Below are 111598 nucleotides of genomic sequence, written 5' to 3'. Positions count from 1 at the left end.
GCTGCTCGACGAGCCCACCAACCACCTCGACGACGAGGCCGTCGGCTTCCTCGCGAGCAGGCTCCGCGCCTGGCGCGGGCCGGTGCTGTTCGCGAGCCACGACCGCGCCTTCCTCGACGAGGTGGCGACGGGCCTCGTCGACATCGATCCGTCGGCATCCGACGGGCTGACGCGCTTCGGCGGCGGCTACAGCGACTACCTCGCGGCGAAGGCTGCGGAACGCGCGCGCTGGGAGGCGCGGTTCGCCGAGGAGGCGCGCGCCGAGGAGAGGCTCGAGCGCTCCATGGCGACGGCGGCGAGCGGCACGACGACCACCCGCGTCAGACCCGACAACGAGAAGTTCGGCTGGAACCTGAAGGCCGAGAATCGCGAGCGTCAGGCGGCACGGCGCATCCGGGACGCCGCCGGACGGCTCGACGATCTACGTGCCTCCCGCGTCGGCGAGCCGCCCCCGCCGCTGAGCTTCGCGGGCATCCCGGCGGGCACCCACCCGCTCGACGGGAGCGGGCCGCTGCTCGCGGTGGAAGGGGCCCGCGTGGACGGGCGCCTGGCGATCGACGACCTCGAGGTGGCGTCCGACGCGCGGCTGCTCGTGACCGGCCCGAACGGCGCCGGCAAGTCGACGCTGCTCGGCGTGCTCGCGGGCAGGATCACCCCGGACGCGGGGCGCGTGACGCGCCGGAAGGGGCTCCGTCTCGCTGTGCTCGACCAGGACGTGCGCTGGGAGCGACCGGAGCGCACCCCGCGCGAGCTGTACGAGCGGGCCATCGGCGAACGGCGCGCGGTCGAGCTTCCCCTCGCGGGACTCGGCCTGCTGGCCGAACGGGACCTGGATCGGCCGGTCGGCGGGCTCTCGATCGGCCAGCAGCGGCGCACGGCGCTCGCCCTCATCGTGGCGCGACCCCCGCACGTGTTCCTGCTCGACGAGCCGACCAACCACCTCTCGCTCGCGCTCGCGACCGAGCTCGAGGAGGCGCTCGGGACCTACCCGGGGGCCGTGGTGGTGGCGAGCCACGATCGATGGCTGCGCCGACGCTGGGGCGGACCGGAGCTCGCGCTGGACGTCGCTTGACTCCTCGTCGAAGATATGTTCGAATCTCGACATGCGGTGGAGCGGTCAGGAACTGGGCACGGAGGCCGACGACGCACTGCCGGGTCTCGCGCGCCTGAACAACCTGGTGCGTTCGGTGCAGACCCCCGAATTCGCCGGGCTCACGTTCCACGAGGTGCTCGCGAAGTCGGCACTCAACCACGTGCCGGGCGCCGCGAAAGCGCTCCCCTTCGGCTGGACCATCAACCCCTACCGAGGCTGCAGTCACCAGTGCGTCTTCTGCTTCGCCCGCCAGACGCACACCTACCTCGACTTCGACGCGGGGCGCGACTTCGACACCCAGATCGTGGTCAAGGTGAACCTGGTGGAGGTGCTCGAGCGCGAGCTCGCGAAGCCGAGTTGGCTGCGTCCCCACGTCGCCCTCGGCACCAACACCGACCCGTACCAGCGAGCCGAAGGCCGCTATCGCCTGATGCCGGGCGTCATCGCGGCTCTCGCGGCATCCGGCACCCCGTTCAGCATCCTCACCAAGGGCACCCTGCTGCGCCGCGACATCCCCCTGCTGCAGGCCGCCGCCGAACGCGTGCCCGTCGAGACCGCCATGTCGATCGCGATCTACGACGACGAGCTGCAGCACTCGATCGAACCCGGAGCCCCGACGACGGCCGCCCGTCTCGCCACCGTGCGGGCCGTCCGCGAGGCGGGACTGCCGTGCTCCGTCTTCCTCATGCCCGTGCTGCCCCATCTCACCGACTCGCGCGACCATCTCGAGCGCGCGATCGGGGCCATCGCGGATGCCGGGGCCACGGGGGTCGCCTACAGCGCCCTGCATCTGCGCCCGGGCGCCAAGGAATGGTTCGCGGCGTGGCTCGCGAGGGAGCAGCCGCAGCTCGTGCCGCGCTACCGGGAGCTGTACGGATCGGGCGCCTACGCGTCGAAGGAGTACCGACGGCAGCTCGCGGCTCGCATCCGTCCGCTCCTGCGCCGCTACGGGCTCGAACGGCCACGGGTCGACCCGGCCACGGGCTCGCCGGGGGCTGGCACCGGTCGCAGCCCGCACGGCGTCGGAGCCCTCGCGGCAGAGCTCAGCCCGAGCGCCGCGGCGGCGTTGCAGCCGACGTTGTTCTGACCGCGTCGAGCGGCTCCCGGGGGCGGATGCGGCGGTAGGCTCATCGCATGAACCCGACGCTGAGTGCTGCCCCGGTGCGCGGCGACACCGGGGGTGCGGTGGTGCGGCTGGCGATCCTCGACGACCACGAGGTGCTGCTCGACACCCTGAGCACCTGGATCGGGCAGCATGCGCCCGATTTCGACGTCGTGCTGGGAGCGGCTAACTGGCTCCAGCTGGTGCAGAGCCCCGCCTTCCCGACCGATCTCGTGTTCATCGATCTGCAGCTGAAGGAACCCATCTCGATCGAGGCTCGGGTGCGCACCTGCCGGGCCGCCGGCGCGAAGGTGATCGTGCTCTCCAGCCTCGACACGCGAGAGGCGCGGGATCGCGCGTTCGCGGCGGGCGCCAGCGAGTTCCTCTCCAAGTCGCTGCCGATGACGGCCGTCATGGCCGCCGCACGGCGCGTCATGGGAATCGACGCGGCCGACGAGGCGGGTGCCGAGCGCGAGGCGACCGCACCCCTGCAGCAGCTGAAGCCCAAGCTCAGCCCCGGCGAGGAGGAGGCGTTCAAGCTGTACGTCTCCGGTTACAGCACGATCGCGGTCGCCGAGCGCATGAACGTGCAGTACGAGACCGCGAAGACCTACCTGCGGCGCGTCCGCGAGAAGTACGCCAAGGTGGGCCGCCCCGCGGGCAAGAAAGCCGAGTTGATCCGCCGCGCGGCGGAGGACGGATACCTCGAGTAGTGGCGAAGCTGTACTTCCGGTACGGGGCGATGAACTCCGGCAAGAGCACGGCGCTCCTGCAGGCGGCGTACAACTACGAGGAGCGCGGGCACGAGGTGCTGCTCGCGAAGCCGGCCATCGACTCGAAGGGCGAGGCGGCGATCGTCTCGCGCCTCGGCGTCGTGCGACCCGTCGACTTCACCATCGGCGCAACCGAAGACCTGCTCGAGCGCTTCCAGCGCGAGCGGGCACGGGTCGTGCAGGAGCGCGGTGCCGATGTCAGCTGTCTGCTGCTCGACGAGGCGCAGTTCCTCACCGAGGGCCAGGTCGACGACCTGCTGCGCATCGCGATCCAGCAGGATGTCCCGGTGCTCGCGTACGGCATCCGCACCGACTTCCAGACCGTCGCCTTCCCCGGCAGCAGGCGCCTGCTCGAGATCGCGCACTCCCTCGAAGAACTGAAGACGATCTGCCGCTGCGGACGCAAGGCCGTGTTCAACGGTCGGCGCATCGGCGACCGCTTCATCTTCGACGGCGACCAGGTGGCGATCGACGGTGTCGAGGTGACCTACGAGTCGCTCTGCGGCGCGTGCTACCTCGAGGAGTCCGGCGGCGTCCTCAACCGCGGATGGCGCCCGCGCATGGAGTTCAGCTACGGCACGGAGCCCGACGCCGACTTCACGTGACACGAAAGGGCCGCCCGTAGGCGACCCTTTCGTCATTGGTCGGGGTAACAGGATTTGAACCTGCGGCCTCGTCGTCCCGAACGACGCGCGCTACCAAGCTGCGCCATACCCCGTTGCTGCACGCGGCAACCTGTCAAGGATAGCCGATATCCGAGCCGGTTCGGTCCAGTGAGACCGGGGTGAGGGTCAGCACGACCGCCTCGGGCGGGCACGCGAAGCGCACCGGTGCGTAGATGGAGGTGCCGAGGCCCGCCGACACCTCGAGGAAGGCGCTGCGGGCGCCCGCGCGCCAGACCGACAGACCCTGCGCCTGCTCGCGGGGGATGTCGCAGTTCGTCACCAGCGCCGGCCGACCGGGGATGCGCACCTGGCCGCCGTGCGTGTGGCCCGCGAAGATCAGATCGGCGCCCTGGCTCACGAAGGCGTCGAGCACGCGCCGGTAGGGCGCGTGCGTGACGCCGAGGGTGAGAACCTGACGCGGCTCGCCCGTCGACCACTCGACGTTCTCGCGCATCTCCTCCACGGCGCCCGGCAGCGCACCGAGACGGTCCCATCCGCGGTGCGCGTCGCCTGTCCCCATGAACTCCAGTCGTGTGCCGTTCAGCTCGATCGCGTGCACCCGGTTGTTCAGATCCAGCCAGCCGAGACCCTCGCCGAGGAAGCGGTCGAGCTCAGCGGTGTCGAGGTCGGGCTCGGTCTTCGGGCGGCCGTGGCCGTTCTCGAAGAAATAACCGAACGGGTTCTTCAGCACGGGGCCGAAGTAGTCGTTCGACCCGTGCGCGAAGACCCCCGCCGCATCGCCGAACGGCTCGAGGGCGCGGCGCACGCCGTCGATCCCGTCGCGGTGCCCGAGGTTGTCGCCGGTGTCGATCACGAGATCCGGCTCGTACACCGCGAGCGAGCGCACGAAGTCCTGCTTCGCGCGCTGCCACGGCGCCATGTGCAGGTCGCTCAGGTGCAGGATCGTGATCGGCCGGGCGTCCGGCTCGAGCACGGCCAGGGTCTCGTGTCGCACCGTGAACCGGTTGCGCTCCACGAACACGCCCCAGGCGAGCGTCGCGAGACCCGCGGCCGCCGTCGCGCCGAGCGCTCCGGCGGCCGCGCGTCCCGTCGGCGTCATGTACAGGTGGCCTTCTTGACGGTCAGCGTGATGGCCGTGTTCTTGTTGACCACCGACCCGGCGGCGGGATCCTGTGCGATCACCTTGTTGAGGCTCGACGGCGGGTCGCCGACCGCGGCCTCCTCGCACTCCTGCGACACGTTCAGGAACCCGGCCGACTGCAGCTGGTTCTTCGCGTCGTTGAAGTTCTGGTTCGGCGTCACCACATCCGGCACGGCCGCGGCCTGGCCGTTGCTCGTGAACACCCGCACGACGGTGCCCTTCGACACCTGCGAGCCCGGAGCGGGGTCGGTCGCGACGACCGTGCCCGCGGGCAGGTCGGAGTCCATCTGGCCGCCGTCCTCGTAGGAGAGCTGCGCCTGCTCGATCGCGGCCTTGGCGATCTCGGGGGTCGTGCCGATCAGGTTGTCGGGCACGAACACCTGCACGCCCTTCAGCAGCGAGTCGTCGGGCCCCGGGAATGCGACACCCGGGTACTGGGCGTCGATCGCCTGGGCGACCGGCTTGAAGATGAAGTGGCGCAGGTTGCCGCCGTACCGTCCGGCGACGGTGATCTTGCGCATGCTCTGCTTGCCGTCGATGTTGCCCGCCCAGACCGCGGTCGAGACGCTCGTCGACGAGCCCACCATCCAGGTGTGGATGGCGTCGTTGGTCGTACCCGTCTTGCCGATGTACGGCGTGCCGTCGCGGGGGTTCGAGGCGGAACCGGTTCCGTTCATCACGGCCTGCATGGCGTACGCCGCGGTGTTGGCCACCGCCGGAGTGACGAGCGACGGACCGCATTCCGCGTTCTGGCCGGCGAGCTCCGAGCCGTCGTCGGCGACGAGCTTGTCGATGATGATCGGCTTGCAGAAGGTGCCCTGGTTGGCGATCGCCGCATAGGCGGCCGCCTGGGTCAGCGGCGCGATGTTGTTCTCGCAGCCGCCCACGATGCAGGCCGGGTTGGTGTACAGGTCCGAGCCGTCGGCCTTGCCGGTGGCGCGGTGCACGCCGATCGATGCCGCGATCTTGGCGATGTCGCACTGGTCGACCTCGGAACCCATCTGGATGAAGACGGAGTTGACGGAGCCCGCCGTGCCGCGGACCACGTTGTAGAGGCCCGACTCGCCCGAGTCGTTGCGGTAGGTGTAGTCCGGGCCGCCGTAGGGGCCGTTGCAGCTGTCCTGGAACTTCGCCATCGGCGTCGCGCGGATGCTCGCGTTGAAGGTCTCGTTGACGCCGTGGCCCGCCGCGAGGAACGCGAGCAGGGTGTACGGCTTGTACGTCGAACCGGGCTGGAAGCCCTTCGACCCGCCGTGGGTGACGTCGCCCGTGAAGTTGACGGCGGTGGTCGTCTGCGGATCGCCCGTGCCGGTGTCGTCGAACGTCTTGTTCTCGGCCATGATCAGGATCCGCCCGGTGCCGACCTGCACACTCGCGACGGCGGCACCCAGCTGCATGCGGGTCTCGGTGGCCGGGGCCATCTCGCCCGCGACCGCGGTGGCGTAGGCCTGGAGGCTGGGGTTGATGGTGAGGTAGACCTTGAGGCCGCCCTGGCGCCAGCGGGCCAGCTGCTCCTCCTTGGTGGCGCCGAGCGACGACACCTCGCCGTTGAGGATGGTCTTCAGCGCGTAGTCGCAGGGGAAGCGGTACTCGACGGGAGCCGAGGAGCATCCGCTGCGGGGAGCGTTCTGGCTCACCGTGGTCTCGTCGACCGGGGTGGCGATCGCCTCCTGGTACTCCTCGTCGGTGAGGTGGCCCTGCGTGTGCATCCAGCCGAGGATCACGTCGCGACGCGCCTTGTTGGCGGCGAAGTTGTCGGCGGTGTAGAGGCCGTTCTTCGACGGGTTCTGCACGATCGCGATGAGGCTCGCGGCCTGCGCCGGCGTGACCTCCTTGGCGGAGGTGCCGAAGTAGCGCTGGGCGCCCGCCTCGACCCCGTAGGTGGTCTGACCCATCAGCACGATGTTGAGGTAGCCCTCGAGGATCTGGTCCTTCGTGTACTTCTTCTCGAGGCTGATCGCGAGCTTCATCTCCTTGAGCTTGCGGTTCAGGTCGGGGTACGTGGCGTCGATGATCGCCTGCTTGTACTCGTCTTCGCTGAGGTCGGTGTTGTTCACGGCCTTCAGCACGAGGATGTTGCGCACCAGCTGCATCGAGAGCGTCGAGGCGCCCGACTCGCTCGTGCCCGTCGCCTGCCCGATCGCCGCGCGGACGAGCGACGGCACGTCGACGCCGCCGTGCTCGTAGAAGCGCCGGTCCTCACCGTCGATGGCGGCCCACTTGAGGTCGTCGTCGATGGAGTCGAGGCTGACCTCCTCGCGGTTCTGGTCGTAGTAGTCGGCGACGGTGATCTCCGTGCCGTCGGCGGGGTTGACCGCGACGAAGGTGTTGCGCTGGTGCTGCGAGGTGATCTCGATGTAGTCCGGGAGGTCCTGGAAGACGTTGATCGAGTTGTTGGCGGTCATGCCGGTGACGGCGATGGCCGGAGCGACCATGACGGTCACGAGGAGTCCGGCGATCGCGCTGAAACCGAGGAGGCCGGCGCCTGCGCCGAGCAGACTTCTGGCCGTGGATCCTGATGCGGGCATAGGGTTCAGGGTACGGGAACTCTCCTGCCCGATAGCTGAACGGAACCCCCAAAAGTGCCGACCTGGGAATATCTCACCACGCCGTTGCTCATCCACAACACGACCGCGATCCTCAACAACTGGGGTTCCCAGGGCTGGGAGCTCGTCCAGATCGTCACCGGGCCGGAGGGCGGGCTCGTCGCCTACCTGAAGCGCCCCATCGAAGGAGAGAACGCATGACCGTCGCCGACCGCCTCGCCGAACTGGGCCTCGCCCTGCCGCCCGTCGTGAAGCCCGTGGCGGCCTACGTGCCGGCGCAGGTATCCGGCAACCTCGTCTTCACCGCGGGCCAACTGCCGATGATCGGCGGCGTGCTTCCGGCGGTCGGAAAGGTCGGATCCGAGATCGGCGCCGACGAGGCGAAGGAGTTCGCCCGTGTGTGCGCCCTCAACGCGCTCGCCGCGGCCGAGAGCGTCATCGGCTCGCTCGACCGCGTCACGCGCGTCGTGAAGGTCGTCGGCTTCGTGGCATCCGCCCCCGACTTCACCGGCCAGCCCGGTGTGATCAACGGCGCCTCCGAACTGCTCGGCGAGGTCTTCGGCGAGGCCGGAGCCCACGCCCGCTCCGCGGTCGGCGTCGCCGTGCTCCCGCTCGACGCGCCGGTCGAGGTGGAGCTCATCCTCGAGTTCGCGTAGGTCAGTCCTCGGCGGGGGCTCCGGTGCGGAGCTTGTCGCTGATGATCTGCATCACGGAGGTGTCGGCGAGCGTCGTCGTGTCGCCGATCGCGCGTCCCTCGGCGACGTCGCGCAGCAGGCGGCGCATGATCTTGCCGGAGCGCGTCTTCGGCAGCTCGGTCACGATGTAGACGTCGCGGGGTCGCGCGATCGCACCGATCGCCTGCGAGACGTGGCCGCGCAGCAGCTGCACGAACTCCTCGTCGCTGTGCTCCTCGCGGTGCGACTGCTTCACGATCACGAACGCGACGACCGCCTGACCGGTGGTCTCATCCGATGCGCCCACCACCGCCGCCTCGGCGACCATCGGGTTGCCGACGAGCGCCGACTCGATCTCGGTCGTCGACAGCCGGTGCCCCGACACGTTCATGACGTCGTCGATGCGGCCGAGCAGCCAGATGTCGCCGTCCTCGTCGACGTGCGCACCGTCGCCCGCGAAGTATCGCCAGCCCTGATCCCGGAACTTCTCCCAGTAGGTCTCGACGAAGCGCTCCGGGTCGCCCCAGATGCCGCGCAGCATCGACGGCCACGGCTCCCGCACCGTCAGCAGGCCGCCGTTCGGCGGGTCGACGCGGGTGCCGTCGTCGGCGAGGATGTCGATCGTCACGCCCGGCTGCGGCACCTGGGCGCTGCCCGGCTTCAAGGTCGTGACGCCCGGCAGGGCGGAGATCATGATGGCGCCCGTCTCGGTCTGCCACCAGGTGTCGACGATCGGGGTGTCGCCGCCGCCGATGATGTCGCGGTACCAGACCCACGCCTCCGGGTTGATCGGCTCGCCGACCGACCCGAGCAGGCGGATGCTCGACAGGTCGAACCCCTGCGGGATCTGGCGCCCGAGCTTCATGAAGGAGCGGATGGCGGTGGGCGCCGTGTAGAGGATCGTCACCCGGTACTTCTCGATGAGCTCCCACCAGCGCCCCGGGTGCGGGGTGTCGGGGGTGCCCTCGTACATGAGCTGGGTGGCGCCGTTGGCGAGCGGGCCGTAGACGACGTAGCTGTGCCCGGTGACCCATCCGATGTCGGCGGTGCACCAGTACACGTCGGTCTCGGGGTGCAGGTCGAAGACGTCGTGGTGGGTCGCTGCGGCCTGGGTCAGGTAGCCGCCGCTCGTGTGCAGGATGCCCTTCGGCTTCCCGGTGGTACCGGAGGTGTAGAGGATGAACAGCGGGTTCTCGGCCTCGAAGCCGCGCGCCTCGTGGTCGAGGTCGGCGTCGGCCATCGCCTCGTCCCACCACAGGTCGCGACCCTCCGTCCAGGCGACCTCGTTGCCGCCGCGCTTCACGACGACGACGTGCTCGACGCTCGTCTCGCCCTCGAGCGCCGCATCGACGGTGGCCTTGAGCGGGAACACCTTGCCCTTGCGGTAACCCCCGTCGGCGGTGATGACGAGCTTGGCCTCGGCGTCCTCGATGCGGGCGCGCAGGCTCTCGGCGCTGAAGCCGCCGAAGACGACGGAGTGGACGGCGCCGAGGCGGGCGACGGCGAGCATCGCCACGACGGCCTCCGGCACGACCGGCATGTAGATGGCCACCCGATCGCCCTGGCCCACGCCGAGCGCGGCGAGGGCGTTGGCGGCGCGCTTCACCTCGGCGGTGAGCTCGGCGTAGGTGATGCTGCGGGAGTCGCCGGGCTCGCCCTCCCAGTGGATGGCGACCCGGTCGCCGTTCCCGGCGAGCACGTGGCGGTCGAGGCAGTTGTAGGCGACGTTGAGGGTGCCGTCGGCGAACCACTTCGCGAACGGCGGGTTCGACCAGTCGAGCACCGTCTGGAACGGCGTGTGCCAGTGCAGCTCGCGGGCACGGTCGGCCCAGTAGCCGAGCCGATCCTCCGCGGCGCGTTCGGAGAGCTCGGGCCCGGCCACGCGGTCCGCGACGAACGCGGGGTCCGGCGCGAAGCGGCGGGTCTCGGTGAGCAGGCTGTCGATCGAGTTCTGGGACATCTTCATCCTTGTGTCGATTCGCGACCGTGCCTGGTAGTCGCGCGGAATCCTCCGGTGAACGACCCGATCCTATCGGCACCCGCGCGGCGGTCTCGGGTCGACCGGGGCCGCGTCGGCCAGCGGTGGCGGGCGGGCGGACGAGCGGGTCGGCGAGCGGCGGAATTCGTCCGTTGCAGAGGGGGGCTCTTGCAGTAGACTCTGGGCACCGAGCGTAACCTCTCGGATTTCGCGGCATCGGATTCCCCCCAAATAACGGTGCTGCGGTGGCGGCGCCCATTCCCCCCAATTGGGCGCCGCCCCTCCGTATAACCGGTGCGGTCGTGCGTGCCGCTCCTCCTTCTCCGCGCCTGCGTGGGTCCATCCACCGATGCGGCGGACGCGCTCCACGAGGCGTCAGCCGTCGGGCAGCGTCGCCGTATGTCCGCCGATCGCGTCCCGCTTCGCCGGCTCCCCGAGCGGGTGTCGTTCGGGCCGCTCGCGGCGGCGGTCGCCGACCCCGAGGCGACGGACGTGTTCCTCAATCCCGACGGCTCGGTCTGGGTGGATCACGGTGACGGGGCGCGGCCGGTGCCCGGGTTGCGGGTGCCGGCAGGGGAGGCGCGCGAGCTCGCCGTGCGGCTCGTCGCGGCGGGAGGCCGTCATCTCGACGACGCGACGCCGGCGGCCGATGTGCGGATCGGGGGCGGCATCCGGGTGCACGGGGTGCTGCCGCCGATCTCGCCCGATGCGGCGGTGGTCTCGATCCGGCTGCCTCGCGACGACGGACTCGACCTCGACGCGCTCGAGGCCCGCGGCATGTTCGCCTCGGTGCCGCGGGCGCTGGTCGACGACCTCGTGCGCCGCCGGGCCAACGTGCTCGTCACCGGAGCGGGCGGATCCGGCAAGACGACGCTCCTCGGCGCGATGCTCGCGAGCGCCCCCGCGGCCGAGCGTCTCGTGGTGGTCGAGGATGTCGCCGAGCTCCGCATCCCGCATCCCCACGTCGTGCGGCTGGAGGCCCGTCAACCGAACCTCGAGGGTGCGGGTGCGGTCGGCCTCGACCGCCTCGTCCGGGAGGCGTTGCGGATGCGCCCCGATCGCCTCGTGGTGGGGGAGTGCCGTGGGGCCGAGCTCCGGGAGCTGCTGACGGCGCTCAACACCGGCCACGACGGCGGAGCCGGCACGCTGCACGCCAACTCGCTCGGCGATGTTCCGGCGCGCCTCGAGGCGCTCGGCGCGCTCGCGGGGTGGTCGGCATCCGCTCTCGCCCGGCAGGCGGTCAGCGCCGTCGACGCGGTGCTGCAGCTCGGGCGGAGCCCCGACGGCACCCGGGGCATCCGCGAGGCGGGGCGGCTGCGGCTCACGGGTCGGGGGCGGCTCGTCGCGGAGCCCACGTGAGGCTCCGGTTGCGGTCGACGACCGCCGCTCCCGCATCCGCGGCCGGGTTCGACGACGTCGCGGACGCGGTCCACCGTCTGGCCATCCTGCTGGCGGCCGGGCTGGAACCGCTGGCCGCTCTGCGCGCGCTCGAGCCCGCCCCGCCGCCGATCGCGGCCGCGGCCGCCTGCGAGGGACCGATGGAGGTTCCGGGAGCCCTGCTCGCCGCGGCGGGCGCGGGGGAGGCGGCGGGCGGCTGGGCCTATCTCTCCGCGTGCTGGAGCATCGCGACCGAGGTCGGCGCGCCGCTCGCGCCCGCGCTCGAACGAGCCGCCGACACCCTGCGCGCTCTCGCCGATGCCGAGCGGCAGGTGGATCTGGCGCTCTCCGGGCCGCTCGCGACGGCCCGGACCGTGGCGCTGCTGCCGCTCGCGGGGATCGGGATGGCCCTGCTGATCGGGGCGGACCCGATCGGCGTCGTGGTGGGCACCGTGCCCGGGGCGCTCTCGGCCGCGCTCGGCACGGCGGTGTTGCTGCTCGGCATCCGCTGGAACCGCCGCCTGGCGGGCGCGGCCCGCGTGTCCGACCCGCTCGCCGGGCTCGGGCACGAGCTGCTGGCCCTCGCGCTCTCGGGGGGCGCCGCCCCCGACACCGCCCGCGCGCGGGTCGCCGCTGCGGCCCGCCGCGTGGGCGTGCCGATCGACCTCGACGCCGCGGAGGCGTCGCTCGGCTTCGCGGTGCGTGCCGGCGTTCCGATCGCGACACTGCTGGGGGCCGAGGCCGCGCGGTGCCGGCGGCTGGCGCTCGCCGAGGTGCTGCAGCGTGCGGGGCTGCTCGGCACCCGGCTGCTCGCGCCGCTGGCGCTGTGCTTCCTGCCCGGGTTCGTGCTGCTCGGGGTGGTGCCGCTCATGATCGGGATCCTGCGCGACGCGCTCGCCGGCTTCTGATGCGTCGTCCCCCGTCGAGCAGCGGAGCGCGCGTCCACGGGCCGGGTGCGAGCGAGCCCGCGGTCGACGGATTCGACCGACCATGGTGTCGTCGTGCCGACACCGAGACAGGGAGTCCCCATGAGAAACCGCATCCTGCGCCGGCTGGCCGCACGAGCTTCCCGCGACGAGGGCGCCGCCACCGCCGAGTACGCGATCACGATCATGGCCGCGGTCGGCTTCGCCGGCCTGCTGGTCGTGATCATGCGCTCGCCCGAGGTGCAGCAGATCCTGACCGACCTCGTGCGGAATGCGCTCGCGTTCGGCGGCTGACGACCGCGGAGGGGTCGCGGCCGAGTTCGCGGTCGCGCTCCCGGCCGTCGTGCTCGTGCTGGGGCTCTGCGTCGGAGCCGTCGGGGTCGGATCCCAGCACGTGCGACTGCAGGACGCGGCGGCCGACGCCGCGCGCGGCCTCGGACGCGGTGAGAGCGCCGGGCAGGTGACAGCACGCGCGGCGGCGGCGTTCCCGGGGGTTCGACTCCGCTCGTGGACCGGGGGAGATCTGGTGTGCGCACGCCTCACGGCGGCGGCCCGGGGCCCCGCCGCCGTCGCGGGCCTCGAGCTCGCGGCCGAGAGCTGCGCGGTGGACGGCGGGCGGTGACGGTCTCCCGGGGTGGGCGTCGGCCACGCGCGGATGCGGGGTCGGGGGGCGTGCTCGCGATCGCGATCGTCGGCACCACGGTCGTGACCGCCCTCGCCGGGCTGTCGATCGGCTCCGCACTGGCCGTGCGGCAGCGGGCGGTGGCCGCGGCCGACGCCGCCGCGCTCGCGGCGGCCGACGCCCTGCTCGGCGCCGTGCCCGGCGATCCGTGCGCCCTCGCCGCCGAGGTGGCCGCAGCGCACCGCGTGGCTCTCGCGGCGTGCGAGCTCGGCGGAGCCGAGGCGCGGGTCGTCGTGTCGACCGAGGCGCTCGGTGTGCCGATCTCCGTCGGATCGCGGGCCGGTCCGACGCCCTGACGGGTCCGCATCCGCGGGACCTTCGACCTGCGCGACCACGAGCCCCGGCTCGGACTGTATGTGTATGGTGTGCTCCGGATAGAGGAGGAACCCCCAGTGCCCAGCAAGAAGCTCGTGATCGTCGAGTCGCCGGCCAAGGCGCGCACGATCGCGCAGTACCTCGGCGACGGATACGAGGTGCAGGCCTCCGTCGGGCACATCCGCGACCTCATCGACACGAAGGACCTTCCGCCGGAGCTCAAGAAGGGCAGCCTCGGCAAGTTCTCGGTCGACGTCGACAACGGCTTCGAGCCGTACTACGTGGTCTCCGACAGCAAGAAGAAGACGGTGTCGGAGCTCAAGCGCGCGCTCAAGGACGCCGACGAGCTCTACCTCGCGACGGATGAGGACCGCGAAGGGGAGGCGATCGCCTGGCACCTGCTCGAGGTGCTGAAGCCGAAGGTCCCCGTCAAGCGCATGGTGTTCCACGAGATCACGAAGGATGCGATCCAGCGCGCCGAGCAGAACCCGCGCGAGCTCGACACGGCGCTCGTCGACGCGCAGGAGACCCGCCGCATCCTCGACCGCCTCTACGGCTTCGAGGTGTCGCCGGTGCTCTGGCGCAAGGTCGGCCCGGGCCTGTCCGCAGGCCGCGTGCAGTCGGCCGCCACACGACTCGTGGTCGACCGCGAGCGCGAGCGGCTCGCGTTCGTGTCGGCCAACTACTGGGATCTGTCGGCCGCCTTCACCCCGACGGATGCCGACTCCGCATTCAGTGCCAAGCTCGCGCGCCTCGAAGGGCGCCGTATCGCCCAGGGCGGCGACTTCGACGACACCGGGGCGCTGAAGGCCGACGCGATCGCGCTCGACGAGCGCGCCGCCGACACCCTCGTCGACGCGCTGCGCGCGCCCACCGCGACCTTCACCGTCGCGAAGCTCGAGACGAAGCCCTACTCGCGCAAGCCCGCCGCACCCTTCACCACCTCGACCCTCCAGCAGGAGGCCTCGCGCAAGCTGCGCTTCTCGGCCCGCATCACGATGAGCCTCGCCCAGTCGCTCTACGAGAACGGCTACATCACCTATATGCGCACCGACTCGACCACGCTCTCGCAGCAGGCGGTCGACGCGGCACGCAACCAGGCCGTCAAGCTGTACGGCGCGGACTCGATCCCCGAGAACCCCCGCGTCTACTCCTCGAAGTCGAAGAACGCCCAGGAGGCCCACGAGGCGATCCGCCCGTCGGGCGACGTCTTCCGCACCCCCTCCGAGCTCAGCTCGCAGCTGCGCGGCGACGAGTTCAAGCTCTACGACCTCATCTGGAAGCGCACCGTCGCCTCGCAGATGGCCGACGCGAAGGGCTCGACCGCCACGGTCACGATCGCGGCCGACGGCGGCGAGGGCGCACACGCCGAGTTCACCGCATCCGGAACCGTCATCACCTTCCGCGGCTACCAGGCCGCCTACGAGGAGGGGCGCGACGAGGTGCGGGGCGCCGAGGCGGAGGCCAGCGCCAAGTTGCCGCCGCTCGAGGAGGGGCAGGCCCTGAGCGTCGCCGAGCTCGAGGCCAAGGGCCACGACACGACGCCACCCCCGCGCTACACCGAGGCGAGCCTCGTGAAGGCGCTCGAGGAGCTCGGCATCGGCCGGCCCTCGACCTACGCCTCGATCATCTCCACGATCATCGACCGCGGCTACGTCACCCCGCGCGGCCAGGCGCTCGTGCCCAACTGGATCGCCTTCAGCGTGGTGCGGTTGCTCGAAGACCACTTCTCGGAGCTCGTGGAGTACGACTTCACCGCCGAGATGGAGGACGACCTCGACAAGATCGCCGGCGGCGAGGCCGACCGGGTGGACTGGCTCACCCAGTTCTACTTCGGGGGCGGCGAGCACCCGGGCCTGCGCGAGATCGTCGACAACCTCGGCGACATCGACGCCCGCGCCATCAACTCGATCCCAATCGACGACGGCGTCACCCTGCGGGTCGGAAAGTACGGCCCCTACCTCGACGTGGTCGAGGAGGGTTCGGAGACCACCCGCAAGATCAACCTGCCGGAGGGCCTCGCGCCCGACGAGCTGACCCCGGCGAAGGCCCGCGAGCTCATCGAGGCGCCCGTCGTCACCGACCGCGTGCTCGGCGAGAACCCGGCGAACGGCAAGACGATCGTCGTGAAGGACGGGCGCTACGGCCCGTACGTGACCGAGCTCGCGCCCGAGCCCGAGGCGGCACCGGTCGAGGAGGTCGCCGTCGACGCGGCGACGGGCGAGGTCCTCGACGCGAAGCCGAAGAAGAAGAACACCAAGAAGACCGCCGCGGTGAAGCCGCGCACGGCATCCCTCTTCAAGGACATGGAGCCGGCGACGGTCGACCTCGACACCGCGCTCAAGCTGCTCGACCTGCCGCGCACCGTCGGCGAGGACCCGGAGTCGGGCGAGCCGATCACCGCGCAGAACGGGCGCTACGGCCCCTACCTCAAGAAGGGCACCGACTCGCGCTCGCTCGAGAGCGAGGAGCAGATCTTCACGATCGAGCTCTCGGCGGCCCTCGAGATCTTCGCCCAGCCCAAGTACGGCGCCCGCCGCGCCTCGAGCGCCCTCAAGGAGTTCGAGGCCGACCCGACCAGCGGCAAGCCCATCCGGGTGCGCGACGGACGTTTCGGTCCGTACGTCACCGACGGGGTCACCAACGCGACGATCCCGCGCGGCGTGACCGTCGAGGAGGTCGACTTCGAGCGGGCGGTGCAGCTGCTCGCCGACAAGCGCGCCAAGGGACCCGCCAAGCCGAAGACGACCTCGCGCGCCCGCAAGCCGGCGGCGGCGAAGAGGCGCTGACGGTGGCGCGCGGGCTGTTCCTCACCTTCGAGGGCGGCGACGGCTCCGGCAAGTCCACCCAGTCGGCGCTCGTGACCGAGTGGCTCACCCGGCAGGGTCGCACCGTCGTGCACTCGCGCGAGCCGGGCGGCACCGAGCTCGGCGTCGAGCTGCGGGAGATCATCCTGCACCGTCGGGGCTACATCGCCCCGCGCGCCGAGGCGCTGCTGTACGCGGCCGACCGCGCCCAGAACATCGCGACGGTGGTGCGGCCGGCGCTCGAGCGCGGCGACATCGTGATCCAGGACCGCTACCTGGACTCGTCCGTCGCCTACCAGGGTGCGGGGCGGGTGCTCGACCCCGATGAGGTGCGCGAGGTCTCGCTGTGGGCGACCGAGCGCCTGCTGCCCGACCTGACGATCCTGCTCGATCTCGACATCGAGACCGGGCGCGCCCGCCTCGACGACGCCCGCACCCGCTACGACCGGCTCGAGGCCGAGGCGGCCGAGTTCCACCACCGCGTGCGCGAGGCGTACCTGGCGCTCGCCGAGGCCGAGCCCGAGCGCTTCCTCGTGCTCGACGCGACGCGTCCCGTCGCCGAGCTCGCCGAGGCCATCCGGCACCGGGTGTCGGAGCTGCTCGCGTAGTCTCCCACTGTGGGCATCTGGGACGAGCTGACCGGTCAGGCGGACGCGATCGCGACCGTGCGCGCCGCGGCCACGGGCGACGGGCTCGCCCACTCCTGGCTCATCACCGGTCCCCCCGGGTCGGGACGGTCGACGCTCGCGTACGCCTTCGCGACCGAGCTGCTGGCACGCCCCGAGGTGCCGGGCGACCTCGAGCACACCGCCGCGCAGGTCGCCGCGCGCACCCACCCCGACATGGCGGTCCTCACCACCGAGGCCGTCATCATCAAGATCGAGGACGTGCGGCGTCTCGTCGCCGCGAGCCAGTTCTCGCCGGCCGTCGGCCGCCACCGGGTCATGGTCATCGAGGACGCCGACCGCATGACGGAGCGCACCTCGAACGTGCTGCTCAAGGCGCTCGAGGAGCCGCCGGAGCGCACCATCTGGATCCTTTGCGCCCCGAGCGAAGCCGACCTGCTGCCGACGATCCGCTCCCGGGTGCGCTCGGTGCGACTGCGGGTGCCGAGCGTCGACGACGTCGCCGAGCTCATCTCGCGGCGCGACGGCATCAGCCTGCCCGAGGCCACCCGCGCGGCGCGCGAGGCGCAGGCGCACATCGGCATGGCGCACCGCCTCGCGACCGACGAGCAGGCCCGCACCCGCCGCCGCCGCACGATGGAGCTCGCCCTCGGCATCCGCAGCGTCTCCGCCGCGGTGCTCGGCGCCGCGGAGCTGCTCGAGCTCGCCGGGCAGGACGCCCAGGCCATCACCGCGGAGCGGGATGCCGAGGAGCGCGAGCAGGCGCTCCGCTCGCTCGGGGTGGAACCCGGGGGCACCGTCCCCCCGGCGCTCCGCGCCCAGCTGAAGGCTCTCGAAGAGGATCAGAAGCGTCGCGCGACCCGCAGCCTGCGCGACGGCATCGACCGGATCCTCGTCGACCTGCTCTCGCTCTACCGCGACGTGCTGCTGCTGCAGCTCGGCGTCGACATCGAGCCCGTGAACCTCGCGATCTATGCGGAGCTCGCGCAGGCGGCCACGCGGGCCACCCCGGCCGAGACACTCGCCACCCTCGACGCGATCACCGAGGCCCGCACCCGTATCGAAGGCAACGTCGCGCCCGCGCTCGCGCTCGAGGCGATGCTCGTCACGGCCATCCGGCGCGTCCCGGCGGCGTCGCGGTGAGTCGGCATGGTCGCGGGCGCGCCGCGCGCGCCCTGCTCGCGTTCGTCGCGGTGAGCGTGCTGCTCACCGGATGCGTGTCGTGGTTCCAGGCGCCCCGCCCGTCGGCGACCTCCACGCCCACCGGCGAGCAGGTGTCCGCCGAGCTGGCGCCCTACTACCACCAGGTGCTGCGCTGGACCGGATGCGGTGGGGGCCTGCAGTGCGCCACCGCGACCGCCCCGCTCGACTGGGACGACCCGGGCGCCGACACCATCGAGCTCGCGCTCATCCGTCAACCCGCCACGGGTGGCGCCGCGCAGGGCTCGCTGCTCATCAACCCCGGCGGTCCGGGTGGCTCCGGAGTCGGCTTCATCCGCGACTCGATCGACTTCGCGGCGAGCGACACCCTGCAGCGCGACTTCGACGTCGTCGGCTTCGATCCGCGCGGGGTCGGCGCGTCGACCCCGATCGACTGCACGGCGGACGACGCCGCGCTCGACGACTACATCTACGGCATCGTGCCGGGCGAGCGCGGCTCCGACGCCTGGATCGCGGCGAGCGCGCAGAAGAACGCCGCGTTCGGCCAGGGGTGCCTCGAGCACAGCGGACAGCTGCTCGCCCACGTCGACACCGAGAGCGCGGTGCGCGACCTCGACATGCTGCGCGCCGCCCTCGGCGACGCCGCCCTCGACTACCTCGGATACTCCTACGGCACCTACCTCGGCGCGCGCTACGCCGAGCGCTTCCCCGACAAGGCGGGGCGCCTGGTGCTCGACGGCGCACTCGACCCGTCGGCGACCGAGTTCGACGTGACGCTCACCCAGGCGGTGGGATTCGAGAGCGCCCTCACGGCGTACCTCACCGACTGCCTCGACCGCGACGACTGCCCGTTCACGGGGTCGGTGGATGCGGCCCGTGCGCGCATCGCGGGCCTGCTGCACGAGCTGGACGCGCATCCGCTGACCGCCGACGACGGGCGGCGTCTCGGTGCCAACACCATGTTCAGCGCGATCATCCTGCCGCTCTACAACGAGGGCAACTGGAGCTATCTCGACGAGTTGTTCACCGACACCGTCGCGGGCGGCACCGACACGGCCTTCTTCCTCGCCGACGTCTACAACGATCGCGAGAGCGACGGCAGCTACTCCTCGAACGGCACCGAGGCGTTCATCTCGATCAACTGCCTCGACTATCCGAGCGACGCGGACCCGGCCACGATGCGCAGCGAGGCCGCGGAGCTCGAGGAGCAGGCGCCGGTGTTCGGACCGTGGATGGCGTACGGCGGCACCCTGTGCCCGCAGTGGCCGTTCCGGTCGACGGTCGAGCGCGGGCCGATCACCGCCCCGGGGTCGCCCGACATCCTCGTCGTCGGCACCACCAACGACCCGGCGACCCCCTACGTCTGGGCGCAGGCGCTCGCCGGCCAGCTGGAGCACGGGCATCTCATCACCCACGTGGGCGAGGGGCACACCGCCTACGGCGAGAGCGAGTGCGTGACCCAGGTGGTCGACGCGTTCCTCGTCGACGGCACGGTGCCGGCATCCGACCCCATGTGCTGAGACCGCCGACGCATCGGCTATGCTCGGAGGCTGTGCCGCTGCTCGCAGCGCACGCCGCCTTAGCTCAGTCGGCAGAGCGTCTCACTCGTAATGAGAAGGTCGTGGGTTCGATTCCCACAGGCGGCTCCACATCTGTTCTCAGCCGCGTACCCCCAGGCCGGGGGGTCGACGCGTCCGTCCACCCGGCGTAGCCTGGCACGCGTAGCGCAGCCTGTGGGGGGAGGCGCTATCCGGCTCCTGTGGGGGGAGGCGGAATCTTCTTGAACTGGGGGGTTCAAGAGTGTTCAAGCGCACACTTCTCGTGGGGACGGTCTTCGGTGCCGTGCTCGCGCTCGGCCTGCCGTTCGTCGGCGGGGGCGGACCCGCGCTCGGATCGTCCGCGTTCGCGGAGGAGGCCGCGGTGCTGCCCGTCGCCGCCACCTCGCCGCTCGCCACGACCGGCCGCATCGGCGACACGGCATCCGCGGTCGCCGCGGTCGCCATCGCGGCCGAGCCTGCGGTGATCGTCGCCGCCGCGACCGCACCGAACCCGAAGGTCGATACGGAGCACCTCGCCCAGAAGCCCGTGCCGAAGCCCGTCGTGGTGCCGCAGACCGCCGCCGCCCAGCGCAGCGGCACGGCCGCGCGCGTCGCCGCGAAGCAGGCGGCCGGCCAGAGCTGCCCGGGCAACGTCGGCGGATCGGTGCCGGGCGCGCCGGGAATCACCTCGGCCGGGGGCGTCGCCGGCACCACGACCTCCGACCTGCAGTCGTTCGCGACCCGCTACAACGCGATCCGCGTCGCCAACTGCCTCGAGCCGGTGCCCATGTCGAACTTCCGCTACGACCCGTGCATGGAGCAGCGGCTGTTCTGGATCGCCGAAGACCCCAGCCCCGACGTCAACAGCGCCTGGGGGCACAACGGCACCCCGCGCTCCGACGGTGCGCCCGCGGTCGGATGCGACGGCAACCTGGCCGGCGGCTCCGGCAACACCGGTACGACGGTCGCGCAGAAGTGGTGGGACTCCGCCGCCCACCAGAAGTCGCTCTACCGCCCCACCTACACGGGATCGATGGGCGGCGTGGTCATCTGCTTCGCGATGGTGCACGGTGGGCTGCCGAACGACGGCTACGCCTTCACCCGTGCCGCCGCGCGCTGGGGCGGCTGCTAGCTCCGAGACTCCGCGGGGTCGCACATCCGGGGCCGCTCAGGCGGACGGGAGACGGGTGCGCGACCTCGCGGTCATCCCTACGCTGGGACCATGACCGATCGACTGCGCTGGGGCATCCTCGGCACCGGGGGCATCGCCCGCTCGTTCACCTCCGACCTCGACCTGACCGGCTTCACCGTCACGGCCGTCGGCTCGCGCACGCAGGAGTCCGCCGACGCGTTCGCCGCGACGCACGGCATCCCGCGCGCCCACGGCAGCTACGAGGCGCTCGCCGCCGACCCCGAGGTCGACGCGATCTACGTCTCCACCCCGCACCCGTACCACGCGGAGAACGCGCTGCTCGCCCTCGAGCACGGCAAGCACGTGCTCGTCGAGAAGCCCTTCGCGCTCAACGCCGTCGAGGCGCTGCGCGTGGTCGAGCTCGCCGAGCAGAAGCGGCTGGTGGTGCTCGAGGCGATGTGGACCCGCTGGCTGCCGCACATGGTGCGGGTGCGCGAGCTCATCGCGTCGGGTGCGCTCGGCGAGGTGCGCGCGCTCATCGCCGACCACGACCAGAAGCTGCCCACCGATCCGCAGCACCGGCTGCAGAACCCCGACCTCGGCGGTGGGGCGCTGCTCGACCTCGGCATCTACCCGGTGTCGTTCGCCTGGGACGTGTTCGGCGAACCCTCGAGCGTGCACGCCATCTCCTCGCCGACCGCGACCGGGGTCGACCGGCAGACGGCGATCATCCTCGGCTACCCGGGGGGCGAGCAGGCGGTGCTGCACACGCAGCTCGACGCCCGGGGACCGTCGACGGCGGTGGTCGTCGGCACCGAGGCGCGCATCGAGATCGACCCCGTCTGGTACACGCCCACCTCGTTCTCGCTCATCGACCCCGCGGATGCCGTGATCGAGCGCTTCGACGAGCAGGTGCCGGGGCGCGGGATGCAGTTCCAGGCGGCCGAGCTCGAGCGGATCGCGGCCTCCGGCGCGCTCGCGGGGGAGGCCCTGCCGCCGCGGGAGTCGGTCGCGATCATGGGGACCCTCGACGAGATCCGCCGGCAGATCGGACTCCGGTACCCCGGTGAGTAGGGCCGTCGCCCGTCCGGGCGTCCAGGCGCCGCTGGCTATCATGTTCCGGTGACCGACGAGCAACCGACCTCGCGCCGCGCTGCCCGCGAGGCGGCGAAGAGCGCGCCGCCGGCCGCGGCCGCCGCCGCCGTGGCGGGAGGGCCGGAGGCTGCCGCCGGCACGACGACGGGGGGCGGTCTCGGCGCGATGCTGCGTCGCCATCCGGTGGCCTGGCTGGTCTCCGCGGGAGCGCTCGCCTTCGCGCTGCTCGGCACCGGTTCGGTGTTCGCGGGCGTCGCCTGGGCCTCGCGCGCCGAACCCGTGGCAGCTGCCGAGACGCCGACGCCGACGGTCGATCCGGCGCGTGCGGTGTCGGATCAGCCCGCGACCGCGAGCAGGTTGCGCACGTGCTCCGTGGCCGGGCAGGCGGCCGACGGGCGACTCATGTCGCTCGAGGGATACGTCATGCGCGCGGACACCGGCGAGGTGCTGTTCGACCGCAGCGGCTCCACCCCCGCGCGCACCGCATCCGTGCTCAAGGTGTTCACGGCCGCAGCCGCGATCTCGCGCCTCGGCCCCGACTTCCAGATCACGACCAGCGTCTACGAGGGCTCGAGTCCCGGCACGATCGTGCTGGTCGGCCGCGGCGATGCGACGCTCTCGGCGCTGCCGGCGGGCCAGGAGAGCTTCTACCCCGGAGCGCCCAAGCTGCAGACCCTCGCCGAGCAGGCGGTGGCCGCGCACTCCGCCAAGTACCCCGACACGCCCATCACGCAGGTCGTGCTCGACGCGAGCTACTGGAGCTCGGCCGACAAGTGGGACGACAGCTGGAAGCGCTCCGAGCAGACGACCGGCTACCACTCCGAGGTGACGGCTCTCCAGGTCGACGGCGACCGCGCCGACCCGCGTGCGTCGACGAGCCCCCGCTCGACCGACCCGATCGCCCGGGCGGGTGCCGCCTTCGTGAGCGCGCTGCGCACCGCCGATCCGAGCGGCGACGTGGTCGACCCCGGCGTCGCCACCACGCTCGGCACGGCCGTCAGCTCCACCGCGATCGCCGAGGTGAAGTCCCAGCCGTTGCGCGTGCTCATCAACCAGATGCTGCTCGTCAGCGATAACACGCTCGCCGAGATGCTCGCGCGCATCGTCTCGAAGGAGGCGGGCTTCGGCGGCTCGGCCAGCTCCCTGCAGCAGGTGATCCCCTCGGAGCTCGCCAACTTCGGCGTGCCACCCACCGGTCTCACGATCCGCGACGGCTCGGGCCTGTCCGACCTGAACGCGGTGCCCGCCGCCACGATGGCCGACTTCATGCGCCAGGTGCGCGAAGGCGCCAACGGCCTCGACGTGGTGCGCGACGGCCTGCCCGTCGCGGGGAAGAGCGGCACCCTGGCGAGTCGGTTCACGGGCGACAACGCCGTGGCGCGCGGCAACGTCTGGGCCAAGACCGGATGGATCGACACCGCCTACACCCTCGCGGGCTACCTCAACGCGGCGGACGGCACCCCGCTCGCCTTCGCGTTCTACGCGATCGGCGACGGCATCCCGAGCACCGCCCGTGCGGCACTCGACACGCTGACGACGGCGGTGTACCGCTGCGGGGACAACCTCTCCAACAACTGACCGGAGGCACCACCATGTCGCGCGCCCTGCTCGTGATCGACGTCCAGAACGACTTCACGGAAGGCGGAGCTCTCGGCGTCGACGGCGGCGCCGCCGTCGCGGCGGGCATCACCGCCTATCTCGAGGCGCATCCCGACCGCTACGACGTGGTGATCGCGTCGCGCGACTGGCACCACGGCGACGACGACAACGGCGGCCACTTCGCCACGGACGGGGCGCCCGACTACGTGACGAGCTGGCCGCGTCACTGCGTGGCCGGCACCCCGGGAGCCGAGTACCACCCCGCGCTCGACACCTCGCTCGTCGACGTGCACGTCAAGAAGGGGCAGGGTGTGCCCGCCTACTCGATCTTCGAGGGGACGACCGACGACGGGGCGGCCTTCCCCGACACCCTCGACCGGCTCGGGGTGACCGCGGTCGACGTGGTGGGCATCGCGACCGACTACTGCGTGCGCGCCTCGGCCCTCGACGCCCTCGACGCGGGTCGCACGGTCACCGTGCTCTCCGACCTCGTCGCGGCGGTGAACCCGGTCACGGGCGCGGAGTCGCTCGTCGAGATCGAGGACGCCGGCGGCGCCGTGCGGTCGAGCCGATGAGCGCGCCGTCGGCGGGGGCCCCCCGCCCGAGTGCTGTCGGCCGCGTGCTGCGAGTCGTCATCCCCGCGCTGCTCATCGTCGCCTGGGTCGCCGCGGGCGGCGTCGGCGGGCCGTACTTCGGCAAGATCGGCGAGGTCTCGTCGAACGACCAGACGAGCTACCTGCCGGCGAGCGCCGACGCCACCCGGGTGGCGCAGCTCGTGCCCGAGTTCGTGGGGTCCGAGCAGATCCCGGCGATCGTCGTCTTCGCGCGGGACGGGGGTCTCACCGACGCCGACCTCGCGGCGATCGACGAGGTGATCGCGGACGTCGCGGCGATCGACGCGGTCGGCGACACCAGCCCCGCCATCCCCTCGGACGACGGTGAGGCGGTCGAGGTCATCGTTCCGATCGACGCCGACGCCGACCTCGACACGGTCGTGGAGGAGCTGCGCGGCGCCGTCGCCGACGGGGCGCCGGACGGCGTCCAGACCGCCGTGACGGGTCCGGCGGGCTTCAGCGCGGACCTCGTCGAGGCGTTCGCGGGCATCGACGGGCTGCTGCTGCTCGTGGCGCTGCTCGCCGTGTTCCTCATCCTGCTCGTCGTCTACCGTTCGCCCCTGCTGCCGCTGCTCGTGCTCGGCACCGCGGTCTTCTCACTCTCGGCGGCGATCCTCGCCGTGTGGTGGCTCGCCTATGCGGGGGTCGTGCAGATCAACGGCCAGGTGCAGGGCATCCTGTTCATCCTGGTGATCGGCGCGGCGACCGACTACGCGCTGCTCTACACCGCGCGGTACCGCGAGGCGCTCGGCCGCCACACCCGGCGGTGGGATGCGACGATCGACGCGCTGAAGGGCGCCGTCGAACCGATCCTCGCCTCCGGCGGCACGGTGATCGCGGGCCTGCTCTGCCTGCTGTTCAGCGACCTCAACTCCAACAAGGCGCTCGGCCCGGTCGGCGCCATCGGCATCGCGTTCGCCCTGCTCGGCTCGCTCACGCTGCTGCCGGCGCTGCTGCTCGCGACGGGTCGCGCGGCGTTCTGGCCGTTCCGGCCGAAGGTCGGCGACGAGCACGGCGAGTCCCGGCTCTGGTCGGCGGTGGCGCGGCTGGTCTCCAGACGTGCCCGGGTGATCTGGATCGTCTCGACCCTCGCCCTCCTCGTCGCGGCGCTCGGCCTCACGCAGCTGAAGGCGGACGGGGTCGCCCAGTCCGAGCTGATCCTCGGACCGTCGCAGGCCCGCGACGGGCAGGAGCTGCTCGGCGAGCACTTCCCGGGCGGCTCGGGCAGCCCCGCGATCATCGTGGGCGCCGAGGGCGACCTGACCGAACTGGCCGACGCCGCGCTCGCCGTCGACGGCGTCGACTCGGTCGTGGCGCTGTCCGACAACTCGCCGACCGGCACGATGCCCGTCGGAACGGATGCGGAGCCCGCCCCCTTCCCGACGCTCGTGGCGGTCGAGCCGACGGTGGTCGACGGACAGGTCATGCTGCAGGCGACCCTCGCCGACGCCTCCGACTCGGTCGAGGCGGAGGACGCGGTGCGCGCACTGCGGGAGGCCGTCGTGGAGGTCGACCCGGATGCGATCGTCGGCGGGGTGACCGCGACCGCGATCGACACCGACGCGACGTCCATCCGCGACCGCACGGTCATCATCCCGATCGTGCTCGCGGTGATCCTGCTGATCCTCATGCTGCTGTTGCGGGCGGTCGTCGCGCCGCTGCTGCTGGTCGGCAGCGTCATCCTGTCGTTCGCGGCCGCGCTCGGGGTGTCGGCCCTGGTGTTCGACCACCTCTTCGGCTTCCCGGGCGCCGACCCCGCGGTGCCGCTGTACTCGTTCGTGTTCCTGGTGGCGCTCGGGGTGGACTACAACATCTTCCTGATGACGCGCGTGCGCGAGGAGAGCGCCGCCCTCGGAACCCGCCCCGGCATCCTGCGCGGGCTCGTCGTGACGGGCGCGGTGATCACGAGCGCGGGGGTGGTGCTCGCGGCGACCTTCGCGGCGCTCGGCGTGATCCCGATCCTGTTCCTCGCCCAGATCGCGTTCATCGTGGCCTTCGGCGTGCTGCTCGACACGATCCTGGTGCGTTCGCTGCTGGTTCCGGCGGTGGCGTACGACATCGGGCGCGCGATCTGGTGGCCCTCGAAGCTCGCCCGCGCTGAGAAGATGGGCACATGATCTCGGAGAGCGCGCTGCTGGCGAAGGTGCCCACGCAGCTGTACATCGGCGGACAGTGGATCGACGGCGAGGCCGGCGGCACGATCGACGTGGACGACCCGGCCACGGGGCAGACCCTGGTGTCGATCGCCGACGCGACACCCGCGGACGGCATCCGCGCCCTCGACGCGGCGGTGGATGCCGCGGCCGCGTGGGCGGCGACCCCCGCCCGGGTGCGCGGCGAGCTGCTGCGGGCCGCGTGGGAGCTGCTGATGGAGCGCGCCGACGAGTTCGCGCTGCTCATGACGCTCGAGATGGGCAAGCCGTTCGCCGAGGCGAAGGGCGAGGTGACGTACGGCGGCGAGTTCCTGCGCTGGTTCGCGGAGGAGGCCCCGCGCATCACGGGTCGCTACGGGCCGAACCCCGAGGGCACCGGCCGCATGATCGTCACCCAGCGCCCGGTCGGCCCGTGCTTCTTCATCACCCCCTGGAACTTCCCGCTCGCGATGGCCACGCGGAAGATCGCCCCGGCGCTCGCGGCGGGCTGCACGGTCGTCATCAAGCCCGCGACGCTCACGCCCCTCACCACGCTGTACCTGGCGAAGCTGTTCGAAGAGGTGGGTGTGCCCGCGGGCGTCGTCAACGTCATCACGACCTCGACCTCGAACGCCGTGTCGGAGCCCATCATCCGCGACCCGCGACTGCGCAAGCTGTCGTTCACCGGCTCGACGCCGGTGGGCGTGAAGCTGCTCGAGCAGGCCGCGCAGGGGGTGCTCCGCACCTCGATGGAGCTGGGCGGCAACGCGCCCTTCCTCGTCTTCGAGGACGCCGACCTCGACAAGGCCGTCGACGCCGCGATGCTCGCGAAGTTCCGCAACATCGGCGAGGCCTGCACGGCGGCCAACCGCTTCCTCGTGCACGCGGATGTCGCCGAGGAGTTCACGCGCAAGGTCACCGAGCGCGTGGCCGCCATGAAGATCGGGCGCGGCACCGAGGAGGGCGTGACGATCGGACCGCTCATCGACGGGAAGGCCGTCGCCAAGGCGTCCGAGCTCGTCGCCGACGCCGTCTCCCGCGGCGCCACCGTGACCACGGGTGGCGAGGCGGTCGAGGGGCCGGGCACCTTCTACCGCCCGACCGTCGTGTCGGGGGTGGCCGCCGGGTCCGACATCCTGCGCGAGGAGATCTTCGGCCCCGTGCTCGCGATCGCGACCTTCACCGACGAGGCGGATGCCGTGCGCCGGGCGAACGACACCGAGTACGGCCTCGTGTCGTACGTGTTCACGCGCGACCTCGCGCGCGGTCAGCGCATGATCGACCAGCTCGAGACGGGCATGATGGGGCTGAACGTGGGCGTGGTGTCGAACGCCGCGGCCCCCTTCGGCGGCGTCAAGCAGTCGGGTCTCGGTCGCGAGGGCGGTTTCGAGGGCATCCACGAGTACCTCGACACGAAGTACACGCTGACGCCCATGTCCTGACCCTTCTCCGCCATAGACATGTCTCCGACCCGATAGACAGCGGCGCGCGGGTGTCTATCGGGTCATAGACATGTCTAGCTCCACCTCACACCAGCAGCTGGTGCTTGGCGAGGTCGCGGTAGAGCGGCACGGATGCGACCAGCTCCGAGTGCGTGCCGACGCCGGCGACGCGGCCGTGGTCGAGCACCACGATGACGTCCGAGTCGACGACCGTCGAGAGCCGGTGCGCGATCACCAGCAGGGTGCGCTCCTCGGCGACCGCGTCGATCGCCTCGCGCAGCAGCTGCTCGTTGACGCCGTCGAGTGACGCCGTCGCCTCGTCGAGCAGCAGGATCGGCGGGGCGGCCAGCAGCGCGCGTGCGATCGCGAGGCGCTGGCGCTCGCCGCCCGAGAGCATGACGCCCTCCTCGCCGACCGCGGCGTCGAGTCCGGCGGGGTCGCGGTCGAGCACCTCGCCGAGGTTCACCGCGTGCAGCACCTCGATGCACCGGGCGTCGTCCGCGTCGGGGGTGCCGAGGGTGAGGTTGTCGCGGATGCTGCCGGCCAGCACCGGGGCGTCCTGCTCGACGTAGCCGATCCGGGCCCGCAGCTGCTCGCGTCCGAGGGCGCGCACGTCCGAGCCGTCGACCCGCACGACGCCCCCCGTCGCGTCGTAGAACCGCTCGATGAGCGAGAGGATCGTCGACTTGCCCGCGCCCGAGGGTCCCACGAGCGCCACCCGCGAACCGCGCGGCACCGCGAACGACACCCCGTGCAGCACCTCGCGGTCGGGGGGCTCGGGGAGCGCCTCCTCGCCGAGCTCCGACGCGACGACCTTCTCGGATTCGGTCTTGTGCGCCGCCTCGGGGTAGGCGAACCGCACCTCCTCGAAGCGGATCGCGTCATCGGTCTCCACGTCGGGCGCCGCCTCGATGTCCGCGTCGCCCTCGTCCTCGGAGGGGATGCGCATGATCTCCTGGATGCGCCCGAGCGCCCCGAGCGCCTGGTTGACCGAGGTGACCGCGCCGAAGGCCTGCCCGAGCGGCATGATCATGAGGAAGAGGAACAGGATGAACGCCACGAGGTTCGCGATCGTGATCGCGCCGGACGCCACGCGGTAGCCGCCGAGCCCGAGCACGACCAGGAACGACACGTTCATGGCGATCGAGGCGACCGGCACGACGAGCGCCGACACTTTCGCCACCTTGATGCCCGCGCCCCAGGCGGCCTTCGCCTCCCGCTCGATCGCGGCCGACTCGCGCTCGGTGGCCCCGGCCGCGCGCACCGTGCGGATCGCCGCGATGGCGCGCTGCACCCCGGCGGCCACGTCGCCGACCTTCTCCTGCTGCTCCCGGCTGGCGACGCGGATGCGGCCCGACAGCCCGCCGACGACCGCGATCGCGACGGCGATCACGAGCACGGTGGTGCCGAGCAGCACCGGGTCGATGATCGCCATCCCGACGATGGCGCCGACGAACACCACCGAGCCGCCGAGCGCGTCGACGAGCCCCTGGGTGAGCACCGCGTACAGCAGCGTCGTGTCGGACCCGACGCGCGAGACGAGGTCGCCGGTGCGCCGGGTGTCGAACTCGCTGATCGGCAGCCGCAGCATCCGCCGGATGAGGGCGCGCCGCGACGAGAAGACGACGCTCGTGCCGGCCCGCTGCAGCAGGTAGTGCTGGATGGCGGAGACCACCCCGTTGCCGATCACGAGCGCGACGAGCAGCCAGGTGAGGCCGCCGAGGGTGTCGCCGTTCTGCACGAGGGTGATGACCTGGCTCACGAGCGCGGGCTGGGCGAGCGAGAGCGCCGCCCCGACGAGGCTCAGCGCCACCGCGAGCACCAGCACGAGGCGGTGCTCGGTGAGGTAGGGCCAGAGCTCGCGGAACGAGGCGCGCGGGCCGGTGTCGGCGCTGCGGCGGAAGGGGTTGCGGCGCGCGGGCGCGTCAGTGCTCGTCATGGTCTTCCTCGGGGGATGCGGTGGCGCGTCAGGCGCGCCCGTACTTCTTGTGGACGGCCTGCTTGGTCACGCCGAGGCACAGCGCGATGAGCTGCCAGGAGGCGTTGGCGTTGCGCGCACGGCGCACCACGACCGCCTCGTGACGGTCGAGCTCCCGCCGCAGCTGCGCGACCGCGCGGAGCGCGACGAGCGGGTCCTGCGACCCGGCGTCACCCGCGAGGGTGTGCAGCTGTCCGACGTCCACGCGTCAACCGTAGTTGACGCGTGACGGGGCGTCAACTCACGTTGACGCCGAGGCGTCACCTGGTGTCGTCTGGGCCACGCCATGGCGACGCATACCGACGCCTCAGGAGTCGACATCCTCCGGGAGGCCGGTGCCCGTGACGCAGTGCGTGTCGTCGCGCTGCTCCACCCAGCTCGCCGCCCCGCCGCCGAGCGAGGCGCCGAGATCCGTGACGACGAAGGTGCACTCGGTGACCGCTGCGCCGGACGAGGACCCGCCGGCGACGAGCTGCGTCGAGAAGCCGTAGCGGTGGTTCGCCCATCGGGTGAAGTGCCCGGCGGCGTCGACGGCGTCGGTGTCGCCCTGGAACCCCACGATGAGCGTGCCCGAGCCGGCACCCGGGATGAAGCGGTCGCGATCGCAGTGCGGGGTCGCCGGGTCGACGGTCGGATCCTGCAGCGGGAAGCCCGAGTCCGCGAGGGCGAGGAAGGCGGAGGTAGGGTCGAGCGTCACCCAGTACTCGAGCGGCACGGCCGGGTCGCCCGGCCAGGGCGTCGGACCCAGCGGCGTCGCCGTGACGTCGATGGCGGCGAAGCTCCACAGCTGCCCGTCGTAGACGCTCTCGTCGAGCGCCCCGGCGCATCCGCTCGTCATCGCGGCGGCCAACGGCGCGCCCTCGGGCGAGTCCCAGGCGTACGAGCGGTGCACGACGAGCCGCAGCGCGAGGCCGTCTCCCGCGGCATCGTGCACGTTCGCGCTGACGACGAGCACGGCGTCGTCGGGCAGCTCCGAACCGGCGGGGTCGTCGTCGGCGGTGGTGGTCGGCGTCGCGGATGCCGTGGAGGGCGCCGGTGTCGGCGCCGGCACCGGGTCGCACCCGGTGAGCGAGACCGCGACGGCGGCGAGCAGGGCGAGGGGCAGCAGGGGGCGTACGCGATTCACGGGACTCGGCTTCGTGGTGGTGGTGCCGGACGGAGTGAGCTCAGTGTAGGGATCGGACGGCGGTGCGGGAATGGCGGATGCGGCTGATCCGCCGACTGTCCGTCGTACCGCCTAGGCTCACGTCCCGTGACCATCATCTCCGCCACCGGGCTCGTGAAGCGCTACGGCGAGGTGGCCGCGGTCGACGGCGTCTCGTTCGAGGTCGCGCCGGGGGAGTCGTTCGGCCTGCTCGGTCCGAACGGTGCCGGCAAGTCCACCACGATGCGCATGATCGGCGCCGTGTCGACCCGCACCTCGGGCGAGCTCCGGGTACTCGGCCTCGACCCCGACCAGCACGGGCCCGAGATCCGCTCCCGGCTCGGGGTGGTGCCGCAGCAGGACAACCTCGACACCGAGCTGCGGGTGCGCGAGAACCTCATCACCTACGGACGCTACTTCGGCCTGCCGCGGCGCCTCGTCGCATCCCGTGCCGACGAACTGCTCGAGTTCGCCCAGCTCGCCGACCGGGCCTCGGCCAAGGTCGACGAGCTCTCGGGGGGCATGAAGCGCCGCCTCACGATCGCCCGCGCGCTCATCAACGACCCCCGCATGCTGCTGCTCGACGAGCCCACGACGGGCCTCGACCCGCAGGCGCGGCACATCCTGTGGGATCGCCTGTTCCGGCTCAAGGAGCAGGGCACGACCCTGCTGCTCACGACGCACTACATGGACGAGGCCGAGCAGCTCTGCGATCGCCTCGTCGTCGTCGACCACGGCCGCATCATGGCGGAGGGCACTCCGGCGTCGCTCATCCGCGAGTACTCGACCCGCGAGGTGCTCGAGGTGCGGTTCGGGTCGGAGCACAACGCGGTCGCGGCGGGGCGGCTCGCGGGCATCGGCGATCGCCTCGAGGTGCTCCCTGATCGTGTGCTCGTCTACGCGTCCGACGGCGAGGCCGCGCTCGTCGAGGTCACGGCGCGGGGGCTGCAGCCGCTCACGAGCCTCGTGCGGCGCTCGAGCCTCGAGGACGTCTTCCTCCGGCTGACGGGAAGGTCGCTCATCGAATGAGCTCGGTCACGGATGAGGCGATGCGCGCGGGGCAGGCGCCGCGTCGCTTCGGCGCGCTCTACGTCGCCGAGCATCACGTGCGCATCTGGCGCAGCTACCTCGGGGTGAACGTCGTCTCGGCGATCGGCACCCCGCTGCTCTACCTGCTCGCCTTCGGGATCGGGCTCGGCGTGCTGGTGGGTGCGGGCACCGGACCGGGGGGCGTCGACGGGGTCGATTACTTCGTGTTCGTCGCCCCGGCGCTCATCGCCACGGCCGCGGTGACGATCGCCTCCGACGAGTTCACCTACCCCGTGATGATGGGCTTCAAATGGAACCCCATCTACCTCGGCATGCACGCCGCCCCCATCTCGCCGCGGCAGGTCGCGGGCGGGATCGTGTTGTTCGTCTCGCTGCGCGCCTTCGCCACCTGCCTGGTCTACTTCCTCGTGGTCGCCGCCTTCGGGGCGATCCCCCTCGCGACGGGGGTGCTGACCGTGCCGATCGCGACGCTCACGGCCCTCGCGTTCGGGGCGCCGCTGCTGGCCTATTCCGCGGCCCAGCGTGAAGACAAGGGCCAGTTCGCGGTCGTGCAGCGGGTGCTCGTGCTGCCGCTCACCCTGTTCAGCGGCACCCTGTTCCCGCTCGAGCAGCTGCCCGTCGTCCTCCAGCCGCTCGGGTGGCTCTCGCCGCTCTGGCACGGCTCGGAGCTGGGGCGCGTGGTCGCGTACGGCGCGGATCGCCCGGCCTGGCTCGTGCTCGTGCACCTGCTGACGCTCGTGGTCTTCGCGCTCGTCGGCTGGCTGATCGCGGTGCGGATCGTCACGCGGAGGCTCGAATCGTGACCGCGACGACCGAGCGGAGCGCGCCGCGTCGCGGCGCCGTGACCGCGCTCTACGCCGGCAACGCCCGCGCCGTCGTGGGGAGGGGACTCGTCGCCACCCGATCGAGCAACTGGGTCGTCGTGATCTCCGGCTTCGTCGAGCCGATCTTCTACCTGCTCTCGCTCGGCATCGGCCTCGGCGCCTACATCGGCACCGTCACGGATGCGGGCGGCCACGAGATCCCGTACGCCGCCTACATCGCCCCCGCGCTGCTGGCGGTGTCCGCCATGAACGGCGCGATCTACGACTCCACGTGGAACGTGTTCTTCAAGATGAACTTCGGCAAGCTCTACCAGGGCATGCTCGCCACGAGCCTCGGCCCGCTCGACGTGGCGCTCGGCGAGATCCTGCTCGCCCTGTTCCGGGGCGCCGTGTACGGCGTGGGCTTCCAGATCGTCATGCAGCTGCTCGGCCTCAACCTCTCGTGGACGGCGCTGCTCGCGGTGCCCGCGGTCGTGCTCATCGCGTTCGGCTTCGCGGCCATCGGCATGGGCATCACGAGCTACTTCCGCACCTTCCAGCAGATGGAGTGGATCTTCATCGTCATGCTGCCGATGTTCCTGCTCTCGGCGACCTTCTTCCCGATCACGGTGTACCCGGAGCCTGTGCAGTGGGCCGTGATGGCGCTGCCGCTGTGGCACGGGGTGGAGCTCGTGCGCGGGCTCACCACGGGCGTGATCGAGCCGGTGATGCTCGTGCACGTGCTCTACTACCTGGCGATGGTGGTGGCGGGGCTGTTCTTCACGACGCGTCGGCTGCGCGCGCTCTTCCTCGACTGAGGCGCCGCAGGCTCTACCCGAGCGCGGCGTACAGCGCGGCGGCGTAGGCGTTCGACCGCTCCGAGCCGATGATGCCGGGCGACATCCGGTTCATCACGTAGGCGAAGGTGACCCCTCGACCCACGTCGTTGAGGATGAGCGATCCGCCCCAGCCGCCCCAGAAGGCCACGCGCGATCCCTCGGGAAGGTACGGCGTCACGGCAGGATGCGGGAGCGCGTAGCCGATGCCGAAGCGGAGAGGCTGGAAGAGCACGAGGTCGAGGCCGTCCGACTGCTGCTCGAACACCCGCTCGATGGTCGTGGTGGAGAGGAACCGGCGCCCGTCGAGCTCGCCGCCGTTCGTGAGCACCGACTGGATGCGGGCGAGCGAGCGCGCGTTGCCGTGGCCGTTCGCGCCGCCGAGCTGGGCGCGCCGCCACTGCGGCGTCCAGCTGTATTCGGCGCCGAGCACCGGGTTCCCGAGGGTGCGCACCGCCGGATGGTCCGGGGGCACCTGCCCGAGGTCGATCTGCGCGGGCGGCGGCGGGACGACGTTCGAGACGCGGCCGAACTCGCTGTCGGGCAGGCCGATCCAGTAGTCGGCTCCGAGCGGCTCGGCGAGTTCCTCGCGCACGAAGGTGCCCAGCTCGCGCCCGTCGACGCGTCGGATCAACTCGCCCACGAGGTGTCCGTAGTCGAGCAGGTGGTAGCCGGATGCCGTCCCCGGCTCCCAGAACGGGGCCTGTTCGGCGAGCAGTGCGGTCGCCTGCGGCACATCGAGGATGTCGGCCGGGGTGACCGGTTCCGCCCACCCCGACACCCCGGAGGTGTGCCCGAGCAGTTGCCGCACGAGCACGCCCTCTTTGCCCGCCGCGGCGAACTCGGGCCAGTAGCGCGCGACCGGCGCGTCGGGATCGAGGCCGCGGTCGACCAGGATGAGCGCGGCGAGAGCGGTGACGGTCTTGGTGCACGACCAGGTGTTGACGATGGTGTCGGAACTCCACGGTGCGCTGTGCTCCGGGTCGGCCCAGCCGCCCCAGATGTCGACGACGGGCTCGCCGTCGATCACCACCGCGAGCGAGGCGCCGAGCTCCTCCTCGCTGTCGAGTCGTCGTGCGAACTCGTCCACCAGCGGGGCGAATACCTCGTCTGCGGTGCCGTCGACCATGGCGCGTCTCCTTCGACGTGTCGGGTGAGGGGAGCATACCGCGCGGTCGGTTTGGGCTGTCAAGGGTTGCGCGCGCAGCTTCTTCCGCTAACATACCGAGCGGTCGGTTTCGCTCCGGCCCGACGACGCCCGATGGAGGACGCATGCGACGGTTCGACGGCAAGCTCGCCCTGATCACCGCCGCGAGTCGCGGAATCGGCTTCGCGATCGCCGAACGGCTCGTCGCCGAGGGCGCGCGCGTCGTGATCACGGCACGCAAGGAGGAGCCCCTGCGCGCGGCGGCCGCGCGACTCGGCGATGCCGCGGAGTGGGTTGCGGGGCGCGCCGACGACCCGGAGCACCGCGCGGAGGTGTTCTCCCGCATCCGCGAACGTCACGCGGGCCTCGACCTGCTCGTCAACAACGTCGGCATCAACCCGGTCTACGGTCCGGTGCTCGAGGTCGACCCGGCCGCGGCTCGCAAGATCCTCGAGGTGAACGTCGTCGGAGCCCTCGAGTGGACCCGCGACGCCGTCGCCGCCGGCCTCGCCGAGCGACAGGGCTCGATCGTCAACGTCTCGTCGATCGCCGGCACCGGCCCGAGCCCCGGCATCGCCTTCTACGGCGTCTCGAAGGCGGCGCTCATCAACCTCACCCAACAGCTCGCCTCCGAACTGGCCCCCGCCGTCCGGGTCAACGCCGTGGCCCCGGCGATCATCAAGACCGACTTCGCGAAGGCGCTCTACGACGGACGCGAGGCCGAGGTCGCCGCCCAGTTCCCGCTCGGGCGCCTGGGCGTGCCCGCGGATGTCGCGGGTCCCGTCGCCTTCCTGCTCTCCGACGACGCCGCCTGGATCACGGGCCGCACTATCGTGATCGACGGCGGGGGCTCGCTCCGCCCGATCGGATAGCCGGCAGGAGTCGGGAGCATGAAGGATTTCAACGTCCGCGATCAGGTGGCCCGGGCGGCCGTCGAACTGTTCGCCGAGAAGGGCTACGCCACCACCTCGGTGCAGGAGGTCGTCGAGCGCGCCGGCGTCACCAAGGGTGCGATGTACCACTACTACCGCTCGAAGGACGACCTGCTGTTCGGCATCTACGAGCGGATGCTGACGCTGCAGCGCGAGCACCTCGACGAGATCATCGCGCGCGGGCTGCCCACCGCCGAGGCGCTGCGCATGGCCTGCATCGACGTCATCGAGACCTCGATCGACTCGCTGCAGGAGGGCACCGTCTTCTTCCGGTCGGTGCACATGCTCTCGCCGGAGCGTCAGCGCGAGGTCACCCGGCGCCGCCGCGAGTACAACGACGCCTTCGCGACCCTGGTCCGGAACGGGCAGCGCGAGGGGCTCTACCGCGACGACATCCCGATCGCGGTGCTCGTCGCCAACTTCTTCTCCGACATCCACTACCTGTCCAACTGGTACAAGCCGGGGGGCACGGAGTCGCAGACCGAGGTGGCGGAGCAGATCACCGACCTCTTCCTGAAGGGAATAGCAGCGACATGACATCGAGGGCGTGGCAGGCGACCGGGTACGGCGAGCCGGGGGAGGTGCTCGCACTCGTCGAGCGCGACGTCCCGGATCCCGGCCCGGGTGAGATCCGCATCCGGGTCGCCGCCATCGCCCTCAACTTCCCCGACGTGCTGCTGTGCCGCGGGAGGTACCAGGTGCGCCCCGAGCCGCCCTTCGTGCCGGGGGTGGAGTGCTGCGGCACGGTGACCGCGGTCGGGGCCGATGTCGTCGGCGTCGCGGTCGGCGACCGGGTCGTCGGCACGATGATCGGTGTGATGGCGGAGGAGGCGGTCCTCCCCGCCGGATCGGTGTTCCCGGCCCCGCCCGAGCTGACGGATGCCGAGGCCGCCGCGCTGACGGTGGGGTACCAGACCGCGTGGGTGGGCTTGCACCATCGTGCGAACCTTCAGTCGGGCGAGACCGTGCTCGTGACGGCGGCCGCCGGCGGAGTCGGTTCGGCTGCCGTGCAGCTCGCGGCCGCCGCCGGCGCCCGCGTGATCGGCGTCGTCGGTTCCGCGGCGAAGGGCGAGCTCGCCCGGCGCCTCGGGGCCGAGGTGGTGATCGACCGCAGCACGGAGGACATCCTGGCGCGCGTGCGCGAGGAGACCGGCGGGCGGGGTGCCGATGTGGTGTTCGACCCGGTCGGAGGCGACACCTACGCGGCGGCGCAGCGGGCGACGGCCTTCGAGGGGCGGCTGCTGATCGTCGGCTTCGCGGGCGGCGACGTGCAGCAGATCCCCGCGAACCTGCTGCTCGTGAAGAACATCAGCGCCGTCGGGGTCTACTGGGGGCTGTACCTGGAGCGCGGCTCGGATGTGCCCCGGCGCGCGCACGCGGCGCTGCTCGAGCTCATCTCGGCCGGCGTCGTGAAGCCCGAGGTGACCGAGGTGCCGTTCTCGGAGGTTCCCGCCGCGCTCGACCGGCTCGGCGCGGGCGCGTCCGTCGGGCGACTGGTCGCGGTCGTCGACGGGGCGCACGCGTGAACGCCGTCGACGGCAAGGTCGCGCTCGTCACGGGAGGCGGTCGCGGCATCGGGGAGGCCATCGTCCGCGCCCTCGTACGCGAGGGGGCGGTGGTGGTCGTCTCCGATGTGCTCGACGAGCCCGCCGCGGCCCTCGCCGACGAGCTCGGGCAGACGTTCCTGCATCACGACGTGACGGATCCGGTGTCCTGGCGCAGCACCGTCGACGCCGTGATGGCGGCGCACGGACGCCTCGACGTGCTCGTGAACAACGCCGGAATCGCCACCTCGGCATCCGTGCGGTCCCAAGAGCTCGACGAGTGGAACCGGGTGCTCGAGGTCAACCTCACCGGCACCTTCCTCGGCATCCAGGCGGCCGCCCGCGTGATGCGCGAGCAGGGGAGCGGCTCGATCGTGAATCTCTCGTCGGTCGACGGGCTGCGCGGCAACGCCGCGCTGCACGCGTACACGGCGAGCAAGTTCGGCGTGACGGGCATCACCAAGTCGACGGGGATCGAGCTCGGGCGGTTCGGCATCCGGGTGAACTCGGTGCATCCGGGTTTCATCCGGACCGCGATGACCGCGCATCTGGACCCCGCGGCGTTCGGCATCCCGCTGGCGCGCGCGGGCACGTCGGAGGACGTCGCCGAGATGGTCGTCTTCCTCGCGAGCGACGCGTCGGGCTACTCGACGGCCTCCGAATTCGTCGTCGACGGCGGCATCACCGCCTCGCTTCCGCACACCACCGCGGGCTGAGCGACCTGGGCGGGACGTCCCGTGATGGGTCGTCGCGAAAACATACCGCCCGGTCGGTTCGTCTGCTACAGTGACCCGCAACGACGACCCGACGACACGATGGAGTGGCTCATGTCCGTCGCCGACACCGGCGCACCCGCACCCGCAGCACGCCTCAGCGTGCGCGACGTCACCGCGCGATTCGGCGGGATCACCGCCCTCGAGGACGTCTCGTTCGACGTCGCGCCCGGCGAGGTCGTCGGCCTGATCGGGCCGAACGGTGCCGGCAAGACCACGATGTTCAACATCATCTGCGGTCTCGCGAAGGCGAAATCGGGCACGGTGCTCGTCGACGGCGAACCCCGCCCCCGCGCCGACCGCCTCGCCGCCGCCGGCGTCGCGCGCACCTTCCAGGGTCTCGCCCTCTTCTCGGGGCTCACGGTGCGGCAGAACGTGATGGCGGGGCTCTCCCCGCTCGCGCCCGGTGCGCTCACCGGACTGATCGGCCTGAAAGCCGGTCCGCGTCACCTCGAGGACGCCGCCCGGCGCGCCCAGAGCGCGCTCGACGGCCTCGGCATCGGCGACACCGCCGACCGCCTGCCCGACGACCTGCCGTATCCGCTCCAGAAGCGCGTCGCGCTGGCCCGCGCCCTCGTGTCGTCGCCGCGGCTCCTGCTGCTCGACGAGCCGGCGGGCGGACTCGGCGAGGACGAGATCGACGAGCTCGGGGAGCTGATCCTCGACGTCGTGCGCGAGAACGCCGAGACCTCCGTGCTGTTCGTCGAACACCATGTCGACCTGGTCATGGCGGTCTCCGACCGCATCGTGGTGCTCGACGCCGGACGGGTGATCGCGGCCGGCACGCCCGAGCGGATCCGCGTCGACCCGGTCGTGGCCGAGGCCTACCTCGGGCAGGACGTCGACGTCGACGACATCCAAGGGGTGGGGCGATGACGGCCACCACGACGCGCGTCGCCCTGTCGCTGCAGGGCGTGGTCGCCGGCTACGGCCAGGAGCCCGCGTTGCACGGCGTCGACCTCGTGGTGCCCGAGGGTTCCATCGTCGCGGTCGTCGGGGCGAACGGCGCCGGCAAGTCGACGCTGCTGCGCACCATCTCGGGTCTGCTGCCGACGAGCGCGGGCGACATCCGGATGGGCGGCGTCTCGCTCGCGGGGGTGCCCGTCGAGGAGCGCATCCGCCGCGGCATCGTGCACGTGCCCGAGCGGCGTCAGGTGATCGGCGAGCTGACCGTGGAGGAGAACCTGCGGCTCGGCGCGCTCTGGCGGGGCGACCGCGCCGAGCGCGAGACCGACATCGCGGAGGTGTGCGAGTTCTTCCCGGCGCTCGCCGCCCGCCGCAAGGCGCTCGGCTCCACGCTCTCGGGGGGCGAGCGGCAGATGCTCGCCATCGGGCGGGCGTTCGTGGCGCATCCCGCCGTGATGCTGCTCGACGAGCCGTCGCTGGGGCTCGCCCCGAAGGTCGTCTCGGACATCATGACGATGCTCGCGTGGCTGCGCGCCGAGTACGGCCTCACCATCCTGCTGGTCGAGCAGAACGTGCGCACGGCGCTCTCGATCGCCGACACCGGTGTCGTGCTGAACCTCGGTCGCGTCGTCGCCACCCGTCCCGCCGCTGAGCTCGAAGCCGACGAGCAGCTGCGCCATCTCTACCTGGGGTTCTGACATGTCGACCGTCCTGCTGCTCCTCGGCGCCGGCCTCGCGCGCGGCGCGGTGTTCGCGCTCTTCGCGCTCGCCCTCGTGCTGATCTGGCGCGCCACCCGCATCGCCAACTTCGCGCAGGGGGCCATGGCGGTCACCGCCGCCTACGTCGCCTACCTGGTGCTCATCGGCACGGGTTCGTTCCCGCTCGCGGTGGTCGTGGTGCTGCTCGCCGGCGCCGGCATCGGCGTCGGCGTGGAGCGCGGCCTCATGCGCTACCTGCCGACCGCGTCGCCGCTCAACGCCATCATCGTCGCGATCGGGGTGGTGATGGTGCTCACCGGTCTGCTCGGCATCCTGTTCGGTGCCGACTACAAGCCGATCTCGGTGCCGTTCAGCCGCGAGCCGATCACGGTCGGCTCGCTGGCGATCGTGTCGCCGTACACGCTGTTCGTCTTCGTCGTGATCGCGGTCGTCGTGGCGGGCATCGGGCTGCTGTTCACCCGCACCTCGCTCGGCCTCGCCATGCGGGCCTCCGCCTTCGACGAGGAGGTGGCGCGGCTCAACGGCGTGCGCGTCGTGCGCATGCGCACGCTCGGCTGGATGCTGTCGTCGGCGGTCGGCGGTCTCGCCGTGCTGCTGGCGGTGCCCACCGAGCTGGGCCTCAACCCGCACTCGGGCGACCTGCTGTTCGTGAACGCGTTCACCGTGGCGATCATTGGCGGGCTCGACTCGCCCGTCGGCGCCGTCGTCGCCGGTCTCGGCGTCGGGGTGCTGCTGACGATCGTGACGACGCTCTGGGGGGCCACGGTCGGGCCGATCGCGATCCTGCTGCTGCTCGTCCTCGTGCTCCTGCTGCGTCCGCAGGGCCTGTTCTCGCTTCGGAAGGCGCGTCTCGCATGACCGGCACCCGTGACGTCTCCACCGCATCCGCCGCCCCGGCCCCGGTGCGCCCGCGCCGCCCTCACTGGCTGCTGACGCCGTCCTCCTGGACTCCGCTCCAGCGCTGGGGGGTGACCGCGCTGGGGCTGGTGCTCGCGCTCGGTGCGACGTTCCTGCTCGACCCCTACCGCAACTATCTGCTCGCCGTCGGAACCGCGTACCTGTGCGCGATCGCCGGTCTCTCGCTGCTCGTCGGCCGCACCGGCCAGCTCTCGCTCGGCCATGCGGCGTTCATGGCGGCGGGGGCGTACGCGTTCGCCTTCACCTCGAACGCTCTCGCCGACGAATCGGTGCCGTCGCTCGTGCACCTGTACGCGCCGTTCCTCGTCGCGATCGTCGTCGCGGCGGCGCTCGGTGCCGTCGTCGGAATCGCGGGGGCGCGCCTGCACGGACCGTACCTGGCGGGTCTCACGCTCGCGCTCGTGCTGGCGCTTCCGGCGCTCACGAGCCTCATGTCGGATGTCTTCGGCGGCGACGCGGGCCTCTACGTGTCGGTCGAACGCCGCCCGGAGTGGCTGTCGCAGCTCATCGCCGACGAGCAGTGGCAGGCGTGGGTCGGCCTCGGCGCCGCCGCCCTCGTGCTCGGGGTGCTCGCCCAGCTCGTGCGCAGCCCGTACGCGATCCGGATGCAGGCCGTGCGCGACGACGAGTCGGCCGCGCGCCTGTCGGGGATCGACCCCCGTGCCACGCGCGTCACGATGTTCGGCATCAGCGCGGCGACCGCCGGTCTCGGCGGGGGCGTGCTCGCCTACGTCACCCAGGCCGCCTCGCCCGGCGCCTACTCCCTCAGCTTCTCGCTCTTCCTCCTCGTCGCCGTGGTCATCGGCGGCGTCGGCACCCTCGCCGGCGCCGTCTGGGGCGCGGTCGTGCTCGTGCTGGTGCCCGAGCTGACCTCGTCGATCACGGAGGCCCTCCCGCTTCCCGCGGAGCTGTCGCAGCGGCTCGACGGGAACCTGGCGATCGTGGTGTTCGGCGTCATCCTCGTCGTCGTCATGCTCGTCGCACCCCGGGGCATCAACGGTGCCGTCGGCTCCCTCGTCGGGCGCCTGCGGCGGCGTCGCCCCTGAACCACCCTTCGCACCCCATCCCTCTCGAAAGGATCCACGATGACGCAACCGCACGCACGTGCGACGACGGTGTCCGCGATCGCGCTTGCCCTGGCAGGCGCGCTGGTGCTGTCATCCTGCAGCACCCCGGGCGCCGCCGAGCAGCCGGGCCTCACCGACACCTCGGTGAAGATCGGAACCCACCAGCCCCTCACGGGGCCCGCCGCGGCGTCCTACGCGCCGATCTCGGCGGCCACCGCGGCGTACTTCGACTACGTCAACGACCAGGGCGGCATCAACGGCCGCACGATCGACTACATCGTGAAGGACGACGGGTACAACCCGGCGACCACCCAGACGGTCGTCCGCGAGCTGGTGCTCGACGACGACGTCTTCGCGATCCTGGGCGGCCTCGGCACCCCGACCCACAGCTCGGTGCTCGACTTCCTGAACGACAACGATGTTCCGGACCTGTTCGCCTCCTCGGGGTCGGCGGCCTGGAACCAGCCGGAGAAGTATCCGAACACCTTCGGCTTCCAGACGGACTACGTGACCGAGGGCATGGTGCTCGGCCAGCACATCTCGGACGAGTTCGGCGGCAAGACGGTCTGCCTGCTGGGCCAGGACGACGAGTTCGGCACGGATGTCCAGTCGGGGCTCGAGAAGATCCTCGGCGCCGACGGCCTCGCGGAGGTGCAGACCTACTCGGTGTCGAACCAGGATGTGTCGGCGCAGATCGTCGCCATGCAGGCGGCCGGGTGCGAGGTGAACGTGCTCGCCACGATCACCGGCTTCACGGCGCTCGCGATCGGCACGGCCGCACAGCTGTCGTACTTCCCGCAGTGGGTGTCGTCGTCGTCGGGCGCCGACTACGGCCCGCTCGCGGGCTACCTCGGCGATGCGGCGCCGCTGCTGCTCGAGGGTTTCATCAGCGACAACTACCTGCCGGACGCATCCGAGTCCGACAACAAGTGGATCGAGCTGTTCCAGGACATCAACGACAAGTACAACAAGGGGGCGCCCTTCAACGGCTCGGTCGTCTACGGCATGGCGATGGGCTACCTGTTCGCGGAGGCCCTGCTGCACGCCGGCAAGCAGCCGACGCGCGAGAGTCTCATCACGGCGGTGCAGTCGGGTGAGCTGAAGGGTTCGGGCCTCGTGCCGCTCGCGTTCAGCAAGACCGACCACAACGGCTACGTCGGTGCCGGCATCACGGTCGTCCACGACGGCGTGCAGGCCTCCACGGGCGAGCGCTGGGTGCGCGACGGCGACAAGGTCGTCGCGTACGACAAGCCCCCGGTCGAGCTCCTCTCGGGCGGTGTCCCCAGCAACTGACCCACCACCGCCGACGGCCCCGGATGCTGCGGCATCCGGGGCCGTTCGCGCGCTCGCCAGTGGTCTCGAGACGCGTGCGGCTGCGCCGCGCGCTCCTCGACCACCTCCGACCTCGCGCGCAGAGTCACCGAGTGCGAGCGAAGGAGGGGTGGGAATCCGCTCTTCCGACGCTGGCATCGGGACTGGCGGGAGCGCGCCGCCGTCCGGCGGCACGCGGGGGCATGCGTCGGAAGAGCGGATTCCCACCCCTCCGAGGCGCTAGCTCCGGTGGGCAGGCTGATACTGAGCGACGAGTTCGCGCTTCAGCACCTTGCCCGACGGCCCGAGCGGCAGTTCGGCGACGAGGTGCACGACGCGGGGGAACTTGTAGGCGGCGATCCGCTCGCGTACGTGGGCGATGAGCTCGTCGGCGTCGACGGTGTCGTCGTGGGGGATGACGGCGGCGTGGATCTCCTGGCCGTGGGTGTCGTCGGCGACCCCGAACACGGCGGCGTTGACGACGCCGGGGTGGCGCAGCAGCACCTGCTCGACTTCGTTCGGGTACACGTTGTAGCCGTTGCGGACGATCATGTCCTTCTTGCGGTCGACGATGGTGATGTAGTCGTCGTCGTCTTTGGTGCCGAGGTCGCCGGTGCGGAACCAGCCGTCGGTCATGGTGTCGGCGGTGGCTTCGGGGCGGCCGAGGTATCCCGCGAACAGGTTGTAGCCGCGCACGACGATCTCGCCGAGCTCCCCGTGCGGCAGCAGCACAACGGCGTCGTCGTTCTCGGGGTCGGCGATCTCGACGTCGACGCCCCAGTTCGGTTGGCCGACGGTGCCGGGGCGCGGGGGGCGGCCGACGTAGTTGAAGGAGACGGTGGGGCTGGTCTCGGTGAGGCCGTAGCCTTCGTGGATGGGGGCCCCGAACACCTCCTGGAAGCGCTCGAGCACGGCGACCGGCAGGGCGGCGCCGCCGGAGACGGCGAAGTTCAGCGGGGGGCGCGCATCCGTCTGCTCGGCCGCCTGCAGCATCCCGATGTACATGGTGGGCACGGCGGTGAACACGGTGGCGCCGTAGCTCGCCATCAGCTCGAGCGCTTCGACGGCGTCGAACTTGGGCAGCAGGATGATGGAACCGCCGCGTCGGAAGGTGACGTTGAGCACGGCCATCTGCCCGAAGATGTGGAACAGCGGCAGTCCGCCGAAGACGACGTCGTCGGCCGTCATGGGGAAGGTGTCGAGCAGGGCGACGTTCACCTGCTCGACCATGTTGAGGTGGGTGCCGATGGCGCCCTTCGGGGTGCCGGTGGTGCCGCTCGTGTAGAGGATGGTTGCCGGGTCGAGGGGCGACGTCGACGCGTAGCGCTCGATCGGGTCGGCGGCGGCGGCTTCGGCTTCGAGGCGCGGGATGCCCTTCTCGGCGGCGATCGCCTCGGGCAGGAGCACGGTGGTGAGCGGCACGCCGGCGCGCGCGGCCGCGACGGCGGCCTCCTCGAGGACCGGGGCTGCGACGACGGCGAGCTTCGCGCCGGAGTCGCGCAGCACGAATTCGATCTCGTCGGCTTTGAACAGCAGGTGCACGGGCACCACGACGGCGCCGAGCGACAGCACGGCGTAGTAGACGCGCACGAAGTCGGGCACGTTGGGGATGACGACGGCGACTCGGTCGCCGGGTCCGATGCCCCGGTCGCGGAGCGCCCCCGCGTAGGCGCGCGCCTGGTCCCAGAGTGCGCCGTACGGGATGGTGTGGCCCATGAAGTGCAGCGCGGGGCGTTCGGGTTGACGGTGGGCCGTCTCGGCGAGGATCGCGGCGATCGACATCGTCGCGAAGCCGGGGCCGTCGTAGAGGCGGTCGGGTGCGGTCATGGCGAACCTCTCAGGGTCGGGCCGTCTCCGTCGACGGCGTCGTGCGGGATGCGGTGGTGGGGGTGCGGAGGAGGGCGCGGCCGAGGGATTCGAGGTGCACCTCGTCGGGCCCGTCGGCGATGCGCAGGGTGCGGATGCCGGCGGAGAATTCGGCGAGCGGGAAGTCGGAGGAGACTCCCGCCGCGCCGAAGAGCTGGATGACGTCGTCGACGATGCGGCCGACGGCCTGCGGCACGGCGATCTTGATCGCCTGGATCTCGGTGCGGGCAGCCCTGTTGCCGACGGTGTCCATGAGCCATGCGGTCTTGAGCACGAGCAGCCGCAGGGCTTCGAGTTCGGTGCGCGCGGCGGCGATGCGGTGCCGCACGACCCCGTGCTCGGCGAGCGGCCGGCCGAATGCGACGCGCTCGTGGGCGCGGGTGCCGGCGAGCGAGAGGGCGCGCTCGGCCATCCCGAGGGCGCGCATGCAGTGGTGGATGCGACCGGGTCCGAGTCGAGCCTGCGCGATCGCGAATCCCTCGCCGGCGCCGCCGAGCAGGTTCGCCACGGGCACGCGGACGGCGTCGAACACGATCTCGGCGTGTCCACCGTGGTCGCGGTCGTCGTAGCCGAACACGGTCAGGGGGCGCGCGATCTCGACCCCGGGGGCGTCGCGCGGCACGAGCACCATCGACTGGCGGCGGTGCGGCTCCGCATCCGGGTCGGTGACGCCCATGACGATCAGCAGCTCGGCTGCGGGATTCATGGCGCCTGTCGACCACCACTTGCGCCCGGTGATGACGAGTTCGTCGCCGTCGCGCTCGATGCGGGTGGCGATGTTGGTGGCGTCGGAGGAGGCGACGTCGGGTTCGGTCATGCAGAACGCCGAGCGGATCCGCGCGTCGAGGAGCGGGTCGAGCCAGCGTTCGCGCTGCTCGGGGGTGCCGAAGGCGTGGAGGAGTTCCATGTTGCCGGTGTCGGGGGCGGCGCAGTTCATGGCGACGGGCGCGAGCCGCGGACTCCATCCGGAGAGTTCGGCGATCGGCGCGTAGTCGAGGTTCGACAGTCCGCCGTCGTGCCCAGGCAGGAAGAGGTTCCAGAGGCCGCGGGCCCGCGCTTCGGCGCGCAGCTCGCCGACGACGGGCCGGAAGCTCCACACCCCGGGGGTCGCCTCGAGCTGCTCGTCGAGCGCCGGTTCGGCGGGGATCACCACCTCGTCGAGGAAGGCGCGCATGCGCGCGGTGTAGTCGACGGCCCGGGGGCTGGGGGCGAAGTCCATCAGGACCGCACCCCTTCGAGGCGGCGGATCCCGGATGCGGCCAGCAGCGGCACGATCTCTCCTACTCTGTCGAAGCCCTCGCCCACGGTCTCGCCCTGGTCGTAGCGGAATTGGATGCCTTCGAGGATGATGGCCAGCTTCGCGGCCGCGAAGCCGAGGTACCAGCCGAGTTCGGGCACGCGGATGTCGCGGCACTGCGCGTAGGCGTCGAGCAGTTCCTCGAAGGCGGGGTAGCCGGCGGCGTGGTCGACGGAGGTGCGGCCCACGGCGGCCTCGCCCACCACCTCGCCCAGGTCCCAGTACAGGCCGAGCAGACCCAGATCGGTGAGCGAGTCGCCGAGCGTCGCCATCTCCCAGTCGAGCACCGCCGCGATCCGCGGCCCGCCCGGTCCGCGCTGCACGAGTGCGTTGTCGAGGCGGTAGTCGCCGTGCACGATCGAGCTCCAGCGCGTCTCGGGCAGCCCGGCCCCGAGCAGCTCGAGCAGGCGGTCGAGGTCGGGGAGCTCGCGGAATCGGTTGCCCTCGTACTGGGTGGCCCAGCGCCGCAGCTGGCGGGCGAGGAATCCTTCCGCCCGGCCGAAGTCGCCGAGCCCGACGCTCTCGGGGTCGACCGCGTGCAGTCGTGCAAGCGTCCGCACGAGGGCGATGCTCACCTCGTGCAGCTCGTGCGCGGCCCACCGGGCGTTCTTCGCGGTCGAGTCGAGGATCTCGCCGTCGATGTATTCCATGAGGTAGAACTCGGCGCCCACACCGGCGTCGCCGTGGGGGTCGGGCGCGAGCAGGTACGGCTGCGGCACGGGGACGCGGGTGCCGTGCAGGGCGCTCTGCACGCGGAACTCACGGCCCATGTCGTGCGCGGTGGAGAGCACGTGGCCGAGCGGGGGGCGGCGCAGCACGAGGGGTCGCGCGGCTCCGTCGATGCGGTACGTCAGGTTGCTGAGGCCGCCGGTGAGCAGGGTGGCCCGGAGGGGTCCGGCTCCGTGCAGTCCGGGTTCGCGGAGAGCGAGCCAGTCGCCGAAGGCGCGGATGTCGATACCCGCGGGGGAGACGCCGTCGTCCATGCCGAAACCGTAGCATACCGGCTGGTCGGTTTTAAGTCTCGGTGACGACCAATTCGTTCTCGATCGCCGCGCGCAGCGCATCCGGGATCGGCGTCGGGCGCCGGTCGTCGCGATCGACGAAGACATGCACGAAGGTGCCGGCCGCGAGCAGTTCGCCGTCCGCCTCGCGGAAGATGCCGGTCTCCCAGGTGACGCTCGTGCGGCCCACGCGCCCGGCGCGCACGCCGACCCGCAGCACCTCCGGGAAGCTGCCCGAGGCGCGGTAGTCGCACGAGGACGCGACGATGACGCCGATCACCTCGCCGCGCTCGGGGTCGAACCCGCCGCGGGCGATCATCCAGCTGTTCACGGCGGTGTCCATGGCGGCGTAGTAGACGACGTTGTTGACGTGGCCGTAGACGTCGTTGTCGTTCCAGCGGGTCGGGAACGGGTGGTACCAGCCGTAGTCGCTCACGGTGCTCCTCGGGTCACGCGCCCAGCACGAGGGCGAACGCCGCCCGCGCGCGCTCGGCGCTCGGTTCCTCGCCGGCGATCAGGTCGGCGTAGGAGAAGGTCTCGGAGATGCGCACGATGAGGTAGGCGAGGTCGTGGCGCGGCAGGGCGGGGCGACCGGCCTCGGGGGCGTGCGTCGCGAGCAGCTCCTCGACCGCGACGACGTAGCGCCGCTGGATCTCGGCATCCCCGGTGGTCATGAGTCGGAGGGATCGCTGCGGCTCGCGTGCGAGGAAGTCGCGGAAGTACGGGGCCGTGACGAGCCCGTCGACGAACCTTCCCAGGATGTCGACGACGCGTGCCGGGCCGGCTCCCGTGGATGCCGCCTCCGCGTGGTCGAGGCTCGCCTCGGCGAGCGACCAGAGCACCTCGGCGAGCAGCGCGTCACGGTTGCCCACCCAGCGGAACAGCGAGGTGCGGTCGACGCCCAGCTCGGCCGCGAGCGGCCCCATCTCGATGCGCTCGCCCGCGATGAAGGCCCGGCGCGCCAGCTGGAAGGCCCGCTCCGCGTCGCGATGCGGCGGCGTGCCGCGCAGCCGGGCCGAGAGTGCACTCGGCACCTGCAGCGTGGCGCGGGTTCCGACGCCGACCGTGGCGACCGGGGGGCTCTCGGGCATGCCCCGAATGCTATCCGGAATCCGCCTGCTTGCAACATCTGGAGAAATGTTGCATAGTCGTCACCGCCACCGGTCCGACCCCCGCGACCGGAGTCCGTACCGACCGCGATGGAGCGAGTGATGACGACAGCGACCCTCGAGAACGCCCTCCTCGACGTGGACTTCTACCACGTGCAGGAGCTGCTCTCCGACGTCGAGCAGGAGCGCGCCGTGCGCATCCGCGACTTCCTCGAGCGCGAGGTGACGCCGATCATCGAGGACCACTGGGAGCGCGCCGAGTTCCCCCACCGGATCACGCCCGGCTTCCCCGAGCTGGGCGTCTACGGCCCGCTGTGGGAGGAGTCGCGGCTGTGGGAGAACACGGCGCTCTACCGGGGCTGGGTCGCCCTGGAATTCGGACGCAACGACGCCTCCGTCGCGACCTTCGTGGGGGTGCACTCCGGGCTCGCCATGAACGCGATCGGCATGTGCGGCGACGCCGCGCAGCGCGCCGAGTGGTTGCCGAAGATGGCGCGCGGCGAGCTGATCGGCGCCTTCGGGCTCACCGAGCCGCTGCACGGCTCCGACACCGCACGCGGCCTCGAGACCACCGCCCGCCGCGAGGGCGACGAGTGGGTGCTCAACGGCGCCAAGCGCTGGATCGGCAATGCGACGTTCGCGGATGTCGTGGTGATCTGGGCGCGCGACGTCGCCGATGACCAGGTCAAGGGGTTCATCGTCGAGACGGCCACCGCGCCCGGCTTCACCGCGACGAAGATCGAGCGCAAGCAGAGCCTGCGGGTCGTGCAGAACGCCGACATCACGCTCGTCGACGTGCGCGTGCCCGAGGAGCGCCGCCTGCAGCTCGGCAACGGCTTCCGCGACACCGCCCGCGTGCTCGCCCTGACCCGCGCCGAGGTCGCCTGGCAGGCGGTCGGCAACGCCGTCGGCGCCTACGAGGCGGCGGTGCGCTACGTCGTGGAGCGCGAGCAGTTCGGGCGCAAGCTCGGCTCGTTCCAGCTCATCCAGGATCTGCTGTCGAAGTCGCTCGGCAACATCACGGCGTCGATCGCGATGTGCGCGCGCCTCAGCCAGATGATGGACGAGGGCCGCCCGTACGACCAGCAGGCCGCCCTCGCGAAGGCCTTCGTGACGGCGAGCGGCCGGCAGGTGGTCGCCTGGTGCCGCGAGGCGCTCGGCGGCAACGGCATCCAGCTCGACCAGGGCGTGGCACGCCGCTTCGCCGACGCGGAGGCGCTCTACACCTACGAGGGCACCTACCAGATGAACAACCTCATCGTCGGGCGCTCGATCACCGGCCTGAGCGCCTTCGTCTGAGCCCGGAACCGCATCCGCCTCGAAGGAGAGACACCATGCCCGACGCCGTCATCGTCGCCGCCGCCCGAACCCCCATCGGCCGAGCATTCAAGGGCTCGCTGCGCGAGGTGCGCCCCGACGACCTCGCCGCCTTCGCCGTGCAGACCGCACTCGACCAGGTGCCCGAACTCGACCCGAACACCGTCGAGGACCTGCTGCTCGGCTGCGGTCTCCCCGGAGGACAGCAGGGCATGAACATGGCGCGCATCGTCGCGGTGCTGCTCGGTCTCGACTCCGTGCCGGGCGCGACCGTCACCCGCTACTGCTCGTCGAGCCTGCAGACCACGCGGATGGCACTCCACGCGATCAAGGCGGGCGAGGCCGACGTGATCATCTCGGCGGGGGTCGAGTCGGTCTCCAGCTCGATCCACGGCAACAGCGACTACGTCACCGGTCAGGACTTCGAGAACCCGCGGTTCGCCGACGCGAAGGCGCGCACCGCCGCGCGTGCCGCCTCGGGTGATGCGTGGCGCGATCCGCGCGAGGACGGCCGGCTGCCCGACCCCTACATCGCCATGGGGCAGACCGCCGAGAACGCGGCGGGGCTGTACGGCGTGACGCGGGAGGAGCAGGACGAGTTCGCCTGCCTCAGTCAGAACCGGGCCGAGAAGGCGATCGTCGAGGGCTTCTTCGCTCGCGAGATCACGCCCTACACGCTCGCCGACGGCACGGTCGTGTCGGCCGACGACGGGCCCCGCGCGGGCGTCACGATGGAGGCCCTCGCCGGGCTGCAGCCGGTGTTCCGCGAGAACGGCACCGTGACGGCGGGCAACGCCTGTCCGCTCAACGACGGCGCGGCCGCGCTCGTCGTGATGAGCGACACCAAGGCGAAGCAGCTCGGGCTCACCCCGCTCGCGCGCATCCTCTCCACCGGCGTCACGGGGCTCAGCCCCGAGGTCATGGGCCTCGGCCCCGTCGAGGCGAGCCGTCAGGCGCTCGCCCGCGCCGGTCTCACGGTCGCCGACATGGACCTCGTCGAGATCAACGAGGCGTTCGCCGCCCAGGTGATCCCGTCGGCCCGCGAGCTCGGCATCGGCTGGGACAAGCTCAACGTGCACGGCGGCGCGATCGCCGTCGGCCACCCGTTCGGCATGACCGGTGCACGCATCACGACGACGCTGCTCAACGGCCTGCACACCACCGGCGGTACCCTCGGCCTCGAGACGATGTGCGTCGGCGGGGGTCAGGGCATGGCCATGGTGATCGAGCGGCTCAGCTGACATGCGGATCCGGGGCGCGGTGCTGGAGCGGACGGGCGATCCCCGTCCGTACGCCGCGTCGCGCCCGCTCGCGGTGCGGGAGCTCGAGCTCGACCCGCCGGCATCCGGCGAGCTGCTGGTGCGCATCGAGGTGGCGGGCGTCTGCCACTCCGACCTGAGCGTCGTCGACGGCAACCGCCCGAGGCCGTTGCCGATGCTGCTCGGCCACGAGGCGGCCGGCATCGTCGAGGCCGCAGGGCCGGGCGTCGACGACGTGGCGGTCGGCGACCGCGTCGTCATGACTTTCCTGCCGCGCTGCGGCGACTGCGCCGGCTGCGCCTCCGACGGGCGGATGCCGTGCGAGCGGGGCTCGGCCGCGAACGGCGCGGGTGAGCTGCTCGAGGGCGGTCGCCGATTGCATGCCGACGGTGGCGAGGTCTTCCACCACCTCGGCGTCTCCGCCTTCGCCGACCACGCCGTCGTCTCGCGGCGCTCGGTCGTCCCGGTACCCCACGACGTCCCCGCCGATGTCGCCGCGCTTCTCGGCTGCGCGGTGCTCACCGGCGGGGGCGCCGTGTTGAACGCCGCCCGCCCGGCCGACGGCGACACCGTCATGGTCGTGGGCCTCGGCGGCGTCGGGATGGCGGCGCTGCTCGTGGCCCGCGCCCTCGGGCATCCGGTGATCGCCGTCGACGCCCGCGCCGACAAGCTCGAGGCGGCGGCGGCGCTCGGTGCGCTGCAGACCGTGCTCGCCTCGGACCTCGAGAGCTCCGGCCTGCGCGCCCCCGTCGTGATCGAGGCGGCCGGGCATCCGCGCGCCTTCGAAACCGCCTTCGCCGCGACCGCTCCCGGCGGAACCACCGTGACCGTCGGCCTGCCGGCTCCGGATGCGCGGTCGAGCATCTCGCCGCTGGCCCTCACGGCGGAGGCCCGCACCGTCGTCGGCAGTTATCTCGGCACCTCGGTGCCGGAGCGCGACATCCCCCGCTATGTGGAGCTGTGGCGGGCCGGCCTGCTGCCCGTCGAGCAGCTGGTCAGCGACCGCATCCGCCTCGACGACGTCGCCGCCGCGATGGACACGCTGGCCGACGGCGCCGCGCTGCGCCAGCTGATCGTCTTCTGACCCCACCCATCGAGAGGAACCCATGACCGAGAGAACCGCCATCGTGACGGGCGCGGCCCGCGGCATCGGAGCCGCCGTGGCCGCGCGCCTCGCCGCCGACGGGTACGCCGTCGCCGTCGTCGACCTGGACGAGGGCTCCACCTCCGCGACCGTCGAGGCGATCCGCGCCGCAGATGGTCGCGCCGTCGGCATCGGAGCGGACGTCGCCGACGAGCAGCAGGTGGCCGCCGCCGTGCAGCGCACCGTCGACGAGCTCGGCGCGCCCACGATCCTCGTCAACAACGCCGGCATCCTGCGCGACAACCTGCTCTTCAAGATGAGCGTCGACGACTGGGATGCCGTGCTGAACGTGCACCTGCGGGGTGCGTTCCTCATGTCCCGGGCGGTGCAGACCCATCAGGTCGCCGCCGAGTGGGGGCGCATCGTCAACCTCTCGTCCACCTCGGCGCTCGGCAACCGCGGGCAGGCGAACTACGCCGCCGCGAAGGCGGGGATGCAGGGCTTCACCAAGACCCTCGCGATCGAGCTGGGCCGCTACAACGTGACCGCCAACGCCATCGCGCCGGGGTTCATCGAGACCGAGATGACGGCCGCCACCGCACGGCGGGTCGGCCTCGAGCCCGAGGAGTTCTTCGCACTCGCGGCGAAGGAGATCCCCGTCGGCCGCACGGGTACCCCGGCCGACATCGCCGCCGCCGCATCGTTCTTCTGCTCGGAGGAGGCGGGATTCGTCTCGGGACAGGTGCTCTACGTCGCGGGGGGACCTCGCGCATGACGACGTCGTTCGCACATCCCGACGAACTGCTCGAGGCGGTCGGTGCCGATCTCGGCGCGGGGGAGTGGATCACGATCGACCAGGCGCGCATCCGGATGTTCGCCGAGGCGACGGGGGACCACCAATGGATCCACGTCGATCCCGAACGTGCCGCGGCCGGGCCGTTCGGCACCACGATCGCGCACGGCTACCTCACGCTGTCGCTGCTGCCGGCGCTCGCCGAGGGGCTGCTCGAGGTCGGTCGGCTCGCGATGGCGGTGAACTACGGGCTCGAGCGGGTGCGCTTCCTGCAGCCGGTGCCGGCGGGCGCCCGGGTGCGGGCGTCCGCGGTGATCACCGGTGCAGAGCGCACGCCGCTCGGCGTGCGCCTCGCCCAGCGCGTGACCGTCGCGATCGAGGGCTCCGAGAAGCCCGCGCTGGTCGCGGACACGCTGGCGGTGTTCGCCGCGCTCCCGGCCTGACCCGTCGGGAGCGAGGTTCGTCACCCTGATAAAATATTGAACACCCTGGTAGTGTGGGGAATATGCAGAACCCGACGACCGGCGACGCGCGCGCCGCCGACGAGACCCCCACGACCTTCCCGCCGCTTCCGGCCGGCACCTACGGCAGCAAGCAGCCGACCAACAGGGGGATCGAGGGCCTCATCACGCGGTACCTCGTGCGACAGGCCCGCAAGCCCCGCAAGCCCGGCGCGCGGAACGGCGCATCCGTCCTCGCGCTCACCACGATCGGCGCGAAGTCCGGTCTCGAGCGGACCAGCCCGGTCGGCTATGGACCGCACGAGGGCGGATGGCTCATCACCGCGAGTGCGGCCGGCGCCAAGAACCACCCCGCCTGGTACTACAACCTCGCCGCGCACCCGGAACGGGCCGTCATCGAGATCGGCGGCGAGCGCATCCCGGTCGCGGCCCGCCAGCTCGCCCCGGACGAGGCCGACGTGACCTTCGCGGCCCTCCTCGAGACGATGCACCCCGTCGCCCGACGCACCCTGCTCGGCTACCGGAAGGCCACCGACCGGCGGATCCCCCTGATCCACCTCACACGCCGCTAGGGCGTCCGACTCCGCAGGCGGGCGAGCACCCGAGCGGTCGCGAGCACAGCCTCGGCGGCCTCGCGGCCCTTGTCCTCCTTCGACCCGGGCAAGCCGGCGCGGTCGATCCCCTGCTGCTCGTCGTCGAGGGTCAGCACGCCGAAGCCCACCGGCTTGCCGGTGTCGAGGGCGACACGGGTGAGCCCGTCGGTGGCGGCGTTCGAGACGAAGTCGAAGTGCGGCGTGCCGCCGCGGATGATCACGCCGAGCGCCACCACCCCGTCGGCACCGGCATCCAGAGCCGCCTTCGCGACCACCGGCAGCTCGAAGCTGCCGGGCACCCGGATGACCTCGATCTCGGCACCGGAGGCCTCGAGCGTGCGCAGCGCGCCCGCGAGCAGACCCTCGGTGATGCGCTCGTGCCACGTTCCGGCGACGACCGCGATCCGCAGACCGCCGCCGTCGACGTCGAGTTCCGTGGGGCGACCCTCGCCGCTCATTCGTCGACTCCCTTCGCGGTCAGCTGACCGATGAGCTCCTGGTGGGTGGGCAGTGCGTGACCCATGCGGTCGCGCTTCGCGTCGAGGTAGCCCTCGTTGTACTCGCCGACGCCCACGACGAGCGGCACCAGCTGCTCGACCTCGACGCCCCGCTCGTCGAGCTGGCGCGCCTTCTCCGGGTTGTTGGTGAGCAGGCGCACCCGGTGGATGCCGAGATCCTTCAGGATCGCGACGGCGGCTCCGTAGTCGCGGGCGTCCGCGGGCAGACCGAGCGCGAGGTTGGCGTCGAGCGTGTCGAAGCCGTCCTCCTGCAGCCGGTAGGCGCGCAGCTTGTTGATGAGGCCGATCCCTCGCCCCTCCTGACCGCGCAGGTAGACCACCACGCCGCCCTCCGCCTGGATGGTGGCGAGCGCCGCATCCAGCTGGGGGCCGCACTCGCACTTGAGCGACCCGAACGCCTCGCCCGTCAGGCACTCGGAGTGCACGCGCACCAGTGCGCCGTCACGGGGTTCACCGGCGATCCACGCGACGTGGTCGGCGCCCGTCGAGCGGTCGCGATACGCCCGCACCCGGAAGGTGCCGTGCGCCGTCGGCACGTGGGTCTCGACCTCGAAGCTGACCCGCTGCCACTCGGGCACCGTCACCTCGGCCTTCGGGTCGGCCTCGCAACGGCGCTCCTCCATGAACCGGATGAGCGCCTCGATCGTGATGACCGGCACGTTCTCACGCTCGCCCAGGCGGATGAGGTTCGGCAGGCGCATCATCTCGCCGTCCTCGTCGACGATCTCGACGATCGCGGCGACGGGGGTGAGCCCGGCGAGCTTCATCAGGTCGACCGAGGCCTCGGTGTGCCCGTCGCGGGCGCGCACGCCGCCGTCGACGGCGCGCAGCGGCAGGATGTGGCCGGGGCGGGTCACGCTCTCGGGGGTCGACGCCGGGTCGGCGAGCACCCGCAGGGTGTGGGCGCGGTCGGATGCCGAGATGCCCGTCGAGAGCCGGTCGGCCGCGTCGACCGACACCGTGTAGGCGGTGCCGCGCGGGTCCTGGTTGCTCGCGACCATCGGCGGCAGGTCGAGGCGGTCGGCGATCTCGTTGGTCATCGGCGCGCAGATGAAGCCGGAGGAGTGCTTGACCGCCCAGGCGATCCACTCCTGACTGGCGGTCTCGGCGGCGAGCACCACGTCGCCCTCGTTCTCGCGGCCCTCGTCGTCGGCGACGATCACGGGTCGACCCTCGCGCAGCGCCTGCAGGGCGCCGGGGATGTCGCTGAGGCTCATCGTGCACTTCCCATCCGGAGCATCCGCTCCACGTGTCGGGCCAGGATGTCGGTCTCGAGGTTCACCCGGTCGCCCGGGCGGAGCGCGCCGAGGGTGGTCGCCTCGAGGGTCTCGGGGATGAGCGACACCTCGAACCACTGCTCGGTCTCCGCGGCCTCGGCCACGGCGCTCACGGTGAGCGACGTGCCGTCGATCGCGATCGAGCCCTTGCGGGTCACGAGCGGTGCGAGCTCGGGCGCGAGGGCGAAGCGCACGACCCTCCACGCCGATCCGTCCTCCACGCTCAGCACGGTCGCGGTGCCGTCGACGTGCCCCTGGACGATGTGCCCGCCGAGGCGGTCGCCGACGGCCGCGGCGCGCTCCAGGTTCACGCGGTCGCCCGCACGGCGCTCGCCGAGGGTGGTGACGTCGATCGAGATGCCCATGACGTCGGCCGTGAACCAGTCGTCGCCCTGGTCGACCACCGTCAGGCAGACGCCCGAGACCGAGATCGAGTCTCCGTGCGAGGCATCCGAGACGGCGAGCGGGGCGCGCACGGTGATGCGGGCGGCATCCGCCGTCGGTTCCCAGGCGAGCACGGTGCCGAGCTCCTCGATGATGCCGGTGAACATGTCAGTGTCCCTTCGCAGGTCGTGCCATCACGAGCAGGTCGTCTCCGAGCTGCTCGATGCTCGTGATCGCGAGGCGGCGCGCCTCGGCGATGGTCGTGATGCCGAGGTCGCCCACGGCGAGCCGGGCGCCGCCGAGCAGCGCCGGTGCGAGGTAGACCGCGTACTCGTCGGCGAAGCCCGCGGCGATCACGGCGGATGCGAGCGTGGGGCCGCCCTCGACGTAGACCCGTCGGATGCCGCGGGCGTCGAGTGCGGCGAGCACCGCCGCGAGGTCGCGGGTGCCGGTCTCGTAGAGCCCGGCGGGGTGGCGGCGCAGGGCGGCATCCGCCGGCACCGCGGTCTCGCCGACCACGACGGGCAGCGGCTGGTGCGGCAGCAGCTCGCCGCCGTCGCCCCGAGCGGTGAGCGACGGGTCGTCGGCGAGCACGGTGCCGGTGCCGACGAGGATCGCGTCGGATGCGGCCCGCTGCTCGTGCACCCGCTGCCGCGCGGCCGTGCCGGTGATCCACTGGCTCGTGCCGTCGGCGGCCGCGGCGCGCCCGTCGAGGGTCGACGCCCATTTGACGGTCACCCAGGGGCGGCGGCGGGCCACGGCGGTCAGCCACGGATGCAGGGACGCGCGCACCTCGTCGGCGAGCACACCGGGCACCACCTCGACGCCCGCCGAGCGCAGGCGCTGCGCGCCGCCGGCGGACTCGTGGCCGGGGTCCGACACGGCGTAGACCACGCGCGCCACGCCCGCGGCGATGAGGGCTTCGCTGCACGGTCCGGTGCGTCCGGTGTGGTTGCAGGGCTCGAGCGAGACGACGGCGGTGAGGCCGTGCGCGTCGGCGAGGTGCGACAGCGCGTCGACCTCGGCGTGCGGGGTGCCGGCGCCCCGGTGCCAGCCCTCGGCGACGATCGCGCCCGAGTCGTCCAGCAGCACGCAGCCGACCTGCGGGTTGCCTCCCGTGACGGGGCCACGGGCGGCGAGTTCGAGGGCGCGGCGCATGGCGGCGTCGAACGAGACGGTCTCGGCCATGGCATCCCTTCCGGTTCCGGTCCGGGGATGCGCGACACGAGTCGGCGCCCGTCGGCGATCGTCAGAGACGCCCGCCGACGCGTGCTTCCTCTCATCCGGACTCTGACCGTCGGTCCCGGAATTCCACCGGATCGGCCCCGTTCCTCGCGGAACGGGGTTCGCGGACTATCACCGCCGGTGCGGAATTCCACCGCCCCCGGAGCACGTGCTACTGCTTTCGGAGTCTACAACGCACGCGTCGCCGAGACATTCCCGCGTCATCCGACCTCACCGCCTCCCGTCCGAGCTCGAGGCGTCAGTTGGTGTCGCCTGCCGGAGGCGCGACGCGACACGAAGCGACGCCTCAGACGAGGATCGACGGCAGCTGGGTGAGCGAGCGGATGACGGGAACGCCCTCCGCGGCGGCCTCCGCGAGCTGCTCCACGGTCGCAGTGCCGCGGCGATCGATCCACACGCCCAGCAGGCCGGCACGCGCCGCACCGATGGCATCCGTGTGCAGGCGGTCGCCCACGTAGCAGGCCTCCGGCGGCGTCACGCCGAGCCGCTCCGCGGCGAGGGCGAAGATGCGGGCGTCGGGCTTCGCGACGCCCACCTCGCCGCTCGCCACCAGCGCATCCAGCGGGATGTGCCGCGCGAGCCCGACGCCCTGCACCTTCGAGGTCTGGAACGCGAGATCGCCGTTGGTGATGATGCCCAGCCGACGCGGGCCGAGCGTGTCGAGGCACGGCACCGCGTCGTCGTGCAGGCGCCAGCCGGTCTCGTAGTGCACCCGGTACGACTCGAACCAGGCCTCCGCGGCCTCGTCGTCGAGCTCGATCCCGTACGGCGCGACGAAGGCGCGGGCGCGGGCGCGGCGCTGACCCAGGTAGTCGAGTTCACCCGCGAGATAGCGGTGGTAGTGCTCCTCCTCGAGGGCGTTCCACCGGGCGAACTCCGCGGCCGGCTCCGCCTCGGCCAGCGCCCCGCCGAGCTCCGCGCGGTGCGCGTGGATGCCGGCCTCGACCGACTCGCGATGGGCGAACAGGGTGTCGTCGAGGTCGAACAGCACGGCGCGGATGCTCACAGCGGCCACCCCGCGTGCACCCCGCCGTCGTCGTCGCGCAGGCGGTATCCGTGCCAGCCCATCGGGCGGGTGCCGTCGCGGAAGTCGATCTCGACCGGCCGTTCGCCGTCGTAGCGGAAGCCGGCGGCGCGGGCGACCCGTGCCGACGCGACGTTGCCCACCACCGCCTCCCAGCCGACGCGGTCGAGCTCGGGGGTGCGCGCGAAGACCCAGTCGACGACGGCCCGCAGCGCCTCGGTCATGTAGCCGCGGCCGCGGTACGGCGCCCCGAGCCAGTAGCCGACGTCGCCCCGCGGGGGACGCCAGGAGATGTCGCCCAGCGGCGGCCCGTCGGCGCTCTCGCGGATCGCCCAGCTGAGCGCGTCACCCGACGCCCACCCCGCCGGCACCATCGTGCCGATGTAGTGGACGGAATCCGCGCGGGTGTACGGCCAGGGGAGCGAGGCGAGCATGGTCGCCATCACGGGCTCCTGCAGCAGTGCGGTCGCGTGGTCGACGTCGTCGAGCCGCGCGGGTGAGAGCACCAACCGCTCGGTGCGCAGCACGACGGGTTCCATCAGAGCTTTGGCAGGAAGCCGATCCGGTCGTAGGCGCGGGCGAGCGTCGCCTCGGCGATCTCGTTCGCGCGGTCGGCGTTGACGGCGAGCACCCGGTCCAGCTCGGCCGGGTCGGCCAGCAGCTCGAGCGCGCGCTCGCGCACCGGTCCGAACTCGGCGACCACGGCATCCGCCACCGCACCCTTCAGGTCGCCGTAGCCGCGGCCGGCGAACTCGTGCTCGAGCGTCTCGATCGAGGTGCCGCCGAGCACCGACAGCAGCGTCAGCAGGTTCGAGACGCCCGGCTTGCCCTCGGGGTCGAAGTGCACCGAGCCGTCGTTGTCGGTGACCGCCGACTTGATCTTCTTCACGAGCCGGTTCGGCTCGTCGAGCAACCACAGGATGCCGTTCTCGGCCTCGCCCGACTTCGACATCTTCGCGGTCGGGTTCTGCAGGTCGTAGATCTTGGCGGTCTCCTTGAGGATCGAGACCTCGGGCACAACGAACGTCTCGCCGAAGCGCGTGTTGAAGCGCTGGGCGAGGTCGCGGGTCAGCTCGATGTGCTGGCGCTGGTCCTCGCCGACGGGCACGATCTCGGCGTCGTAGAGCAGCACGTCGGCCGCCTGCAGGATCGGGTAGGTGAAGAGGCCCACGGATGCCGCATCCGCTCCGTGCTTCGCCGCCTTGTCCTTGAACTGGGTCATGCGGCTCGCCTCGCCCATGCCCGTGATGGTGTTGAGCACCCAGGCGAGCTGCGCGTGCGCGGGCACGTGCGACTGCACGTAGAGCGTCGAGGCCGAGGGGTCGATGCCGGCCGCGATGTACTGCGCGGCGGTGCGTCGCGTCTTCTCGCGCAGGGTCGCCGGATCCTGCGGCACGGTGATCGCGTGCAGGTCGACGACGCAGAAGACGGCGTCGTAGTCCTGCTGCAGGCTCTTCCACTGCAGCAGGGCGCCGATGTAGTTGCCGGCGTGCAGGGAGTCGGCGGAGGGCTGCATGCCCGAGAACAGGCGGGGCTTGGTCATCACGGGGTCTCTCTGTGCGGGTTTCGACACGCCTGCTTCGCAGGCTACTCAACCTGCGGTCTTGTCAGACCGCATAGTCGACGACGACGGGAGCGTGGTCGGACCATCGCTCGTCGTACGCCTTCGCCCGGTCGACCGTGTAGTCGACCACGGTGGCCGCGAGCTCGGGTGTGGCCAGGTGGTAGTCGATGCGCCATCCGGTGTCGGTGTCGAAGGCCTGACCGCGCTGCGACCACCACGTGTACGGGCCGGGCACCTCGCCGGCCCAGCGGCGACCCACGTCGACCCAGCCGAACCCGGCGCCCGCGTTGTAGCCGCCCTCGCCTTCGGCCCCCAGGAACCGGTCGAAGTAGGCCCGCTCCTCGGGCAGGAAGCCGGCGCGCTTCACGTTGCCCTTCCAGTTCTTGATGTCGAGCGTGCGGTGACCCACGTTCAGGTCGCCGACGACGAGCGCGAGCGGGTTGTGGGCCGCGAGCTTCGGCAGGTGCTCGGCCATCGCGTCGAGGAAGCGGTACTTCTCCACCTGCTTGGGGGTGTCGGCCTCGCCCGAGTTCACGTAGCAGGACACGACCGTCACGATCGTGCCGTCGATGTCGTAGTCGGCCTCGAGCCAGCGCCCCGCCGAGTCGAAGTCGTCGGGACCGAAGGTCACGCGGTGGATCTCGGCCTTGCGGCGGCTCGCGAGCGCGACCCCCGCGCGACCCTTGGCGGTCGCCGGGTCGTGCAGCACGTCCCACTCGTCGCCGAGCAGCGCGGTCAGATCGTCGGTCTCGGCACGCACCTCCTGCAGCGCCAGGATGTCGACGCCGCGTGGTGCGAGCCACTCGCCCATGCCCTTGCGGAAGGCGGCGCGCACGCCGTTGACGTTGACCGAGGCGATGCGGAGGGGGCGCGACACGCTCTCCACCTTAGCCAGCACCGCGGACGCTCACCTCCGGCCGAACAGCCGCTTCCAGAAGCCAGGCCTCTCGGCGGCGAGCTCGGCCCGGAGCTCCTGCTTGAGCTTCTCGCGTTCGGCCTCCGCCTCGGCCGCCGCCTCCGCGGCGAGTCGCTCGTCGAGCGGCACCCCGGCGTCCTTCATCGACACGAACACCCAGCACGCGGCGATCAGGATCACCTGGCAGATCAGGGTGAACCAGATGAGCAGTCCGATGATCACGGCGAATCCGGCGAGCAGCGGGTTGTTCGTCGCGCCGCCGAGCAGGGCGGTGCCGAGCACCTTGAGCACGCCGAGAGCCGCGGCGCCGAGCAGGGCTCCCTGCGCGAGGAAGCGCAGGGGGATGTGCACACCGGCGAGCACCCGGTAGAGCGCCCCGAGCACCACGGTGTCGAGCGCGAACATGAGGGCGATCGACAGGATGCGCGCGGTGACGGTGGTCGAGGTGGAGTCGCGGATGCCGAGCCAGGCGAGCACGCCGTCGAGCGCCTCCGACGACAGCACCGACAGTCCCGCGGAGATCAGCAGGAGCGCGCCGAAGCCGAGCGCGAGCCCCAGGTCCTTGAGCTTGAGCAGCAGGAAGTTGGTGCGCGGGCCGGGCAGGTCGCCGAGCACCCGGATGGCGTCGCGCGCCGACGCGAGCCATCCGAGGGCCGTGAAGAACAGGCCGACGAGGGCGATCGCGCCCGTCCAGCCGAGCACGGTCGTGTTGACGAGGTCGGCCGGGTCGATCGCCCCGGTGCCGTCACCGGTGTCGATGAGGCCGGGCACGGCGTTCCCGATGAGGTCGAGCAGGGCCTGCTGCAGCCCGATGTTGCCGGCGAGCACGAGACCGAACACCGAGAACGCCACCCAGATCGCGGCGAAGACGGCGAAGATCGCCTGGTTGGAGAGCCCGGCGGCCAGCAGCGGCCCGCGATGCGCGCCGTAGTCGAGGAACACCCGCACGGGGCGCAGCCCCATCACCCAGGCGACCACCCGCTGCACCCACGCGATGAGGGCGGGCGGCTGCTTCGCATCCGTGTCGACCATCACTCCACGCTATCGAGGTGCGCGGATCCCACGGAGGGGCTTGACGTTACTTCTTGGGGATGTCGGGCTTGCCGCGCAGCACCGCGGCCTTCACCTCGGCGATCGCCTTCGTGACCTCGATGCCGCGGGGGCAGGCCTCCGAGCAGTTGAAGGTCGTGCGGCAGCGCCACACGCCCTCCTTGTCGTTGAGGATGTCGAGGCGCACGTTCGCCGCCTCGTCGCGCGAGTCGAAGATGAAGCGGTGCGCGTTGACGATGGCGGCGGGGCCGAAGTACTGTCCGTCGGTCCAGAACACCGGGCAGCTCGAGGTGCACGCGGCGCAGAGGATGCACTTGGTCGTGTCGTCGAAGCGCTCGCGCTGCGCGACCGACTGGATGCGCTCCTTGTCGGGCTTGGACGACGCGATGAGGAAGGGCTGGATCTCGCGGTAGGACGCGAAGAACGGGTCCATGTCGACGATCAGGTCCTTCTCGAGCGGCAGCCCCTTGATGGCCTCGACGTAGATCGGCTTCGAGATGTCGAGGTCCTTGATGAGGGTCTTGCAGGCGAGACGGTTGCGGCCGTTGATGCGCATCGCGTCCGAGCCGCAGATGCCGTGGGCGCACGAACGGCGGAAGGTCAGCGAGCCGTCCTGCTCCCACTTGATCTTGTGCAGCGCGTCGAGCACGCGGTCGGTCGCGTAGAGCTCGACGTCGAAGTCCTGCCAGTACGGCTCCGCGTCCTTCTCCGGGTCGTAGCGACGGATGTTGAGGGTCACCGTGAAGGCCTGGATCGGAGCCTCGGCCTTCGCCGTGTTGTCGACCGCCTCGAGCGTGGCAGCGCCCGCCATCAGTACTTCCTCTCCATCGGTTGGTAGTTCGTGATCACGACCGGCTTCCAGTCGAGCGAGATGTGGTCGGCCGCGTCGGCCGAGTGCGGATCGCCCGTCAGGTACGCCATCGTGTGCTTCATGTAGGTCTCGTCGTCGCGCTTCGGGTAGTCGTCGCGCATGTGGCCGCCGCGGCTCTCCTTGCGGTTCTTCGCCGAGTACACGACGACCTCCGCGAGGTCGAGCAGGAAGCCGAGCTCGATCGCCTCGAGCAGGTCGGTGTTGTACCGGTGGCCCTTGTCCTGGATCGAGACCTTCTTGTACCGCTCGCGCAGCTCGTGGATGGTCTCGGTGACCTTCGCGAGCGACTCGTCGGTGCGGAACACCTGGGCGTTGCGGTCCATCTCGTCCTGCAGCTCCTTGCGGAGCGCGGCGATCCGCTCGGTGCCCGACGCGTCGCGCAGGCCCTCGACGAGCTCGCGCACGGCCTTCGCCGGGTCGGCGGGCAGCGGGGTGAAGTCGACGGTGCTGGCGTAGTCGACGGCGTTGTTGCCTGCGCGCTTGCCGAACACGTTGATGTCGAGCAGCGAGTTGGTGCCGAGCCGGTTCGATCCGTGCACCGAGACGCACGCGCACTCGCCTGCCGCGTAGAGACCGGGCACGACGGTGTCGTTGTCGCGCAGCACCTCGGCCTTGACGTTGGTCGGGATGCCGCCCATGGCGTAGTGCGCGGTCGGCATCACAGGCACCGGCTCCACCACGGGGTCGACGCCGAGGTATGTGCGGGCGAACTCGGTGATGTCGGGCAGCTTCGTCTCGAGCACCTCGGCGCCGAGGTGGGTGCAGTCGAGCAGCACGTAGTCCTTGTGCGGTCCGGCGCCGCGCCCCTCCGCGACCTCCTGCACCATGCAGCGCGAGACGATGTCGCGCGGTGCGAGGTCCTTGATGGTGGGGGCGTAGCGCTCCATGAAGCGCTCGCCGGAGGCGTTGCGCAGGATCGCCCCCTCGCCGCGGGCGCCCTCGGTGAGCAGGATGCCGAGGCCGGCGAGGCCGGTCGGATGGAACTGGAAGAACTCCATGTCCTCGAGCGGCAGGCCCTTGCGCCAGATGATTCCGACGCCGTCGCCCGTGAGGGTGTGGGCGTTGGAGGTGGTCTTGTAGATCTTGCCGAAGCCGCCCGTGGCGAACACGATCGACTTGCCCTGGAACACGTGCAGCTCGCCCGTGGCGAGCTCGTAGGCCACGACGCCGGAGGGCTGCGGCACCCCGTCGACCTCGGTCATCACGAGGTCGAGCGCGTAGTACTCGTTGAAGAAGTTGACGCCGAGCTTCACGCAGTTCTGGAACAGCGTCTGCAGGATCATGTGGCCGGTGCGGTCGGCGGCGTAGCAGGCGCGGCGCACCGGCGCCTTGCCGTGGTCGCGGGTGTGGCCGCCGAAGCGACGCTGGTCGATGCGTCCCTCGGGGGTGCGGTTGAAGGGCAGGCCCATGTTCTCGAGGTCGAGGACGGCGTCGATCGCCTCCTTCGCGAGGATCTCGGCAGCGTCCTGGTCGACGAGGTAGTCGCCGCCCTTGACGGTGTCGAAGGTGTGCCACTCCCAGGAGTCCTCTTCGACGTTCGCGAGGGCGGCGGCCATGCCGCCCTGCGCCGCACCGGTGTGCGAGCGGGTCGGGTAGAGCTTCGTGATGACGGCGGTGTTGGCGCGAGGAGCGGCCTCGATGGCCGCGCGCATCCCTGCACCTCCCGCCCCGACGATGACGACGTCGTGGCGGTGGTAGTGGACGCCGTCGATGACGTCCCCGTCTTCGAACTCGAGGTAGTCGCTCACGTTCTCTCTCACTATTGGGCGGCGGCGCAGATCGCGGCGAACTCCGCGTTGTCGGTGCCGCCGATGCACGGGTCGAAGGTCGTCAGCACGAGGGTGCCGAGCACGAGCAGCACGACGGTGGTCGCGCCGAGCGCCCACAGCAGCAACGTGCGGAAGCGGCCGTGTGCGTAGTCGTTGATGAGGGTGCGCATGCCGTTGGAGCCATGGATGAGGGCGAGCCACAGCAGCAGCAGATCCCACACGATCCAGATCGGGTCGGCGAGCTTGCCGGCCACGAAGGCCCAGTCGAGGATCGACACCTTGCCGGGGAAGATCAGGTTGTAGAAGAGGTGGCCGAAGACCAGCACCACGAGCAGCACGCCCGAGGCGCGCATGTAGATCCAGCCCCACTTCTCGATGTTGAAGCGGCGCTTGCGGTGGCTGAGGTGGGGGCTGCGGGGCGCGGCGATGTTCTGCGTGCTCATCTCACTCGCCTCCGAAGACGACCATCAGGTGCCGCGGCACGAATCCGATCAGCAGCACGATCCACAGTCCGATGACGACCCAGAACATCGCCTTCTGGGCGCGCGGGCCCCACGAGAACAGGTCGATGAAGATGATGCGCAGGCCGTTGAAGGCATGGAGCCCGATCGCCGCCACCAGGGCCGTCTCGCCGAGGCCCATGATCGGCGTCTTGTAGGTGCCGATGACGGCGTCGTAGGCCTCGGGGCTGATGCGGATGAGCGAGGTGTCGAGGATGTGCACCAGCAGGAAGAAGAAGATCGCCGTTCCGGTGATGCGGTGCAGTACCCACGACCACATCCCCTCGCGACCGCGGTACAGCGTGCCGGCGGGAAGCTTGCGCTTCTTGGGAAGGGGGACGGATGCCGCGGGGCTCTCGGGTGGTGCGGCCTGGCTCGTCACGGCGCTATCTCCCTCGCGAGTCGCTCGTCGTCGGAACGGTCTCCAGTCTATGCCCGGCCCTCGGGGGCCGCGATTGAGGCTCACCTAACTTGTCTCGATATCGAGATAAACGGGGCGGGGCGCTCTCTAGGCTGTCGTCATGACTTCGGCGCGCGACCGCTTCTACGGCATCATCCCGGCGGGCGGGGTGGGTTCGCGCCTGTGGCCGCTGTCCCGTGCCGACGCGCCCAAGTTCCTGCACGATCTCACCGGGTCGGGGCGCACCCTGCTCCGCGGCACGTGGGAGCGGCTGGCCCCGCTGGCCGGACCGGAGCGCGTGTTGATCGTCACGGGTCGCGCGCATCGCTCCGCCATCGAGCAGCAGATCCCCGAGCTCGACGACCACAACATCGTGCTCGAGGCCGACCCGCGCGACTCGACCGTCGCCATCGGTCTCGCGGCCGCGATACTGGTGCGCCGCGAGCCCGACGTCATCGTCGGCTCGTTCGCCGCCGACCACGTCATCGGCGACGAGGACGGGTTCCGCGCCGCCGTCGCGCAGGCCATCGCCGCCGCCGACGCGGGCTACATCTCGACGATCGGCATCCAGCCCACGGAGCCGGCGATCGGGTTCGGCTACATCGAGTGCGGCGACCCGGCCACGATCGAGGGCGCCCCGGGTGCCCTGCTCGTCAAGAGCTTCGTCGAGAAGCCCGACGCCGACACCGCCGCACGGTACCTCGCCGACGGCAGGCACCTGTGGAACGCCGGCATGTTCATCTCCCGCGCCGACCGCCTGCTCGATCAGATCGGCGCCTACGATGCGCAGTTGCGCGCGCAGCTCGAGGAGCTCGCGGAGGCCTGGGACGACCCGGCGGCCCGCGGACCGGCGGTCGACCGGCTGTGGCCCGCGCTGCGGCGGATCGCGATCGACTACTCGGTCGCCGAACCGGCCGCCGCGGAGGGACGGCTGGCGGTCATCCCCGGCCGTTTCGACTGGGACGACGTGGGCGACTTCGCGTCGGTCGCGAAGCTCAAGTCGGGCGGACGCGCCAGCGATCTGTCGATCATCGGCGAGAACGCCCGGGTGCTCGCGGATGCGTCGAGCGGGATCGTCGTGAGCCAGTCGGACCGGATCGTGTCGCTCATCGGCGTGCGCGACATCGTCGTGGTCGACACCCCGGATGCGCTGCTGGTCACGACCACGGCCAACGCCCAGCGGGTCAAGAGCATGGTCGACGCGCTCAAGCTGTCGGGCCGCGACGACGTGCTCTGAGCGCTCGTGGCCCGCGATAATCCGCGGACGCGGTGCCGACGCGTGCTCATCTGAGCACGAACATTTCCGAGGTATTTCCGAAGCCGATCGGCTGTGTAACTGTTCTGTTGCGAGCGCCGGTGCTCACGTCTCGGCGCGCGTCACAGAAGGTAACGTGTTGCGCAATCCGCCGGTCATCCTGCCCGGCGACTTCTTGGAGGACACAGTGACAATCACGACCCGCAAGGCCGGTCTCTCCGGCCTCGCCATCCTCGGCGCGAGCGCCATCGTGCTCAGCGGCTGCGCCGCCGCGCCCGAGGACACGCCCTCGGAGAGCGCCGCTCCCGACTTCCTGGCCTGCATGGTCTCCGACTCCGGTGGGTTCGACGACCACTCGTTCAACGAGCTCGGTCTGCAGGGCCTGCAGGACGCCGCCTCGGAGCTGGGCATCGAGGAGAAGCACGTCGAGTCGAGCTCGGAGGACGACTTCGCGCCGAACATCGAGAGCCTCCTCGGTGAGGGCTGCAACATGATCGTCACCGTCGGCTTCCTGCTGTCGGCCGCCACGATCACCGCGGCGCAGGCCAACCCGGATGTCGAGTTCGCGATCGTCGACGACAGCCTCGACGGCGACTTCGACGGCGTCAACGACACCGAGAACGGCAAGCCGATCCTCTTCAACACGGCCGAGGCCGCGTTCCTCGCCGGCTACGCCGCCGCCGCCACCTCGAAGACCGGCGTCGTCGGCACCTTCGGCGGCATCCAGATCAACCCCGTCACCATCTTCATGGACGGCTTCGTCGACGGCGTCGCGTACTACAACGAGCAGAACGGCACCTCCGTCAAGGCCATCGGCTGGGACAAGGCCTCGCAGACCGGCTCCTTCACGGGCGGCTTCGCCGCCGGTGTCGAGGCCAAGACCGCGGCCCAGAACCTGCTCGACCAGGGCGCCGACGTGATCCTGCCGGTCGGCGGACCGATCTACCAGAGCGCCGCCGAGGCCATCCGCGAGAAGGGCGGCGACATCGCCCTCATCGGTGTGGACGCCGACGTGTACAACACCGACGAGTCGGTCAAGGACCTGCTCCTCACCTCGGTGATGAAGGGCGTCGACGCCGGTGTCCACGACACCGTCGTGGCGGCGGCCGAGGGCAAGTTCGACATCGCGCCGTACGTGGGCACCCTCGAGAACGGCGGCGTCGGAATCGCCCCGTTCCACGACTGGGAGTCCAAGGTCCCGGCCGACCTGAGCGCCACCCTCGATGACCTGAAGGCTCAGATCATCTCGGGCGACCTCAAGGTCACCTCGCCCGCGACCCCGCAGTAACCCCTCTTCGCACCACGGCACGGGGAGGCCGGCATCGCCGGTCTCCCCGTTGCCGTGTCGCAGACCGACTTCCTAGATTGAGACAATGAAGCTCGAACTCCGCGGCATCACCAAGCGGTTCGGTGCCCTGGTCGCCAACGACCACATCGACCTCACGGTCGAACCCGGTGAGATCCACTGCCTGCTCGGCGAGAACGGCGCAGGCAAGTCCACCCTCATGAACGTGCTGTACGGCCTCTACCAGGCCGACGAGGGCGAGATCCTGCTGGACGACGAGGTCCAGCACTTCGCCGGACCCGGCGACGCCATGAAGTCGGGCATCGGCATGGTGCACCAGCACTTCATGCTCGTCCCGGTGTTCACCGTCGCCGAGAACGTCATGCTCGGCCACGAGCAGACCAGGGGCCCCGGCGTGCTCGACCTGGCCGCCGCCCGCGCCCGTGTGCGGGAGATCTCCGACCGCTTCGGATTCGACGTCGACCCCGACGCGATCGTCGAGGAGCTGCCGGTGGGCGTGCAGCAGCGGGTCGAGATCATCAAGGCGCTCTCGCGCGACGCGCAGGTGCTCGTGTTCGACGAGCCGACCGCGGTGCTCACGCCGCAGGAGACCGACGAGCTCATGGCGATCATGCGCCAGCTCAAGGAGGCGGGCACCGCCATCGTCTTCATCACCCACAAGCTGCGCGAGGTGCGCGAGGTCGCCGACCGCATCACCGTCATCCGCCTCGGCAAGGTCGTCGGCGAGGCCTCGCCTCAGGCGACCAACACGGAGCTCGCGTCGATGATGGTCGGCCGCGCGGTCGAGCTCACCATCAGCAAGGCGCCCGCCGACCCGGGCGCCGACGCCTTCGTCGTCTCCGAGCTCTCGGTGGTCGATCCGCGCGACCAGTACGTCGTGAAGGACGTCTCGTTCACGGTGCGAGCCGGTGAGATCCTCGCGATCGCCGGGGTGCAGGGCAACGGGCAGACCGAGCTCACCGAGGCGATCCTCGGCCTGCAGCCGCGCACCAGCGGGTCCATCACCCTCGACGGCGTCGAGCTCGTGGGCAAGAGCGTGCGCCGTGTGCTCGATGCGGGAGTCGGGTTCGTGCCCGAGGACCGCCAGGAGGACGGCCTCGTCGCGGAGTTCACGATCGCCGAGAACCTCATGCTCGACCGCTCCGTCGGCGAGCCGTTCGTGAAGGTCGGCACGCTGCAGCTGCGCGAGCTCGCCGACTTCGCGCAGGAGAAGCTCGAGGAGTTCGACATCCGGGCCCAGGGCATCGACACCCACGCCGGGCGCCTCTCCGGCGGCAACCAGCAGAAGGTCGTGCTCGCCCGCGAGCTGAGCCGCGAACTGCGGCTGTTCGTCGCCTCGCAGCCCACGCGCGGCCTCGATGTCGGCTCGATCGAGTTCGTCCACACCCGCATCGTGCAGGCGCGCGACGCGGGCATCCCCGTGATCGTGGTGTCGACCGAGCTCGACGAGGTCGTCGCGCTCGCCGACCGCATCGCGGTGATGTACCGCGGCGGGATCGTGGGCATCGTCCCGGGCGACACCCCGCGCGACGTGCTCGGCCTCATGATGGCCGGCGAGACGACAGGAGCCGCCGCGTGAGCGACAAGACGACGCCCCCCGCGGGCGAGACCCCCGAGGCGGTCGAGACCGAACAGGTGCCCGTGGAGCAGCGGGCTCCCGAGGCGCCGGTCGCGCAGGCCGACCCGCCGCCGGCGGCCAACCGCGTGCTGCGCGAGATCCTCACCTCGAACTGGCTGATCTCGCTGCTCGCGATCGTGGTCGCGTTGCTCATCGGCGCGATCCTCATCGCGGTCACCGACCCCGCCGTGCAGAAGGCGGCCGGATACTTCTTCGCCCGGCCGGGGGACACCTTCCGCGCCATCTGGGAGTCGGTGTCCGGAGCGTACGTCTCGCTGTTCCAGGGTGCGGTCTACAACCCGAAGCGGGGCGACTTCGTCAACGCGATCAAGCCGCTCACCGAGACGCTCACCTTCGCGACGCCGCTCATCACGGCCGGTCTCGCCGTGGCGCTCACCTTCCGTGTCGGCATGTTCAACATCGGTGGACGCGGTCAGATCCTGGTGGCGGCCGCGTGCGCCGGATGGGTCAGCTGGTCGATCGACCTCCCCGCGCCCCTGCACATCCTGCTCGCCACGGTCGCGGCGTGCGTCGGCGGCGCCGTGTGGGCGGGGATCGCGGGCGTGCTCAAGGCGCGCACCGGCGCCCACGAGGTGATCGTCACGATCATGCTCAACTACGTCGCGTTCTACCTGATCTCCTACCTGCTGAAGACGCCGGGCGCCCTGCAGGCGCCGGGCGCCAACACGCCGAAGTCGCCGCCCGCCCTGCCGAGCGCCGTCTACCCGACCCTGTCGGACCTGCTCGGCGTGGGCTCCTACCGCCTGCACCTCGGCTTCCTCTTCGCGATCATCGCCACCATCTGGCTGTGGTACCTGCTCAACCGCTCGAGCATGGGCTTCCGCTTCCGCGCGGTCGGCGAGAACCCCCACGCGGCGCGCGTCGCCGGCATCAGCGTGACCCGCGTGTACATCGTGGCGATGCTGCTCTCCGGCGGGCTCATGGGCCTGGCGGGCGCATCGCAGGTGCTCGGCACGACGACGACCGGCTTCGCCGCCGGCGTGGACGCCGGGATCGGGTTCGACGCGATCACGGTCGCTCTGCTCGGACGCTCGAAGCCGTGGGGCGTCTTCTTCTCGGGCATCCTGTTCGGCGCGCTCAAGGCGGGCGGATACACGATGCAGGCGAGCCAGGGCATCCCGATCGACATCGTGCTCGTCGTGCAGTCGGTCATCGTGCTGCTCATCGCGGCGCCCCCGCTGGTGCGCTCGATCTTCCGGCTTCCCCGGCCCGACGCGGAGCCGCCCGCCCGTCGAAAGCGCACCACGGCGACCCCCGAGGCGGTGACCAAGTGACGACCACCGCTCCCGCCCCCGCCGCATCCGCGCCGATCGTGCACGAGAAGGCGCTCGTCCGCAGCTGGAAGACCCCCATCATCCTGGGCGTCTTCGCGCTCGTCGCGCTGCTCATGGCGTTCGTGTTCCCCAACTCCGGGGAGACCACCTTCACACTCTCGACCACAGTCGACGCCATCCAGCTCGCGCCGCTCGTGGTGCCGACGCAGATCACGGTGATCGTCGTCGCCGTGCTGCTCGTGCTCGCCGCCCTGGGCGCCGTCGCCTTCGTGCGCTTCGGCCCGGGCCGTGCCCCGCTGTGGATCTCGGTCGTGTTCGCGGTGCTGTTCCTGTTCGCCTTCCTCACCTGGGTGGCGGCCGACAAGAACATCCCCGTGCCGGGCATGCTCGTCGGCACGCTCGCGCTCAGCGTTCCGCTGATCTTCGGCGCGCTCGGCGGGGTCATCTCCGAGCGCGGCGGCGTCGTGAACATCGCGATCGAGGGCCAGCTGCTTTTCGGCGCGTTCTCGGCGGCGATCATCGGCTCCATCACCGGGCAGCCCGTCATCGCGCTGATCGCCGCGATGGTCGGCGCGATGCTGGTGTCGTTCGTGCTCGCCGCGTTCTCGATCAAGTACCTCGTCGACCAGGTGATCGTCGGCGTCGTGCTCAACGTGCTGGTCGTGGGCCTCACGAGCTTCTTCTACTCGAAGGTGCTCACCTCCGACCCGTCGCTGAACTCGCCCGTCAAGTTCCCCATCTGGCCGATCCCCGGGCTCTCCGAGATCCCCATCCTCGGCCCCGTGCTGTTCCGGCAGACGGTGATCGTCTACATCATGTACATCGCGGTGTTCCTGGTGTGGTTCGGGCTGTTCAAGACCCGCTGGGGCCTGCGCCTGCGCGCCGTCGGCGAGCACCCGCAGGCGGCGGACACGGTCGGCATCAACGTGAACCGCACGCGCTTCTGGAACGTCGCCCTCGCGGGCGCGGTCGTCGGCATCGGCGGTGCGTACTACACGCTCGACGTGGTCGGCCAGTTCGGCAAGGAGATGACGAACGGTGCGGGCTTCATCGCCCTCGCCGCGGTGATCTTCGGGCGCTGGGATCCCATCCGGGCCACCCTCGCGGGCCTGCTGTTCGGATTCGCCACCAACCTGCAGAGCGTGCTCGGCATCATCGGATCGCCCGTGCCGTCCGACTTCATGCTGATGCTGCCCTACGTCGTCACGATCTTCGCGGTCGCCGGGCTGGTGGGCGTCTCGCGGGCGCCCGCCGCCGACGGCACGCCGTACATCAAGTCATGAGCGACGCCCGTCCCGCCGAGCCCGTCGAGATCACCGACGAGACCTGGGCGAGCTTGCGGGAGGCGGCCATCGCCGCCCTGCCGCACGCCTACGTGCCCTACTCGAAGTTCCCGGTGGGCGTCGCGGCGCTCGTCGACGACGGTCGTCTCATCTGGGGCTGCAACGTCGAGAACGCCTCCTACGGGCTCACGCTGTGCGCCGAGTGCGCGCTCGTGTCGACCCTGCACATGACGGGGGGCGGCAAGCTCGTCGCCTTCACGTGCGTGGACGGCGACGGCAACGCGCTCATGCCCTGCGGACGCTGCCGGCAGCTGCTGTTCGAGCACTCGGCCGAGGGGATGCTGCTGCAGACCGTCTCGGGTGTGAAGACGATCGACGAGGTGATCCCCGACGCCTTCGGCCCGCGGACCCTCGCCGCCTACCGCGAGGCCCACGACTGATGGTCGAACCGTTCGACACCGTCGACCTCATCCACCGCAAGCGCGACCGCGGCGAGCTGTCGGCCGCCGAGATCGCCTGGCTCGTCGACGCGTACACCCGCGGCTACGTGGCCGACGAGCAGATGTCCGCGTTCGCGATGGCCGTGTTCCTCAACGGCATGACCGGCGACGAGATCCGGGAGCTGACCCTCGCGATGGTCGCGAGCGGGGAGCGGCTCGACTTCTCGGGGCTCGGCCGCACCACGACCGACAAGCACTCGACGGGCGGCGTCGGCGACAAGATCACGCTGCCCCTCGCCCCGCTCGTCGCCTCGTTCGGTGTCGCGGTGCCGCAGCTGTCGGGCCGCGGGCTCGGCCACACCGGGGGCACCCTCGACAAGCTCGAATCGATCCCCGGATGGCGCGCTCGCCTCAGCAACGAGGAGTTCCTCGCACAGCTCGGCGCGGTCGGCGCCGTCGTCTGCGCCGCGGGAGCCGACCTCGCCCCGGCGGACGGCAAGCTCTACGCGCTGCGCGACATCACCGGCACCGTCGAGGCCATCCCGCTGATCGCGTCGTCGATCATGTCGAAGAAGATCGCGGAGGGCACCGCATCCCTCGTGCTCGACGTGAAGTTCGGCTCGGGCGCGTTCATGAAGGACTACGACCGCGCGCACGAGCTCGCGGCCACCATGGTGCGGCTCGGCAACGAGGCGGGCGTCGCGACGCGTGCGCTGCTGACCGACATGAACGTGCCCCTCGGGCTCGCGATCGGCAACGCCAACGAGGTGCGCGAGTCGGTGGAGGTGCTCGCCGGGGGTGGTCCGGCGGACGTCGTGGAGCTGACGGTCGCGCTCGCCCGCGAGATGCTCGAGCTGGCGGGCCTGCCGGATGCCGACGTCGAGGCGGCCCTCGCCGACGGTCGCGCGATGGACACCTGGCGCGCCATGATCTCCGCTCAGGGCGGCGATCCGGATGCGCCTCTGCCCACCCCGCGCGAGTCGCACACGGTGCGTGCGGAGTCCGACGGTGTGCTGGCGACCCAGGAGGCGCTCCCGTTCGGCGTCGCCGCATGGCGTCTGGGCGCCGGGCGCGCCCGTAAGGAGGACCCCGTGGTGCACGCCGCCGGCATCGACCTGCACGCGAAACCCGGCGACGCGGTGCGTGCGGGCGATCCGCTTTTCACGCTCCACGCCGACGACCCGGCGCGCTTCCCCCGCGCGCTCGAGTCGCTCGAGGGCGCCTACACGATCGCGCCCGTCGGCACCCCCCTGCCCGAGCGCCCCCTCATCCGCACCCGCCTCGCCTGAGGCGTGACTTCTTCGAGGCGTCACTTTGGGTCGCCTCAGGTGCGATCTTGGCGACGCAAACCGACGCCTCGACCCGTCACTGATCCTGCTTCCCTCGAGGCTCGACTTGAGGCGTCACTTCGTGTCGTCGTGGACTGGGGTGGGGCGACACAAAGCGACGCCTCAGCCTGTCCAGCCGCGGCGACGCAAACGGGCTTCGACGGTCTCGATGAGGCGACTCGTGTCGCGCAGATCGTCGGCAGTGGAGCGGATCATCGACCAGCTGTCATCTTCGAGCTCGACGAAGCGACGCAGATCTCGCCGCCACTGCGCCTGATCGGTGCGGTGGTGGTCTCCCTCGTGGTCGATGCCCACGCGGTAGCGGATGCTGGCGAGGTCGATCTCGGCGATCAGCCGACCGTCCTTCCACACCTCGTGGTTCGCCACCATCGGCGGCAAGCCGGCGTCGGCGAACCGCAGCCGCAGCTGGGTCTCCGACCTCGCATCCGATCGGTCGTTCAGCTTCGGCAGGGCGGTCGCACGCGTGAGTGCGCCACGACGCCCGGGATGCACCCGGGCCATCTCTCGGACGTCAGCGAGGGACGCGAGCGGGGCGCGCCGCCAGATCACCCGATCGCCCGCCGCGACGAGGTCCTCGAGACTCAGATACGGTGCGAGGTCGCACCAGGTGCGGGCGGGCGTCGTGATCGGCATGCCGTCGAGCATGGTCAGCTCGGAGGCCGTGATCACGAAGTGGTGTCCCGCGGTTCCGGCGAGCCGGGTCGCGCGTTGCCCGTGGGGGAGTCCGACGTGCAGCGGTTCGCCGAGTTCCAGGCGACGCGGGAGCGGCAGACCCCAGAGGAGAGCAGCCGTGGGTCCGCAGAAGTACGCATCTGGCCGCATGATCGTCTGGTAGGCGGCACATCGATCCCGGATGCCTGACGACGGGACGGTCTCGCGTACACCGCGGAACGGGCTGGTCAGGTCGCCACGCCGCATCCTGTTGCGATCGATCCCCATGCGACGGGCGTCGCGCACGGCGAACGCCGGTGCCGCGAGGTCGGGCGGTAGTGGAGCGGGCGGTGTCGGCATGGCGACGACCTTGGTGGTGCCACCGATACCCGGAAGAACATGGAGCCCGAAACGGGGGAGCGACGGTGCTCCAGCGTGATGGGCAGGACCGGTGAGTGGTGAGGCGTCGGTTTGAGTCGCCTAGACAGCGCCAGAAGCGACGCAAAGTGACGCCTCGGGATGAGTCCGCGCGTCAGGCGTCGGGGTCGCCGATGCGCTCCAGCGCGTCGACGACGAGGTCCCAGAAGCGGCGCTCGTCGAGGCCGAGCGAGACCTGAGTCGTGCAGTCGGCGGGTGCCGGGCGACGCAGATCGGCGACGGTCATGCCGAGCGTCAGCGTGCCCGCGAGTTCGACGTCGAGGGGCGCCTTCACGACCTGCAGCACTGACGGGTCGATCACGTACGCCACCGCGACCGGGTCGTGGACGGGGGGCGAGGTGAAGCCCTGCGCCTCGAGGTAGGTGGCGCCGAAGAAGTCGAGCAGCTCGCCGACGAAGGCGGCGGGCCGGGTGCCCACGGCGGCGATCCGCTCGCGCACCTGCGGGGTGGCGAGCGCCTGGTGGGTCACGTCGAGGCCGACCATGGTGAGCGGCCATGACTCGTTGAAGACGATGTGCGCAGCCTCGGGGTCGATCACGATGTTGAACTCGCTCGTGGCGTTCCAGTTGCCCACATGCACGCCGCCGCCCATGAGCACCACTTCGCGCACCCGCGACACGATGCGCGGCTCGATGCGCGCGGCGAGCGCGATGTTGGTGAGCGCGCCGGTGGGGACGAGCGTGATCTCGCCCGGCTCGGATGCCATGACGGTGTCGATGATGAGCTGCACCGCGCCGCGGGGGTCGACGTCGAAGAGCGGCTCGGGCAGTGCCGGGCCGTCGAGGCCGGAGTCGCCGTGGATGTCGGGGGCGAATTCGACGCTGCGCACGAGCGGGCGGGCGGCGCCTCGCGCGAACGGCACCCCGGCGATGCCGGCGATGCGCGCGACCGACAGCGCGTTGCGGGTGACGTTCTCGATGCCGGCGTTGCCGGCGACGGTCGTGACCGCCGCGAGCTCGATCTCGGGGTTGCCGTGGGCGAGCAGCAGCGCGATGGCGTCGTCGTGTCCGGGGTCGCAGTCCAGGATGATGCGGCGGGGCATGGGCCGATCCTAGCAGCGATATCAGATATGAAATGCTTGTTCATATACGCAAGCCGTGCGACGATGGCCGCATGACCGTCCTCGCCACCGACGACCTCGCCGCTCGCGGCGCCGCACGCATCGCCTGGATCCGCTCGCGCATGCCGCTGCTCGCCGCCGCCCGCGACGACCTCGGCCGCTCGCGGCCCTTCGCCGGACACCGCATCGGGATGTCGCTGCACCTCGAACCGAAGACGGCGGTGCTGCTCGAGACGCTCGTGGCCGGCGGGGCCGAGATCGTCGCGACCGGCAACCACGGCTCCACGCAGGATGACGTGGTCGCCCACCTGCGCGCGGCCGGCATGACGGTGTTCGGCAGCCGCGACGACAGCCTCGACCAGCACCACGCGAACGTCGCCTCGGTGCTGGAGGCCGCGCCTGACATCCTGCTCGACAACGGCGCCGACCTCGCCGCCGGCATCGTCGCACGCGGCGAGACCGCCCGCGTGCTCGGCGGCACCGAGGAGACCACCTCCGGCGGCGACCGGCTGCGCGGCGAGCTCGCCGGGCGCGTGCCGTTCCCGGTGATCGTGATCAACGACAGCCTGCTGAAGGCGATCGGCGAGAACAAGCACGCGGTCGGCCAGTCGGTGGTCGAGAGCTTCATGCGTCTCACCAACCTGATGGTGCCGGGCCGCCGCTTCGTGGTCGCGGGCTACGGATGGTGCGGGCGCGGCGTCGCCCACTACCTGCGCCAGCTCGGGGGAAAGGTGGCGGTCGTCGAGGTCGACGCGCTGAAGGCGTTCGAGGCGGCGCTCGACGGCTTCCGCGTCGCATCCCTGCTCGACCTCGCCGACTGGGGCGAGGTGTTCATCACGGCGACGGGCCGACCGGGGGTGCTCGGTGCGGAGTTCTTCGCGCGCGTCGCCGACGGCGCGGTGCTCGCCAACTGCGGCCACTTCCCGTGGGAGATCGACGTTCCGGAGCTCATGGCGGGCGCGGCATCCGTCATCCGGATGGACGAGGCGATCGAGCGCGTCGAACTGCCGGACGGTCGGCACGTGGTGCTGCTCGCCGGCGGGCGGATGATGAACCTCGCCGGGCGCGAGCCGAAGGGCAATTCGCTCGAGTCGATGGACCTCGGCTTCCTGCTGCAGACCCTGTCGCTCGAGCGGATCGCGACGCGCGCCGCTGCGCTCGCCCCGGGGGCGCAGCCGGTTCCCGACGACATCGACCGCGAGATCGCCCGGCGCATGCTGCGAGCGATGGGCGCGGATCGCTGAGCGGCATGAGCGGCCAGCCCGACTACTCGGCCCCCGCGGTCGACAAGGCGCTCGACGTGCTCGAGGTGCTCGCCGACCGCGCCGAGGGCGCGACCCAGACCGAGCTCGCGGAGGCGACCGGGCGCAGCGTCGGGCAGATCTTCCGCGTGCTGGTCGTGCTCGAGAACCGCGGCTGGATCATCCGCGACCGCGCGTCGGGGCTCTACTCCCTCTCGATGGCGCCCTTCGACCTCGCCCATCGCCACCCGCCGCTGCGCGGCCTGCTCGTGGCGGCGACGCCGGTCATGCGCGGGCTCGCCGCCGAGATCCGGCAGTCCTGCAACCTGGCCGTGCTCGACGGCGACGCGGTGCGGGTGGTGGCCCAGGTGGAGAGCCCGGCGGACTTCGGATACCGCGTACGGGTGGGTGCGGCCTTCCCGCTCGCCAGCGCGACCGGCACGGTGCTGGTGGCGGGCGCCCCGCCGGAGCTGCGTGCCGCGCTCGCGGGGGCCGTCGACCCGGCCGCGCTCGCGGAGGTCGCGACCGACGGCTCGCTGCGCCGCCACGACCCCCGCGAACCCGGAATCGCCGACCTCGTCGCCACCGTGCGCGACGCCCGCGGGCACGCCCGCGCGGCCCTCACCGTGCCGTACGTCGCCACCAGTTTCAGCGAGGCCGACGCCGACCGGGTGCGCGACCTCGCGATCGAGGCCGCGGCGGCCATCACGACCCGCCTCGCGGGCGCGGGCGGCGCCGCAGGATAGCCCGTCCCGGGGCGCCGGCATTCGGCTCCGGCACAGGATCGGCACCCCCCGCGCGACTACGCTGGAACCATGAGCGACGGAGCATCCGCACACCACCACGTCGTCGACGGGATCGACCTGCGGGCACTGCCCAAGGTGTCCCTGCACGACCACCTCGACGGGGGGCTGCGGCCGCAGACGATCATCGAGCTCGCCGAGCCGCTCGGCCTCGAGCTGCCCGCATCGGACGCCGACTCTCTCGCCGCCTGGTTCGCCGAGAAGTCCGACTCCGGCTCGCTCGTCGAGTACCTGAAGACCTTCGACCTGACCACCGCCGTCATGCAGACCGCCGAGGGGCTCACGCGCGTCTCCCGCGAGTTCGTCGAGGACCTCGCGGCCGACGGCGTGGTGTGGGGCGAGATCCGCTGGGCGCCCGAACAGCACCTGGCGCGGGGTCTCAGCCTCGACGAGGCGGTCGAGGCCGTGCAGCGCGGACTCGACGAGGGCGTGGACGCGGCGGCGGAGGTCGGCCACGGCATCCGGGTGGGGCAGCTCATCAGCGCCATGCGCCACCTCGACCGCGGCACCGAGATCGCCGAGCTGGCACTGCGCCACCGCGACCGCGGCGCGGTCGGCTTCGACATCGCCGGCCCGGAGGCCGGATTCCCCGCCGGTCGGTTCGCCGAGGCCTTCGACCTGCTCGCCCGCGAGTGCTTCCCGGCGACCGTCCACGCGGGCGAGGCCGACGGCCTCGAGTCGATCCGCGGCGCCCTCGTCGACGGTCACGCCCTGCGGCTCGGTCACGGGGTGCGGATCGCCGAGGACATCACGATCGAGTCGCAGGACGACGAGGCCAGCTACGTGAGCCTCGGCCGGCTCGCGCAGTGGGTGAAGGATCGGGGGATCGCCCTCGAGACGAGCCCCAGCTCGAACCTGCAGACCGGGGCGATCGCCGCGTGGGGCGACGACCTGACCGCGCACCCCTTCGACCTGCTCTACCAGCTGGGCTTCCGGGTCACCGTGAACACCGACAACCGCCTGATGAGCGCCACGAGCCTCACGCGCGAGCTCGCCCTGCTCGTCGACGCCTTCGGCTACGACCTCGACGACCTGCTGACGTTCCAGATCAACGCCGCCGAGGCCGCGTTCCTGCCCCTGGAGGATCGCGCGGAGCTCGTCGAGCTGCTCGAACGCGGGTTCGGCGCCGCCTGATGGACGACACCGCCACCCTGCCCCCGCTGCCGGACGAGGCGGTCGTCCTGCGTGCCCGCGCGCGCGACTGGCGCGAGGCCGTCGAGATCGCCGGACGCGCCCTGACGGCGAGCGGTGCCACCGATGCCGGCTACGCGGTCGACATGATCCGCATGATCGAGGCCCACGGACCGTACGTCGTCGTGGCGCCCGGCCTCGCACTCGCACACGCGCGCCCCGGTCCCGCCGTGCGGCGCGACGGCCTCGCGATCGTGACCCTCGCCGATCCGGTGCCGTTCGGGCATCCGCACAACGATCCGGTGCGCGTCGTGCTCGCCCTCGCAGGGGCCTCGAGCGCGCGGCATCTGCAGCTGGTCGCCGAGATCGCCAACATCTTCAACGACTCGGATGCCGTCGAGCGCATCGCGGATGCCGCGACGGTCGACGAGGTGCGCGGGATCCTCGGGGTCGCCCCGTGAAGATCCTGACCCTGTGCGGCGCGGGCATCGGAACGAGCGGCATCCTCAAGGTGAATGCGGAGCGGGCGCTGCAGCGCCTGGGCATCGACGCGCGCGTGGTGGCGATCGACGCCTCGATGCTCGAGAGCGAGCTCGACGACGCCCAGGTGATCCTCACGGGACCGGAGTTCGTCGAGACGATCGGGCGCACCTTCGCCGACGTGATCGTCGTCGAGAACTACTTCGACACCGCCGAACTGCAGCGCAAGCTCGAGAACGCCCTGGGCTGATCTCGTCGGCTGACGTCGGTGCCGCCTGATCGCGACGCTAGGTCAGCAGCGCGCGCATGCCCTCGTCGAGCGCGGTGAGCGCGGCGTCGGCGGTCGCCTGGCGCTCCTCGGGGCTGCCCTCGTCGCACCGGGTGTCGAGGTAGCACTTGAGCTTCGGCTCGGTGCCCGAGGGGCGCACGATCACCCGCGATCCGCCCTCGAGCTGGTACCGCAGGATGTCGCTCGGCGGGAACTGCCCGAACCCGCCCGCGAAGTCGTCGATCCGCTCGACCCGGATGCCGCCGATCGCCCGCGGCGGGTCGTGGCGCAGGCGCGCCATCAGCTCGGGGATGCGGGCGAGGTCCGCCACCCGCACCGAGATCTGGCCGGATGCGAAGGCCCCGTAGCGGTCGGCGAACGCCGCGCGGTGCTCGGCGAAGTCCGTGCCGGCGGCTCGGAGGTCGGAGAACAGGCCGAGCACCTCGACGGCCGCCGAGATGCCGTCCTTGTCGCGCACCTTGTCGGGGTCGACCAGGTAGCCGAGCGCCTCCTCGTAGCCGTAGAGCAGGTCGCCGACGCGCGAGATCCACTTGAAGCCGGTCAGGGTCTCGGCGAAGTCGAGACCCTCCTTGCGCGCCACCACGCCGAGCGCCGGCGAGCTGACGAGCGAGCAGGCGAGGGTGCCGTGGTCGATGTTCCGCTCGGCGACGCGGCGCGCGGCGCGCCAGCCGAGCAGCCAGCCGACCTCGTTGCCCGAGAGCCGCATCCAGCCGCCCGCGCCGTCGGGGACGCCCACGGCGACGCGGTCGGCGTCGGGGTCGTTCGCGATCACGAGGTCGGCGTCGTGTGCCGCGGCGGTCGCGAAGGCGAGGTCCATCGCCCCCGGCTCCTCGGGGTTCGGGAAGTCGACCGTCGGGAAGTCCGGGTCGGGATCCTGCTGCGCCTCGACCGAGACCACCTGCGCGAAGCCGGCCTCCGCGAAGACGCGGCTCGCGGTCTCCCACCCGACGCCGTGCATGGCGGTGTAGACCACCGTCAGCGGCTGCGGATCCCCGATGCGCGCCGCGGTGCGGCGGATGTAGGCGTCGACCACCTCGTCGTCGGCGGTCTCGTAGGCGTCCGAACGGGGGAGGTCGGCGATCGACCCGGCGGCGGCGTCCACGATGGCCGCCTGGATGGCGGCGTCGGCGGGCGGCACGATCTGCGAACCGTGGTCGAGGCCGCCGAGGTACACCTTGTAGCCGTTGTCGCCCGCGGGATTGTGGCTCGCCGTCACCATCACCCCCGCGCTCGTGTCGAGGTGGCGCACGGCGAACGCCAGCACCGGGGTCGGCAGCATCCGCGGCAGCAGGACCGCGCGCACGCCCGCGCCCGCCATGAGCTCGGCGGTGTCGCGCGCGAAGACGGCGGAGTTGCGGCGGCCGTCGTAGCCGATCACGACGGAGGGATGCGGGTCGCGGGCGAGCAGGTAGGCGGCGAGTCCTGCCGCGGCCTGGGCGACGAGCACGCGGTTCATGCGCAGCGGCCCCGCCCCGAGCTCACCGCGGAGTCCCGCCGTGCCGAAGGTCAGCCGCCCGGCGAACCGGCTGGCGAGCTCGGCTCGCGCGTCCGGGTCGCCCGCGTCGGTTCGGGCGAGCAGCGCCTCGAGCTGGGCGCGGGTGACCTCGTCCGGGTCCTGCGCCGCCCATGCCCGGGCCGCGGCGACCGGGTCGAGCTCGGTGCCCATCAGATCGCCGCCACGACGCGTGCGAGCAGCTCGGAGATCACCGGCTCGGCGTCCTTGCCCGCCTGGAGCACCTCGGCGTGGCTGAGCGGTTCGGGGGAGATGCCGGCCGCGAGGTTGGTGATGAGGGAGAAACCGAGCACCTCCATACCCGCCTGGCGCGCGGCGATCGCCTCGAGGGCGGTCGACATGCCCACGATGTGGCCGCCGATGGTCTTCGCCATCTGCACCTCGGCGGGCGTCTCGTAGTGCGGGCCGCGGAACTGCACGTAGACGCCCTCGTCGAGGTCGGGCTGCACGCCCCGCGCCACGGCGCGGAGTCGGGCCGAGTAGAGGTCGGTCAGGTCGATGAAGGTGGCGCCCTCGAGCGGCGACGCGGCCGTCAGGTTGATGTGGTCGCCGATGAGCACCGGGGTGCCCGGCGTCCAGTGCTCCTTGATGCCGCCCGCGCCGTTGGTGAGGATCATCGTCGTCGCCCCCGCCGCCGCCGCGGTGCGCACCGAGTGCACGACGCGGCGCACCCCGTGGCCCTCGTAGAAGTGGGTGCGCGCGCCGATCACGAGCGCGTGCTTGCCGTTCGGCAGCAGCACGCTGCGCAGCGTGCCGACGTGGCCAGTGAGGGCGGGCGCGCTGAAGCCGTGGATCTCGGTCGCCGGGATGGTCGCGACGGTCTCGCCGATGAGGTCGGCGGCCTTCGCCCATCCGGAGCCGAGGGTCAGCGCGAGGTCGTGGCGCTCGACGCCGGTCGCCTCCGCGAGCTGCCCGGCGGCGATGCGGGCGACGGCGAAGGGATCGACATCCTCGTCGTCGAGGGGGTGCGAGGTCTGCATCCCCTCACCTTATTCGGCAGGCCGCACGCGCGGGCGGGCGCGCGAATCCGTCCCGCGGATGCGCGAAGATGGAGTCATGCCCTACGAGTTCGAGCGGACCCAGCGCATCGCGGTACTCGGGGGCGGCCCCGGCGGCTACGAGGCGGCGCTCACCGGCGCCCAGCTCGGCGCCGAGGTGACGCTCGTCGAGCGCGCCGGCGTCGGCGGCTCGGCGGTGCTCACCGATGTGGTGCCGTCGAAGTCGCTCATCGCGACCGCGGGTGCGGCGACGGATGTCGGGCAGGCGGCCGATCTGGGCGTGCAGTTCTTCTCGCGCACGGATGCGGGGCGCGCGGTGCGTCCCGAGGTGACGGTGAACCTCGCGGCCGTCAACCAGCGACTGCTGCTGCTCGCGCGCCAGCAGTCGGAGGACATGAAGTCCCAGCTCATCAAGGCGGGCGTGCGCATCGTCGCGGGCGACGGCCGCCTCGACGGACCGGACCGTCTCGTCGTCTCGACCGGCAAGGGCAAGAAGCGCGTCGACTTCGACGAGTTCGTCGCCGACACGGTCGTCGTGGCGGTCGGCGCGAGCCCGCGCGTGCTGCCGAGCGCGAAGCCCGACGGGCGACGCATCCTCACCTGGACCCAGCTCTACAACCTCGACGAGGTGCCCGAGCACCTGATCGTCGTCGGCTCCGGCGTCACCGGTGCGGAGTTCGCGTCGGCGTATCGCGCCCTCGGCGCCCAGGTCACGCTCGTGTCCAGCCGCGAGCAGGTGCTCCCCGGCGAGGACGCGGATGCGGCGCGCGTCATCGAGAACGTCTTCGTGCGCGGGGGCATGACCGTGCTCTCCAAGTCGCGCATGCAGTCGGTCGAGCGCAGAGGCGACGGTGTCGTGGTCACCCTCTCCGACGGGCGCACGGTGGAGGGGTCGCACTGCCTGCTCGCCGTCGGATCCGTGCCCAACACGGCGGGCCTCGGCCTCGAGGAGGCCGGGGTGCAGCTGACCGAGTCCGGCCACATCCGCGTCAACCGCGTCGCGCGCACCTCGATGCCGATGGTCTACGCGGCCGGCGACTGCAGTGACTTCCTCCCGCTCGCCTCGGTCGCGTCGATGCAGGGGCGCACGGCCGTCTACCACGCCATGGGCGACGCGGTCACGCCGACCGAGCTGCGCAACGTGACGAGCAACATCTTCACGCACCCCGAGGTGGCGACGGTCGGGTGGTCGCAGAAGCAGATCGAGGACGGCATCGCCCAGGGCGAGATCTACAAGCTGTCGCTCGCGTCGAACCCGCGGGCGAAGATGGAGGGCATCAAGGACGGCTTCGTGAAGCTGTTCGCCCGCACCGGGTCCGGCACCGTCATCGGCGGGGTCGTCGTCGCCCCGAAGGCGTCCGATCTCATCCTGCCGATCGCGCTCGCGGTCGAGCACCGGCTCACGGTCGACCAGCTGGCGCGCGCGTTCTCGGTCTACCCCTCCCTGTCGGGCGCCGTCACGGACGCGGCCCGGGCGATGCACATCGTCTCGTAGCCGTCCCCTCCGAGTGCCTGCACCCGCCCCTGACCCTCGCGAGCGCTACCCGTTTCGGCGACGGCTACCGATAGACCGGTAGCGCTCGCCGAAACGGGTAGCGCTCGCGAGCTGTGGAGAGACGACGGGGCGCCGCGGTCGGATTCGGCAGGGTTGCGGGATGGACGAGACCGTCATCACCTCGCCGTGGCGGGAGGAGTTCGTGCTGGCGCGAGAGGCTCCCGAGAGCGAAGCGGATCGCATCGCGGCGAGGGTGAGGACGGGCGAGCTGCTGCGGCTGGTGCGCGGGGTCTACATCCCGGCCGCCCGGTGGGAGCCGATGTCGGTCCGGGAGCGGCATCTGACGCTCGCGCGCGCGGTCGTCCTCATGCGCGAGCGGCGCCTCGTGCTGTCGCACCGGACCGCCGCCACCGCCTGGGGGCTTCCGCTCCTCGGCGACCCTCCGGACGACGTCCATGTGATCGCCCTGCGGGCGGGTGGTGGTCGCTCCGACGACAGGCTGGTGCGCCATTGCCTGGACATCCCGCGCGACACCGTCGTCCTCGACGGGCTGGAGGTGACCACGCTCGCGCGCACGGCGGTCGACGTCGCGCGCACGTCGCGCTTCGCGGAGGGGGTGATGGTCGCGGATGCTGTGCTCGCCCGCGGTATCCCCCGCGAGGCACTCGTCGACGGGCTCCCGGAGCCCGGCTACCGGGGTGCACGTCGCGCGCGGGAGGTGGTCGCGTTCGCGGACGCACGCAGCGGCTCGCCGCTCGAGTCCCTGAGTCGCGTCTCGATCGCGGAGGCGGGGCTTCCCGCACCCGAATTGCAGCACGAGTTCCACGACCGTGACGGCCTGATGATGGTGGATTTCTGGTGGCCGCGGTTCGGTGCGGTCGGCGAGTTCGACGGCAAGGTGAAGTACCTCGACGAGCGCTACCGCGACGGCCGAACCCTCGAACAGGTGCTGCTCGACGAGAAGTGGCGTGAGCAGCGCCTGCGCCGCCAGCGGGGCGTCCGTTCGGTCGCGCGCTGGGATGCCGCGACCGCGGCGTCGCCCGCGCGCCTCGGTCGACTCCTGAGCCAGCACGGCATCCGCTGACCGCGAGCGCTACCGAAACCGGCGACGGCTACCGATAGACCGGTAGCGCTCGCCGAAACGGGTAGCGCTCGCGGGAGGGGGGAGAGGGGTCAGTCGGCGATCGTCAGCAGCAGGTGGCCCGACGAGACGGTGGCGCCGACCGTCGCGTCGATCGAGCCGATCGTGCCGTCCTTGTGGGCGGTGAGCGGCTGCTCCATCTTCATCGCCTCGAGCACGACCACGAGGTCGCCCTTGACGACCTTGTCGCCCTCGGCGACCGCGAGCTTCACGATCGTGGCCTGCATGGGCGCCTTGACCGCGTCGCCGGTGGCCGTGGCCACCGCGCCGGCGCCGCCGCGGCGACGCGGGGGAGGCGGGGCGGAGACGGTGGCCGAGGGCAGCAGCGTCGTCGGCAGCGACACCGCGACCCGCTTGCCTTCGACCTCGACCACGACCGAGTGGCGCTTCTCGGCGGGCGCCGGGTCGGCGAGGACGCCGCCCCACGGCTCGAGCTCGCCCGCGAACTCCGTCTCGATCCAGCGCGTGTAGACGCCGAACGCGCCGTCCTCGGCGGTGAAGGCGGGCTCGCGCACGATGGCGCGGTGGAACGGGATGACGGTGGGCAGGCCCGCGACCTCGAACTCGTCGAGGGCGCGGCGTGCGCGCTCGAGCGCGTCCTCGCGCGAGGAGCCGGTGACGATGAGCTTCGCGAGCATCGAGTCGAACGCGCCCGAGACGACGTCGCCCGTGGTGACGCCGGAGTCGATGCGCACGCCGGGGCCGCCGGGGTAGCGGATGGCCTGGATCGGGCCCGGGGTCGGAAGGAAGTTGCGCCCCGGGTCCTCGCCGTTGATGCGGAACTCGAACGAGTGGCCCTTGGTCTCGGGGTCCGGGTAGTCGAGCGTGCCGCCCTCGGCGATGCGGAACTGCTCGCGGACGAGGTCGATGCCGGTGACCTCCTCGGACACGGGGTGCTCGACCTGGAGGCGCGTGTTGACCTCGAGGAAGGAGACGGTGCCGTCGAGACCGATGAGGAACTCGCAGGTGCCGGCGCCGACGTAGCCGACCTCCTTCAGGATCGCCTTCGACGAGCTGTAGAGCAGCTCCTTCTGGGCGTCGGTCAGGAAGGGCGCGGGTGCCTCCTCGACGAGCTTCTGGTGGCGGCGCTGCAGCGAGCAGTCGCGCGTCGACACGACGACGACGTTGCCGGCGGCATCCGCGAGGCACTGGGTCTCGACGTGGCGCGGCTTGTCGAGGTACTTCTCGACGAAGCACTCGCCGCGGCCGAACGCCGCGACGGCCTCGCGGGTGGCCGACTCGAAGAGCTCGGGCACCTCCTCGCGGGTGCGGGCGACCTTGAGGCCGCGCCCGCCGCCGCCGAAGGCCGCCTTGATGGCGACCGGCAGGCCGACCTCGTCGACGAAGGCGAGCACCTCGTCGGCGTCCGCCACGGGGTTGAGGGTGCCGGGGGCGAGCGGTGCGCCGACCTTCTCGGCCACGTGGCGAGCCGACACCTTGTCGCCGAGGCGCTCGATGGCATCCGGCGAGGGGCCGATCCAGATGAGGCCGGCGTCGATGACGGCGCGCGCGAAGTCGGCGTTCTCGGCGAGGAAGCCGTAACCGGGATGCACGGCGTCGGCGCCGGAGCGCCGGGCGATGGAGAGCAGCTTGTCGATGACGAGGTAGGTCTCGGCGCTCGTCGACCCGTCGAGGGCGTACGCCTCGTCGGCGAGGACCACGTGCCGCGCACCGCGGTCCTGGTCGGCGTACACGGCGACGGATGAGATGCCGGCGTCGCGGGCGGCGCGGATCACGCGCACCGCGATCTCACCCCGATTCGCGATCAGGACCTTCGAGATGCGAGGCATAGTGACCCCAGCCTAGGGGCGATCCGCGGTGTCGCCGTTGTCGACCGCGCACAAACACGCACCCGATCCGCTAGAGGTTCCAGAGTTCGGTCCACTCGACGCCCAGCGAGCGCACGAGCGTGCGCAGGTACGGCACCCCGAGACCGACGACGGTGTGCGGGTCGCCGTCGACCCGCTCGACGAAGCCGGCGCCCTTGGAGTCGACGGTGAACGCGCCCGCCACCTCGAGGGGCTCGCCCGTGGCGATGTAGGCGTCGATCTCGTCGTCGGTGATGTCGGCCGCGAAGCTCACGACCGCCGAGGTCGCCCCGCCGACCGCCCGCCCGAGCAGGCCGCCGCGGGCGTCGATGAGCCAATGCCCGGAGTGCAGCACCCCGGATCGACCCCGCTGCGCCCGCCAGCGCTCGCGGGCCACCTCGGGCAGGTGCGGCTTGCCGTAGATCACGCCGTCGAGCACGAAGGCCGAGTCGCCCCCGAGCACGAGGCCGTCCAGCCCGCCGTCGTCGACCAGTCGCTCCGCCACCGCCTCCGCCTTCGCCCGCGCGAGCAGGGTGACGAAGGCGTCCGGATCCTGCGGACCGGCTGCAGCGGCGACCGCGTCCTCGTCGACGTGCGACGGCACGGGCACCGGGTCGATGCCGACGGCGCGCAGGGTCGCGAGCCGCGCGGGCGAGGTGGACGCCAGGTACAGCCGCACGGATCGCTCCCTCCCGGTGGCGGCCCGCCCATCCGCGCCTATGCTCGGGGGGATGGGTGACATGCGGGGCCGCGAGGTCGAGGTCGAGGCTACCAACATCGCCCACGGGGGCTACGGCGTCGCCCGCCTCGACGGGCGCGTCGTCTTCGTGGCGGAGGCGATCCCCGGCGAGCGGATCCGGGCGCGCATCGTCGACGACCGCAAGGACCGCTTCTGGTGGGCGGACACCGTCGAGGTGCTCGAGGCCAGCCCGCACCGGCGTCCGCACCTCTGGCCGGAGGCCGACGTCTCGCGCGATCCCGCCGTGCGGCCGGGAGGCGCCGACTTCGGCCACATCGCGCCCGAGCACCAGCGCGCGCTCAAGGCCCACGTGCTGACGGACGCCCTGCAGCGCATGGCGCGCATCGAGCGCTCCGTCGAGGTCGAGGCCGTCGACGGTCCCGCCGACGGAGGCGGATGGCGCACCCGCGAGCGACTGCATGTCGCCGACGACGGCACCGTCGGTCCCTACGCGGCGCGCTCGCACCGGGTGATCCGGGTGGCGGGTCTGCCGCTCGGCACCGACGAGCTGCGCGAGGTGGCCCCGCTCGGCGAGCGGATGCCGGAGCACGCGGGCGGCGCCGTCGAGGTGCTCGCGCCGAGCGTCGGCGGCGCGCGCCTCATCGTCGGGCGGCAGGCGCCGTCCGTGATCCGGGAGCGCGTGGGGGAGCGCGAGTTCCGTGTCGACGACTCCGGGTTCTGGCAGGTGCACGCCGCCGCCCCCCTCGCACTCACGCGCGCCGTGCAGGACGCGATCGACGGGAGCCTGTTCGACCCGCGCGCCGCGAACCTCGACCTCTACGGCGGGGTCGGCCTGCTGGCCGCCGCGGTCGGCGACCGCTTCGGTTCGACGGTGCGGATCACCTCGGTCGAGTCCGACGAGCGCGCCACCGAGCACGCCCAGGAGAACCTCGCCGACTGGCTGGGCGCCCAGGCGGTGACGGCCCGGGTCGAGCGCTGGGTGACGGCGCTCGCCGACTCCTCACCCGCCGAGCGCGCGCGGCTCGAGGCGGCGACGGTCGTCCTCGACCCTCCGCGCTCCGGCGCGGGGCGCGCCGTGCTCGACGCCCTCACCGCCGTGCGCCCGGCCCAGCTCGTGTACGTGGCATGCGATCCGGTCGCGTTCGCGCGCGATGCGGGGCTGCTCGCCGAGCGCGGGTACGCGCTCACGGGCCTGCGCGCGTTCGACCTGTTCCCGAGCACCCACCACGTCGAAGCCGTCGGCGCGTTCGTGCGCGCATGACCGCGCCGGACAGGACGTTCCACCCCCGTACGGATGCCGCGGGGTACCATGAGCCACGGCGGACCGCCGCCCCTGATCGGGAGTCAGCATGAGCACGGTGATCGATCGCCCGGAGTCGGATGTCCAGACGCATCCGGCGCGCGTGGCCGTCGTCGACGACCACGAGTCCGTGCGCGTCGGGCTGAAGGCGGCCTTCGTGGAGGCCGGACACGACTTCATGCTCGCCGCGCCCAACGTCGCCGAGCTCATCGCGGGCCTCGGCGGCCGCGAGGTCGACGTCGTCGTGCTCGACCTGTCGCTCGGCGACGGCTCGAGCGTCACCCAGAACGTCAAGAGCGTGCAGGCGATCGGCGCCCCGGTGCTGGTCCACTCGATCGCCGACCGCGTCGATCTCGTGCGGGAGGCGCTCGCGGCCGGCGCGGCGGGCGTCATCCCGAAGTCGGCGTCGATGCGCACCGTCGTGACCGCGGCGGCGACCGTGGCCCGCGGCGAGGTGCTCAACAACCTCGAGTGGGCGACCGCGATCGACGCCGACCGCGACTTCGCGAAGGCGGAGCTGGGGCGTCGTGAGCGCGAGATCCTGCACCTGTACGCCTCGGGGCTGCCGTTGAAGCTCGCCGCCGAGCAGCTCGGCATCGGCTATTCGACGGCGCGCGAGTACCTCGACCGCATCCGGGCGAAGTACGTCGAGGTCGGTCGACCCGCACCGACGAAGGTCGACCTGCTGCGTCGGGCGGTCGAGGACGGCATCCTGCCGGGGCTCGACCCCGACAGCGATGGCTGACGGTCTGCCGGCGGGACTCGCGTCGGTCCCGCGCGGGCGCGTCGTCCGCAACCCGCTGAGCCTCGTGCGCGTCACGACGGCGATCGCACGGACGGCCGCGGGCTTCGGCGTGGCGTTCATGATCCAGTCGATCCCGGCGATGATCGACCAGCTGCCGAACATGAACCCGGTCTGGTCGATCGTGATGGTCGGCGCGCTCGTGGCGAGCCTCGCGGTCACGGTGATCGTCTCGGCGGCCGATCGCTGGTTGCGAGCGGGCCACGTGGCGTTCGCCGCGATCTACCTCGTCGCCCTCGTGAGCTGGCCGTTCGCGGTGGTCGACCCGGCCGAGGCGCCGTCGCCCGACAGCTACTGGCTGTACTACACGCTGACGATCGCGACCGCGATGGCGACGGTGGGCCTCGGCATCCGGCTCGCGACCGCCTACGTCGTGGTCGTGCCGCTCATCTACGGCGTCGTGCGGCTCACGCCGCCCGGCGGCGGGGTGACGATCACGCAGGCGGTGCTCGACTCCGTCTACGCGATCATCCTCGGCGGGGCCATCACCATCATCACGGCGATCCTGCGGGGGGCCGCCTCCTCGGTCGACCGGGCCCAGGCGACCGCGCTCGAGCGCTACGGCCACGCGGTCCGTCAGCATGCGATCGAGGCCGAGCGCGTGCAGGTGGACGCGATCGTGCACGACAGCGTGCTCACCACGCTGCTCTCGGCGGCCCGGGCGGAGTCGGGCGAGGCGAAGGAGCTCGCGGCGCGGATGGCGGGCAACGCCATCGGCCACCTGCGTGACGCCGTGTCGGATGCGCCCTCCGGCGACGCGGAGATCTCGGTCGCCGCGCTCGCGAACCGGATCGCCGACGCCGCCGCCGCCCTGTCCGAACCGGTGGAGGTGGATTCGGACGGTGTGCGGCCGGGCCGGGTGCCGGTCGCCGTCGCGGAGGCGATGTACTCGGCGGCCGTGCAGGCGATGGTCAACAGCCTGCAGCACGCCGGGGCCGGGGTGCGCCGCTGGGCGATCGTGCGGGGCGGCGACGAGGACCTCGTGGTGGAGGTCGGCGATCGCGGTTCCGGGTTCGACCGCGACGCGGTGCCGAACGAGCGGCTCGGGGTGCGGGTCTCGATCCTGGAACGCGTCGCGAGCGTCGGCGGCGCCGCGGCGATCGACACGGCGCCGGGTGCCGGCACGGTCGTGTCGCTGCACTGGCCTGCGGTGCGGGAGGGGTCGCGATGAAGATCGGCGTCCCCCGGGTGCTCATCGTCGCGCTCGCGGCCGTGTTCTCGGGCTATCACCTGGTGCTGGCGGGCTATTCGCTCACCTTCCCGTACGCCGATCAGCCGGGGGCGGTGCTCGCCGGCATGCTGCTCTACGCGGTCGTCACGACCGCGGTGCTGTGGCCGGGAGCGGAGACCCGGATGCCGATCTGGCTGGCGTCCTTCTCGATCGGCGTGGCCGTGGCGCTGCCGCCGCTCATCACGAGCGTGCTCGACCCCGCCCGCCCCGGAGGAAACGGCTACGCCACCTGGTACGTCGCGGCGATCGGCACGCTGATGACCATCACGGCGGTGCGGCTGCGACCCGGTTTCGCCTGGGCCGGCATCATCTTCCTGGTCGTGCAGACGCTGTTCTGGTCGGGGCCCGGTGCGCTCGGCACGATCGGCGTCATCGGGTCGGCGTCGTGGGTCGGCGTCGCCCACATCCTCACCAACACCCTCGCCAAGGCCACCCGCGACTCGGAGCGCTTCGCGCACGCGGAGCGCGAGGCGACGGAGTGGCAGGCCGCCCAGGAGGCGCACCTGAACGAGCGGCAGTTCCGGCTCGGTCAGACGAGCGTCATGGCTCTCCCGATGCTGCGCACGATCCGCTCCTCCGGCGGCGACCTGACCGCCTCGCAGCGTGCGGAGTGCCTGCATCTGGAGGCCGCCATCCGCGACGAGATCCGCGGGCGCAAGCTGCTCAACGACGCCGTGCGCGAGCAGGTCATGCTCGCGCGCCGCCGCGGCACGATCGTGACGCTGCTGGACGAGGGCGGCATCGACGAGCTCGTCGACGCGGAGCTGGATCGGGTGCTCGGGCGTCTGGCGCTCGCCCTGCGCGAGACGACGGCCGACCGGGTGATCGCGCGCACCGTGCCGGAGGGCTCGGAGGTCGCCGTCACGGTCGTGGGGCTGCGGAGCGTCGACGACGAGTCGGTGACGCTGCTCGGAGGCGAGCCCGACGACGAGGTCGAGCTCTGGCTCGAGATCCCGCGGAACTCCGCCCCGTAGGCGCGGACCCGGACGCGGCGGCAGGGCCCCAGCATGGGACGAGGGGCCGGACAGAGCGTCCGGCCCCTCGCAAGATTCGAGTCAGGGCGACAACCCGAATATCGCCCTGACTCGCCCCCACATCAACGGTCTGCTTACCCTAGACGACCGGTGATGCTGTGTAACTCGATGAGATACACCTGCTGGTTATAAGTATGCGTGGTTCCGACAGCCTCGTAAGTCGTCATTATGGGGGACTTTCGGGGGACAATTTCGGGTGACAGTTCCGGCGTTTCGGGCCACTTTGTCACAATTCCGGGGTACATGCACGCGCGTGCGGCGAATCGGGGGCCGTGCGCGGCGGATGGCGACGGATTCCGTCGCGATCCGGCCGTTCCGCGACGGATACCCCCGTTCGGGGGTCAGCGGGCCCAGCGGTTCCAGGCGCCCGGCTCGAGCGGTGCCCGCAGTCCCTTGCTCTCGCGCTGCCAGCGGGTGGGGGAGCGGTGCGCCCGCCGGTGCATGCCGGCCAGCTCGTCGAGCGCCGCCTGCAGCACCGCCGTCGTCGCGGCGAGCTCCTCGGGGGTCGGGTCCCCGCCGACGACCCGGACCTGCGCGGTGAGCGGCTGCTCCTGCTCGGTCACAGCGGGATGTTCCCGTGCTTCTTGGCGGGCAGTGCCGCCCGCTTGGTGCGCAGCGCCCGCAGCGCCTTGATCACCACGAGACGGGTGGCGGCCGGCTCGACGATGCCGTCGAGCTCGCCGCGCTCCGCCGCCAGGAACGGCGAGGCCACGTTGTAGGTGTACTCGTTCGCGAGGTGGGTGCGCACGGCGGCCACATCCTCGCCGGCGGCCTCGGCGGCCTTGAGCTCGTTGCGGTACAGGATGTTGACGGCTCCCTGGCCGCCCATCACCGCGATCTCGGCCGTCGGCCACGCGTAGTTCAGGTCGGCGCCGAGCTGCTTGGAGCCCATGACGATGTAGGCGCCGCCGTACGCCTTGCGGGTGATGACCGTGACGAGCGGAACCGTGGCCTCGGCGTACGCGTACAGCAGCTTCGCGCCGCGGCGGATGACGCCCGTCCACTCCTGGTCGGTGCCGGGCAGGTAGCCGGGCACGTCGACGATCGTCAGGATCGGGATCGAGAACGCGTCGCAGAATCGCACGAACCGCGCCGCCTTCTCACCCGCGTCGATGTTGAGGGTTCCCGCCATCTGGCTGGGCTGGTTGGCGATGATGCCGACCGAGCGCCCCTCGATCCGGGCGAAGCCGATCACGATGTTCGGCGCGAACAGGGCCTGCACCTCGAGGAAGTCCGCGTTGTCGACCAGGCGCTCGATGACCTCGAGCACGTCGTAGGGCTGGTTCGGCGAGTCGGGGATCAGGGTGTTGAGCCGTCGATCCGAGTCGTTGATCTCGAGCTCGGTCTCCGACTCGTACACCGGCAGCTCGGCCTGGTTGTTGTCGGGCAGGAAGCTCACGAGCGTGCGCGCGTAGTCGAGGGCGTCGTCCTCGTCGGAGGCGAGGTAGTGCGACACGCCCGTGCGCTGGCTGTGGGTGAGCGCGCCGCCGAGCTCCTCCATGCCGACGTCCTCGCCGGTGACGGTGCGGATGACATCCGGCCCGGTCACGAACATCTGGCTCGTCTTGTCGACCATGATCACGAAGTCGGTGAGGGCCGGGCCGTAGACGGCGCCGCCGGCCGCAGGTCCCAGGATGATCGAGATCTGCGGGATGACCCCGGAGCTCGCGGTGTTCAGCCGGAAGATCTCGCCGTACTTGCCGAGGGCGACGACGCCCTCCTGGATGCGCGCGCCGCCCGAGTCGAGCATGCCGATGATCGGCACGCCGGTCTTGAGCGCGAGCTCCATGACCTTGATGATCTTCTCGCCCGCGACCTCGCCGAGCGAGCCGCCGAAGATCGTGAAGTCCTGCGCGTAGACCGCGACCTGTCGCCCGTGGATGGTGCCGGTGCCGGTGACGACCGCGTCGCCGTAGGGCCGCTTGTCCTCCATGCCGAAGGCGTGCGTGCGGTGGCGCACGAACTCGTCGAGCTCGACGAACGAACCCTGGTCGAGCAGCTGCTCGATGCGCTCGCGCGCGGTCTTCTTGCCCTTCGCGTGCTGCTTGGCGATCGCCGCCTCGCCGCTGGCGGTCACGGCCTCGTGGTAGCGGACCTTGAGGTCGGCGAGCTTGCCGGCGGTGGTGTGGAGGTCGGATTCGTCGGTCACGGCGTTCAGCCTATCCGTCGCGCTCCGGGGGGACGGGGTTGTGCGATCCGACAAAACCCGGGGCCGCACCTTGGCCGGCCGCGCCAGGGCGTCGGCGTCGGAACAGCCCCGCGACGCCCCACACCGTCACCCGCCACATGGCCTCGGCCACCACGCCCCCGCTCATCTTCGAGACGCCCGCCCGACGCTCGCGGAACGTGATCGGCACCTCGCGGATGACCCATCCGGCGTCGTGGGTGCGGATGGTGAGGTCGATCTGGAAGCAGTACCCGCGCGAATCGACCACCTGGTGGGCGATCTCGCGCAGCACCTCCGCGCGGTAGGCGCGGAATCCGGCCGTGACGTCCTTCACGGGCAGCCGGAGGATCGCCCGCGCGTAGGCGTTGGCCGTCCTGCTGAGGCGTCGCCGCGCGGCGGACCAGTCGACCAGCCGTCCGCCGGGAACCCACCGCGACCCGATCGCGAGACCGGCCGCAGGATCCGCGGCGAGGGCCTCGAGCATGGCGGGGAGCGCCTCGGCCGGATGCGAGCCGTCGGCGTCGAACTCGACGATGACGTCGTAGTCGCGCTCGAGCGCCCAGGCGAATCCGGCGAGGTACGCCCGGCCGAGCCCCTCCTTCGCCGCGCGGTGCAGCACGTGCACCCGGGGGTCGCGTGCGGCGAGGCGGTCCGCGAGCTCCCCGGTGCCGTCGGGGCTCGCGTCGTCGACCACGAGCACGTCGCAGGCGGCGCCGGACGAGGCCACCGCTGCGAGGGTCGCCTCGAGGTTCTCGACCTCGTTGTAGGTCGGCGTCACCACCAGGACGCGCCCGAGGGGGAGGGCTCGCGCTGACGGCATGGACGACATCCTAGGCTGGCCGCCATGAGCTTCGATCGGAGCAGGAGCGTCGCGAGCGTCCTGTATGAGGTGGCCTCGTCGAGCTCCACGAACACCGAGTTGTCGGCCCGCGCGGACCGCGAGGGCATGGGCGATCTCACGGTCATGCTCACCCGCTACCAGAGTTCGGGGCGCGGGCGGCTCGGCCGATCCTGGACCGCCCCGCCGGGCGCCGCGGTGGCGGCGTCGGTGCTGCTGCGCCCCCGGATGCCGGACGGTTCCGCGGTGCCTCCCGAGCGTCTCGGCTGGCTGCCGGTGATCGCCGGGGTCTCGATGGCGGCGGCGGTGCGCCTGGCGCTGCCCGGGCGCACGGTCGGGTTCAAGTGGCCGAACGACGTGCTCGTCGACGGGCGCAAGATCTGCGGCATCCTCGCCGAGCTGCTCCCCGCGGGCACGGGCGTCGTGGTCGGCGCGGGGGTGAACACCCGGATGTCGGAGGAGGAGCTCCCGGTGCCGACGGCGACCTCCCTCGCGGTCGAGGGGGCCGAGGTGACCGACGCGCTCGAGGACGCGGTGCTCGCCGCCTATCTCGAGGGCCTGCGCGATCGCGTCGCGCGCTATCTCGCCGCGGGCGCCGATGCCGACGCCGCGGGGCTCCGCGCCGAGGCCCGTGCCGCCTGCCTCACACTCGGGCGCCCGGTGAGCATCGAGCTCCCGGGCGGCGAGGCGCTGCAGGCGTCGGCCGTCGACCTCGACGCGGACGGCAGGCTCGTGGTCGCCGACCGGGACGGCCGCGCGCGGTCTGTCGCGGCCGGGGATGTCACGCACGTCCGCTAGAACTGGAGCATGACCCAGGCGACGCCGACGGCCGCCTCCGGCTCGGCGCGGACCGTGCAGCCGGAGACCGTGGTCGCGCGACTGCGCTCGCACGGGCGGGTGCTGTTCTGGCCCTGCGTCGTGCTCGTCGCGGATGCCGCGGCGCTCGGCTACTTCGGGGGCACGTTCCCCGAGGCCTGGCAGAACTGGGCCGTGCTGGGGGGTGCGCTGCTCGTCGCGGTGGTGCTGTTCCTGATCCCCCTGATCTCCTGGCTCGGCCGCAACTACACCATCACGACCCGGCGCATCGTGCTGCGGCACGGCGTCTTCGTGCGCACCCGGCAGGAGCTGCTGCACAGCCGCGGCTACGACGTCACGGTGCGCAAGGCGGGGCTCCAGCCCCTCTTCGGCTCGGGGAACGTGCTCGTGAACACCGGGCTCGAGCGCCCGGTCGTGCTGCGCGACGTGCCCGGCGCCGATCTGGTGCAGGCCACCCTGCACGACCTCATGGAGCTGTCGGTGAACCCGGTGGCATCGCGCCGGCAGCAGGAGCAGTCGCGGCCGCCCGACGAGACGACGGCCTACGGCCGTCGGTGACCTGCTCGGGAGCCTCGGCCGCGGGGAAGACCGCGGGACCGGTCTCGCCGCGGTGCGGGGCGAACACCCAGAGCTTGTAGAACGTGAAGCGGAACGCGGTGCCGAGCGCGAGGCCCAGCACGTTGCCCGAGATGTTGTCGGCGAGGATGCTCGTGAAGCCCAGCAGGTAGTGCGACACCCACAGGCAGGCCAGCCCGATCGCCATGCCGCCGAGGCTCACCACGAGGAACTCGACGAACTCGCGCCAGAGCTGGCGTCCGCGGTGCTCGCGGAAGGTCCAGAACCGGTTGCCGATCCAGTTCGCCACGATGGCGAGGGCCGTCGAGACGACCTTCGCGAGCACCGGCCCCTCGTGCAGGTTCTCAGGTGCCAGCACGGTCGCACGGAGCAGGTTGAAGACCCCGAAGTCGATGACCAGCCCGACGACCCCGACGACGCCGAATCGCGCGAACTGCGTCATGAGCTTGCGCACGCGTCGTGCCTTCCCCGTCGGAGCCGTAGGGTCGTAGAAGCGGCAGTCTAGCCGCGGAGAACTGGACGGATCTGGAGAGGGCGCTGTGAGAGTCGGTGTCATCGGTGGCGGTCAGCTGGCCCGGATGATGATCCCCCCGGCGGTCGCGCTGGGCGTCGAGCTGCGGGTGCTCGCCGAGGTCGAGGGCAGCTCCGCGGCGCTCGCGGCGACCGCCGTCGGCGACTACCGCGACGCGGCCACCGTGCTCGCGTTCGCGGCCGACGTCGACGTCGTGACCTTCGATCACGAGCACGTGCCCCAGGATGTGCTCGACGCGCTCGTGCGCGCCGGGATCCCGGTGCGCCCGGGGCCCCACGCGCTCGCGGTGGCGCAGGACAAGACCGTCATGCGCGCGCGGCTCTCGGCGATCGGCGCGCCCGTGCCCGACTGGGCGCGCATCGCCGACGCCGGCGAGCTCGGGGCGTTCCTCGACGCGCACGCCGGGATCGCGGTCGTGAAGACCCCCCGCGGCGGCTACGACGGCAAGGGCGTGCGGGTGGTGCGCGACGCCGCGGACGCCGACGACTGGTTCGCGGACGCGGCCGACGGCCTGCTCGTGGAGGAGTTCGTGCCGTTCCGTCGCGAGCTCGCGCAGCTCGTCGCACGGCGACCGTCGGGCGAGGTCGCGGCCTGGCCGCTCGTCGAGACGGTGCAGCGCGACGGCGTGTGCGCCGAGGTCTTCGCGCCCGCCCCGCGCGCGGGCACCCTTCCCGACGTGGCACGCGAGCTCGCGGTGCGCATCGCGACGGAGCTCGACGTGACCGGCGTGCTCGCGGTGGAGCTGTTCGAGACCGAGGACGGGCGCCTGCTCGTCAACGAGCTGGCCATGCGTCCGCACAACACGGGCCACTGGACCATCGACGGCGCGGTCACGAGCCAGTTCGAGCAGCACCTGCGTGCGGCGCTCGACCTGCCCCTCGGCGACCCGAGCCCGATCGCGCCGGTGAGCGTCATGATCAACGTGCTCGGCGGTCCCTCCGGTGAGAGGATGACCGACCGCTACCCGCGCGCGATGGCCGACCGCCCCGAGGTGAAGCTGCACTCGTACGACAAGGAGTCCCGTCCGGGACGCAAGGTCGGGCACGTGACCGCGATCGGCGGGGAGCTGGACGACGTGGTCGCCCGCGCGCGCGCCGCGGCGGCCTTCTTCCAGGACTGACCTTTAGCATTGCCAGGTGCCTGAACTGAAGCCCGCGGTCGGTGTCGTGATGGGATCCGACTCCGACTGGTCGGTCATGCAGGATGCCGCATCCGCGCTCGGCGAGTTCGGCATCCCGTACGAGGTCGAGGTCGTCTCGGCGCACCGCACCCCGCACAAGATGGTCGCCTACGGCGAGGAGGCCGCGGGTCGCGGCCTGCGCGTCATCATCGCGGGAGCGGGTGGGGCCGCCCACCTGCCGGGCATGCTTGCCTCCGTCACGACGCTCCCGGTGATCGGCGTGCCCGTTCCGCTCGCGAAGCTCGACGGGCTGGACTCGCTGCTCTCGATCGTGCAGATGCCCGCCGGCATCCCGGTGGCCACGGTCTCGATCGGTGGAGCACGCAACGCCGGACTGCTCGCCGCCCGGATCCTCGCGTCCGGCGACGCCGCTCTCACGGCGCGTCTCGCCGACTTCGCGGCGTCGCTCGAGGCGCTCGTCGCCGAGAAGAACGCGGCGCTGCAGCAGAAGCTCTGACATGGCGAGCGTGCTGCGCGATCCCGACCGCTCCGACACCGCGTTCATGACGAAGCGGGCCTGGTGGCTCGTCGCCCTCAACCTGCTCGTGCCGGGATCCGCCCAGGTGCTCGCCGGCAACCGGCGACTCGGCCGCTTCGGGCTCTCGGCGACCATCGTCTTCTGGGTGCTCGCCGTGGTGCTGGTGCTGATGGCCGTCTTCGCCCGCGGCGTGCTGATCACGCTGGCGACCGAGACCTGGCTGCTCGCCGTGGCGATCCTCGCCCTGCTGTTCTACGCCGTGCTGTGGGTCGTGCTGACCCTCGACACCCTGCGCCTCGTGCGGCTGATCCGGGTGGCTCCGGCGGCGCGCGCGTTCGTGGCGGGGCTGTCGGTCATCGCACTCGCCGGCGTGTCCGGCACCGCGGCCTACGGCGCGGTGTCGGCGGGGGCGGGGATCGACCTGCTCGACACGGTGTTCGCGCAGGGCCCGTCGCAGCCGCCCGTCGACGGGCGGTACAACATCCTGCTGCTCGGCGGCGACGCCGGTCCCGACCGCCAGGGCATGCGTCCCGACAGCATCTCGGTGGCGAGCGTCGACGCCACCACCGGCCAGGTCACCCTCATCGGCATCCCCCGCAACCTCGAGCACGTGCCGTTCGTCGAGGGCTCGCCGCTGTACCAGGTGATGCCGAACGGCTACGACTGCGGCAGCAAGTGCCTCATCGACTACCTCTACACCTACGGCGAGCTCGACTGGGCCTACCTCTACCCCGACGCCGAGGCGAACAACTCCAACCCGGGTGTCGAGGCCATGCGCGACGCCGTCGAGGGCGTGCTCGGCATCACGATCCCGTACTACGTGCTCATCGACATGCAGGGGTTCGCCGACCTGATCGACGCGATGGGCGGCATCGACATCACCGTGAGCGAGCGGGTCGCCTACGGGGCGAACGAGGATCTGGACGGCAACTCGGTGCCGCCCGCCGGCTACTTCGAGCCGGGCGACTACCACATGGACGGCGGGACGGCCCTGACCTACGCGCGCACGCGCTACGGCACGACCGACTACCAGCGCATGCAGCACCAGCGGCAGGTGCAGCAGGCCATGCTCGACCAGTTCACGCCCGCCACCGTGCTCACCCACTTCATCGCGATCTCCGCGGCGGGCAAGCAGGTGGTGCGCACCGACATCCCGAAGCAGATGCTGTCGTACTTCGTCGACCTCGCGGGGAAGTCGAAGGCGCAGCCGATCGTCACGCACGACCTGGTGCCGCCGGAGGTCGACCCGTCCGCCCCGGACTACGACGCCATCCACGCGACCATCGACGCGCTCCTGCACCCGGCATCCGCCGAGCCGGCGCCGTAGCGCGGAGGCGCGCCTCAGAGGTCGGCGTGCAGCTGCCAGATCTTGTCGGCCGAGTCGCGCCAGGAGAAGGCGCGCGAGCGGTCGCCCGCGGCCGTCGAGAGCCGGTCGGCGAGCTCGCCGTCGATCGCGTCGATCGCCTCCGCCAACCGCGCGGGCAGGGTGTGCGGATCGTCGCGCTCCACCGAGATCGCCGCGCCCGCGGTCAGCTCGTCGAGGGCGGGGAGCGAGGTGTGCACCACGGGGAGCCCGAAGGCGAGGGCCTCCAGCACGGCGAGCCCGAAGCCTTCGGCGACGCTCGAGCACAGGTAGGCGTGGGCTCCGTGGTAGAGCACGCCGAGATCCGCATCCGGAGGCGTGTCGACGACGTGCAGCAGCTCGGGTGTCGTCCCGGCCTCGGCGGCGAGCGCGCGCACGCCCTCGGCGTCCGCGGTCGCGACGACGAGCGGCAGCCCGGATGACGACAGGGAGACGGCCGCCAGGGTCGTCGCGAGGTCCTTGCGCGGCTCGGGCCCCGCGACCGTGAGGAGGTAGCGCTCGGGGAGGTCGAGCTCGCGGGCGCGACGCCGCGGATCACCCGTCGGCAGCAGCGAGGCGCTCGGCGCCCCCGGCACGATGCGGATGCGGTCGCCCAGGTCGAGCGCCTCGCCGAGCTCCGCCGCGACCGCATGGCTGGGCACCACGACGGCGTCGGCGTACCGCTCGGCACGCCGCCCCATCGCGCGGGTCCACCCGGCACGCCCGGAGTCGAGCAGCTCCGGATGCGTCCACGCGATCGCGTCGTGGACGGTGACGGTGAGCTGCGCCGAGCCGTTCAGCCGGTCGTGGGCCGCGAGAGGAGCGAGCAGGTTGACGGCGTGCGTCATCCCGTGGACCCGCGCGAACCCTCCCCGCCAGCTCGCGGCGAGCTCCCGCCGGGCGAGCGCGCTCTTCTCGAGCGATGCCAGACCGGGCAGGCGCTCGACGATGTGCGCGTAGACGGGCTCGGGGGAGGAGGCGATGATCGCAGCGACCTCGCATCCGTCGGGAGCCTGCGCGATCAGGGCGCCGGTCAGCTCCTCGGCGGAACGGCGCAGAGCGCTCGGCGGGCCGTCCAGCCCGTCGAGGACGACGTTGAGCCGTTGCACCATCGGACCTCCTCGATCGTCGGAACTGTCGGCGTGCGGCCCGCTAGCCCGCCAGGGCGCCCGACTCCCAGGCGGCCGCCAGGGCGTCGCGCCACGCGCGCGGCGGGGTGAGGCCGACCCGGGTCCAGGCGTCGTGGCCGAGCACCGAGTACCCCGGGCGAGGCGCCGGCCGCACGAAGGAGGCGCTGTCGGTCGGCTGCACCCGCTCCGGGTCGAGCCCGGCGATCTCGAAGACGGCGCGTGCGAACCCGAACCAGCTCGCCTCGCCGCCGTTGGTGCCGTGGTAGGTGCCCGCCGGGGCGTCCGCGTCGAGCAGCGACACGATCGCGGCGGCCAGATCGCCCGTCCACGTGGGCTGCCCGAGCTGGTCGGTGACCACCGAGACCGTCTCGCGCTCGGCCGCGAGTCGCAGCATCGTGCGCGGGAAGCTGGCGCCGTGCCGGCCGTAGAGCCAGGCCGTGCGCACGATGTGGGCGCCCGGGTGGGCGGAGCGCACGAGGCGCTCCCCGGCCGCCTTGGTGCGTCCGTAGGCGCCGAGCGGGTCGAGCGGCGCGTCCTCCGGGTAGGGGGAGGAGGCGTCGCCGTGGAACACGTAGTCGGTCGAGACCTGCACGAACCGGGCGTCGGCCTCCGCCGCGGCGGAGGCGAGCAGGCCGGCACCGGTCGCGTTGATCGCGTACGCGGACTCCTCGTCGGATTCCGCGGCGTCGACGGCCGTGTAGGCGGCCGCGTTGATGACCACGTCGGCTCCCGCGACCGCGCGGGAGACCGCGTCGGCGTCCGTGATGTCGAGCTCCGCCCGTCCGAGCGCGCGGACGTCGCGACCCGCGAGCGCCTCCTGCAGATCGTGGCCGAGCATCCCGTGGGCGCCGGCGATCAGGTAGCGGGTCATGCCTGGCCCGACGCCCGGTACTTCGCCTCGGTCGCCTCCTTCTGGGGCGCCCACCAGGCCTCGTTCTCGCGGTACCAGGCGATCGTGGCGGCGAGACCGGCGGCGAAGTCGCCGAAGCGAGGGGCCCATCCGAGCTCCCGGCGCAGCTTGCTCGAGTCGATCGCATACCGCAGGTCGTGCCCGGGGCGATCGGTGACGAGGTCGTAGGCGGTCGCCTCCCGGCCGAGCTCCGTGAGGATCAGCTCGACGACCTCCTTGTTGTTCTTCTCGCCGTCCGCACCGATGAGGTAGGTCTCGCCGATGACGCCCTTCTCGAGGATCGTCAGCACGGCCGAGGAGTGGTCGTCGGCGTGGATCCAGTCGCGCACGTTCTCGCCCGTGCCGTACAGCTTCGGCCGCTCGCCGCGCAGCACGTTCGTGATCTGCCGGGGGATGAACTTCTCGACGTGCTGGTAGGGGCCGTAGTTGTTGGAGCAGTTGGAGATGGTCGCCTGCACGCCGAACGAGCGCACCCAGGCCCGCACCAGCAGGTCGCTGCCGGCTTTCGTCGAGGAGTACGGGCTCGAGGGGTTGTAGGGCGTGTCCTCGGTGAACCGCTCCGGGTCGTCGAGCTCGAGGTCGCCGTAGACCTCGTCGGTCGAGATGTGGTGGAAGCGGATGTCGTGCCGGCGGGCCGCCTCCAGCAGCGTGTAGGTGCCGACGATGTTGGTGTCGAGGAACGGACGCGGGTCGTTCAACGAGTTGTCGTTGTGGCTCTCGGCCGCGTAGTGCACCACGGCGTCGTGCCGCCCGAAGAGCTCGTCGACGAGGCCGGCGTCGGCGATGTCGCCCTTCACGAAGGCCACCCGGTCCTCCGGCAGGCCGTCGAGGGACGCCAGGTTGCCGGCGTAGGTGAGCTTGTCGAGCACGGTCACCGTGTGGTCGGTGCGCTCGACGAGGTGGTGCACGAAGTTCGAGCCGATGAAACCGGCTCCGCCGGTGACGAGGATGCGCATGGGGTCGAGGGGGTCGCTTTCTGTGCGGAACTGCTCAGGGAGTCTACCGAGGTACCGCGAAGGGGGACTGGACGCGTCCGCGGTGCATCCCCTAGCGTCCGAACCCGGGGGGAACCATCACGTGAATACCGTCGTCGCCGCGCTCGCCACCGTCCTGCTCGTCGCGGGAGGTGCAGCGCCCACCGTCGTGTCCGCGGACCCGTCGGGAACGCTTCTCGTCGCATCCGTCGACCACGAGGACGGCGCCTCCGTCTCCGTCGCCGTCGACACCGGCTCGGGGATCGAGCCGTACCTCGGGGAGCTGCCGGAGGGCGCCCGCACGGGCGATCCGGTGGGCGACGCGGTCGCCGCGGACGCCGCCCCGGAGGGCGCGCGCGGTCTCGCGGTCGGAGCGATCTCGGTCGCGTCGGTGCGCGACGCCGACCTCGTGGTGCTCACCGTGCAGGGTGTCGCCCCCGCCCGCTCGACGAGCGCCCTCGAGACGGATCTCGCCTCCTCGCTCGCGTGGTGGGTCGCCCAGAGCGACGGCGACATCACGTCGTTCTCCCGCGCGTCCACCACCGCCCTGGCGACCGGGTCGAGCTGCTCGGCGATCGCGAGCAACCTGTTCACCTTCTGGGGGCAGATCTCGGTCGCGCTCGGGCACAGCTCGAACTACTACTGGCAGTCCACGAACCACCATCTCGTCGTGATCACCCCCTCGATCTGCGGGGGCGCCTTCTCCGGCCTCGGCAGCATCGGCGACTACGGCGACGGCGGCGCCGTCATCATCCCCGAGAACGCCAACGTGCTCGTGCCCGGCCTGTCGCACGAGATCGGCCACAACCTGGGACTCGGTCACAGCAACATCGACTGGTGCCCGACCTCCGCGGGACGCGTCACGCCGAGCGGCTGCGACACCTACGAGTACGCCGACATCTACGACGTGATGGGCTACGGATGGTCGGACGAGCCGGCGCCGGCGCTCAGCATGCCGCGCCGCTACGAGCTCGGCTTCCTCGGCGGGTCGGAGGTGCCCACCGTGACCCGCACCTCGGGCATCGCCACCCAGTCGACCGTGGCGCTGAACGCGGTCACGGCCGGTTCGGGGGTGCGCGGCGTCCGCGTGGTCGACCCCTACGACCCGAGCGCCGTCTACTACGTCGAGTACCGCAACGGCACGGGCGGCGACAGCGGCGCCTTCTACACCTCGAGCTACTTCAACTCGGCGTCGTATCCGGACGCGTCGCACACCATCTCGGCGGGCACCGGGGTGCTGGTGAGCCGGCTGGTGCTCGACGGCGGCGCGTACGAGCTGCAGGCCTTCGCGATGCCGACGGGGTCGACGCGTCGCGAGCTCGCCCTCGACGCGGGCGAGGCGTTCCACACCGCCGATCAGGGCGTGCACGTCGAGGTCGTCTCGGCCACCGGCGCCACGGCGCAGGTGCGCATCACCGCGGGCGCCTGGTACGCGACCGCGACCGCGCCGACCGTCGACCGCATCGCGGGAGCCGACCGCTACGAGGTGGCGGTCGCGATCTCGCAGGCCACCTTCGCGACGACCGTCGACACGGTGTTCCTCGCGACCGGGATGAACTTCCCGGATGCGCTCTCGGCCGGGCCCCTCGCGGCCAAGCTCGGCGGGCCCGTGCTGCTGACCCCGCCCGGGGGCCTGACCTCCTCGGTGGTGACCGAGCTGCAGCGGCTCTCGCCGGACCGCGTCGTCATCGTGGGCGGTCCCGCATCCGTGCCGGTGGCGATCGAGGGCCAGCTGCGCTCCGCCCTCGGCAGCGGGCTCGTGATCGACCGCCTCGGCGGGTCGGACCGCTTCGCGGCATCCCGCGCGATCGTCTCGAGCGGGTTCCTCGGCAGCGGAGCCCCGACGGTGTACCTCGCGACCGGCCTCAACTTCCCGGATGCGCTCTCGGCGGGCGCCGCAGGCGGGTCGCTCGGGCGACCGGTCGTGCTCGTGAACGGCGTCTCCACCTCGGCCGACCAGGCGACCATCGACCTGCTGCACTCGCTCGGGACGACCACGGTGCTCATCGCCGGCGGACCGAACTCGGTGTCGAACGGCATCCTCACCTCGCTCCAGGGCGCGGGCTTCACGGTGCAGCGCATCTCCGGCGCCGACCGCTTCGAGGCCTCGGCCAACATCAACGCCCAGGCGTTCCCGAGCGGCACCCTCGGCGACGCCTTCATCGCGACGGGGCTGAACTTCCCCGACGCCCTCGCGGGCTCCGTGCTCGCGGCGACGAAGGGGGCGCCCCTCTACGGCACCCCGGGCTCGTGCGTCCCCGCGAGCGTGCTCGCGCAGCTCGCCGCGCGGGACGTCGATCGCGTGACCCTGTTCGGCGGCACGGCCTCCCTCACGAACTCGGTCGCACAGCTCGTCTCCTGCTGAATCCGCCGGGGTCGCCCCCGCCGGGCGGCCCCAGCGGCACCGACTAGGATCGTCGGGTGCAGATCCGAGAACTGAGCGTCCGCGGGGCGTGGGAGATCACGCCGCAGAAGCACGGCGACGACCGCGGGGTCTTCCTCGAGTGGTACCGCTTCGACCGGCTCGCGGAGGCCGTCGGCCACCCGATCGATCTGCGGCAGGCGAACACCTCGGTCTCGAAGCGCGGAGTGGTGCGCGGCATCCACTTCGCCGACTTCCCGATCGGCCAGGCGAAGTACGTCACCGTCACGCACGGCGCCGTGCTCGACTTCGCGATCGACATCCGCATCGGTTCGCCGACGTTCGGTCGGTGGGATGCGGTGCGCCTCGACGACGTCGACCGCCGCGCGATCTACATCGCCGAGGGGCTCGGGCACGCGTTCGTCGCCCTCAGCGACGACGCGGTCGTGAGCTACCTCGTGACCGACGTCTACAACCCAACGGCCGAGCACGCCATCGACCCCCTCGACCCCGTGATCGGGCTGCAGTTCCCCGCCGAGGCCGGCGAGCCGCTGCTGTCGCCGAAGGACCTGGCCGCTCCGACCCTCGCGGAGGCGGAGGCGCAGGGGCTGCTGCCGACCTGGGATGCGGCCCTCGCCTACTACGCATCGCTCGACGCGAAGAGCGCCCGATGAAGGGCATCATCCTGGCCGGCGGGTCCGGAACGCGGCTCTGGCCGATCACCAAGGGCATCTCGAAGCAGCTCATGCCCATCTACGACAAGCCGATGGTCTACTACCCGCTCTCGACGCTGATGATGGCCGACATCCGCGAGGTGCTCGTCATCACGACCCCCGAGTACAACGAGCAGTTCCGCGCCCTCCTCGGCGACGGCTCCGAGCTCGGCATGCGGATCGAGTACGCGATCCAGCCCTCGCCCGACGGGCTCGCCCAGGCGTTCATCATCGGCGAGGAGTTCATCGGCGACGACTCCGTCGCGCTCGTGCTCGGCGACAACATCTTCCACGGCTCGGGCCTCGGATCGAACCTGCGCAAGCACGGCGAGATCGACGGTGGGCTGATCTTCGCCTACCAGGTCGCCGATCCGACCTCCTATGGCGTGGTCGAGTTCGACGACGAGCTCCGCGCGGTGTCGATCGAGGAGAAGCCCACGACGCCGAAGAGCGACTACGCGGTGCCCGGCCTCTACTTCTACGACAACGACGTCATCGGCATCGCGAAGACGATCGAGCCGAGCGCTCGCGGCGAGCTCGAGATCTCGACCGTCAACGACCGCTACCTCCAGGCGGGCAAACTGCAGGTGCACGTGCTCGACCGCGGCACCGCGTGGCTCGACACCGGCACGTTCGAGTCGATGATGCAGGCGTCGGAGTACGTGCGCGTGATCGAGGACCGCCAGGGCTTCAAGATCGGATGCATCGAGGAGATCGCCTGGCGCGCCGGGTGGATCGACGACGCGCAGCTCGCGCGCCTGGCGGCCCCGCTCAGGAAGAGCGGGTACGGCAGCTACCTCGAGAAGCTGCTCGCGCGCGCCTGATGACTGCACGGCGGATCCTCATCGTCGGCCGCGGCACCGCCGGGCAGGCGCTCGCCGCCGACGCGCAGCAGCACGGCGACGTCGTCGTCGGCTTCCTCGACGACGTCGAGACCGCCTCCGATGTGCGGGGCACCCTGTCGGAGGTCAACGAGGTGGTGCGCGCCGAGGCGGTCGACGCCGTCTACTTCGCCATCCCGTCGATCGACGCCGCCTCGCTGCGGGCGTTCCTGGAGGTGCTCGACACCTCGGACGTCGCGTTCTCGATCATCCCGCGCACCTATCAGACCCTCAGCCGTGAGACGGTCGCCGTCGACGACCTGAGCGACGTCGACGTGCTCGACCTCGTCGGCCGCCGTCCGGTGAAGCACGACCTGGAGGGCGCGCGCGACCTGGTCCGCGGGCGCCGGGTGCTCGTGACGGGTGCCGCCGGCTCGATCGGTTCGCGCCTCGCGGGGCTCCTCTCGGCGCTCGGCGCCGCGGAGGTCGTGTGCGTCGACTGGTGGGAGAACGGCGTGTTCCGCCTCCAGCATCGGCTCGAGGCGGCCGAGGGCACCGAGTTCGTCGTCGCCGACGTGAAGAACCGCGCCCGCATGGAGGCGGTCTTCGCCCGCCATCGCCCGGAGCTCGTCTTCCACGCGGCGGCCTACAAGCACGTCCCGTTGATGCAGGAGAACCCCGGCGAGGCGATCGCGAACAACGTGGGCGGCACCGACGCCGTGCTCGAGCTCGCGGTCGCGCACGGAGTCTCGCACGTGGTCTACGTCTCGACCGACAAGGCCGTCAACCCCGTCAACGTCATGGGCGCGAGCAAGCGCCTCGGCGAGCTGCTCGTGGCCGATTGGGCCGCCCGGGCGCCCCAGGTGCAGTTCTCGACGGTGCGGTTCGGCAACGTGATCCAGAGCAACGGGAGCGTCATGGAGACCTTCCGCCGCCAGATCCGCGAGGGCGGACCGATCACCGTCACGGACCCCGAGGTCACCCGGTTCTTCATGACCATCGACGAGGCGAGCCAGCTGATCATCCAGTCGGCGGTCGTCGGTCGCAGCGGCGACATCTGCGTGCTCGACATGGGCGAGCCGGTGCGGATCCAGGATCTGGCGCGCAGCCTGGTGCGCACGGTGGCGCCGGGCGTGGAGATCGTGTTCACCGGTCTGCGCCCGGGCGAGAAGCTCTACGAGGAGCTGAGCTACGACCCCGAGCTCGTCGCCGGCACCGCGAACGACAAGATCTTCGTGCTGCGCGAGAGCGAGCCGGCGTCGGTCACCCCGGAGGGGATCCGCGCGCTCGTGGCCGCGTGCGCCGCATCGGCCTCCACGGATGCCGAGGTCGTCGACGCGCTGCGGGCGATGGGCTTCGCCATCCGATGACCGTCCCCGTGCTCGTGACGGGCGGCGACGGCGTCCTCGGACGCCCGATCGTCGCGGCGCTGCGGGCGGCGGGCCGCGAGGTCGCCAGCGCATCCCGGGCGTCGCGGGAGCATCCGCTCGACATCCGGCGAGAGGCCGAGGTGCGGGCTCTCGTCGAGCGGCTGCGACCCGGGGTGGTCGTGCACCTGGCTGCGCTGCTGCCCGGTGCCTCCGACGACCTGGACGAGGTCAACGTCGAGGGCACCCGACGGGTGGCGGATGCGGCGGCGTCGGTCGGCGCCCGGCTCGTGTTCGCCTCGTCCGCGGCCGTGTACGCATCCGTACGCGAGTCGCCGGCCCGCGAGGACGAGGCCGTCGCGCCGACGACCCCGTACGGTCGCAGCAAGGTGCGCGCGGAGGAGGTGCTCGACGCGTTCGGCGACGCCGTCACCGCGCTCTCGCTGCGGATCTTCAACGTCAGCGGTCCGGAGCTGCCCGGCTCGCTTCCGCAACGTCTCGTGCGGTCGACGGAGGCGGAACCGGTGCGACTCCGGGGCCTCGACGACTTCGTGCGCGACTACGTGACCCCCGCCGATGTCGCCCGCGCGGTCGTCGCCGCGGTCGACGCCGCCGTCGCTCCGGGTCACACGCGGGTCAACGTCGGCTCGGGCGCGGCGACGAGCAATCGCGCCCTCGTCGACCTCGTCGCGCGGATCGCGCGGGTGCACGTCGTCGACGAGACGGGCCCGCGTGATCGGGTGTGGGCCGACACGGCTCGGGCGCGCGCCGTCCTCGGCGTCGTGCCGACCCCCATCCAGGACTGGTCGGCCGACGCGTTCCTCGGCTGACCGGAGCTGCGACCCGCGCTCCCGCCGATAGGCTGGCGGGATGTCGTGGAACCTCCGGATGCGGCGCGGCGCGCGGCACCTCGTCCGGTCTGCGCTCATCCGCGGCTGGTTCCGCTCGCGCGACTTCGCCTGGGGCGACGGCGGCACCCCGGTGCTGATGTGCCTCTGGAACCGCCCGGAGCGGATCGGCGACGTGCTGCGCCTGCTGGACGCCCAGGACCACCCGGACGGCGTGCGCCTCTACCTCTGGAACAACCGCCGCGAGGATCACCCGCGCTATCTCGCCGCGCTCGAGGAGTTCGCGCCCGCGGGTGCGCTGCGCGGCGCCTCGATCGTCAAGTCGCCCCACAACATCGGCTCGATCGCGCGCTTCTACTGGGCCCGCAAGCTCGAGATCGCGGCCCCCGGGCACCCGGTGATCGTGCTCGACGACGACGAGGACGTCACGCCGTCGTTCGTCTCGGATGCGCTGCGGCAGTACGACCCGGGCGCCGTGACGGCGTGGTGGGCGTGGCGCATGCAGAGCGGCTACTACTGGGACCGGCGCCTCGCGGAGGTCGGCGAACCCGTCGACCACGTCGGCCCGGGCGGATCGGTGATGTCGTCGGCCGTCGTCGCCGACCCCCGGTTCTTCACCGACATCCCCGACGAGTTCCGCATGCTCGACGACATCTGGCTGAGCTACTACGCGGTCGAGCGGGGCCTCGTGCTGCGCAAGCTCGACACCCGCATCGAGTTCGTGCTGCACGAGACGAACCAGTTCCACGGCCAGGGCGACATCAAGGCGACCTTCTACGACTGGCTGCGGCGCGAGCGCTGAACCTCAGCGGACGGTGATCGCCTCGCGCAGCGCGATCCCCACCCGCAGCACGAGCCGCACGGGGGCGAGGTACCAGCTCGAGTAGCGCCGTGCGACGTAGCGGTAGGCGGAGCGGTGGTGGGCGCGGGCCATCGCACCCTTCGAACCCGAGGTGGAGTGGGCGCCGCTGTGGGTCACCACGGCGTCCGGGGCGTAGCGGTTGCTCCACCCCGCGTCGCCGAGGCGCTTGCCGAGGTCGACGTCCTCGAAGTACATGAAGTAGCCCTCGTCGAAGCCGCCGATCTGCGCGAAGGCGCGGCGCCGCACGAGCAGGCAGGCGCCGGAGAGCCAGCCGGCGTCGCGCTCCACCGGCTCCTGCCGGTCCTCGCGGTACGAGCGGGTCCAGGGGTTGCCCGGCCACACGGGCCCGAACAGGGCGTGGCCCACCCCGGTGCGCAGCGAGGGCAGACGCCGGGCCGACGGATACGTGGTGCCGTCGGGGTCGAGGATCTGCGGCCCCACCGCCCCCGCGCCGGGCGTGCGATCGGCGACCGCGACGAGTCGGGTGATCGCCTCGGCGTGCAGCACGACATCCGGGTTCGCGATCACCACGTACTCGGTCTCGTCGGGCAGCGTGGCCATCGCCGCGTTCACGGCACCGCCGTAGCCGCGGTTGTCGGGGAGCCGCAGCACGCGGGCGTCGTGCTCGCGCGCGATGCGCTCGGTGTCGCCGAACTCGGGTGAGGCGTTGTCGGCGATCACGATCGGCTCGGCGCCTCCGGCGGGCGGGATCGAGGCGAGGAACTCCGGCAGCACCCGAGCCGAGTTGTAGCTCACCGTCACCACGGCGACCCGGGCGTTCACGCGTCGAGTTCCGTGAGCTCCGGTCGGGTGTGGATCACCCCGACCGCGAGGCCGTCGTCGGCGGTGTTGAACGAGGCCGCCTGCACCGCGTCGTCGACGTGGCGGCCGACGCCGTCGATGATCGACACGTTGACGAAGTACTTGCCGGGGCCGAACCGCGCGTCGCCGAGGCGCACCCGCAGGCGGCGGGGTCCCGTGAGCTGCCCCAGTTCGACTCCCAGCCGCTTCGTGGTGGTGCCGTAGACGACCTGTCCGAGCGAGGAGTCGATCTGCACGCCGAGGAACCAGTCGTCCAGGGCCTCGTCCGCGGTCAGCTCGATGTCGATGTCGAGGTCGTCGCCCGGGGACACCACCTCGGCTGCTCCCCGTCCGGACGCCGCCGCCGATACCGACACGATCCGGGCGGAGCCGGTGCGGTTCTGCTCGCGGTGGTCCTCCTCCGCCAGTCGCCGCTCCTCGAGCAGGTCGCGCATGAGCGCGACGGCCATCCGCGGGTCGCCGTCTGCGGCGACCTTGCCGTGGTGGAGCACGACGGCCCGATCGCACAGCTCGAGGACCTGGCCGAGCGAGTGGGTCACCAGCACGATGGTGCGTCCCTGCTGCTGGAACTCGCGGATCTTGTCGAGGCACTTGCGCTGGAACGCCTCGTCGCCGACGGCGAGCACCTCGTCCACCAGCAGGATGTCGGGATCCGTGTTGATCGCGACCGCGAACGCCAGGCGCACGTACATGCCGGAGGAGTAGAACTTGACCTGCGTGTCGATGAAGTCGCCGATGCCCGAGAATTCGAGGATCTCGTCGAAGCGCGCGCTCGCCTCCTCGGAGCTGAGGCCCAGGATCGACGCGTTGAGGTAGACGTTCTCGCGCCCCGTGAGGTCGGGGTGGAAGCCGGCCCCGAGCTCGAGCAGCGCCGCGACGCGCCCGCGCTGCGCCACCGTGCCGCGGGTCGGCTCGAGGATCCCGCCGATGACCTTGAGCAGGGTCGACTTGCCCGAACCGTTGTGGCCGATGAGCCCGATGGTCGACCCGGCCTCGAGGGTGAGCGAGACGCCGTCGAGCGCCCAGAAGTCCTCGCGGTGGCGCCGCCCGTTGCCGAGGGTGACGATCCGCTCCTTCAGCGAGCGGTCCTTGCGGATGACGAAGCGTTTCGCGACATCGTCCAGCACGATCACGTCCGGCGGTGCGCCGATGGTCGAGTCGGTCGTCATCACAGCTCCTGCGCGAAACTGCCCTGCATGCGGGCGAAGGCGCGCTGCGCGAAGAACGCGAGCACGAGGCCCAGGAGGGCTGCGATGAGGAGCCGCAGCAGGAGCAGCTCCGGGTACTCGGCCCCCGCGACGCTCGGATCCCGGAAGGCCATCTGGAACGCCAGCACCGACAGCGTGATCGGGTTGTCGGTGTAGATCTCGGTGGTCGCCGTATCATTAAAAAA

109 protein-coding genes, 2 tRNA genes and 1 riboswitch (2 of these 112 running past the window's edge) are annotated in these 111598 nt (G+C 71.6%); of the genes, 69 read left to right on the top strand and 42 right to left on the bottom strand.

Features of this window, described 5'->3' with window-relative positions; genetic code table 11:
• The 4 genes in view from NUH29_RS08490 to NUH29_RS08475 are tightly spaced (at most 47 nt apart) and all read left to right on the top strand, a layout consistent with a single transcriptional unit that may run on beyond the window.
• Positions 1 to 1072, top strand: the 3' portion of a protein-coding gene (locus NUH29_RS08490; protein WP_308445758.1) for an ABC-F family ATP-binding cassette domain-containing protein. The gene continues 554 nt to the left of window position 1, outside the view; only the last 1072 of its 1626 coding nucleotides appear in the window; the start codon falls outside the window, past its left edge; it ends in the stop codon at positions 1070 to 1072.
• A 31-nt stretch (positions 1073 to 1103) separates the two neighbouring features.
• Positions 1104 to 2180, top strand: a complete 1077-nt coding sequence (locus NUH29_RS08485; protein ID WP_258798640.1) for an Rv2578c family radical SAM protein — start codon at positions 1104 to 1106, stop codon at positions 2178 to 2180.
• A gap of 47 nt (positions 2181 to 2227) precedes the next feature.
• Positions 2228 to 2908, top strand: a complete 681-nt coding sequence (locus tag NUH29_RS08480; protein ID WP_258798639.1) for a response regulator transcription factor — start codon at positions 2228 to 2230, stop codon at positions 2906 to 2908.
• A complete protein-coding gene (locus NUH29_RS08475; protein ID WP_258798638.1) occupies positions 2908 to 3573 on the top strand; it encodes a thymidine kinase in 666 nt (221 codons plus the stop codon). The genes NUH29_RS08480 and NUH29_RS08475 overlap by 1 nt, the downstream gene beginning before the upstream one ends.
• Before the next feature lie 36 nt (positions 3574 to 3609).
• Here NUH29_RS08475 and NUH29_RS08470 read toward each other — a convergent pair.
• The 3 genes from NUH29_RS08470 to NUH29_RS08460 form a co-directional block, all read right to left on the bottom strand.
• Positions 3610 to 3686, bottom strand: a tRNA-Pro gene (locus tag NUH29_RS08470).
• A gap of 20 nt (positions 3687 to 3706) precedes the next feature.
• Positions 3707 to 4693, bottom strand: coding sequence for a metallophosphoesterase (locus NUH29_RS08465; RefSeq protein ID WP_258798637.1), 987 nt, complete (start codon positions 4691 to 4693; stop codon positions 3707 to 3709).
• Entirely contained in the window at positions 4690 to 7263 is a 2574-nt protein-coding gene (locus tag NUH29_RS08460; protein ID WP_258798636.1) for a transglycosylase domain-containing protein, read from the bottom strand. The genes NUH29_RS08465 and NUH29_RS08460 overlap by 4 nt, the downstream gene beginning before the upstream one ends.
• A gap of 54 nt (positions 7264 to 7317) precedes the next feature.
• Between NUH29_RS08460 and sp36 the strand changes: the two genes are divergently transcribed.
• Together sp36 and NUH29_RS08450 are read left to right on the top strand one after the other, a co-directional pair.
• The gene (gene sp36, locus NUH29_RS08455) at positions 7318 to 7482 is read left to right on the top strand and encodes a Sp36 family protein (RefSeq protein WP_258798635.1); all 165 of its coding nucleotides are present in this window, start codon (positions 7318 to 7320) and stop codon (positions 7480 to 7482) included.
• Positions 7479 to 7937 carry a RidA family protein gene (locus tag NUH29_RS08450; RefSeq protein WP_258798634.1) on the top strand — a complete coding sequence of 153 codons (459 nt, stop codon included), beginning with the start codon at positions 7479 to 7481 and terminating at the stop codon, positions 7935 to 7937. Before sp36 ends, NUH29_RS08450 begins: the two co-directional genes overlap by 4 nt.
• A 1-nt stretch (position 7938) precedes the next feature.
• On the opposite strand, the gene acs is transcribed toward NUH29_RS08450, so the two are convergent.
• On the bottom strand, positions 7939 to 9915 hold the full coding sequence (acs, locus tag NUH29_RS08445; RefSeq protein WP_258798633.1) for an acetate--CoA ligase: 1977 nt from the start codon (positions 9913 to 9915) through the stop codon (positions 7939 to 7941).
• 312 nt (positions 9916 to 10227) lie between these two features.
• Between acs and NUH29_RS08440 the strand changes: the two genes are divergently transcribed.
• The 16 genes from NUH29_RS08440 to NUH29_RS08365 all read left to right on the top strand — a co-directional run bounded on the left by NUH29_RS08440 (position 10228) and on the right by NUH29_RS08365 (position 27379).
• Positions 10228 to 11292, top strand: a complete 1065-nt coding sequence (locus NUH29_RS08440; protein WP_373317448.1) for a TadA family conjugal transfer-associated ATPase — start codon at positions 10228 to 10230, stop codon at positions 11290 to 11292.
• Positions 11289 to 12218 carry a type II secretion system F family protein gene (locus tag NUH29_RS08435; protein ID WP_258798631.1) on the top strand — a complete coding sequence of 310 codons (930 nt, stop codon included), beginning with the start codon at positions 11289 to 11291 and terminating at the stop codon, positions 12216 to 12218. Before NUH29_RS08440 ends, NUH29_RS08435 begins: the two co-directional genes overlap by 4 nt.
• A 120-nt stretch (positions 12219 to 12338) precedes the next feature.
• Positions 12339 to 12530, top strand: coding sequence for a DUF4244 domain-containing protein (locus NUH29_RS08430; RefSeq protein ID WP_258798629.1), 192 nt, complete (start codon positions 12339 to 12341; stop codon positions 12528 to 12530).
• Positions 12508 to 12858: a TadE family protein gene (locus NUH29_RS08425; protein WP_258798628.1), complete on the top strand. Its 351-nt coding sequence runs from the start codon at positions 12508 to 12510 to the stop codon at positions 12856 to 12858. Before NUH29_RS08430 ends, NUH29_RS08425 begins: the two co-directional genes overlap by 23 nt.
• Positions 12855 to 13214, top strand: a complete 360-nt coding sequence (locus NUH29_RS08420) for an Rv3654c family TadE-like protein (protein ID WP_258798627.1) — start codon at positions 12855 to 12857, stop codon at positions 13212 to 13214. The genes NUH29_RS08425 and NUH29_RS08420 overlap by 4 nt, the downstream gene beginning before the upstream one ends.
• Before the next feature lie 96 nt (positions 13215 to 13310).
• Entirely contained in the window at positions 13311 to 16022 is a 2712-nt protein-coding gene (gene topA / locus NUH29_RS08415) for a type I DNA topoisomerase (RefSeq protein ID WP_373317447.1), read from the top strand.
• 2 nt (positions 16023 to 16024) lie between these two features.
• Complete coding sequence (gene tmk, locus NUH29_RS08410; protein WP_258798626.1) at positions 16025 to 16648, top strand: dTMP kinase; 624 nt, start codon at positions 16025 to 16027, stop codon at positions 16646 to 16648.
• Positions 16649 to 16657: 9 nt separating this feature from the next.
• On the top strand, positions 16658 to 17809 hold the full coding sequence (locus tag NUH29_RS08405) for a DNA polymerase III subunit delta' (protein WP_258798624.1): 1152 nt from the start codon (positions 16658 to 16660) through the stop codon (positions 17807 to 17809).
• Positions 17806 to 19347, top strand: a complete 1542-nt coding sequence (locus NUH29_RS08400; protein ID WP_258798622.1) for an alpha/beta hydrolase — start codon at positions 17806 to 17808, stop codon at positions 19345 to 19347. Before NUH29_RS08405 ends, NUH29_RS08400 begins: the two co-directional genes overlap by 4 nt.
• Positions 19348 to 19400: 53 nt before the next feature.
• Positions 19401 to 19476 (top strand) — tRNA-Thr (locus NUH29_RS08395).
• Between the two features lie 151 nt (positions 19477 to 19627).
• Complete coding sequence (locus NUH29_RS08390; protein WP_258798621.1) at positions 19628 to 20497, top strand: hypothetical protein; 870 nt, start codon at positions 19628 to 19630, stop codon at positions 20495 to 20497.
• Positions 20498 to 20587: 90 nt separating this feature from the next.
• A complete protein-coding gene (locus NUH29_RS08385; protein WP_258798620.1) occupies positions 20588 to 21571 on the top strand; it encodes a Gfo/Idh/MocA family protein in 984 nt (327 codons plus the stop codon).
• Positions 21572 to 21619: 48 nt separating this feature from the next.
• Positions 21620 to 23170: a D-alanyl-D-alanine carboxypeptidase/D-alanyl-D-alanine endopeptidase gene (gene dacB / locus NUH29_RS08380; protein ID WP_258798619.1), complete on the top strand. Its 1551-nt coding sequence runs from the start codon at positions 21620 to 21622 to the stop codon at positions 23168 to 23170.
• A 14-nt stretch (positions 23171 to 23184) separates the two neighbouring features.
• Positions 23185 to 23766, top strand: coding sequence for an isochorismatase family protein (locus tag NUH29_RS08375; protein ID WP_258798618.1), 582 nt, complete (start codon positions 23185 to 23187; stop codon positions 23764 to 23766).
• On the top strand, positions 23763 to 25922 hold the full coding sequence (locus tag NUH29_RS08370) for an MMPL family transporter (RefSeq protein ID WP_258798617.1): 2160 nt from the start codon (positions 23763 to 23765) through the stop codon (positions 25920 to 25922). Before NUH29_RS08375 ends, NUH29_RS08370 begins: the two co-directional genes overlap by 4 nt.
• Complete coding sequence (locus tag NUH29_RS08365) at positions 25919 to 27379, top strand: NAD-dependent succinate-semialdehyde dehydrogenase (RefSeq protein WP_258798615.1); 1461 nt, start codon at positions 25919 to 25921, stop codon at positions 27377 to 27379. Before NUH29_RS08370 ends, NUH29_RS08365 begins: the two co-directional genes overlap by 4 nt.
• An 85-nt stretch (positions 27380 to 27464) precedes the next feature.
• Here the strand turns inward: NUH29_RS08365 and NUH29_RS08360 are convergent, their stop codons facing one another.
• From NUH29_RS08360 to NUH29_RS08350, 3 genes are all read right to left on the bottom strand, one after another.
• Positions 27465 to 29318, bottom strand: a complete 1854-nt coding sequence (locus tag NUH29_RS08360) for an ABC transporter ATP-binding protein (protein WP_258798614.1) — start codon at positions 29316 to 29318, stop codon at positions 27465 to 27467.
• Between the two features lie 28 nt (positions 29319 to 29346).
• A complete protein-coding gene (locus NUH29_RS08355) occupies positions 29347 to 29562 on the bottom strand; it encodes a hypothetical protein (protein WP_258798612.1) in 216 nt (71 codons plus the stop codon).
• Between the two features lie 102 nt (positions 29563 to 29664).
• On the bottom strand, positions 29665 to 30483 hold the full coding sequence (locus tag NUH29_RS08350) for a hypothetical protein (protein ID WP_258798611.1): 819 nt from the start codon (positions 30481 to 30483) through the stop codon (positions 29665 to 29667).
• Between the two features lie 132 nt (positions 30484 to 30615).
• Between NUH29_RS08350 and NUH29_RS08345 the strand changes: the two genes are divergently transcribed.
• From NUH29_RS08345 to NUH29_RS08335, 3 genes are read left to right on the top strand one after another with little or no spacing between them, the layout of a single operon-like run.
• Complete coding sequence (locus NUH29_RS08345) at positions 30616 to 31530, top strand: ABC transporter ATP-binding protein (RefSeq protein ID WP_373317452.1); 915 nt, start codon at positions 30616 to 30618, stop codon at positions 31528 to 31530.
• Positions 31531 to 31550: 20 nt separating this feature from the next.
• Positions 31551 to 32354, top strand: coding sequence for an ABC transporter permease (locus NUH29_RS08340; RefSeq protein ID WP_258798609.1), 804 nt, complete (start codon positions 31551 to 31553; stop codon positions 32352 to 32354).
• Positions 32351 to 33172, top strand: coding sequence for an ABC transporter permease (locus NUH29_RS08335; RefSeq protein WP_258798608.1), 822 nt, complete (start codon positions 32351 to 32353; stop codon positions 33170 to 33172). Before NUH29_RS08340 ends, NUH29_RS08335 begins: the two co-directional genes overlap by 4 nt.
• A 13-nt stretch (positions 33173 to 33185) precedes the next feature.
• Here the strand turns inward: NUH29_RS08335 and NUH29_RS08330 are convergent, their stop codons facing one another.
• Positions 33186 to 34319, bottom strand: coding sequence for a serine hydrolase domain-containing protein (locus tag NUH29_RS08330; RefSeq protein ID WP_258798607.1), 1134 nt, complete (start codon positions 34317 to 34319; stop codon positions 33186 to 33188).
• A gap of 143 nt (positions 34320 to 34462) precedes the next feature.
• Between NUH29_RS08330 and NUH29_RS08325 the strand changes: the two genes are divergently transcribed.
• From NUH29_RS08325 to NUH29_RS08285, 9 genes are all read left to right on the top strand, one after another.
• On the top strand, positions 34463 to 35209 hold the full coding sequence (locus tag NUH29_RS08325; RefSeq protein ID WP_258798606.1) for an SDR family oxidoreductase: 747 nt from the start codon (positions 34463 to 34465) through the stop codon (positions 35207 to 35209).
• Positions 35210 to 35227: 18 nt separating this feature from the next.
• A complete protein-coding gene (locus NUH29_RS08320; RefSeq protein WP_258798605.1) occupies positions 35228 to 35806 on the top strand; it encodes a TetR/AcrR family transcriptional regulator in 579 nt (192 codons plus the stop codon).
• Positions 35803 to 36795 carry an NADPH:quinone oxidoreductase family protein gene (locus NUH29_RS08315; RefSeq protein WP_258798604.1) on the top strand — a complete coding sequence of 331 codons (993 nt, stop codon included), beginning with the start codon at positions 35803 to 35805 and terminating at the stop codon, positions 36793 to 36795. The genes NUH29_RS08320 and NUH29_RS08315 overlap by 4 nt, the downstream gene beginning before the upstream one ends.
• Positions 36792 to 37529, top strand: a complete 738-nt coding sequence (locus NUH29_RS08310) for an SDR family oxidoreductase (RefSeq protein ID WP_258798603.1) — start codon at positions 36792 to 36794, stop codon at positions 37527 to 37529. Before NUH29_RS08315 ends, NUH29_RS08310 begins: the two co-directional genes overlap by 4 nt.
• A gap of 111 nt (positions 37530 to 37640) precedes the next feature.
• Positions 37641 to 38462, top strand: a complete 822-nt coding sequence (locus tag NUH29_RS08305; protein ID WP_258798602.1) for an ABC transporter ATP-binding protein — start codon at positions 37641 to 37643, stop codon at positions 38460 to 38462.
• A complete protein-coding gene (locus tag NUH29_RS08300; RefSeq protein WP_258798601.1) occupies positions 38459 to 39190 on the top strand; it encodes an ABC transporter ATP-binding protein in 732 nt (243 codons plus the stop codon). The genes NUH29_RS08305 and NUH29_RS08300 overlap by 4 nt, the downstream gene beginning before the upstream one ends.
• Position 39191: 1 nt before the next feature.
• Entirely contained in the window at positions 39192 to 40070 is an 879-nt protein-coding gene (locus NUH29_RS08295) for a branched-chain amino acid ABC transporter permease (protein WP_258798600.1), read from the top strand.
• Positions 40067 to 41176, top strand: coding sequence for a branched-chain amino acid ABC transporter permease (locus tag NUH29_RS08290; RefSeq protein WP_258798599.1), 1110 nt, complete (start codon positions 40067 to 40069; stop codon positions 41174 to 41176). The genes NUH29_RS08295 and NUH29_RS08290 overlap by 4 nt, the downstream gene beginning before the upstream one ends.
• Before the next feature lie 39 nt (positions 41177 to 41215).
• Positions 41216 to 42490 carry an ABC transporter substrate-binding protein gene (locus tag NUH29_RS08285; protein WP_258798598.1) on the top strand — a complete coding sequence of 425 codons (1275 nt, stop codon included), beginning with the start codon at positions 41216 to 41218 and terminating at the stop codon, positions 42488 to 42490.
• Positions 42491 to 42748: 258 nt separating this feature from the next.
• Here the strand turns inward: NUH29_RS08285 and NUH29_RS08280 are convergent, their stop codons facing one another.
• The 5 genes from NUH29_RS08280 to NUH29_RS08260 are packed head-to-tail and all read right to left on the bottom strand — an operon-like array spanning position 42749 to position 47763.
• Positions 42749 to 44335, bottom strand: coding sequence for a long-chain-fatty-acid--CoA ligase (locus NUH29_RS08280; protein ID WP_258798597.1), 1587 nt, complete (start codon positions 44333 to 44335; stop codon positions 42749 to 42751).
• 10 nt (positions 44336 to 44345) lie between these two features.
• Complete coding sequence (locus NUH29_RS08275; protein ID WP_258798596.1) at positions 44346 to 45593, bottom strand: acyl-CoA dehydrogenase family protein; 1248 nt, start codon at positions 45591 to 45593, stop codon at positions 44346 to 44348.
• On the bottom strand, positions 45593 to 46654 hold the full coding sequence (locus tag NUH29_RS08270; RefSeq protein WP_258798595.1) for a phosphotransferase family protein: 1062 nt from the start codon (positions 46652 to 46654) through the stop codon (positions 45593 to 45595). Before NUH29_RS08270 ends, NUH29_RS08275 begins: the two co-directional genes overlap by 1 nt.
• A 31-nt stretch (positions 46655 to 46685) precedes the next feature.
• On the bottom strand, positions 46686 to 47108 hold the full coding sequence (locus NUH29_RS08265) for an acyl-CoA thioesterase (RefSeq protein ID WP_258798594.1): 423 nt from the start codon (positions 47106 to 47108) through the stop codon (positions 46686 to 46688).
• A 13-nt stretch (positions 47109 to 47121) separates the two neighbouring features.
• Positions 47122 to 47763 carry a QsdR family transcriptional regulator gene (locus NUH29_RS08260; protein ID WP_258798592.1) on the bottom strand — a complete coding sequence of 214 codons (642 nt, stop codon included), beginning with the start codon at positions 47761 to 47763 and terminating at the stop codon, positions 47122 to 47124.
• Positions 47764 to 47883: 120 nt separating this feature from the next.
• On the opposite strand from NUH29_RS08260, the gene NUH29_RS08255 reads away from it, so the two are divergent.
• The 6 genes from NUH29_RS08255 to NUH29_RS08230 all read left to right on the top strand — a co-directional run bounded on the left by NUH29_RS08255 (position 47884) and on the right by NUH29_RS08230 (position 53267).
• On the top strand, positions 47884 to 49080 hold the full coding sequence (locus NUH29_RS08255) for an acyl-CoA dehydrogenase family protein (protein ID WP_258798591.1): 1197 nt from the start codon (positions 47884 to 47886) through the stop codon (positions 49078 to 49080).
• 35 nt (positions 49081 to 49115) lie between these two features.
• Complete coding sequence (locus NUH29_RS08250) at positions 49116 to 50339, top strand: acetyl-CoA C-acetyltransferase (protein ID WP_258798590.1); 1224 nt, start codon at positions 49116 to 49118, stop codon at positions 50337 to 50339.
• A gap of 1 nt (position 50340) precedes the next feature.
• The gene (locus tag NUH29_RS08245) at positions 50341 to 51441 is read left to right on the top strand and encodes an alcohol dehydrogenase catalytic domain-containing protein (RefSeq protein WP_258798589.1); all 1101 of its coding nucleotides are present in this window, start codon (positions 50341 to 50343) and stop codon (positions 51439 to 51441) included.
• Between the two features lie 22 nt (positions 51442 to 51463).
• Positions 51464 to 52216, top strand: coding sequence for an SDR family oxidoreductase (locus NUH29_RS08240; RefSeq protein ID WP_258798588.1), 753 nt, complete (start codon positions 51464 to 51466; stop codon positions 52214 to 52216).
• Entirely contained in the window at positions 52213 to 52677 is a 465-nt protein-coding gene (locus NUH29_RS08235) for a MaoC family dehydratase (protein ID WP_258798587.1), read from the top strand. Before NUH29_RS08240 ends, NUH29_RS08235 begins: the two co-directional genes overlap by 4 nt.
• Positions 52678 to 52739: 62 nt before the next feature.
• Entirely contained in the window at positions 52740 to 53267 is a 528-nt protein-coding gene (locus NUH29_RS08230; RefSeq protein ID WP_258798586.1) for a nitroreductase/quinone reductase family protein, read from the top strand.
• On the opposite strand, the gene ribH is transcribed toward NUH29_RS08230, so the two are convergent.
• The 13 genes from ribH to sdhC form a co-directional block, all read right to left on the bottom strand.
• Entirely contained in the window at positions 53264 to 53746 is a 483-nt protein-coding gene (gene ribH / locus NUH29_RS08225; RefSeq protein ID WP_258798585.1) for a 6,7-dimethyl-8-ribityllumazine synthase, read from the bottom strand. The two genes, NUH29_RS08230 and ribH, sit on opposite strands and share 4 nt — an antisense overlap.
• Positions 53743 to 55023: a 3,4-dihydroxy-2-butanone-4-phosphate synthase gene (gene ribB, locus NUH29_RS08220; protein WP_258798584.1), complete on the bottom strand. Its 1281-nt coding sequence runs from the start codon at positions 55021 to 55023 to the stop codon at positions 53743 to 53745. Before ribB ends, ribH begins: the two co-directional genes overlap by 4 nt.
• Positions 55020 to 55634 carry a riboflavin synthase gene (locus tag NUH29_RS08215; RefSeq protein WP_258798583.1) on the bottom strand — a complete coding sequence of 205 codons (615 nt, stop codon included), beginning with the start codon at positions 55632 to 55634 and terminating at the stop codon, positions 55020 to 55022. The genes ribB and NUH29_RS08215 overlap by 4 nt, the downstream gene beginning before the upstream one ends.
• 1 nt (position 55635) lies before the next feature.
• A complete protein-coding gene (gene ribD / locus NUH29_RS08210; protein WP_258798582.1) occupies positions 55636 to 56655 on the bottom strand; it encodes a bifunctional diaminohydroxyphosphoribosylaminopyrimidine deaminase/5-amino-6-(5-phosphoribosylamino)uracil reductase RibD in 1020 nt (339 codons plus the stop codon).
• Positions 56656 to 56734: 79 nt separating this feature from the next.
• Positions 56735 to 56862: riboswitch (FMN riboswitch) on the bottom strand.
• Positions 56863 to 56998: 136 nt separating this feature from the next.
• A complete protein-coding gene (locus NUH29_RS08205; RefSeq protein ID WP_258798581.1) occupies positions 56999 to 57718 on the bottom strand; it encodes an HAD family hydrolase in 720 nt (239 codons plus the stop codon).
• On the bottom strand, positions 57715 to 58275 hold the full coding sequence (locus tag NUH29_RS08200; protein ID WP_258798579.1) for a GNAT family N-acetyltransferase: 561 nt from the start codon (positions 58273 to 58275) through the stop codon (positions 57715 to 57717). The genes NUH29_RS08205 and NUH29_RS08200 overlap by 4 nt, the downstream gene beginning before the upstream one ends.
• Positions 58275 to 59279 (bottom strand): tryptophan--tRNA ligase, encoded by a 1005-nt coding sequence (trpS, locus tag NUH29_RS08195; RefSeq protein ID WP_258798578.1) that lies wholly within the window; start codon positions 59277 to 59279, stop codon positions 58275 to 58277. The genes NUH29_RS08200 and trpS overlap by 1 nt, the downstream gene beginning before the upstream one ends.
• A 64-nt stretch (positions 59280 to 59343) precedes the next feature.
• Positions 59344 to 60177 (bottom strand): exodeoxyribonuclease III, encoded by an 834-nt coding sequence (locus NUH29_RS08190; RefSeq protein ID WP_258798577.1) that lies wholly within the window; start codon positions 60175 to 60177, stop codon positions 59344 to 59346.
• Between the two features lie 30 nt (positions 60178 to 60207).
• A complete protein-coding gene (locus NUH29_RS08185) occupies positions 60208 to 61248 on the bottom strand; it encodes a YihY/virulence factor BrkB family protein (RefSeq protein ID WP_258798576.1) in 1041 nt (346 codons plus the stop codon).
• Positions 61249 to 61294: 46 nt separating this feature from the next.
• The gene (locus NUH29_RS08180) at positions 61295 to 62077 is read right to left on the bottom strand and encodes a succinate dehydrogenase iron-sulfur subunit (RefSeq protein ID WP_258798575.1); all 783 of its coding nucleotides are present in this window, start codon (positions 62075 to 62077) and stop codon (positions 61295 to 61297) included.
• Entirely contained in the window at positions 62077 to 63885 is a 1809-nt protein-coding gene (gene sdhA / locus NUH29_RS08175) for a succinate dehydrogenase flavoprotein subunit (protein ID WP_258798574.1), read from the bottom strand. The genes NUH29_RS08180 and sdhA overlap by 1 nt, the downstream gene beginning before the upstream one ends.
• A gap of 11 nt (positions 63886 to 63896) precedes the next feature.
• Complete coding sequence (locus tag NUH29_RS08170; protein WP_258798573.1) at positions 63897 to 64349, bottom strand: succinate dehydrogenase/fumarate reductase transmembrane subunit; 453 nt, start codon at positions 64347 to 64349, stop codon at positions 63897 to 63899.
• Between the two features lies 1 nt (position 64350).
• Positions 64351 to 64788: a succinate dehydrogenase, cytochrome b556 subunit gene (gene sdhC, locus NUH29_RS08165; RefSeq protein ID WP_258798572.1), complete on the bottom strand. Its 438-nt coding sequence runs from the start codon at positions 64786 to 64788 to the stop codon at positions 64351 to 64353.
• A gap of 139 nt (positions 64789 to 64927) precedes the next feature.
• Here sdhC and NUH29_RS08160 point away from each other — a divergent pair, with 139 nt between their 5' ends.
• From NUH29_RS08160 to NUH29_RS08130, 7 genes are all read left to right on the top strand, one after another.
• Positions 64928 to 66043, top strand: a complete 1116-nt coding sequence (locus NUH29_RS08160; RefSeq protein WP_258798571.1) for a mannose-1-phosphate guanylyltransferase — start codon at positions 64928 to 64930, stop codon at positions 66041 to 66043.
• A 205-nt stretch (positions 66044 to 66248) separates the two neighbouring features.
• Entirely contained in the window at positions 66249 to 67349 is a 1101-nt protein-coding gene (locus NUH29_RS08155) for a BMP family lipoprotein (protein ID WP_258798570.1), read from the top strand.
• 85 nt (positions 67350 to 67434) lie between these two features.
• Positions 67435 to 68946 carry an ABC transporter ATP-binding protein gene (locus tag NUH29_RS08150; RefSeq protein WP_258798568.1) on the top strand — a complete coding sequence of 504 codons (1512 nt, stop codon included), beginning with the start codon at positions 67435 to 67437 and terminating at the stop codon, positions 68944 to 68946.
• Positions 68943 to 70280 carry an ABC transporter permease gene (locus NUH29_RS08145; RefSeq protein ID WP_258798566.1) on the top strand — a complete coding sequence of 446 codons (1338 nt, stop codon included), beginning with the start codon at positions 68943 to 68945 and terminating at the stop codon, positions 70278 to 70280. Before NUH29_RS08150 ends, NUH29_RS08145 begins: the two co-directional genes overlap by 4 nt.
• Positions 70277 to 71563: an ABC transporter permease gene (locus tag NUH29_RS08140; protein ID WP_373317446.1), complete on the top strand. Its 1287-nt coding sequence runs from the start codon at positions 70277 to 70279 to the stop codon at positions 71561 to 71563. The genes NUH29_RS08145 and NUH29_RS08140 overlap by 4 nt, the downstream gene beginning before the upstream one ends.
• Positions 71560 to 72003: a cytidine deaminase gene (locus tag NUH29_RS08135; RefSeq protein ID WP_258798565.1), complete on the top strand. Its 444-nt coding sequence runs from the start codon at positions 71560 to 71562 to the stop codon at positions 72001 to 72003. Before NUH29_RS08140 ends, NUH29_RS08135 begins: the two co-directional genes overlap by 4 nt.
• Complete coding sequence (locus NUH29_RS08130) at positions 72003 to 73292, top strand: thymidine phosphorylase (RefSeq protein WP_258798564.1); 1290 nt, start codon at positions 72003 to 72005, stop codon at positions 73290 to 73292. The genes NUH29_RS08135 and NUH29_RS08130 overlap by 1 nt, the downstream gene beginning before the upstream one ends.
• A 162-nt stretch (positions 73293 to 73454) precedes the next feature.
• On the opposite strand, the gene NUH29_RS08125 is transcribed toward NUH29_RS08130, so the two are convergent.
• A complete protein-coding gene (locus NUH29_RS08125; protein ID WP_258798563.1) occupies positions 73455 to 74174 on the bottom strand; it encodes a putative endonuclease domain-containing protein in 720 nt (239 codons plus the stop codon).
• 361 nt (positions 74175 to 74535) lie between these two features.
• Positions 74536 to 75483 carry a uridine-preferring nucleoside hydrolase UriH gene (uriH, locus tag NUH29_RS08120; protein ID WP_258798562.1) on the bottom strand — a complete coding sequence of 316 codons (948 nt, stop codon included), beginning with the start codon at positions 75481 to 75483 and terminating at the stop codon, positions 74536 to 74538.
• 71 nt (positions 75484 to 75554) lie between these two features.
• Here uriH and NUH29_RS08115 point away from each other — a divergent pair, with 71 nt between their 5' ends.
• From NUH29_RS08115 to NUH29_RS08095, 5 genes are all read left to right on the top strand, one after another.
• Complete coding sequence (locus NUH29_RS08115; RefSeq protein ID WP_258798561.1) at positions 75555 to 76745, top strand: adenosylhomocysteinase; 1191 nt, start codon at positions 75555 to 75557, stop codon at positions 76743 to 76745.
• A gap of 5 nt (positions 76746 to 76750) precedes the next feature.
• On the top strand, positions 76751 to 77488 hold the full coding sequence (locus NUH29_RS08110) for an IclR family transcriptional regulator (RefSeq protein ID WP_258798559.1): 738 nt from the start codon (positions 76751 to 76753) through the stop codon (positions 77486 to 77488).
• Between the two features lie 69 nt (positions 77489 to 77557).
• Entirely contained in the window at positions 77558 to 78679 is a 1122-nt protein-coding gene (locus tag NUH29_RS08105) for an adenosine deaminase (protein ID WP_258798557.1), read from the top strand.
• A complete protein-coding gene (locus NUH29_RS08100; RefSeq protein WP_258798556.1) occupies positions 78679 to 79137 on the top strand; it encodes a PTS sugar transporter subunit IIA in 459 nt (152 codons plus the stop codon). Before NUH29_RS08105 ends, NUH29_RS08100 begins: the two co-directional genes overlap by 1 nt.
• Positions 79134 to 79406, top strand: coding sequence for a PTS sugar transporter subunit IIB (locus NUH29_RS08095; RefSeq protein ID WP_258798555.1), 273 nt, complete (start codon positions 79134 to 79136; stop codon positions 79404 to 79406). The genes NUH29_RS08100 and NUH29_RS08095 overlap by 4 nt, the downstream gene beginning before the upstream one ends.
• 37 nt (positions 79407 to 79443) lie before the next feature.
• On the opposite strand, the gene NUH29_RS08090 is transcribed toward NUH29_RS08095, so the two are convergent.
• Complete coding sequence (locus NUH29_RS08090) at positions 79444 to 81111, bottom strand: phospho-sugar mutase (RefSeq protein ID WP_258798554.1); 1668 nt, start codon at positions 81109 to 81111, stop codon at positions 79444 to 79446.
• Positions 81111 to 81938, bottom strand: coding sequence for a purine-nucleoside phosphorylase (locus tag NUH29_RS08085; RefSeq protein ID WP_258798553.1), 828 nt, complete (start codon positions 81936 to 81938; stop codon positions 81111 to 81113). Before NUH29_RS08085 ends, NUH29_RS08090 begins: the two co-directional genes overlap by 1 nt.
• Before the next feature lie 76 nt (positions 81939 to 82014).
• Here NUH29_RS08085 and NUH29_RS08080 point away from each other — a divergent pair, with 76 nt between their 5' ends.
• Together NUH29_RS08080 and NUH29_RS08075 are read left to right on the top strand one after the other, a co-directional pair.
• Entirely contained in the window at positions 82015 to 83451 is a 1437-nt protein-coding gene (locus NUH29_RS08080; RefSeq protein ID WP_258798552.1) for an NAD(P)H-quinone dehydrogenase, read from the top strand.
• Positions 83452 to 83611: 160 nt separating this feature from the next.
• Positions 83612 to 84535: a hypothetical protein gene (locus NUH29_RS08075; protein ID WP_258798551.1), complete on the top strand. Its 924-nt coding sequence runs from the start codon at positions 83612 to 83614 to the stop codon at positions 84533 to 84535.
• 89 nt (positions 84536 to 84624) lie between these two features.
• Here the strand turns inward: NUH29_RS08075 and NUH29_RS08070 are convergent, their stop codons facing one another.
• Together NUH29_RS08070 and NUH29_RS08065 are read right to left on the bottom strand one after the other, a co-directional pair.
• Positions 84625 to 86382, bottom strand: a complete 1758-nt coding sequence (locus NUH29_RS08070) for an acetyl/propionyl/methylcrotonyl-CoA carboxylase subunit alpha (RefSeq protein WP_258798550.1) — start codon at positions 86380 to 86382, stop codon at positions 84625 to 84627.
• Between the two features lie 70 nt (positions 86383 to 86452).
• Positions 86453 to 87079 carry a Maf family protein gene (locus NUH29_RS08065; protein WP_258798549.1) on the bottom strand — a complete coding sequence of 209 codons (627 nt, stop codon included), beginning with the start codon at positions 87077 to 87079 and terminating at the stop codon, positions 86453 to 86455.
• A gap of 52 nt (positions 87080 to 87131) precedes the next feature.
• On the opposite strand from NUH29_RS08065, the gene NUH29_RS08060 reads away from it, so the two are divergent.
• The 4 genes from NUH29_RS08060 (at position 87132) to NUH29_RS08045 (ending at position 91407) form a co-directional block, all read left to right on the top strand.
• The gene (locus NUH29_RS08060; RefSeq protein ID WP_258798548.1) at positions 87132 to 88361 is read left to right on the top strand and encodes a class I SAM-dependent RNA methyltransferase; all 1230 of its coding nucleotides are present in this window, start codon (positions 87132 to 87134) and stop codon (positions 88359 to 88361) included.
• Between the two features lie 88 nt (positions 88362 to 88449).
• A complete protein-coding gene (locus NUH29_RS08055) occupies positions 88450 to 89145 on the top strand; it encodes a response regulator transcription factor (RefSeq protein WP_258798547.1) in 696 nt (231 codons plus the stop codon).
• Complete coding sequence (locus NUH29_RS08050; RefSeq protein WP_258798546.1) at positions 89138 to 90373, top strand: sensor histidine kinase; 1236 nt, start codon at positions 89138 to 89140, stop codon at positions 90371 to 90373. Before NUH29_RS08055 ends, NUH29_RS08050 begins: the two co-directional genes overlap by 8 nt.
• On the top strand, positions 90370 to 91407 hold the full coding sequence (locus tag NUH29_RS08045) for a hypothetical protein (protein WP_258798545.1): 1038 nt from the start codon (positions 90370 to 90372) through the stop codon (positions 91405 to 91407). The genes NUH29_RS08050 and NUH29_RS08045 overlap by 4 nt, the downstream gene beginning before the upstream one ends.
• 401 nt (positions 91408 to 91808) lie before the next feature.
• Here the strand turns inward: NUH29_RS08045 and NUH29_RS08040 are convergent, their stop codons facing one another.
• From NUH29_RS08040 to NUH29_RS08030, 3 genes are read right to left on the bottom strand one after another with little or no spacing between them, the layout of a single operon-like run.
• The gene (locus tag NUH29_RS08040) at positions 91809 to 92030 is read right to left on the bottom strand and encodes an acyl-CoA carboxylase subunit epsilon (RefSeq protein WP_258798544.1); all 222 of its coding nucleotides are present in this window, start codon (positions 92028 to 92030) and stop codon (positions 91809 to 91811) included.
• The gene (locus NUH29_RS08035; protein WP_258798543.1) at positions 92027 to 93616 is read right to left on the bottom strand and encodes an acyl-CoA carboxylase subunit beta; all 1590 of its coding nucleotides are present in this window, start codon (positions 93614 to 93616) and stop codon (positions 92027 to 92029) included. Before NUH29_RS08035 ends, NUH29_RS08040 begins: the two co-directional genes overlap by 4 nt.
• A gap of 10 nt (positions 93617 to 93626) precedes the next feature.
• Entirely contained in the window at positions 93627 to 94454 is an 828-nt protein-coding gene (locus NUH29_RS08030; RefSeq protein WP_258798542.1) for a polyprenol monophosphomannose synthase, read from the bottom strand.
• A 24-nt stretch (positions 94455 to 94478) separates the two neighbouring features.
• On the opposite strand from NUH29_RS08030, the gene NUH29_RS08025 reads away from it, so the two are divergent.
• Together NUH29_RS08025 and NUH29_RS08020 are read left to right on the top strand one after the other, a co-directional pair.
• A complete protein-coding gene (locus tag NUH29_RS08025) occupies positions 94479 to 95270 on the top strand; it encodes a biotin--[acetyl-CoA-carboxylase] ligase (RefSeq protein WP_258798541.1) in 792 nt (263 codons plus the stop codon).
• A 9-nt stretch (positions 95271 to 95279) separates the two neighbouring features.
• Positions 95280 to 95846, top strand: coding sequence for a PH domain-containing protein (locus tag NUH29_RS08020; protein WP_258798540.1), 567 nt, complete (start codon positions 95280 to 95282; stop codon positions 95844 to 95846).
• On the opposite strand, the gene NUH29_RS08015 is transcribed toward NUH29_RS08020, so the two are convergent.
• Positions 95755 to 96318, bottom strand: coding sequence for a GtrA family protein (locus NUH29_RS08015; RefSeq protein WP_258798539.1), 564 nt, complete (start codon positions 96316 to 96318; stop codon positions 95755 to 95757). The genes NUH29_RS08020 and NUH29_RS08015 overlap by 92 nt on opposite strands.
• An 85-nt stretch (positions 96319 to 96403) precedes the next feature.
• Here NUH29_RS08015 and NUH29_RS08010 point away from each other — a divergent pair, with 85 nt between their 5' ends.
• The 3 genes from NUH29_RS08010 to NUH29_RS08000 are packed head-to-tail and all read left to right on the top strand — an operon-like array spanning position 96404 to position 99381.
• Positions 96404 to 97516 carry a 5-(carboxyamino)imidazole ribonucleotide synthase gene (locus tag NUH29_RS08010; RefSeq protein ID WP_258798538.1) on the top strand — a complete coding sequence of 371 codons (1113 nt, stop codon included), beginning with the start codon at positions 96404 to 96406 and terminating at the stop codon, positions 97514 to 97516.
• A 49-nt stretch (positions 97517 to 97565) separates the two neighbouring features.
• On the top strand, positions 97566 to 98033 hold the full coding sequence (purE, locus tag NUH29_RS08005; RefSeq protein WP_258799246.1) for a 5-(carboxyamino)imidazole ribonucleotide mutase: 468 nt from the start codon (positions 97566 to 97568) through the stop codon (positions 98031 to 98033).
• A gap of 1 nt (position 98034) precedes the next feature.
• Positions 98035 to 99381: an LCP family protein gene (locus tag NUH29_RS08000; RefSeq protein WP_258798537.1), complete on the top strand. Its 1347-nt coding sequence runs from the start codon at positions 98035 to 98037 to the stop codon at positions 99379 to 99381.
• 14 nt (positions 99382 to 99395) lie between these two features.
• Here NUH29_RS08000 and NUH29_RS07995 read toward each other — a convergent pair whose 3' ends face one another.
• Genes NUH29_RS07995 through rfbB form a run of 3 tightly spaced genes read right to left on the bottom strand, consistent with a single transcriptional unit; the run spans position 99396 to position 102392 of the window.
• Complete coding sequence (locus NUH29_RS07995; protein ID WP_258798536.1) at positions 99396 to 100508, bottom strand: glycosyltransferase family 4 protein; 1113 nt, start codon at positions 100506 to 100508, stop codon at positions 99396 to 99398.
• Positions 100509 to 100548: 40 nt separating this feature from the next.
• Positions 100549 to 101397 (bottom strand): dTDP-4-dehydrorhamnose reductase, encoded by an 849-nt coding sequence (gene rfbD, locus NUH29_RS07990; protein WP_258798535.1) that lies wholly within the window; start codon positions 101395 to 101397, stop codon positions 100549 to 100551.
• The gene (gene rfbB / locus NUH29_RS07985) at positions 101394 to 102392 is read right to left on the bottom strand and encodes a dTDP-glucose 4,6-dehydratase (protein ID WP_258798534.1); all 999 of its coding nucleotides are present in this window, start codon (positions 102390 to 102392) and stop codon (positions 101394 to 101396) included. Before rfbB ends, rfbD begins: the two co-directional genes overlap by 4 nt.
• A gap of 121 nt (positions 102393 to 102513) precedes the next feature.
• Here rfbB and NUH29_RS07980 point away from each other — a divergent pair, with 121 nt between their 5' ends.
• From NUH29_RS07980 to NUH29_RS07955, 6 genes are read left to right on the top strand one after another with little or no spacing between them, the layout of a single operon-like run.
• On the top strand, positions 102514 to 104775 hold the full coding sequence (locus NUH29_RS07980) for a cell wall-binding repeat-containing protein (protein WP_258798533.1): 2262 nt from the start codon (positions 102514 to 102516) through the stop codon (positions 104773 to 104775).
• 56 nt (positions 104776 to 104831) lie between these two features.
• Positions 104832 to 105446: a dTDP-4-dehydrorhamnose 3,5-epimerase gene (gene rfbC / locus NUH29_RS07975; protein WP_258798532.1), complete on the top strand. Its 615-nt coding sequence runs from the start codon at positions 104832 to 104834 to the stop codon at positions 105444 to 105446.
• A complete protein-coding gene (gene rfbA, locus NUH29_RS07970) occupies positions 105443 to 106309 on the top strand; it encodes a glucose-1-phosphate thymidylyltransferase RfbA (protein ID WP_258798531.1) in 867 nt (288 codons plus the stop codon). The genes rfbC and rfbA overlap by 4 nt, the downstream gene beginning before the upstream one ends.
• Positions 106309 to 107676: a polysaccharide biosynthesis protein gene (locus tag NUH29_RS07965; protein ID WP_258798530.1), complete on the top strand. Its 1368-nt coding sequence runs from the start codon at positions 106309 to 106311 to the stop codon at positions 107674 to 107676. The genes rfbA and NUH29_RS07965 overlap by 1 nt, the downstream gene beginning before the upstream one ends.
• The gene (locus NUH29_RS07960; RefSeq protein WP_258798529.1) at positions 107673 to 108503 is read left to right on the top strand and encodes an NAD-dependent epimerase/dehydratase family protein; all 831 of its coding nucleotides are present in this window, start codon (positions 107673 to 107675) and stop codon (positions 108501 to 108503) included. The genes NUH29_RS07965 and NUH29_RS07960 overlap by 4 nt, the downstream gene beginning before the upstream one ends.
• A gap of 40 nt (positions 108504 to 108543) precedes the next feature.
• The gene (locus NUH29_RS07955) at positions 108544 to 109323 is read left to right on the top strand and encodes a hypothetical protein (protein WP_258798528.1); all 780 of its coding nucleotides are present in this window, start codon (positions 108544 to 108546) and stop codon (positions 109321 to 109323) included.
• A gap of 3 nt (positions 109324 to 109326) precedes the next feature.
• Here NUH29_RS07955 and NUH29_RS07950 read toward each other — a convergent pair whose 3' ends face one another.
• The 3 genes in view from NUH29_RS07950 to NUH29_RS07940 are tightly spaced (each overlapping or abutting the next) and all read right to left on the bottom strand, a layout consistent with a single transcriptional unit that may run on beyond the window.
• Positions 109327 to 110166: a glycosyltransferase family 2 protein gene (locus NUH29_RS07950; RefSeq protein ID WP_258798527.1), complete on the bottom strand. Its 840-nt coding sequence runs from the start codon at positions 110164 to 110166 to the stop codon at positions 109327 to 109329.
• Positions 110163 to 111374, bottom strand: a complete 1212-nt coding sequence (locus NUH29_RS07945; protein WP_258798526.1) for an ABC transporter ATP-binding protein — start codon at positions 111372 to 111374, stop codon at positions 110163 to 110165. Before NUH29_RS07945 ends, NUH29_RS07950 begins: the two co-directional genes overlap by 4 nt.
• Positions 111374 to 111598 carry the end of an ABC transporter permease gene (locus NUH29_RS07940; RefSeq protein ID WP_444544370.1) on the bottom strand. It continues 711 nt past the right edge of the window, so 225 of the gene's 936 nt are visible here — the last part of the coding sequence; the start codon falls outside the window, past its right edge — the gene reads right to left on this strand; the stop codon is at positions 111374 to 111376. Before NUH29_RS07940 ends, NUH29_RS07945 begins: the two co-directional genes overlap by 1 nt.

It is taken from the genome of Protaetiibacter mangrovi, assembly GCF_024752305.1.
Classification (GTDB): Bacteria; Actinomycetota; Actinomycetes; order Actinomycetales; family Microbacteriaceae; genus Homoserinibacter; species Homoserinibacter mangrovi.
This window is presented reverse-complemented; position numbering and strand designations above follow the sequence as displayed.

Excerpts from the sequence above, each read along its gene's own strand:
- NUH29_RS08485 (WP_258798640.1), top strand. The coding sequence starts at position 1,104 with ATGCGGTGGAGCGGTCAGGAACTGGGCACGGAGGCCGACGACGCACTG.
- NUH29_RS08480 (WP_258798639.1), top strand. The coding sequence starts at position 2,228 with ATGAACCCGACGCTGAGTGCTGCCCCGGTGCGCGGCGACACCGGGGGT.
- NUH29_RS08465 (WP_258798637.1), bottom strand. The coding sequence starts at position 4,693 with ATGACGCCGACGGGACGCGCGGCCGCCGGAGCGCTCGGCGCGACGGCG.
- NUH29_RS08460 (WP_258798636.1), bottom strand. The coding sequence starts at position 7,263 with ATGCCCGCATCAGGATCCACGGCCAGAAGTCTGCTCGGCGCAGGCGCC.
- NUH29_RS08450 (WP_258798634.1), top strand. The coding sequence starts at position 7,479 with ATGACCGTCGCCGACCGCCTCGCCGAACTGGGCCTCGCCCTGCCGCCC.
- acs (WP_258798633.1), bottom strand. The coding sequence starts at position 9,915 with ATGTCCCAGAACTCGATCGACAGCCTGCTCACCGAGACCCGCCGCTTC.
- NUH29_RS08430 (WP_258798629.1), top strand. The coding sequence starts at position 12,339 with ATGAGAAACCGCATCCTGCGCCGGCTGGCCGCACGAGCTTCCCGCGAC.
- NUH29_RS08425 (WP_258798628.1), top strand. The coding sequence starts at position 12,508 with ATGCGCTCGCGTTCGGCGGCTGACGACCGCGGAGGGGTCGCGGCCGAG.
- NUH29_RS08385 (WP_258798620.1), top strand. The coding sequence starts at position 20,588 with ATGACCGATCGACTGCGCTGGGGCATCCTCGGCACCGGGGGCATCGCC.
- NUH29_RS08375 (WP_258798618.1), top strand. The coding sequence starts at position 23,185 with ATGTCGCGCGCCCTGCTCGTGATCGACGTCCAGAACGACTTCACGGAA.
- NUH29_RS08370 (WP_258798617.1), top strand. The coding sequence starts at position 23,763 with ATGAGCGCGCCGTCGGCGGGGGCCCCCCGCCCGAGTGCTGTCGGCCGC.
- NUH29_RS08365 (WP_258798615.1), top strand. The coding sequence starts at position 25,919 with ATGATCTCGGAGAGCGCGCTGCTGGCGAAGGTGCCCACGCAGCTGTAC.
- NUH29_RS08360 (WP_258798614.1), bottom strand. The coding sequence starts at position 29,318 with ATGACGAGCACTGACGCGCCCGCGCGCCGCAACCCCTTCCGCCGCAGC.
- NUH29_RS08340 (WP_258798609.1), top strand. The coding sequence starts at position 31,551 with ATGCGCGCGGGGCAGGCGCCGCGTCGCTTCGGCGCGCTCTACGTCGCC.
- NUH29_RS08330 (WP_258798607.1), bottom strand. The coding sequence starts at position 34,319 with ATGGTCGACGGCACCGCAGACGAGGTATTCGCCCCGCTGGTGGACGAG.
- NUH29_RS08325 (WP_258798606.1), top strand. The coding sequence starts at position 34,463 with ATGCGACGGTTCGACGGCAAGCTCGCCCTGATCACCGCCGCGAGTCGC.
- NUH29_RS08320 (WP_258798605.1), top strand. The coding sequence starts at position 35,228 with ATGAAGGATTTCAACGTCCGCGATCAGGTGGCCCGGGCGGCCGTCGAA.
- NUH29_RS08315 (WP_258798604.1), top strand. The coding sequence starts at position 35,803 with ATGACATCGAGGGCGTGGCAGGCGACCGGGTACGGCGAGCCGGGGGAG.
- NUH29_RS08305 (WP_258798602.1), top strand. The coding sequence starts at position 37,641 with ATGTCCGTCGCCGACACCGGCGCACCCGCACCCGCAGCACGCCTCAGC.
- NUH29_RS08300 (WP_258798601.1), top strand. The coding sequence starts at position 38,459 with ATGACGGCCACCACGACGCGCGTCGCCCTGTCGCTGCAGGGCGTGGTC.
- NUH29_RS08295 (WP_258798600.1), top strand. The coding sequence starts at position 39,192 with ATGTCGACCGTCCTGCTGCTCCTCGGCGCCGGCCTCGCGCGCGGCGCG.
- NUH29_RS08290 (WP_258798599.1), top strand. The coding sequence starts at position 40,067 with ATGACCGGCACCCGTGACGTCTCCACCGCATCCGCCGCCCCGGCCCCG.
- NUH29_RS08285 (WP_258798598.1), top strand. The coding sequence starts at position 41,216 with ATGACGCAACCGCACGCACGTGCGACGACGGTGTCCGCGATCGCGCTT.
- NUH29_RS08280 (WP_258798597.1), bottom strand. The coding sequence starts at position 44,335 with ATGACCGCACCCGACCGCCTCTACGACGGCCCCGGCTTCGCGACGATG.
- NUH29_RS08275 (WP_258798596.1), bottom strand. The coding sequence starts at position 45,593 with ATGGACTTCGCCCCCAGCCCCCGGGCCGTCGACTACACCGCGCGCATG.
- NUH29_RS08270 (WP_258798595.1), bottom strand. The coding sequence starts at position 46,654 with ATGGACGACGGCGTCTCCCCCGCGGGTATCGACATCCGCGCCTTCGGC.
- NUH29_RS08260 (WP_258798592.1), bottom strand. The coding sequence starts at position 47,763 with ATGCCCGAGAGCCCCCCGGTCGCCACGGTCGGCGTCGGAACCCGCGCC.
- NUH29_RS08255 (WP_258798591.1), top strand. The coding sequence starts at position 47,884 with ATGACGACAGCGACCCTCGAGAACGCCCTCCTCGACGTGGACTTCTAC.
- NUH29_RS08250 (WP_258798590.1), top strand. The coding sequence starts at position 49,116 with ATGCCCGACGCCGTCATCGTCGCCGCCGCCCGAACCCCCATCGGCCGA.
- NUH29_RS08245 (WP_258798589.1), top strand. The coding sequence starts at position 50,341 with ATGCGGATCCGGGGCGCGGTGCTGGAGCGGACGGGCGATCCCCGTCCG.
- NUH29_RS08240 (WP_258798588.1), top strand. The coding sequence starts at position 51,464 with ATGACCGAGAGAACCGCCATCGTGACGGGCGCGGCCCGCGGCATCGGA.
- NUH29_RS08235 (WP_258798587.1), top strand. The coding sequence starts at position 52,213 with ATGACGACGTCGTTCGCACATCCCGACGAACTGCTCGAGGCGGTCGGT.
- NUH29_RS08230 (WP_258798586.1), top strand. The coding sequence starts at position 52,740 with ATGCAGAACCCGACGACCGGCGACGCGCGCGCCGCCGACGAGACCCCC.
- ribH (WP_258798585.1), bottom strand. The coding sequence starts at position 53,746 with ATGAGCGGCGAGGGTCGCCCCACGGAACTCGACGTCGACGGCGGCGGT.
- ribB (WP_258798584.1), bottom strand. The coding sequence starts at position 55,023 with ATGAGCCTCAGCGACATCCCCGGCGCCCTGCAGGCGCTGCGCGAGGGT.
- NUH29_RS08215 (WP_258798583.1), bottom strand. The coding sequence starts at position 55,634 with ATGTTCACCGGCATCATCGAGGAGCTCGGCACCGTGCTCGCCTGGGAA.
- ribD (WP_258798582.1), bottom strand. The coding sequence starts at position 56,655 with ATGGCCGAGACCGTCTCGTTCGACGCCGCCATGCGCCGCGCCCTCGAA.
- NUH29_RS08200 (WP_258798579.1), bottom strand. The coding sequence starts at position 58,275 with ATGGAACCCGTCGTGCTGCGCACCGAGCGGTTGGTGCTCTCACCCGCG.
- trpS (WP_258798578.1), bottom strand. The coding sequence starts at position 59,279 with ATGACCAAGCCCCGCCTGTTCTCGGGCATGCAGCCCTCCGCCGACTCC.
- NUH29_RS08185 (WP_258798576.1), bottom strand. The coding sequence starts at position 61,248 with ATGGTCGACACGGATGCGAAGCAGCCGCCCGCCCTCATCGCGTGGGTG.
- NUH29_RS08180 (WP_258798575.1), bottom strand. The coding sequence starts at position 62,077 with ATGGCGGGCGCTGCCACGCTCGAGGCGGTCGACAACACGGCGAAGGCC.
- NUH29_RS08170 (WP_258798573.1), bottom strand. The coding sequence starts at position 64,349 with ATGAGCACGCAGAACATCGCCGCGCCCCGCAGCCCCCACCTCAGCCAC.
- NUH29_RS08160 (WP_258798571.1), top strand. The coding sequence starts at position 64,928 with ATGACTTCGGCGCGCGACCGCTTCTACGGCATCATCCCGGCGGGCGGG.
- NUH29_RS08150 (WP_258798568.1), top strand. The coding sequence starts at position 67,435 with ATGAAGCTCGAACTCCGCGGCATCACCAAGCGGTTCGGTGCCCTGGTC.
- NUH29_RS08135 (WP_258798565.1), top strand. The coding sequence starts at position 71,560 with ATGAGCGACGCCCGTCCCGCCGAGCCCGTCGAGATCACCGACGAGACC.
- NUH29_RS08130 (WP_258798564.1), top strand. The coding sequence starts at position 72,003 with ATGGTCGAACCGTTCGACACCGTCGACCTCATCCACCGCAAGCGCGAC.
- NUH29_RS08125 (WP_258798563.1), bottom strand. The coding sequence starts at position 74,174 with ATGCGGCCAGATGCGTACTTCTGCGGACCCACGGCTGCTCTCCTCTGG.
- uriH (WP_258798562.1), bottom strand. The coding sequence starts at position 75,483 with ATGCCCCGCCGCATCATCCTGGACTGCGACCCCGGACACGACGACGCC.
- NUH29_RS08115 (WP_258798561.1), top strand. The coding sequence starts at position 75,555 with ATGACCGTCCTCGCCACCGACGACCTCGCCGCTCGCGGCGCCGCACGC.
- NUH29_RS08110 (WP_258798559.1), top strand. The coding sequence starts at position 76,751 with ATGAGCGGCCAGCCCGACTACTCGGCCCCCGCGGTCGACAAGGCGCTC.
- NUH29_RS08105 (WP_258798557.1), top strand. The coding sequence starts at position 77,558 with ATGAGCGACGGAGCATCCGCACACCACCACGTCGTCGACGGGATCGAC.
- NUH29_RS08100 (WP_258798556.1), top strand. The coding sequence starts at position 78,679 with ATGGACGACACCGCCACCCTGCCCCCGCTGCCGGACGAGGCGGTCGTC.
- NUH29_RS08090 (WP_258798554.1), bottom strand. The coding sequence starts at position 81,111 with ATGGGCACCGAGCTCGACCCGGTCGCCGCGGCCCGGGCATGGGCGGCG.
- NUH29_RS08085 (WP_258798553.1), bottom strand. The coding sequence starts at position 81,938 with ATGCAGACCTCGCACCCCCTCGACGACGAGGATGTCGATCCCTTCGCC.
- NUH29_RS08080 (WP_258798552.1), top strand. The coding sequence starts at position 82,015 with ATGCCCTACGAGTTCGAGCGGACCCAGCGCATCGCGGTACTCGGGGGC.
- NUH29_RS08075 (WP_258798551.1), top strand. The coding sequence starts at position 83,612 with ATGGACGAGACCGTCATCACCTCGCCGTGGCGGGAGGAGTTCGTGCTG.
- NUH29_RS08070 (WP_258798550.1), bottom strand. The coding sequence starts at position 86,382 with ATGCCTCGCATCTCGAAGGTCCTGATCGCGAATCGGGGTGAGATCGCG.
- NUH29_RS08060 (WP_258798548.1), top strand. The coding sequence starts at position 87,132 with ATGGGTGACATGCGGGGCCGCGAGGTCGAGGTCGAGGCTACCAACATC.
- NUH29_RS08055 (WP_258798547.1), top strand. The coding sequence starts at position 88,450 with ATGAGCACGGTGATCGATCGCCCGGAGTCGGATGTCCAGACGCATCCG.
- NUH29_RS08050 (WP_258798546.1), top strand. The coding sequence starts at position 89,138 with ATGGCTGACGGTCTGCCGGCGGGACTCGCGTCGGTCCCGCGCGGGCGC.
- NUH29_RS08045 (WP_258798545.1), top strand. The coding sequence starts at position 90,370 with ATGAAGATCGGCGTCCCCCGGGTGCTCATCGTCGCGCTCGCGGCCGTG.
- NUH29_RS08030 (WP_258798542.1), bottom strand. The coding sequence starts at position 94,454 with ATGCCGTCAGCGCGAGCCCTCCCCCTCGGGCGCGTCCTGGTGGTGACG.
- NUH29_RS08025 (WP_258798541.1), top strand. The coding sequence starts at position 94,479 with ATGAGCTTCGATCGGAGCAGGAGCGTCGCGAGCGTCCTGTATGAGGTG.
- NUH29_RS08020 (WP_258798540.1), top strand. The coding sequence starts at position 95,280 with ATGACCCAGGCGACGCCGACGGCCGCCTCCGGCTCGGCGCGGACCGTG.
- purE (WP_258799246.1), top strand. The coding sequence starts at position 97,566 with ATGGGATCCGACTCCGACTGGTCGGTCATGCAGGATGCCGCATCCGCG.
- NUH29_RS08000 (WP_258798537.1), top strand. The coding sequence starts at position 98,035 with ATGGCGAGCGTGCTGCGCGATCCCGACCGCTCCGACACCGCGTTCATG.
- NUH29_RS07995 (WP_258798536.1), bottom strand. The coding sequence starts at position 100,508 with ATGGTGCAACGGCTCAACGTCGTCCTCGACGGGCTGGACGGCCCGCCG.
- rfbD (WP_258798535.1), bottom strand. The coding sequence starts at position 101,397 with ATGACCCGCTACCTGATCGCCGGCGCCCACGGGATGCTCGGCCACGAT.
- rfbB (WP_258798534.1), bottom strand. The coding sequence starts at position 102,392 with ATGCGCATCCTCGTCACCGGCGGAGCCGGTTTCATCGGCTCGAACTTC.
- rfbA (WP_258798531.1), top strand. The coding sequence starts at position 105,443 with ATGAAGGGCATCATCCTGGCCGGCGGGTCCGGAACGCGGCTCTGGCCG.
- NUH29_RS07965 (WP_258798530.1), top strand. The coding sequence starts at position 106,309 with ATGACTGCACGGCGGATCCTCATCGTCGGCCGCGGCACCGCCGGGCAG.
- NUH29_RS07960 (WP_258798529.1), top strand. The coding sequence starts at position 107,673 with ATGACCGTCCCCGTGCTCGTGACGGGCGGCGACGGCGTCCTCGGACGC.
- NUH29_RS07955 (WP_258798528.1), top strand. The coding sequence starts at position 108,544 with ATGTCGTGGAACCTCCGGATGCGGCGCGGCGCGCGGCACCTCGTCCGG.
- NUH29_RS07945 (WP_258798526.1), bottom strand. The coding sequence starts at position 111,374 with ATGACGACCGACTCGACCATCGGCGCACCGCCGGACGTGATCGTGCTG.